Annotated in this window: 106 protein-coding genes, 4 tRNA genes, 1 other RNA gene and 1 riboswitch (2 of these 112 only partly in view); of the genes, 68 read left to right on the top strand and 43 right to left on the bottom strand. The window is 48.5% G+C overall.

Annotated features, from left to right (window positions below):
• From ppdK to asnB, 4 genes are all read left to right on the top strand, one after another.
• Positions 1–2,321, top strand: the 3' portion of a protein-coding gene (ppdK, locus tag B8987_RS03085) for a pyruvate, phosphate dikinase (RefSeq protein WP_020376485.1). The gene continues 316 nt to the left of window position 1, outside the view; only the last 2,321 of its 2,637 coding nucleotides appear in the window; its start codon lies beyond the left edge, outside the window; its stop codon occupies positions 2,319–2,321.
• A 217-nt stretch (positions 2,322–2,538) separates the two neighbouring features.
• Positions 2,539–4,329 carry a DNA primase gene (gene dnaG / locus B8987_RS03080; protein WP_020376484.1) on the top strand — a complete coding sequence of 597 codons (1,791 nt, stop codon included), beginning with the start codon at positions 2,539–2,541 and terminating at the stop codon, positions 4,327–4,329.
• Between the two features lies 1 nt (position 4,330).
• Complete coding sequence (rpoD, locus tag B8987_RS03075) at positions 4,331–5,440, top strand: RNA polymerase sigma factor RpoD (protein ID WP_020376483.1); 1,110 nt, start codon at positions 4,331–4,333, stop codon at positions 5,438–5,440.
• A gap of 253 nt (positions 5,441–5,693) precedes the next feature.
• Entirely contained in the window at positions 5,694–7,592 is a 1,899-nt protein-coding gene (asnB, locus tag B8987_RS03070) for an asparagine synthase (glutamine-hydrolyzing) (RefSeq protein WP_081503451.1), read from the top strand.
• Here asnB and B8987_RS03065 read toward each other — a convergent pair.
• The 3 genes from B8987_RS03065 to iscB all read right to left on the bottom strand — a co-directional run bounded on the left by B8987_RS03065 (position 7,565) and on the right by iscB (position 9,665).
• Positions 7,565–7,828, bottom strand: coding sequence for a hypothetical protein (locus B8987_RS03065; RefSeq protein WP_020376481.1), 264 nt, complete (start codon positions 7,826–7,828; stop codon positions 7,565–7,567). The genes asnB and B8987_RS03065 overlap by 28 nt on opposite strands.
• 205 nt (positions 7,829–8,033) lie before the next feature.
• Entirely contained in the window at positions 8,034–8,363 is a 330-nt protein-coding gene (locus B8987_RS03060; protein WP_242823816.1) for a DsrE family protein, read from the bottom strand.
• 45 nt (positions 8,364–8,408) lie between these two features.
• Entirely contained in the window at positions 8,409–9,665 is a 1,257-nt protein-coding gene (gene iscB, locus B8987_RS03055; protein ID WP_020376479.1) for an RNA-guided endonuclease IscB, read from the bottom strand.
• 435 nt (positions 9,666–10,100) lie between these two features.
• Between iscB and B8987_RS03050 the strand changes: the two genes are divergently transcribed.
• A complete protein-coding gene (locus B8987_RS03050; protein ID WP_020376478.1) occupies positions 10,101–10,589 on the top strand; it encodes a tetratricopeptide repeat protein in 489 nt (162 codons plus the stop codon).
• A 313-nt stretch (positions 10,590–10,902) separates the two neighbouring features.
• On the opposite strand, the gene B8987_RS03045 is transcribed toward B8987_RS03050, so the two are convergent.
• From B8987_RS03045 to B8987_RS03035, 3 genes are all read right to left on the bottom strand, one after another.
• Positions 10,903–13,521, bottom strand: a complete 2,619-nt coding sequence (locus B8987_RS03045) for a phosphoenolpyruvate carboxylase (RefSeq protein WP_020376477.1) — start codon at positions 13,519–13,521, stop codon at positions 10,903–10,905.
• Positions 13,522–13,659: 138 nt separating this feature from the next.
• Positions 13,660–14,220 (bottom strand): GTP cyclohydrolase I FolE, encoded by a 561-nt coding sequence (gene folE, locus B8987_RS03040; RefSeq protein ID WP_274532465.1) that lies wholly within the window; start codon positions 14,218–14,220, stop codon positions 13,660–13,662.
• A gap of 665 nt (positions 14,221–14,885) precedes the next feature.
• Positions 14,886–15,599, bottom strand: a complete 714-nt coding sequence (locus B8987_RS03035) for a HisA/HisF-related TIM barrel protein (protein ID WP_020376475.1) — start codon at positions 15,597–15,599, stop codon at positions 14,886–14,888.
• Between the two features lie 471 nt (positions 15,600–16,070).
• Here B8987_RS03035 and B8987_RS03030 point away from each other — a divergent pair, with 471 nt between their 5' ends.
• The 5 genes from B8987_RS03030 (at position 16,071) to cydC (ending at position 23,211) form a co-directional block, all read left to right on the top strand.
• Entirely contained in the window at positions 16,071–16,973 is a 903-nt protein-coding gene (locus tag B8987_RS03030) for a diacylglycerol/lipid kinase family protein (RefSeq protein ID WP_020376474.1), read from the top strand.
• A 244-nt stretch (positions 16,974–17,217) separates the two neighbouring features.
• A complete protein-coding gene (locus B8987_RS03025; protein WP_020376473.1) occupies positions 17,218–18,630 on the top strand; it encodes a cytochrome ubiquinol oxidase subunit I in 1,413 nt (470 codons plus the stop codon).
• A 62-nt stretch (positions 18,631–18,692) separates the two neighbouring features.
• Positions 18,693–19,703 carry a cytochrome d ubiquinol oxidase subunit II gene (gene cydB, locus B8987_RS03020; RefSeq protein ID WP_020376472.1) on the top strand — a complete coding sequence of 337 codons (1,011 nt, stop codon included), beginning with the start codon at positions 18,693–18,695 and terminating at the stop codon, positions 19,701–19,703.
• Entirely contained in the window at positions 19,704–21,470 is a 1,767-nt protein-coding gene (gene cydD, locus B8987_RS03015; protein WP_020376471.1) for a thiol reductant ABC exporter subunit CydD, read from the top strand.
• Positions 21,436–23,211 carry a thiol reductant ABC exporter subunit CydC gene (gene cydC, locus B8987_RS03010; protein WP_020376470.1) on the top strand — a complete coding sequence of 592 codons (1,776 nt, stop codon included), beginning with the start codon at positions 21,436–21,438 and terminating at the stop codon, positions 23,209–23,211. Before cydD ends, cydC begins: the two co-directional genes overlap by 35 nt.
• Positions 23,212–23,250: 39 nt before the next feature.
• Here cydC and B8987_RS03005 read toward each other — a convergent pair whose 3' ends face one another.
• From B8987_RS03005 to B8987_RS02995, 3 genes are all read right to left on the bottom strand, one after another.
• Positions 23,251–24,498 (bottom strand): NAD(P)/FAD-dependent oxidoreductase, encoded by a 1,248-nt coding sequence (locus tag B8987_RS03005; RefSeq protein ID WP_020376469.1) that lies wholly within the window; start codon positions 24,496–24,498, stop codon positions 23,251–23,253.
• Positions 24,499–24,736: 238 nt separating this feature from the next.
• Complete coding sequence (locus tag B8987_RS03000) at positions 24,737–26,149, bottom strand: outer membrane protein assembly factor BamB family protein (RefSeq protein WP_020376468.1); 1,413 nt, start codon at positions 26,147–26,149, stop codon at positions 24,737–24,739.
• Between the two features lie 161 nt (positions 26,150–26,310).
• Positions 26,311–26,571: a hypothetical protein gene (locus B8987_RS02995; RefSeq protein ID WP_020376467.1), complete on the bottom strand. Its 261-nt coding sequence runs from the start codon at positions 26,569–26,571 to the stop codon at positions 26,311–26,313.
• Between the two features lie 255 nt (positions 26,572–26,826).
• Here B8987_RS02995 and B8987_RS02990 point away from each other — a divergent pair, with 255 nt between their 5' ends.
• From B8987_RS02990 to B8987_RS02955, 8 genes are all read left to right on the top strand, one after another.
• On the top strand, positions 26,827–27,858 hold the full coding sequence (locus B8987_RS02990) for an acetamidase/formamidase family protein (protein ID WP_026040814.1): 1,032 nt from the start codon (positions 26,827–26,829) through the stop codon (positions 27,856–27,858).
• 5 nt (positions 27,859–27,863) lie between these two features.
• On the top strand, positions 27,864–28,631 hold the full coding sequence (locus tag B8987_RS02985; protein ID WP_020376465.1) for a LamB/YcsF family protein: 768 nt from the start codon (positions 27,864–27,866) through the stop codon (positions 28,629–28,631).
• Between the two features lie 158 nt (positions 28,632–28,789).
• Positions 28,790–29,698: a DMT family transporter gene (locus B8987_RS02980; RefSeq protein ID WP_084660852.1), complete on the top strand. Its 909-nt coding sequence runs from the start codon at positions 28,790–28,792 to the stop codon at positions 29,696–29,698.
• Between the two features lie 103 nt (positions 29,699–29,801).
• On the top strand, positions 29,802–30,521 hold the full coding sequence (locus B8987_RS02975; RefSeq protein ID WP_020376463.1) for a GntR family transcriptional regulator: 720 nt from the start codon (positions 29,802–29,804) through the stop codon (positions 30,519–30,521).
• A gap of 33 nt (positions 30,522–30,554) precedes the next feature.
• Positions 30,555–32,123, top strand: a complete 1,569-nt coding sequence (locus B8987_RS02970; RefSeq protein WP_020376462.1) for an ABC transporter substrate-binding protein — start codon at positions 30,555–30,557, stop codon at positions 32,121–32,123.
• 9 nt (positions 32,124–32,132) lie between these two features.
• Complete coding sequence (locus B8987_RS02965; protein WP_020376461.1) at positions 32,133–33,077, top strand: ABC transporter permease; 945 nt, start codon at positions 32,133–32,135, stop codon at positions 33,075–33,077.
• Between the two features lie 38 nt (positions 33,078–33,115).
• Positions 33,116–33,994 (top strand): ABC transporter permease, encoded by an 879-nt coding sequence (locus B8987_RS02960; protein ID WP_020376460.1) that lies wholly within the window; start codon positions 33,116–33,118, stop codon positions 33,992–33,994.
• A 38-nt stretch (positions 33,995–34,032) separates the two neighbouring features.
• A complete protein-coding gene (locus tag B8987_RS02955; protein WP_020376459.1) occupies positions 34,033–34,863 on the top strand; it encodes a Nif3-like dinuclear metal center hexameric protein in 831 nt (276 codons plus the stop codon).
• On the opposite strand, the gene B8987_RS02950 is transcribed toward B8987_RS02955, so the two are convergent.
• A complete protein-coding gene (locus tag B8987_RS02950; RefSeq protein WP_084660851.1) occupies positions 34,860–36,107 on the bottom strand; it encodes an ROK family transcriptional regulator in 1,248 nt (415 codons plus the stop codon). The genes B8987_RS02955 and B8987_RS02950 overlap by 4 nt on opposite strands.
• Before the next feature lie 241 nt (positions 36,108–36,348).
• On the opposite strand from B8987_RS02950, the gene B8987_RS02945 reads away from it, so the two are divergent.
• From B8987_RS02945 to B8987_RS02920, 6 genes are all read left to right on the top strand, one after another.
• Complete coding sequence (locus tag B8987_RS02945; RefSeq protein ID WP_020376457.1) at positions 36,349–37,656, top strand: ABC transporter substrate-binding protein; 1,308 nt, start codon at positions 36,349–36,351, stop codon at positions 37,654–37,656.
• A gap of 64 nt (positions 37,657–37,720) precedes the next feature.
• Positions 37,721–38,701 carry a carbohydrate ABC transporter permease gene (locus B8987_RS02940; RefSeq protein WP_020376456.1) on the top strand — a complete coding sequence of 327 codons (981 nt, stop codon included), beginning with the start codon at positions 37,721–37,723 and terminating at the stop codon, positions 38,699–38,701.
• A complete protein-coding gene (locus tag B8987_RS02935; protein ID WP_020376455.1) occupies positions 38,702–39,523 on the top strand; it encodes a carbohydrate ABC transporter permease in 822 nt (273 codons plus the stop codon).
• A gap of 147 nt (positions 39,524–39,670) precedes the next feature.
• Positions 39,671–40,468: an MBL fold metallo-hydrolase gene (locus tag B8987_RS02930; RefSeq protein WP_020376454.1), complete on the top strand. Its 798-nt coding sequence runs from the start codon at positions 39,671–39,673 to the stop codon at positions 40,466–40,468.
• A gap of 410 nt (positions 40,469–40,878) precedes the next feature.
• Positions 40,879–41,637 (top strand): GGDEF domain-containing protein, encoded by a 759-nt coding sequence (locus B8987_RS02925; protein ID WP_081503448.1) that lies wholly within the window; start codon positions 40,879–40,881, stop codon positions 41,635–41,637.
• Positions 41,638–41,802: 165 nt separating this feature from the next.
• Complete coding sequence (locus tag B8987_RS02920; RefSeq protein WP_020376452.1) at positions 41,803–43,068, top strand: NAD(P)/FAD-dependent oxidoreductase; 1,266 nt, start codon at positions 41,803–41,805, stop codon at positions 43,066–43,068.
• Between the two features lie 221 nt (positions 43,069–43,289).
• Here the strand turns inward: B8987_RS02920 and B8987_RS02915 are convergent.
• The 3 genes from B8987_RS02915 to B8987_RS02905 all read right to left on the bottom strand — a co-directional run bounded on the left by B8987_RS02915 (position 43,290) and on the right by B8987_RS02905 (position 43,563).
• Positions 43,290–43,364: transfer RNA gene (locus tag B8987_RS02915), tRNA-Val, on the bottom strand.
• Positions 43,365–43,405: 41 nt separating this feature from the next.
• Positions 43,406–43,480: transfer RNA gene (locus B8987_RS02910), tRNA-Ile, on the bottom strand.
• A 7-nt stretch (positions 43,481–43,487) separates the two neighbouring features.
• Positions 43,488–43,563: transfer RNA gene (locus B8987_RS02905), tRNA-Asn, on the bottom strand.
• A 150-nt stretch (positions 43,564–43,713) separates the two neighbouring features.
• Here B8987_RS02905 and B8987_RS02900 point away from each other — a divergent pair.
• The 13 genes from B8987_RS02900 (at position 43,714) to B8987_RS02840 (ending at position 55,131) form a co-directional block, all read left to right on the top strand.
• On the top strand, positions 43,714–44,343 hold the full coding sequence (locus B8987_RS02900) for a thymidine kinase (RefSeq protein ID WP_020376451.1): 630 nt from the start codon (positions 43,714–43,716) through the stop codon (positions 44,341–44,343).
• On the top strand, positions 44,297–44,959 hold the full coding sequence (locus B8987_RS02895; RefSeq protein ID WP_020376450.1) for a tRNA (adenine(22)-N(1))-methyltransferase TrmK: 663 nt from the start codon (positions 44,297–44,299) through the stop codon (positions 44,957–44,959). The genes B8987_RS02900 and B8987_RS02895 overlap by 47 nt, the downstream gene beginning before the upstream one ends.
• A complete protein-coding gene (locus B8987_RS02890) occupies positions 44,956–45,765 on the top strand; it encodes a YqfO family protein (protein WP_020376449.1) in 810 nt (269 codons plus the stop codon). Before B8987_RS02895 ends, B8987_RS02890 begins: the two co-directional genes overlap by 4 nt.
• Positions 45,756–46,208: a ribonuclease H family protein gene (locus B8987_RS02885; protein WP_020376448.1), complete on the top strand. Its 453-nt coding sequence runs from the start codon at positions 45,756–45,758 to the stop codon at positions 46,206–46,208. The genes B8987_RS02890 and B8987_RS02885 overlap by 10 nt, the downstream gene beginning before the upstream one ends.
• Before the next feature lie 65 nt (positions 46,209–46,273).
• Positions 46,274–46,624: RNase P RNA component class A (gene rnpB, locus B8987_RS02880), an RNA gene on the top strand.
• A gap of 78 nt (positions 46,625–46,702) precedes the next feature.
• Positions 46,703–47,128, top strand: a complete 426-nt coding sequence (locus B8987_RS02875) for a GNAT family N-acetyltransferase (RefSeq protein ID WP_020376447.1) — start codon at positions 46,703–46,705, stop codon at positions 47,126–47,128.
• Positions 47,129–47,469: 341 nt separating this feature from the next.
• A complete protein-coding gene (locus B8987_RS02870) occupies positions 47,470–47,847 on the top strand; it encodes a DUF190 domain-containing protein (RefSeq protein ID WP_020376446.1) in 378 nt (125 codons plus the stop codon).
• 9 nt (positions 47,848–47,856) lie between these two features.
• Positions 47,857–47,938, top strand: a riboswitch (Fluoride riboswitch).
• Between the two features lie 63 nt (positions 47,939–48,001).
• A complete protein-coding gene (locus tag B8987_RS02865) occupies positions 48,002–48,952 on the top strand; it encodes a respiratory chain complex I subunit 1 family protein (RefSeq protein WP_020376445.1) in 951 nt (316 codons plus the stop codon).
• A 21-nt stretch (positions 48,953–48,973) separates the two neighbouring features.
• A complete protein-coding gene (locus tag B8987_RS02860) occupies positions 48,974–49,612 on the top strand; it encodes a hypothetical protein (RefSeq protein ID WP_020376444.1) in 639 nt (212 codons plus the stop codon).
• Positions 49,609–51,066 (top strand): proton-conducting transporter transmembrane domain-containing protein, encoded by a 1,458-nt coding sequence (locus B8987_RS02855; protein WP_020376443.1) that lies wholly within the window; start codon positions 49,609–49,611, stop codon positions 51,064–51,066. The genes B8987_RS02860 and B8987_RS02855 overlap by 4 nt, the downstream gene beginning before the upstream one ends.
• A 31-nt stretch (positions 51,067–51,097) precedes the next feature.
• Positions 51,098–52,477 carry a hydrogenase large subunit gene (locus B8987_RS02850; RefSeq protein ID WP_084660850.1) on the top strand — a complete coding sequence of 460 codons (1,380 nt, stop codon included), beginning with the start codon at positions 51,098–51,100 and terminating at the stop codon, positions 52,475–52,477.
• Between the two features lie 13 nt (positions 52,478–52,490).
• Positions 52,491–53,063 (top strand): NADH-quinone oxidoreductase subunit B family protein, encoded by a 573-nt coding sequence (locus B8987_RS02845; RefSeq protein WP_020376441.1) that lies wholly within the window; start codon positions 52,491–52,493, stop codon positions 53,061–53,063.
• Positions 53,041–55,131 carry a proton-conducting transporter transmembrane domain-containing protein gene (locus B8987_RS02840; protein ID WP_020376440.1) on the top strand — a complete coding sequence of 697 codons (2,091 nt, stop codon included), beginning with the start codon at positions 53,041–53,043 and terminating at the stop codon, positions 55,129–55,131. Before B8987_RS02845 ends, B8987_RS02840 begins: the two co-directional genes overlap by 23 nt.
• Positions 55,132–55,179: 48 nt before the next feature.
• Here B8987_RS02840 and B8987_RS02835 read toward each other — a convergent pair whose 3' ends face one another.
• The 9 genes from B8987_RS02835 to B8987_RS02790 all read right to left on the bottom strand — a co-directional run bounded on the left by B8987_RS02835 (position 55,180) and on the right by B8987_RS02790 (position 65,349).
• Positions 55,180–56,103 carry a LysR family transcriptional regulator gene (locus B8987_RS02835; protein WP_051351168.1) on the bottom strand — a complete coding sequence of 308 codons (924 nt, stop codon included), beginning with the start codon at positions 56,101–56,103 and terminating at the stop codon, positions 55,180–55,182.
• A 27-nt stretch (positions 56,104–56,130) separates the two neighbouring features.
• Positions 56,131–57,021 carry a glycosyltransferase family 2 protein gene (locus tag B8987_RS02830; protein WP_157782429.1) on the bottom strand — a complete coding sequence of 297 codons (891 nt, stop codon included), beginning with the start codon at positions 57,019–57,021 and terminating at the stop codon, positions 56,131–56,133.
• A gap of 110 nt (positions 57,022–57,131) precedes the next feature.
• Entirely contained in the window at positions 57,132–58,232 is a 1,101-nt protein-coding gene (locus B8987_RS02825; RefSeq protein ID WP_020376437.1) for a TDT family transporter, read from the bottom strand.
• Between the two features lie 593 nt (positions 58,233–58,825).
• Positions 58,826–59,788, bottom strand: coding sequence for a threonine ammonia-lyase (locus B8987_RS02815; RefSeq protein WP_020376435.1), 963 nt, complete (start codon positions 59,786–59,788; stop codon positions 58,826–58,828).
• The gene (locus tag B8987_RS02810; protein WP_020376434.1) at positions 59,785–60,213 is read right to left on the bottom strand and encodes a hypothetical protein; all 429 of its coding nucleotides are present in this window, start codon (positions 60,211–60,213) and stop codon (positions 59,785–59,787) included. Before B8987_RS02810 ends, B8987_RS02815 begins: the two co-directional genes overlap by 4 nt.
• A gap of 20 nt (positions 60,214–60,233) precedes the next feature.
• Complete coding sequence (gene epsC / locus B8987_RS02805) at positions 60,234–61,142, bottom strand: serine O-acetyltransferase EpsC (RefSeq protein WP_020376433.1); 909 nt, start codon at positions 61,140–61,142, stop codon at positions 60,234–60,236.
• Complete coding sequence (locus B8987_RS02800; protein WP_020376432.1) at positions 61,129–62,541, bottom strand: dipeptidase; 1,413 nt, start codon at positions 62,539–62,541, stop codon at positions 61,129–61,131. Before B8987_RS02800 ends, epsC begins: the two co-directional genes overlap by 14 nt.
• A 130-nt stretch (positions 62,542–62,671) precedes the next feature.
• Positions 62,672–63,802 carry an NRAMP family divalent metal transporter gene (locus B8987_RS02795; RefSeq protein WP_242940612.1) on the bottom strand — a complete coding sequence of 377 codons (1,131 nt, stop codon included), beginning with the start codon at positions 63,800–63,802 and terminating at the stop codon, positions 62,672–62,674.
• 314 nt (positions 63,803–64,116) lie between these two features.
• On the bottom strand, positions 64,117–65,349 hold the full coding sequence (locus tag B8987_RS02790) for an NRAMP family divalent metal transporter (protein ID WP_020376430.1): 1,233 nt from the start codon (positions 65,347–65,349) through the stop codon (positions 64,117–64,119).
• 134 nt (positions 65,350–65,483) lie between these two features.
• Here B8987_RS02790 and B8987_RS02785 point away from each other — a divergent pair, with 134 nt between their 5' ends.
• The 6 genes from B8987_RS02785 (at position 65,484) to B8987_RS02760 (ending at position 70,879) form a co-directional block, all read left to right on the top strand.
• Positions 65,484–65,717: a hypothetical protein gene (locus B8987_RS02785; protein WP_020376429.1), complete on the top strand. Its 234-nt coding sequence runs from the start codon at positions 65,484–65,486 to the stop codon at positions 65,715–65,717.
• Between the two features lie 62 nt (positions 65,718–65,779).
• Positions 65,780–67,012, top strand: a complete 1,233-nt coding sequence (locus B8987_RS02780; protein ID WP_020376428.1) for an HD domain-containing protein — start codon at positions 65,780–65,782, stop codon at positions 67,010–67,012.
• Between the two features lie 45 nt (positions 67,013–67,057).
• Positions 67,058–67,411 carry a tRNA-binding protein gene (locus B8987_RS02775; RefSeq protein WP_020376427.1) on the top strand — a complete coding sequence of 118 codons (354 nt, stop codon included), beginning with the start codon at positions 67,058–67,060 and terminating at the stop codon, positions 67,409–67,411.
• Positions 67,412–67,578: 167 nt separating this feature from the next.
• Positions 67,579–68,442 (top strand): glycosyltransferase, encoded by an 864-nt coding sequence (locus B8987_RS02770; protein ID WP_242940611.1) that lies wholly within the window; start codon positions 67,579–67,581, stop codon positions 68,440–68,442.
• Positions 68,439–69,803: a hypothetical protein gene (locus B8987_RS02765; protein WP_020376425.1), complete on the top strand. Its 1,365-nt coding sequence runs from the start codon at positions 68,439–68,441 to the stop codon at positions 69,801–69,803. The genes B8987_RS02770 and B8987_RS02765 overlap by 4 nt, the downstream gene beginning before the upstream one ends.
• 62 nt (positions 69,804–69,865) lie before the next feature.
• Complete coding sequence (locus B8987_RS02760; protein ID WP_020376424.1) at positions 69,866–70,879, top strand: alcohol dehydrogenase catalytic domain-containing protein; 1,014 nt, start codon at positions 69,866–69,868, stop codon at positions 70,877–70,879.
• A 79-nt stretch (positions 70,880–70,958) separates the two neighbouring features.
• Here the strand turns inward: B8987_RS02760 and B8987_RS02755 are convergent, their stop codons facing one another.
• The 3 genes from B8987_RS02755 to B8987_RS02745 form a co-directional block, all read right to left on the bottom strand.
• The gene (locus tag B8987_RS02755; RefSeq protein WP_020376423.1) at positions 70,959–71,177 is read right to left on the bottom strand and encodes an alpha/beta-type small acid-soluble spore protein; all 219 of its coding nucleotides are present in this window, start codon (positions 71,175–71,177) and stop codon (positions 70,959–70,961) included.
• Between the two features lie 147 nt (positions 71,178–71,324).
• Positions 71,325–72,527 carry a hypothetical protein gene (locus B8987_RS02750; RefSeq protein ID WP_020376422.1) on the bottom strand — a complete coding sequence of 401 codons (1,203 nt, stop codon included), beginning with the start codon at positions 72,525–72,527 and terminating at the stop codon, positions 71,325–71,327.
• A 32-nt stretch (positions 72,528–72,559) separates the two neighbouring features.
• Positions 72,560–73,822, bottom strand: a complete 1,263-nt coding sequence (locus B8987_RS02745) for an NAD(P)/FAD-dependent oxidoreductase (protein ID WP_020376421.1) — start codon at positions 73,820–73,822, stop codon at positions 72,560–72,562.
• A gap of 492 nt (positions 73,823–74,314) precedes the next feature.
• Between B8987_RS02745 and B8987_RS02740 the strand changes: the two genes are divergently transcribed.
• Positions 74,315–75,565 carry an MFS transporter gene (locus B8987_RS02740; RefSeq protein WP_020376420.1) on the top strand — a complete coding sequence of 417 codons (1,251 nt, stop codon included), beginning with the start codon at positions 74,315–74,317 and terminating at the stop codon, positions 75,563–75,565.
• 337 nt (positions 75,566–75,902) lie between these two features.
• Here the strand turns inward: B8987_RS02740 and B8987_RS02735 are convergent, their stop codons facing one another.
• The 4 genes from B8987_RS02735 to B8987_RS02720 form a co-directional block, all read right to left on the bottom strand.
• Positions 75,903–76,919, bottom strand: a complete 1,017-nt coding sequence (locus B8987_RS02735) for a hypothetical protein (RefSeq protein ID WP_020376419.1) — start codon at positions 76,917–76,919, stop codon at positions 75,903–75,905.
• A 99-nt stretch (positions 76,920–77,018) separates the two neighbouring features.
• A complete protein-coding gene (locus B8987_RS02730; RefSeq protein ID WP_020376418.1) occupies positions 77,019–78,431 on the bottom strand; it encodes a sensor histidine kinase in 1,413 nt (470 codons plus the stop codon).
• 4 nt (positions 78,432–78,435) lie between these two features.
• Positions 78,436–79,107, bottom strand: a complete 672-nt coding sequence (locus B8987_RS02725) for a response regulator transcription factor (protein ID WP_020376417.1) — start codon at positions 79,105–79,107, stop codon at positions 78,436–78,438.
• A gap of 6 nt (positions 79,108–79,113) precedes the next feature.
• Positions 79,114–79,509 carry a hypothetical protein gene (locus B8987_RS02720; RefSeq protein WP_020376416.1) on the bottom strand — a complete coding sequence of 132 codons (396 nt, stop codon included), beginning with the start codon at positions 79,507–79,509 and terminating at the stop codon, positions 79,114–79,116.
• A 170-nt stretch (positions 79,510–79,679) separates the two neighbouring features.
• On the opposite strand from B8987_RS02720, the gene B8987_RS02715 reads away from it, so the two are divergent.
• The gene (locus tag B8987_RS02715) at positions 79,680–81,002 is read left to right on the top strand and encodes a hypothetical protein (protein ID WP_020376415.1); all 1,323 of its coding nucleotides are present in this window, start codon (positions 79,680–79,682) and stop codon (positions 81,000–81,002) included.
• Here the strand turns inward: B8987_RS02715 and hisIE are convergent.
• From hisIE to hisC, 9 genes are all read right to left on the bottom strand, one after another.
• On the bottom strand, positions 80,937–81,614 hold the full coding sequence (gene hisIE, locus B8987_RS02710) for a bifunctional phosphoribosyl-AMP cyclohydrolase/phosphoribosyl-ATP diphosphatase HisIE (protein ID WP_081503445.1): 678 nt from the start codon (positions 81,612–81,614) through the stop codon (positions 80,937–80,939). The two genes, B8987_RS02715 and hisIE, sit on opposite strands and share 66 nt — an antisense overlap.
• Positions 81,602–82,363, bottom strand: coding sequence for an imidazole glycerol phosphate synthase subunit HisF (hisF, locus tag B8987_RS02705; protein WP_020376414.1), 762 nt, complete (start codon positions 82,361–82,363; stop codon positions 81,602–81,604). The genes hisIE and hisF overlap by 13 nt, the downstream gene beginning before the upstream one ends.
• Positions 82,353–83,069 (bottom strand): 1-(5-phosphoribosyl)-5-[(5-phosphoribosylamino)methylideneamino]imidazole-4-carboxamide isomerase, encoded by a 717-nt coding sequence (locus tag B8987_RS02700; protein ID WP_020376413.1) that lies wholly within the window; start codon positions 83,067–83,069, stop codon positions 82,353–82,355. Before B8987_RS02700 ends, hisF begins: the two co-directional genes overlap by 11 nt.
• Positions 83,038–83,673, bottom strand: coding sequence for an imidazole glycerol phosphate synthase subunit HisH (hisH, locus tag B8987_RS02695; RefSeq protein ID WP_020376412.1), 636 nt, complete (start codon positions 83,671–83,673; stop codon positions 83,038–83,040). Before hisH ends, B8987_RS02700 begins: the two co-directional genes overlap by 32 nt.
• Before the next feature lie 4 nt (positions 83,674–83,677).
• Positions 83,678–84,262 (bottom strand): imidazoleglycerol-phosphate dehydratase HisB, encoded by a 585-nt coding sequence (gene hisB / locus B8987_RS02690; protein ID WP_020376411.1) that lies wholly within the window; start codon positions 84,260–84,262, stop codon positions 83,678–83,680.
• Positions 84,259–85,485 (bottom strand): histidinol dehydrogenase, encoded by a 1,227-nt coding sequence (gene hisD, locus B8987_RS02685; protein WP_020376410.1) that lies wholly within the window; start codon positions 85,483–85,485, stop codon positions 84,259–84,261. The genes hisB and hisD overlap by 4 nt, the downstream gene beginning before the upstream one ends.
• A 48-nt stretch (positions 85,486–85,533) precedes the next feature.
• On the bottom strand, positions 85,534–86,154 hold the full coding sequence (hisG, locus tag B8987_RS02680; RefSeq protein ID WP_020376409.1) for an ATP phosphoribosyltransferase: 621 nt from the start codon (positions 86,152–86,154) through the stop codon (positions 85,534–85,536).
• Positions 86,151–86,987 carry an ATP phosphoribosyltransferase regulatory subunit gene (locus B8987_RS02675; RefSeq protein WP_020376408.1) on the bottom strand — a complete coding sequence of 279 codons (837 nt, stop codon included), beginning with the start codon at positions 86,985–86,987 and terminating at the stop codon, positions 86,151–86,153. Before B8987_RS02675 ends, hisG begins: the two co-directional genes overlap by 4 nt.
• A gap of 73 nt (positions 86,988–87,060) precedes the next feature.
• Positions 87,061–88,149: a histidinol-phosphate transaminase gene (gene hisC, locus B8987_RS02670; RefSeq protein WP_020376407.1), complete on the bottom strand. Its 1,089-nt coding sequence runs from the start codon at positions 88,147–88,149 to the stop codon at positions 87,061–87,063.
• Between the two features lie 318 nt (positions 88,150–88,467).
• Between hisC and B8987_RS02665 the strand changes: the two genes are divergently transcribed.
• From B8987_RS02665 to B8987_RS02655, 3 genes are all read left to right on the top strand, one after another.
• The gene (locus B8987_RS02665) at positions 88,468–89,067 is read left to right on the top strand and encodes a superoxide dismutase (RefSeq protein WP_020376406.1); all 600 of its coding nucleotides are present in this window, start codon (positions 88,468–88,470) and stop codon (positions 89,065–89,067) included.
• Between the two features lie 200 nt (positions 89,068–89,267).
• Entirely contained in the window at positions 89,268–90,686 is a 1,419-nt protein-coding gene (glnA, locus tag B8987_RS02660; RefSeq protein ID WP_020376405.1) for a type I glutamate--ammonia ligase, read from the top strand.
• Positions 90,687–90,781: 95 nt separating this feature from the next.
• Positions 90,782–90,868, top strand: a tRNA-Leu gene (locus tag B8987_RS02655).
• 37 nt (positions 90,869–90,905) lie between these two features.
• On the opposite strand, the gene B8987_RS02650 is transcribed toward B8987_RS02655, so the two are convergent.
• Positions 90,906–91,601, bottom strand: coding sequence for an alpha/beta fold hydrolase (locus B8987_RS02650; protein ID WP_020376404.1), 696 nt, complete (start codon positions 91,599–91,601; stop codon positions 90,906–90,908).
• Between the two features lie 83 nt (positions 91,602–91,684).
• Between B8987_RS02650 and polA the strand changes: the two genes are divergently transcribed.
• The 7 genes from polA to B8987_RS02615 all read left to right on the top strand — a co-directional run bounded on the left by polA (position 91,685) and on the right by B8987_RS02615 (position 98,026).
• The gene (gene polA, locus B8987_RS02645; RefSeq protein WP_026040801.1) at positions 91,685–94,234 is read left to right on the top strand and encodes a DNA polymerase I; all 2,550 of its coding nucleotides are present in this window, start codon (positions 91,685–91,687) and stop codon (positions 94,232–94,234) included.
• Positions 94,227–95,042 carry a bifunctional DNA-formamidopyrimidine glycosylase/DNA-(apurinic or apyrimidinic site) lyase gene (mutM, locus tag B8987_RS02640; RefSeq protein WP_020376402.1) on the top strand — a complete coding sequence of 272 codons (816 nt, stop codon included), beginning with the start codon at positions 94,227–94,229 and terminating at the stop codon, positions 95,040–95,042. The genes polA and mutM overlap by 8 nt, the downstream gene beginning before the upstream one ends.
• Positions 95,043–95,083: 41 nt before the next feature.
• Positions 95,084–95,278 carry a hypothetical protein gene (locus B8987_RS02635; RefSeq protein ID WP_020376401.1) on the top strand — a complete coding sequence of 65 codons (195 nt, stop codon included), beginning with the start codon at positions 95,084–95,086 and terminating at the stop codon, positions 95,276–95,278.
• Positions 95,278–96,555, top strand: coding sequence for an ABC transporter substrate-binding protein (locus tag B8987_RS02630; RefSeq protein ID WP_020376400.1), 1,278 nt, complete (start codon positions 95,278–95,280; stop codon positions 96,553–96,555). Before B8987_RS02635 ends, B8987_RS02630 begins: the two co-directional genes overlap by 1 nt.
• 55 nt (positions 96,556–96,610) lie before the next feature.
• Complete coding sequence (coaE, locus tag B8987_RS02625; RefSeq protein WP_020376399.1) at positions 96,611–97,210, top strand: dephospho-CoA kinase; 600 nt, start codon at positions 96,611–96,613, stop codon at positions 97,208–97,210.
• Positions 97,183–97,794 carry a lytic transglycosylase domain-containing protein gene (locus tag B8987_RS02620; RefSeq protein WP_020376398.1) on the top strand — a complete coding sequence of 204 codons (612 nt, stop codon included), beginning with the start codon at positions 97,183–97,185 and terminating at the stop codon, positions 97,792–97,794. Before coaE ends, B8987_RS02620 begins: the two co-directional genes overlap by 28 nt.
• A gap of 64 nt (positions 97,795–97,858) precedes the next feature.
• The gene (locus tag B8987_RS02615) at positions 97,859–98,026 is read left to right on the top strand and encodes a hypothetical protein (RefSeq protein ID WP_020376397.1); all 168 of its coding nucleotides are present in this window, start codon (positions 97,859–97,861) and stop codon (positions 98,024–98,026) included.
• A 34-nt stretch (positions 98,027–98,060) separates the two neighbouring features.
• Here the strand turns inward: B8987_RS02615 and B8987_RS02610 are convergent, their stop codons facing one another.
• Entirely contained in the window at positions 98,061–99,176 is a 1,116-nt protein-coding gene (locus tag B8987_RS02610) for a homoserine dehydrogenase (RefSeq protein ID WP_020376396.1), read from the bottom strand.
• Between the two features lie 227 nt (positions 99,177–99,403).
• Between B8987_RS02610 and B8987_RS02605 the strand changes: the two genes are divergently transcribed.
• The 4 genes from B8987_RS02605 to B8987_RS02590 all read left to right on the top strand — a co-directional run bounded on the left by B8987_RS02605 (position 99,404) and on the right by B8987_RS02590 (position 102,541).
• Entirely contained in the window at positions 99,404–100,276 is an 873-nt protein-coding gene (locus B8987_RS02605) for a VanW family protein (protein ID WP_020376395.1), read from the top strand.
• 51 nt (positions 100,277–100,327) lie between these two features.
• Positions 100,328–101,161 carry a hypothetical protein gene (locus B8987_RS02600; protein WP_084660848.1) on the top strand — a complete coding sequence of 278 codons (834 nt, stop codon included), beginning with the start codon at positions 100,328–100,330 and terminating at the stop codon, positions 101,159–101,161.
• 389 nt (positions 101,162–101,550) lie between these two features.
• Positions 101,551–102,099: a cob(I)yrinic acid a,c-diamide adenosyltransferase gene (locus B8987_RS02595; RefSeq protein WP_020376392.1), complete on the top strand. Its 549-nt coding sequence runs from the start codon at positions 101,551–101,553 to the stop codon at positions 102,097–102,099.
• A gap of 16 nt (positions 102,100–102,115) precedes the next feature.
• Entirely contained in the window at positions 102,116–102,541 is a 426-nt protein-coding gene (locus B8987_RS02590) for a DUF2203 domain-containing protein (protein WP_020376391.1), read from the top strand.
• 26 nt (positions 102,542–102,567) lie between these two features.
• On the opposite strand, the gene B8987_RS02585 is transcribed toward B8987_RS02590, so the two are convergent.
• Entirely contained in the window at positions 102,568–103,143 is a 576-nt protein-coding gene (locus B8987_RS02585) for an HDIG domain-containing metalloprotein (RefSeq protein WP_020376390.1), read from the bottom strand.
• A 140-nt stretch (positions 103,144–103,283) separates the two neighbouring features.
• On the opposite strand from B8987_RS02585, the gene B8987_RS02580 reads away from it, so the two are divergent.
• Positions 103,284–104,231, top strand: a complete 948-nt coding sequence (locus B8987_RS02580) for an NAD(P)/FAD-dependent oxidoreductase (RefSeq protein ID WP_084660847.1) — start codon at positions 103,284–103,286, stop codon at positions 104,229–104,231.
• A gap of 22 nt (positions 104,232–104,253) precedes the next feature.
• On the opposite strand, the gene B8987_RS02575 is transcribed toward B8987_RS02580, so the two are convergent.
• Positions 104,254–105,972: a M61 family metallopeptidase gene (locus B8987_RS02575; protein ID WP_026040799.1), complete on the bottom strand. Its 1,719-nt coding sequence runs from the start codon at positions 105,970–105,972 to the stop codon at positions 104,254–104,256.
• 303 nt (positions 105,973–106,275) lie between these two features.
• Between B8987_RS02575 and B8987_RS02570 the strand changes: the two genes are divergently transcribed.
• From B8987_RS02570 to B8987_RS02535, 8 genes are all read left to right on the top strand, one after another.
• Entirely contained in the window at positions 106,276–107,181 is a 906-nt protein-coding gene (locus tag B8987_RS02570) for a class I fructose-bisphosphate aldolase (protein ID WP_020376387.1), read from the top strand.
• A gap of 348 nt (positions 107,182–107,529) precedes the next feature.
• The gene (locus tag B8987_RS02565) at positions 107,530–108,402 is read left to right on the top strand and encodes a coenzyme F420-0:L-glutamate ligase (RefSeq protein ID WP_020376386.1); all 873 of its coding nucleotides are present in this window, start codon (positions 107,530–107,532) and stop codon (positions 108,400–108,402) included.
• A gap of 206 nt (positions 108,403–108,608) precedes the next feature.
• A complete protein-coding gene (locus B8987_RS02560; protein WP_020376385.1) occupies positions 108,609–109,688 on the top strand; it encodes a Glu/Leu/Phe/Val family dehydrogenase in 1,080 nt (359 codons plus the stop codon).
• Between the two features lie 207 nt (positions 109,689–109,895).
• Positions 109,896–111,545, top strand: a complete 1,650-nt coding sequence (locus B8987_RS02555) for an acyl-CoA mutase large subunit family protein (RefSeq protein ID WP_020376384.1) — start codon at positions 109,896–109,898, stop codon at positions 111,543–111,545.
• Between the two features lie 10 nt (positions 111,546–111,555).
• Positions 111,556–112,053, top strand: a complete 498-nt coding sequence (locus tag B8987_RS02550; RefSeq protein ID WP_028962829.1) for an NUDIX hydrolase — start codon at positions 111,556–111,558, stop codon at positions 112,051–112,053.
• Between the two features lie 38 nt (positions 112,054–112,091).
• Entirely contained in the window at positions 112,092–113,261 is a 1,170-nt protein-coding gene (locus B8987_RS02545; protein WP_020376382.1) for a hypothetical protein, read from the top strand.
• 58 nt (positions 113,262–113,319) lie between these two features.
• A complete protein-coding gene (locus B8987_RS02540) occupies positions 113,320–114,114 on the top strand; it encodes an SDR family oxidoreductase (RefSeq protein ID WP_020376381.1) in 795 nt (264 codons plus the stop codon).
• 282 nt (positions 114,115–114,396) lie between these two features.
• Positions 114,397–114,651: a hypothetical protein gene (locus B8987_RS02535; protein ID WP_020376380.1), complete on the top strand. Its 255-nt coding sequence runs from the start codon at positions 114,397–114,399 to the stop codon at positions 114,649–114,651.
• Between the two features lie 130 nt (positions 114,652–114,781).
• Here B8987_RS02535 and B8987_RS02530 read toward each other — a convergent pair whose 3' ends face one another.
• Positions 114,782–115,343: the final stretch of an MFS transporter gene (locus B8987_RS02530; protein WP_020376379.1), read on the bottom strand. The gene runs 896 nt beyond the window's last position; the window shows 562 of its 1,458 coding nt (coding positions 897–1,458); its start codon lies beyond the right edge, outside the window; the stop codon is at positions 114,782–114,784.

Below are 115,343 nucleotides of genomic sequence, written 5' to 3'. Positions count from 1 at the left end.
TGAACTTAGGTCTCAATACTCAGACAACCGAAGGGTTGGCACGGTTAACGCAAAATCGCCGGTTTGCACTCGATAGTTACCGCCGGTTTATTCAAATGTTTGGCAATGTGGTCATGCATATGGAACATCACCGGTTTGAGCACATCCTGCAAGAGGTCAAAGATGAAGCAGGGGTCACGCTGGATCCGGATTTGAGCGAATCCTATCTCGAAATCCTGATCGCACGTTATAAAGACTTGGTGCGTGAGGTTACTGGTCGCGAATTTCCAGAAAATGCCCACGAACAGCTCGAGATGGCCATTAAGGCGGTTTTCGACTCGTGGAAAAACCCGCGTGCCATTGTGTACCGGCGGTTAAACAAAATTCCTGAGACGCTCGGAACGGCTGTCAACGTTCAGTCTATGGTCTTCGGGAATATGGGTCCGACATCGGCGACGGGCGTGTTATTTACTCGAAATCCGAATACGGGAGAACCCGGTATGTACGGGGAATATCTGACGAATGCCCAAGGGGAAGACGTGGTCGCCGGTATTCGCACTCCGAAACCGATTCAAGAAATGGCACAAGAAATGCCCAAGACATTTCAAGAAATTACCGAGGTTTGTGCCTTGCTTGAAAAACACTACCGGGACATGCAAGACATCGAATTTACCGTGGAACGTGAAAAACTCTACTTATTGCAGACACGCACCGGAAAACGCACGGCTCGGGCTGCGGTAAAAATTGCCGTGGACTTGGTACGGGAAGGGATTATTACCCGGGAAGAAGCCATTTTACGGCAAGACCCCGATCAAGTGGCGCGGTTGTTATACCGGCAAATTGATCCCTCTGCTAAATTGGATGTCCTCGCACAAGGATTACCCGCTTCACCAGGTGCTGCCTCCGGTAAAGTGGTCTTTAACGCGGATGAAGCTGAAGCACGAGGCAACCAAGGGGAAGCCGTGATATTAGTGCGCCCTGAAACCACGCCAGATGATATTCACGGAATTGTCGCGGCCCAAGGCGTTTTGACTAGCCGGGGCGGTATGACCTCCCATGCGGCCATTGTGGCCCGGGGCATGGGAAAACCTGCGGTAACGGGCTGTGAGGCGGTACGAATTAATCTCGAGGAAGAGGTCTTTTACGTCGGCGACGTTAAGGTGTCACACAATGATGTCATTACCATTGATGGAGGGACAGGCCGGGTAGTATTGGGAGTCGTTCCCACCGTGGACCCGGGCTTGTCAGAAGATTTTACGACGCTACTACAGTGGGCCGATGACATGAAGCGCTTAGGCGTTGAAGCCAATGCCGATACACCAGAAGATGCACAGATTGCCCGGGATTTCGGTGCCCAAGGGGTAGGATTGTGCCGAACTGAACACATGTTTATGGGACAGGACCGCTTGCCGGTCATGCAAAAAATGATTTTGGCGGAGACACTCGAAGAGCGTCAAAAAGCGTTGAACGAGTTACTGCCGATGCAACAAAGCGACTTCTACGGGATTCTCAAGGCAATGGACGGGTACCCTGTCACCATTCGTTTGCTCGACCCGCCACTGCATGAATTTTTGCCGAACATCCCGGACACGGAAAAAGAACTGGCACTAGCCCGCCAAGAGCAGCGTACGGATGATGTCGTGCGATTAGAAGCCATCTTGCGGCGAGCCAGGACTCTCTTTGAATTTAACCCGATGCTCGGTTTTCGTGGCGTACGTCTGGGAATCGTGTATCCCGAAATTTACGCGATGCAGGCCCAAGCGATTTTCCAAGCCCAGGCTCAACTGCTTCACGAGGGGTATCACCCCGTAGTGGAAGTCATGATTCCCTTGGTCGGGACCTTAGCTGAATTTACCAAGATGAAAGAATTGATTGCGGACGTGAATGCCCGGACCCAAGAAGCCGAAAACATCGCTCTGCCGTACAAGATTGGCACCATGATTGAAATTCCCCGTGCCGCGTTAACTGCGGGCAGCATTGCGGAAGAGGCTGAGTTCTTCTCGTTTGGAACCAATGACTTAACGCAAACCACCTTTGGCTTTAGCCGGGATGATGCCGAGAGCAAGTTCTTGCCCCATTATCTCGCGGAAAAAATTCTGCCGGACAATCCCTTCATGGTGTTAGACCGGGAGGGTGTGGGGCGGCTCATTAAGATTGCTGTGGCTGATGGCCGCGAGACGCGACCGGATCTCAAAGTGGGGATTTGTGGAGAACACGGCGGCGATCCGTCGTCCATCGAATTTTGCCATCTGGCCGGTCTCAATTATGTGAGTGCTTCACCATATCGTGTGCCGATTGCACGTTTGGCAGCAGCGCAAGCCAATTTGCGTCACCCTAATTAATCGGAGTTTAGACGACGATAGATAGGCACAGGATGCAAGAAACTCTTGCATCCTGTGCTATAATAATGGTAAATATAATGATTGTGAATAATGATCATTTACGAACCCGTCCGTGTGGCTGGGGATTTTTTTTCTTCATTTCTCGTCATTGCGAAAAAATAAGCAGGAATATTTGCATTGGCGGCGAATTTTTCCTCATGGACTGGAGTGATTCCTGATGCTTGATTCCACATACGAGGCCTGGGTCAACGCAGTGAGAGATGCTGCTGATATTGTTGACGTCATCGGACGTTATGTCAGTCTAAAGCAGAAAGGCAAAAATTTTTGGGGATTGTGTCCGTTTCATCAGGAAAAAACGCCGTCGTTTAGTGTGGATCCCCAGCAGCAATTATTTTATTGTTTCGGCTGTCACACGGGAGGCACTGTCTACACATTTTTGATGGAGCATGATGGCTTAAGTTTTAATGAGGCAGTGGACATGCTTGCTACCGAAGTGGGCATACCGCGACCTCAAAAGTCTGAGAACACGGAAGTGACACGCCACTTTAGTCGACTACAGGCCGTGATGGAGTGGACTCAGGAATTTTTTCAAATCAGCGCTAATCAATATGCTGAGATCTTTTTAGGATATTTGGCATCTCGTCAAGTCAGTGAAGCGGCGCGAAAACGATTTGAATTGGGCTATGCTCCCAAGTCATGGAATGCTCTCACACAGTTCTTATCGAAACATGGTATTACCGATGCCGAAATGCTCGAAGCGGGGGTTGCTGTCTCCCGACAGGAAAATCAAGGCATTTATGATCGGTGGCGTCATCGTATCATGTTTCCTATTTGGAATCACCGGGGTCAACTTATTGCCTTTGGGGGCCGTTCAATTGAGCCCGATCAGGAACCGAAATATCTTAATTCACCTGATACGCCGTTATTTCATAAAAGTACGGTACTCTATGGAGAACATTTGGCACGGAAATTTTGGCGTCAAGGTCGGCGGCCCTTATTGGTTGAGGGATATTTCGATGTCATAGCGTGTCACGAGGCTGGATTAGGACAGGCTGTGGCGAGTTTGGGAACGGCTTTGAGCAAAGAACATGCGCGGGCGTTAGCGCGTTATAGCAAGGAAGTGGACTTGCTGTATGACCGGGATCAAGCCGGGCAAGAGGCTATGAGACGGGCTTTTATGATTCTTTCGGAGGAAGGCGTCCAGGTGAATCGAGTCACGTTGACTAGCGGGAAAGATCCGGATGAATTTTTAAGGGAAAAGGGTTTGTCAGCTCTAGCCGAAAGTGTGGAACGTCGCATACCCTATTTTGAGGCGATATTAGAAGAACGTCTGGCCGACTCACCTAGACAGTCAGCCCGAGCAAAGGCCGAGTTAGTGGAAGGGCTAAAACCTTTTTGGAATGCTTTGAGCAACCCCATTGAGAAAGCAGGCTATCTCGAACTGATGGCGAGAAAACTGCAAGTTGATCAAAGTATTTTAGCACAGAGTTTTGGGTTGAAGCAAGGAAATGGGCATATATCGCCGAAAAATAGGCATAATATGGAGAGAATCGTTTCAAAGGTCAAAAGACCATCGTATGATGTCTATTTACTGGCCTTATTAGTTCGGCATCCAGAATATGTGGGAAAGGTACGGGAAACCTTGCCAGAATGGATTTTGGAACATGATCTGACTCCAGTTTTAGATAACCTGGAACAGGGTAAACCCCTGGCAGAGTTAACGAGTCAGATTGACAGGATGGAAACGCAGGTCCGTCGCCTCGTTTTGGAGGCCCTTGCGTATGATGGTCCCGATGGAGGGCCGCGTGTGTTTGAAGATGTTATGCAGGCCATTGTGCGGCAACGGGATAATACTCGATGGAAATCACTCATTGCGCGGCTAAAACAAGGCGAGGATTCGCCTGAATTGATACGGGAAATTCAGGCGTTGCAGAGCCGCTTGGCTCAGGATCAGATGACCAGAACATCTGCGCCATGGGATGCTGTTCGCATAGGAAAGGAGGGATAACATGGCTCAGGGAAAGAAATCTGTGGGGCAAATTGATGAGGTCAAATCCCTGATTCGCCGTGGTCAAGAGCGGGGTAAGTTGTCTTATGGTGAAATTGTGGACACTCTGCAGTCTGTTGACCTTCCTCCCGACCAGATTGACAGCATATATGAAATGTTTGGCGAGTTAGGAATTGAATTGGTTGGAGAACAGGTAGCGGATGAACAAGAGCCAGAGCCTGACGAAGTTGATGTTGAAGAGACAGAAGATATTGGTCGGGATTTAAGTGTACCGGATGGGGTGGCCATTGATGATCCGGTCAGAATGTATTTGAAGGAAATTGGTCGTGTGCCCTTGTTAACAGCCGAAGAAGAAGTGGAATTAGCGAAACGTATTGAACAGGGAGATGAGGAAGCTAAACGTAAATTGGCTGAAGCCAACTTACGACTTGTTGTCTCCATCGCCAAACGGTATGTCGGTCGTGGGATGCTGTTCTTAGATCTGATTCAAGAGGGCAATCTAGGACTCATTAAAGCGGTCGAGAAATTTGATTATCGTAAGGGATATAAGTTCAGTACGTATGCGACGTGGTGGATACGGCAAGCTATTACCCGAGCCATTGCTGATCAGGCTCGGACTATCCGAATTCCTGTGCATATGGTGGAAACGATAAATAAACTGATTCGTGTCCAACGTCAATTGTTACAGGAATTAGGGCGTGATCCGACGCCAGAAGAAATTGCCAAAGAGATGGGCATTACGGAAGAACGGGTGCGGGAAATTTTGAAAGTTGCCCAAGAGCCGGTATCACTCGAAACGCCTATTGGAGAAGAAGAGGATTCTCATTTGGGCGACTTCATCGAGGACGAGGATGCTCCCGCTCCCGCGGAGGCTGCTGGCTACCAACTGTTGAAAGAACAGTTGGAAGAGGTTTTAGACACGTTAACCAACCGTGAGGAAAAGGTTTTGCGTCTACGTTTTGGCCTCAATGACGGACGGGCACGTACCTTGGAAGAAGTGGGTCAGGTTTTCGGGGTGACGCGAGAGCGGATTCGTCAAATCGAAGCCAAAGCCTTGAGGAAATTGCGCCATCCCACTCGGAGCAAAAAGCTTAAAGACTACTTGGATTAGCCTCAAAAAGACCGCCTCAGGCGGTCTTTTTTATCTATCCGTTTTCTTTCTATAACATGCTGAAGGATGTCAAATGCTGAAGACTTATAGCAGATAACGCGAACCGTGTCAACTTTCCAATCCTCCGGAAGTTGGGTATCATAGGGAAGTATTGATTTAAACGACCGGTAATGAGAGTAGATGAGAATCTCTCACAATAGATTCACCGGCTTTTGGTGTCGGTGACGTATAATCGACGCAACTTGGAAATGAGGTGGTTGCAATCTGCGGAATAGCAGGGATATGGCATCGAGAACGCCCGGTACAAGCCAGCGACTTGACAGGCATGTTAAATGCGATGATACACCGCGGCCCTGATGATGAGGGGCGCTTTACCGATCGCAACATGGGTTTTGGTATGCGTCGGCTCGCTGTAATCGACGTTCTCCATGGCAAACAGCCCTATTATTCAGAAGACGGCAAAGTCGTAGCAGTCTATAATGGGGAACTTTACAATTACCCTGATTTGAAAATATTAGTGGAGTCCATGGGCCATCACCTGAATAGTCAAGCGGATGGAGAAGTGCTCGTCCACTTATATGAAGAATTTGGCATGAACTTTTTGGACCGACTTTCGGGCATGTATGCTATCGCCCTTTGGGACCGGAAAACTCACCGTCTCATTCTTGCCCGGGACCGCGTCGGTCAAAAGCCTTTATACCTGTACGAAAATGGCGAGATGCTGGCCTTTTCTTCGGAATTGAAGTCCTTTATGAACTTGAACGGCTTTCGCTTTGACGTGGATCCGAAGATGTTGTCCAGTTATCTCGCACACCGTTTTGTTCCGGCACCTCACACTTTAGTGAAAAACGTGACCAAATTAAGACCAGGCGAAGTGATGGTCATTCATGCCGATGGCCGTCGACAACGCTGGTTATATTGGCAGCCATCAATTACCGAGCCCGATTCCACCATGCAAATGACTTATTGGGCCGATCGCCTGCACGGCTTGTTGGTCGATGTCGTGCGCGGTCATTTAGCTTCCGATGTCCCATTAGGGGTGTTTTTGTCTGGGGGATTAGATTCGAGTGTATTGACAGCTATTGCTGCGGGAACCCTGGAGCGACCTTTGGCCGCATGGTCGGCCACATTTCCTGCGAAATACCCGGGGTACGACGAATTTGCATGGGCCGAAAAGGTTGCCAAAACCTACGGCATTGAGCTGCACCGGGTTGATGTGGATTTAACCATTACTCCCGAGCGCGTTCGGGAACTCGCTTACGTTTTAGATGAACCGATGGCTGATCCAACCGTGTTGCCGCTTGACGGGGTGGCTAAAGCCGCTGCGGAGCAAGAAACCGTGATGATCTCAGGCGAAGGCGCGGATGAAATTTTCGCTGGATATGCGGGATATGGCGAGGTTCACAGCCTCTCCTGGCTGCGAAAAGTGCCCACATGGGCGAGGAATCTGTGGATCCAGCAAAATTGGCCGGGGTCTAACGCTTTTCGACGTGCGGCCGTACCGATAAGCGAACGATATCGTGGTGTCGGTTTCACCTTCAATTCGGAAGAACAACGGCGCATTTTGAAGCCCGAATGGGTTCAACCGGATAGACCAGGGGCTGTCGCCGAATATTGGATGACTCATGCCAATCTTCCCGAATTACAGGCCATGCAAGGGTTTGATGTGCAATGGTTCTTGCCAGATGATGTGCTTCTCAAAGCGGATAGGATTGGCATGCACTATAATCTGGAAATCCGGGTGCCATTTTGTGATCACGAAGTGGTCGATTTAGCTCTGCGTTTGCCCTTAGCACTGCGCCGATCGGGAAAAGAAGACAAGAGGGTCTTACGGGAAGTGGCAAAACGGGTCTTGCCACCTGAAATTGTGCGCAGACCGAAACAAGGTTTTCCGACACCGCTTACGGATCTTTTAGCTGGACCCCTGCATGATATTGCTTGGGATACCCTTACAAGCGATTCGGCTTTGACACAAGAATGGCTAAATATTTCCGAAGTACACCGGTTGTTGGCGGATATGGGGCCTGGCCACGGTACCACAGCTCGCCAAATTTATTCCTTGCTCATGCTGGAATTGTGGGCGGAAGAAATGCAGTCTAAGGTTCGAGATGCCCAGCGCCGTGGTTATTCGTCTTCGGTCATCCGGTCGTAACCGCTAAAATGAGCTTCGGACTGTGCACGGAGTTGTGGTACCACAGGTGCACTAAGCTTGTTGGTCTCATAACCCATGGCGGCGCGAGCTTGACGTATAACTAAGCGCACTTTTTCTTCGGCGGCCTGAAGCCGGTAGATGTGGTAATCACAGTACTCGGTGGAGGCATGGATAAATGCATGTTCGGCGAGATCGCGTTCTTCTACGGCTTCTTGGAGCGCTTCTTTCCACGTCATAACCTTGTCCTCCTTCAGTGATAAAGTTGGCAGGATTGATTGATCTCCATCGCGCTAACAGGTGAAGCTTTTGCTATATCCTATGCAGTTCATGTGATGAGAAGACCCAATCGGATGATTTTGCCGATAGATAATCAAACCCCTGGAGAAGAACCACGGTCTCCAAGGGGTTTACTAGATTTTGGGGTGTTTCAACGGATTGGGTTTAGGGTTTAATATACGCTAATCCTTGGCGTTGCCGGCGCACCAATTCGCCGACGGCCGAAGGAACGATTGTCATTCCCGGTAACAATTCGGCTTCTGTGACACCCTTGGCTTTCATTGTATTGTGACAGACGGCAATCACAACGCCTTGTTGTTGCAAGGCAGCGAGTTCTTGGGCGAGTGTCGTCTCGTTCGAAACAACCAAATTAATGGCGTCACCTTGGACGACTAATTCTACGGGAATCTCGGGCATTTCGGCTAGCAAATTAGAAATATTTTTTAAAGCGGCGCGCTGCTTTTGAGAAGAGGCGTCGTTGACGTGAAAAACCACTCCTAAATCGAAATCCATCCAGATCGGTGGCGGGGACTCCGGCGTTTAGGCCGGAGAGGAAGCCGCCTTTCCTCCTTTCTCAAGCTGAATTAACAAGGTTGAGGCACGTTCAAGCAAAGTCAGTTTGTTATGGCTGGCTCCAGAAGTTATCTTTGTTCCGTCAAGTAACCGCAGATCGAACGCACCACGCAAACGCCTACCAAAGACAAAGCACTCTTGCCCATTGTACCGCACCTTATCGAACAACTGGAAACCAAAAACGAAGCTCGGAGATTTGTTCGCTTTACGCACTCCGCCTTTGAGAATCGTAGCTTTGTGGAGTTGCCGATTTTGCCCCCGTACCTGTTTGATGAGGTATGTGCCCGCCAAAGACGTTGCCGTGGGATTCCCGCTGATGCACCTGGCATCGACTAGATGGCTTTTCTCTAAACCGTTTTGGATACGGGTGTTCTTGGTAATGTACCCATAGGTCACCTCGGCATGAGGGAACACTTTTTGGATACCCCGATAGATAAACCACCGCATGACCGTCATTTGGCTGGCATCTCGGAAGGACTTTTGTTGCCTCTGAAAGAGATGAGTAAGGCCTTCTCGGTGGATTTTCACGTGGCAAGCATCGCAGAGAGTAATCAAATTGCCAGGAGCATCCCCACCCGTCTTGCGGCTTTCGATGTGGTGGACATTTAAGATCTTGTCTCCTGACTTGCCTTTGCAGTGCTGGCAGGTATGTTTATCCCGAAACAACACATACTCCCGCACGTTCCAGAATCCCATTTGTTCGCCCTGTTGATATTCAGTCCCGGCAATATCAGGGTTTTTGATCTTCTGAATATCGAATTGGGCGACTTCAACGGTGATGTTGGTAATGGGCAGGATGCTTAACACCCTCTGAATGACCTTGGCATGGGTATCGACTTTGTTCTGTACGGAAGGAGCCAGCCACCTCTCCGGTTTCTGGCGATTCAAGAATCGGGGTTTACGATACCGGGTTTTGCGGTGTCTTCTTGCCCGGCGGAACTCACGCCGGGTAGAAAGCAATTCTTGAATATCCGTGCGAAGCATCACTTCCGCCTCAAACAGCACCTTTTTTTCTGTAGTAGCGGAAAGACCGATATACATCGTACCAGCATCTACACCTAAAGAAACGGCTTGCTGATATCCAGAACTCCCGTAGAGCAATTGGATTGTAAACGGTGTCCGGCGTACTACCTGGGCTTTTCCGGCTTTAAGAAGCAGGCGAGCCTTTCGGGGAGCGCAAGGCATCAGGGGTTTACCGTATTGGTTTAATACATAGACGAGCATCACGTCTATCTCCTTTCGGAGTGCGTTGTCCTTCGCCAATGTTGGAACCGCTTGTCGTGCCCGCAGCACCGTCTCTACCCCACAAGACTTTTAACCACGGACGACAGGGCTTGGAACTAGGACGCGTATCCCAAGGTGTCGTGACGATCCCAACGGAGTGCCCAAAGCACTGAGGCTAGTCAATCTGAGGCTTTACCAAGCCTCGCCGTTTACGGCGGGGTTATTGACGTCATCACCTCGGAATAGGGAGAAGAGCACATTTTGGTCATCCCAATCTTTTGGGGGTACCATGTGGACCCTTGGCATTCAGCATACCACGAGAACTATCTTCGACCAATCCTGGCTTCAAAGACTGCCAGAGGATACATCGGATTTGGAACCGTGATATAGTGAAGATCATAGAGTTTACCATAAATTGTGAAATGAGGACGCCTGATGCCAACGGAACCAGATTTGACGTTAATTCGTCACTTAAAAAATCATGGCAAGTTCGAAGAGGCTCGAGAACAACTGGCCCAATGGATGGAACAAGAGCCCGACAATCCGTACTTGGAACTGGAAATGGGTATGATTTTGGATGAACTGAATAGGGTGAAAGACGCGATGGGGCTCTATCATCAAGCTCTTGAACATGACCCACCGAAAGTCTTGAAACGGCGCATTATCATTGCTTTGGCCAATGATTTACGACTTAATGGCCAAATTTATGATGCGCGCCTATGGTTAGAAAGGGCACGACAAGAATTTCCCCATGATGTGGCCCTTGATCTCTTCTATGCCTTAACGCTATGGAATGACGATGACCGGGGCAGCGCTTTTCGCTTATTATGGACGCTCATTGTCAATGAACCGGCTTTTAAAGGTCTAGATCCATACCGGGCCACCCTTAGGTATTACAGCCAACATTTTAACGACCGGATTTGAAAAAATATCCGAACATGACGTCTTTGGGGAAAACCCGTTAAGAGGACATTAGGCTTGTTTGATTCACGTCCATTTCGCTGCTCTAGTTGGAAATCTTTAACGTCATGCCTTATCAGAATTCAAGGCGTCACCCAGGTCGGTTATCTGTCAACAACCTAAAGAATACATTATCCAGCAGCGTTCGGTTTTCCTTGATAGAGAAACCGGTTTTTTAGCAAGTTCCTTGTGAGGATCTATCTGTGGCGTTGTGGCAGCTTACATTTAAGACAAGCCACCGGGGATGCGAACGGGCGATGCCCGTTCGCCCATTTGATTATCCGGTGTTGCGCATGCCTAATGCGATGCCTTCCATCGTTTTAGCGATGAGAGGAAGAAGGATATCGTCATTTTTTTCTCGGTAGCGCGCTAACAGTTCAATTTGAAGATAGTTTAATGGATCCACATGAGGGTTTCGCCACTGAATTACTTCTTGAAGCCGGGGCTGGTCGTCTAGAAGCTGGGAATGACCGGTAATGGTTAATAAGGCGTCATGTAACCGGTTATAGTCATCTTGGATAAGGGGCCAAAATTGAGCGGTGAGCTCTCTTGGCACGAGGTCATGGTATGCGATAGCCACGTGCATATCCGATTTCACCAAAGCCAGCTCCAAATTGTGCATGCTCGTTGTCCAAAATGGCCAGGTTTGGTACCACTCTTGCAAAAGATGAGTTTTGCCATTTTTAAGAAATGTATCTAGGGCATGACCCGCACCATACCACCCGGGTAATAACATCCGATTCTGGGTCCACGAGAAGACCCAGGGGATGGCCCGTAAATCTTCCCAGCGGAATTGTTCGCGCCATGATGGGCGTGATCCCCAGTTGAGAGCGCTCATTTCGCGTATGGGAGTGACAGCCAAAAAGTACTCCCAAAAATCAGGATGATTAATCAATTGGCGATAATGTTGGAAGGCAATCTCAGCTAAAGCGTCCATATCCCTTCGCGTGTCCTCATCCGGATCAGGGCTTGGGAACATCACCGCACGGGCATGAGACACCATCATGAGTTCAAGACTTCGGTACGCAATCTTGGGTAACAAAAATTTTTGGGATAATACTTCTCCTTGCTGGGTAATGCGTAGAAAGCTTTTGACACTGGCACTGGGCTGTCCCGTAATAGCGTAGGACGTCGGCCCTCCGCCCCGACCAAGCGCTCCTCCGCGCCCGTGAAAAAATCCCATCCGTAATTGCTGTTCTTGAGCCCATTCCGTAAGATCCAATTGGGCGCGAAAGATTGCCCACGACGCGGTCAAGCTCCCGGCATCTTTAGTGCTATCCGAGTATCCTAGCATCACCTCTTGGTATCCATTGCGCCTAGCAATATGCTCTTGCCACAAGGTATCATGATTAACCTTGTCCATCATCGCCCGCGCATGTTGCAGGTCATCTAAGGTCTCAACCACCGGAATTATATTGACAGAGACCTGGGGGTCTGTGATGTGAATAAGAAATAGCACGGCCAAGAGATCGCTGGCGCGGTGAGCCATACTGACAAGGTAGTTGCGGATACCATCTTGGCCAGAAACGCGCTGGTAATGGGCCATCAAATCGAGAACATCCTTTAAATCTTGGGTTACGGGACTTTGGGGGACAAAGGGAGGATGATTGACCCACGCATTGTGAATGGCTTCAATTCGCTCGTCATCTGTCCAGTCCCAATATTGCGCACCCAAAATGTCTGCCATGGCTTGTGTATGTACCCGGCTATGTTGTCGGATATCCAAAGCCGCTAAATGTAATCCAAAAATCTCGATTTGACGGAGTAAAATCCGGAGTTCACGGGGCCACCTTAGGGGGTCGGGATCCCAATGAGCGGCTAATTGACGGACATCTTGAAGAAAACTCTCGGTCGAGACATATCCGCCTAAACGGTGGGTCAAGGTCACCTTCAGTTTTTCTGCAATGAGACCAATCATTTGACGCAAGGGTTCTTGTGGGTAATGCTGCCTCAAATCTTCGGCGCGATCCAAAAAGAGACGACCTTGGGCTGTGAGCCAGCGTTCCAACAAGTCAAGATGATGAATATATCGAGGCTCGGCGGTTAAGGTGCGTTCCAATTCATCCAGGGACTGTAAGTATAGCTGGATAGCGACTTCTTGATGGCGTTGTAATGTTTTTTGTGTGACAGCAACGTCGACGAACGGATGGCCATCCCGGTCCCCGCCAATCCATGAATCAATCGCCCAGGACACTGGAGTATGGTGGCCTAACGCCGCGTCTAAATCATCATAAACCGCGGGTAAGGCTTGGAATAGCGACTGGCGAATGTAATAAAGACCGAGTTCAACCTCATCCATGACGGTGGGGCGCGCTACCCGTTGATTGGGTGTCCGCCACAAGACGCGCAATAGTTCCTTGAGATGATGATGCCACTTCGGATCAGATGCATCAAACTCCGGCTGTTCGAGTAAATCTGCGATTTTGCGCAGGTGTTGGAGAATTGTGCGCCGGGTGCTTTCTGTTGGATGTGATGTGAGAACTAGCCGGCCTTCGACGCGTTCAGGATATCGGCTGGCTTGCTCGCGATTGACCACGTCCGCTAATTCGCGAATGGAACCTCGCAAGGGTCGAATGGGAGACCGTCTTCCCTTTTCAACTAAGTTAATCCGATGCAGATCTTCGGTTAAGTTTTGTAACCGGATCTGTTCTGTAAGTAGCCGAATTGTGTGATCTAATAGTTCTAACGCATGAGAATCACTTTGCGCATCAATATTTCCTCGTAAATGGTAGGGAACCTGCTCGATGCGTAAGCGATCAGCAAATACGTACGATTCCTGAGCCTTTTGGACGACCGGAGTACTTTCTTCCTCGTGGACGACTTGGTGCAAAATCTCCCAAAGCATTTGAACGGTACTTTGCCAGTCGGGCGCATGAGAAGATTTAGAGATCGGCATGACCGTTCATCACATCCCTTCAGTGAATAAATGATGCATAATAATGAATAAATATAACATAAAATTGCGGTATAACCTTATTAGGGGCTTGGACCAGCGTATGCTTTATTCGTTTTGGCGGTCGGCTGGTCCAAGTACTTATCCCAGTTTTAACATCCGCAAGATTTCTTGCTGGCGGTCGGGATCTTCATATGCTCCGCGCGATGCAATGGTCACCGTTTTGCTGCCCGGTTTCTTGATGCCTCGCATGGTCATGCATAAGTGTTCCGCTTCAATGACCACCATAACCCCAGCCGCATCAAGATCGTTCTCTAAAGTATCCGCAATAATATTGGTCATCCGTTCTTGAATTTGGGGTCGTTTGGCGACTAAATCGACCAATCTAGCCAGTTTTGATAAACCGGTCACAACGCCATGGCGGGGGAGATATGCCACGTGTGCCTGGCCGAAAAAGGGCAAAAGATGGTGTTCGCAAGCCGAATAAAACGGAATATCTTTCACTAATACCACTTCATTGTGATCCACATGAAAACGGGCCGATAAGACTTCGGAAGGATCACGGTGAAGTCCTGAAAAAATTTCTTCGTACATCCTGGCGACGCGAGCAGGGGTATCTTGTAATCCTTCCCGGTCTGGATTTTCCCCAATAGCTTCGAGTATCATACGAACAGCTTGTTCGATCTTTTCATGATCCACCAGGGGTGCATCTGACTCTTTAACAATCTCTGGCGGAGTCACAGCGAGCACACCATCTCCTGATTTTGACGTAGCTTTTTTCGAACGCAAAGACTGCGACATAAACAATTCCTTCTCTCTTCTGGACTATTCATCCCGGGAAACATTCGGCCGGTAGAATATTAGTGCCCAAATCAACTGAGGTACTTTCTTAATCATCAACCTCTATGGTACCGCAAAAGTGGTATTGGGATCATCGTCCATCTCAGTCATTTGTGATGATGCGCACGAGAAAACCCACCAAGCGGTTCCCTTCGTTATAGGGGCGTGGAATAGCCCATGAGCACGAGACCAGAGGGAGAGTAATTTTATAGGGGACCTGGGCACATGATTATGCCGCATATCTTTTAGGCCGGGTGCTACACAGTGATCAGAAATAACCCCTGCCTAACAGGCCCAAGCCATTTAAAAATGGGGGGAATCCCGTGTGTCCTCGTACATGACTTTTAATGCTTGATGCGTAATCGGACACATTTCGAGGGCCTGCTTTCGGGGATGGTAGGTTGGACATCGAAGCAATGGGATGGTACAGAAGACGATTAAAAATTAGTCGAGCATTACGATACACTTGGGGTTGTGCTCACAAAGGCGAAAAATTCTCCAGTGTACCCCAGAAATTATAAGAGATCTTAAGCGCTCATATGGGCTCCAGCACGCTGGATGTCTTCAGCAATCCTGTCTACCCGTAACGATCCATCATGAAGGGCACGGCTAATAAACGCGCCTTTAGCCCCCGCCTGATACATCGTTACAAGTTCGTGACTGTGGTGAATTTGGCCGGAAGTCCAAATAGTAAAACCGTCTTGGGTAAGTTTTTCAATGAGGCGTAAGTTGGCTGGCTCAGCCATGGTGTATGGGCTTTGGGCAACTAGGACCAAATTGTGCAGTCCTGCTTCCTTGGCATGGATAATATGTTGATCGATACCGTTTCCGTTTTCGACCGGGATACTGCCCCAGATTCGGGGTAAGCCGACAGCCCGAACAACTTTGTGAAGTAATAGGGGATCGGCCAGCAATGATCCCACCACAATATGCGAGGCTCCGTACGATAGACGTTCTTTGGCGGTGCATACATTGTGAATACCGCCACCCACTGAGACCTGGGCACTTTTGTTCATGAGAGCCAATAAAAGCGCCGGGACGACAGATGCGCGACCTTGTGCCGCATCTAAGTCGATGACATGAAGTTGGTGTGCTCCTTGTTGAAGCCAATGGAGGGCAAGAGATAAGGGATTAGCTTCGATTCCGTGGCAACGGATAAAGTGGTCGCCCTGCCACCGGATAACACGGCCTGAAGAAATATGCATGACCGGAACGATATTGAATGGGGATGGAGTTGACACTTTCCGCACCTCCGGAATTAGTAGATTTCCTGTTAAATCTAATATATGTTAGAACTCTGCGATATGCAAATCATATTTGTTAGTTTTGTATCGGTCAAACAGAAAAACTTAACAAATAAAATAAATACATGTAAGGTTTTCGGCTCTGCATCCCATACTCTAGGTTTATTATATGCTAATTATCACCAAGTAATAATACTGAGTAATAAATTACCTGAAAATTTTGTGGGGGAAATACCCCGGTAATTCTCCGTGATGGCCGGTAACGTAAGGATTGGTCGAACAAGATTTTGAGTAAGAAGCAGCGAAGAAGGATAGCCTAATGGCCGTTAACCAGCAAAAAGGCGATGATGATATTTGCGCCGCCAGGGGAATTTCCGGTTAATATAGTATTCAACAAGGCCAACATGATGGGTGGTGTGATCCGTCGACGTCATCAGACAGACATTTCGGGAAGAGCCAACGGCTCTTGTGGTTAACCCTCATTCCCGAACCGGACGTGAGCGATTTGCCGAAGTCAAGAAGGCTCTTGCTAATGCGTTAAATTTGGTGGAAGCCACCTTACCAGAAGATGAAAAGGCGTTTCGGGAAGCCATTGATTCCTATTACCGTGCCGGAATTACCCGTTTTTTGATAGGTGGGGGCGATGGGACTCAATCAGCAGCGGCAAATATTTTGGCGCATCGGCCGGTGGTGATGGGGGTATTGCCCCTAGGAACTGGCAATACCTTCTTTTCGGGATTGAATTTACCCACTTCTTTGTCGCAACTTATCCCGATCTTAGCCAATGGGCCCGTGGTGCCGATTGATCTTGGATTAGCACAAAGCGGGTCACATCAACGTTACTTTTTAAATACAGCCACCTTAGGAGTCAGCGAACGTCTCACCCAGTTATTAACAGCCGAATCTAAACGCAAATTAGGGTGGTTGGCATGGCCCAAGGGCGTGCGCAAAGCCATTATGCAAACGCCGGTTTTTCAGGTGCGCCTGGAATATTGGAATCGTGTCGATGTCTTTCGTACCCGTCAATTGATTGTCGCCAAAGGTCGTAATCTGGCAGGACCCGTATTCATGCTGGATCATGCTTCCTATCAGGATGGCCGGCTGCATGTATTTAGTTTAGGAGGGCAAGATTGGTGGTCCCTATTTAAAGTCGCGAGCCGTCTTCTTATTGGCCGTCAAATTAGTGACCGCTCGGCGCATTATTGTGCTGTAAAAGATATTCTCGTCACAGCAGAACCGATTATGGCGATTGATATCGATGGCGAGGTATGGGAAAAGACTCCCTGCCGGTTTTCAGTGCAACCACGAGCGCTATCGGTGATTGGGCGTTTTAATTCCCATGTTGTCAATTTGAGCCCAAACATGTCATAATAGTTCCAACGATCTAATCCGAGATGAATATCCCTCCTTCTGAATTGGGCTTTGTGAATTAGCTCACAACGACTAACTGTGGTATATTCCTCCCCTGCAAAAATCGAATGCATGCTAGCACCGATAGGTTCTGAATCCTTTGGCACATCTATGTTATACCTGTAATAGCGATTTCGCGAAGATTAAATCCTATCAGCACGAATGTTAAGGAAATGGCCAACATTGGTGCAGGGGAGGGGAAAGCATGACTCAATTAGGTTGGGCCGAATTACAGTTCGGAGTGACAACAGTATTTCACTTTTTCTTTGTGCCGGTCACAATTGGATTGGCCTTTCTAATCGCCATTATAGAAACGATATATGTTCGGACGAAAGATAAGGTCTATCGAGATTTGGCGAAATTTTGGGGACATTTGTTTCTCATTAACTTCGCCGTGGGTGTGGTGACCGGGTTACTCCAGGAATTTCAATTTGGTTTAGACTGGGCCACTTATTCAAAGTTTGTGGGCGATGTTTTTGGTGCCCCTCTAGCGGTTGAAGCTCTAGCAGCCTTCTTCTTGGAATCGACCTTTATTGGCGCTTGGGCTTTTGGGTGGGATCGTTTATCCGCACGGGCTCATGCCGTCACGATTTGGTTAGTCGCTTTGGGGACGAGTTTATCAGCATTTTGGATTTTAACCGCGAACTCGTGGATGCAAGAACCTGTGGGATATGTGATTCGGGATGGTCGGGCTGTTATGACGAGTTTTGGCGATATTTTGACCAACCCGCAATTATGGGTGGAATTTCCCCACACGGAAATCGCCGCGATTTTAACGGGTTCTTTCTTCATGTTATCCATTAGTGCCTACCAGATTTGGCGGAAGAAAAATGTGGAAGCTTTTTCCCGTTCGTTTAAGATTTCCACAATTGTTGCCGCTATTACCAGTGTTTTGGTGATTGTGATTGGTGATGCTCAGGCAGCACACTTGGTAAAAGCTCAACCCATGAAACTGGCTGCTGCTGAAGCGTTGTGGAATACCAGTTCACAGCATGCTCCATGGAGTGTGGTCGCGATCATTGATGCGAAGAAGCACACCGATCCATTCCAGATTCAAATTCCTGAGATGTTAACGATCTTAGCGTACAAACGTCTTTCGGGGGCTGTAGAAGGTATTAACCAAGTGCAAGCCCAGATGGTGCATCAATATGGTCCGGGAGATTATATCCCTCCAGTTGCTGTAACGTTCTATTCATTCCGTACCATGATTTTCGCGGGAACCGCTATGCTTGCGCTAGCCTATTATGCGCTGTACTTGTTGAAGAAAAATCGCTTTACGCAAAAAACATGGTTTCTTAAGGTGCTTACCTGGGCGATTGCCTTGCCGTATTTGGCGAATTCCGCTGGGTGGATCATGACGGAAGTGGGACGTCAACCATGGGTCGTTTATGGGTTGCAGTTAACGGAACAAGGCGTTTCTCCTACGGCTTCTGTCCCGGCGCTTGATATCGAATTGTCTCTACTTGGATTCTTAGTCTTTTACAGTGCTATGGCTTATGCGGCTGTTCACTTGTGGAAGAAAGCGATCGCAGAGGGTCTTGATCCCGATCCGGAATTGCAGCACAAACCCACCGAATCGAGTGATCTATTTGTTGGAACCGGTGGGGTTGCACGGTAAACCCCACCTCATCCTTCAAGATTTTCTGAGCAAAACAACATGCCAACAAAGAAGGTGAGATCATGTGGTTACGTGAATTATGGTTTGTGTTGGTGGGCATACTTTTTACCGGATATTTCATTCTGGAAGGATTTGATTACGGCGTTGGAATGTTGCATCCGTTCCTCAATCATACCGATCTCGAGCGGCGGGCATCCTTAAATGCCATTGGACCTATTTGGTCGGCCAATGAGGTCTGGCTTGTCGCCGCGGGTGGTGCATTATTTGCAGCATTTCCTTATTGGTATGCCACGATGTTTAGCGGGTTTTATTTGGCCTTAATTCTCATTTTGTTAGCCCTGATTGTGAGAGGCGTAGGATTGGAATATCGCAGTCAGGACAAAAGTCCGAAATGGCGGGCAACCTGGGACTGGCTCATTTTTTCGGGATCGTTGCTCACCACAATTTTATGGGGCATGGCCTTTGCCAATTTAGTCCGTGGGGTCCCAATTAATGGGCACATGGTTTATGTGGGTAATTTCGGAACGTTGTTTAATGGCTTTAGCTTATGGGCGGCATTAACCTTTATCTTATTGTTCTTAACTCAAGGAGGAGCCTACCTGGCTATTAAAGGGGATAGCCGTTCTCGCAAGCATGGTCGAATGGTGGCTCAAAAGACGGTATGGCCAGCACTTATAGCGCTGGTGATTTGGTTTGTCTGGATGGATCGGTTGCCGAGCTCTTTGGGCCATGTGGACTCTCTCGCCATTGTTTTGCAAGTGGTGGCCGTGTTGGCATTGATTTTGGCGCGATTCGCATCGTACCTAACCAAAAACGGATGGACGCTTGTATTGTTTAGTGTGTCCATTGCCTCCACTACCTTTAGTATTTTCCGGATTTTGTTTCCGCGGGTCATGGTATCGAGTCTTAACCCGGCCTGGAGTTTGACGATTTATAACGCATCGTCGACGAGCTATACTCTTGATATCATGTCCGTGACCGCTTTAATCATTTTGCCCATTATTTTGGGGTATCAAAGCTGGTTATACTGGACCTTCCGTAAGCCCGTAAATGACGAGGAGCTGGGGTATTAAATGAATCCGCGGTTGTTGAAAGAGGTCAAATCCGTACGCATGCTACTCGGTCTCGTCGTGCTTCAAGGCGTGCTGAGTGGAATCTTGATTATCTTTCAGGCGTATGACCTTGCTGATATTGTCAACCGCGTATATCTAGATCACCAGGGATTCGTCCACGTTGAGCATACGATATGGAGTTTACTGGTCATCATTATCGCAAGAGCGCTCCTGACTCTTTTTGGAGAGACAGGAGCGCTCAGCTTAGCAACAAAAATTCAGGCGCGGCTACGTTTGCAATTAAGCCAGCGCATCTTAGATGCCGGGCCTTTATATGTCAACCGGGAACAGACCGGAGAACTTGTCAATACCGTGATTAAAGGGGTAGAGGATCTCGAACCCTATCTGGCCCGTTACATTCCCCAAGTAGCAATTACTGGTTTAGTACCAACAATTATTTTAATTGAGGCGTTTGTTAAAGATTGGATTACCGGGGTGATTTTGCTCGTTACCATCCCGTTAATTCCCTTTTTTATGATTCTCATCGGCCGTCAAGCCGAATCGAAGACCCAAAAGCAATGGGAAATGTTGAGCCGGTTGAGTGCCCATTTCTTAGATGTTTTGCAAGGGTTAACCACATTAAAATTACTGGGTCAAAGTGGACATCAAGCCCAGGGAATTGAGAGGGCCAGTGATGAATTTCGGCGGGCAACCATGGCTAGCCTACGTATTGCGTTTTTGTCTGCCCTGGTACTCGAAATGCTCGCTTCTTTAAGTATGGCGATGGTCGCGGTGGGCATCGGACTCAGACTAATTCCGGGCTTGATTTCATTTCAAACGTCCTTTTTCTTGCTCGTCTTGGTTCCCGAATTTTATTTGCCGTGGCGGATGCTAGGAACCCGTTTTCACGACGGGTTAAACGGCATGGAAGCGGCTAAGCGAATCTTTCAAATTTTAGATGCCCCGCCTTTAGCCGAGTCGCATGGCACGGTGCGGCTCGAGGATGTCGACCATCCTTTAGTGTTTGATCAGGTGTCTTTTCGCTACGAAGACCGGGAGCAATCAGCTATCGAAGACATTCGCGCGGTGGTTCATCCGCATGAACGGATCGCGATTGTTGGACCGAGCGGCGCGGGGAAGAGTACTTTATTATCCCTGGTCATGGGCTTTGCTCAACCCTCTCAAGGGACTATTCGTCTAGGAACGATTTCTTTGCAAAATCTTGACTTATTGTGGTGGCGTCAACAGATCAGTTTTTTAACCCAGAACCCGTATATTTTTTCGGGTACCTTACGCGACAATTTGTTGATGGCCAATCCCAAGGCGTCGGAAGACCAGTTGGAATACGCGTTAGAAATGTCAGGGGCCATGGAATTTGTGAAAATGTTGCCTCAGGGCCTTGATACCTATATTGATGAAAAAGGACGAGGACTTAGCGGGGGGCAAAAACAGCGATTAGCTATGGCGCGAGCATTCTTAAAGGATGCGCCCATTGTACTCATGGATGAGCCGACCGCCAATTTGGATCCGGAAACCGAGTCTATTTTATGGCAGTATTTAGAGAAACTGTTAGAAAATCGCACGGCTTTGGTTGTGGCACACCGGTTATCCACGGCGAGACGACTTGACAAAATTTGGGTGATGAATCAGGGACGACTGGTACAACAAGGCACATTGCGAGAACTCGAAACGTCCCACGGGTTGTACCATGAGTTGACGCGAGCATACCGGGCATCCAGTCAGGAGGGATTATATGCGGCGCTATCTCAGCATGCTAAAACCTTATAAATGGTGGGTCGTTTTAGCGTTGTTGATGGGGACCTTCACGGTGGGCGCCAATATGGGACTTATGTCCACTTCGGCGTATCTAATCGCGAAGGCCGCTCAGCATCCCTATACCATTTTGCTGTTATGGGTGCCCATTGTGGGGGTCCGATTCTTTGGCACGTCGCGTGGTGTGTTTCGATATCTTGAACGGTATATTTCTCATGACGTTACGTTCCAGCTTCTCAAAGAATTGCGGGTATTTGTGTATCGGCATCTAGAGCCTTTGATCCCCGGTAAATTGGGATCGTATCATTCCGGCGATTTGCTGAGCCGCGTGGTTGGGGATATTGATGTGCTGCAAAATCTCTATCTCGGTCTTTTTTCTCCTCCCATTATTGCTATCTTGACCTTTGTAATGGCGGTCGCTTTTATGAATGTCTTTGGGTACCCTCTCGCAATGGCTCTGGCGGTCTTTTTGTTGGTGAGTGGCTTCGTCGTGCCCTTTTTGACACAGTGGATGGCAAACCGGACGAGTGGGGCGATGGTCAGGGCCAGGGCGGCATTAAGTACGGAACTGGTGGAAATTATTAACGGCAATACGGATATTTTAGCTCTGGGACAGGAAGCTAATCACCTCAATAGGTTGCAGGCGTCTATCCAGCAATGGACGAAGCGGCGGATGTTCTTGCATTGGATTAGTGGATTGGGTGCGGCCCTCATGCAGGGTTTGAACAACGGGGCTATGTGGATGATTTTGGTGATTGGCATTGCACTAGTGAGTACGCATCATTTGGCTCCGGTGCTCTTGCCTGTGGTCGTGTTATTAAGTTTGGCCAGCTTTGAGGCCGTTAACGCGCTTCCAGCAGCCTTTCAATTTCGGGGACAGGTGGCTGAAGCCGCCTTGCGCATTAATGAACTGGTGGATGAAAGACCTCCAGCGAGATCGGGGACGGTAAGGGCCGAGGATATTCTTCAGCAAGGGAATCCCCCAACGGTGGCCTTTGACGATGTGCATTTTGCTTATGGGCAACATGGCCCAGAGATTTTACGCGGCATGCAGTTTACGATTGCTGCCGGAACGCATGTGGCCATTGTCGGACCCAGCGGTGCTGGAAAAACCACTGTGGCCGGTATCGTGTCGGGGTTATGGCCTTATCAACATGGGCAAGTGCTCTTTAATGGGGTAGCTTTGGACGAAGTGTATCCCCAGGATCTCGCCCATCTAGTTTCGGTAGTGGAACAAGAACCCCATTTGTTTAATACCACGTTACGACAAAATCTTCTCTTGGCTAATCCTGATGCCACCGAGGCGCAACTGATGGCTGCTGTGCAGATGGCTCAATTGTCTGAACTCGTCTCGACACTGCCTAAAGGTCTTGAAACGGTGGTCGGGGATCAGGGTGCGCAATTATCTGGGGGAGAACGCAAGCGTATTGCTATTGCCCGAGTGATTCTTCAAAATACCCCGATTGTGGTAATGGATGAGGCGACCGAAGGACTCGATGCTTTAACAGAGCGAGAAATTATTCACGCATTACGCAAGTGGGCTGCACACAAAACCATGATATGGATTACGCACCGCCTATCGAATCTTGATGCGTTTGATGGCGTGATTGTTCTGTCTCATGGAGAAGTTGTGGAATCTGGACCGGCCAAAGACTTAGTGCGGCAAAATGGGTTGTTTACACGAATGCTGATTGCCGAAGAGCAAAGTGTAACATGGACCGCGGCCAAGACACCCCATCATGTCGCCTCGGTGTAAGCTGTGAACGCTCAATAAGCACTTTTTGAACGGGAAATCCTAGGAATTGCGGCCTTTGATATTGACATGACCGAGCACCGATTCCAACCCGGCCTGCACCAAATCGGGTGGCAAGTGCCCATGGGAGTAGAAATAATAGCTGTCAAATGACCATTTCATCAGATGCGCACTAACTCCATGCAGCGCGATATCGGTTTTTCCTCCATACATGGTGTTAGATAAAATGAGTGTCGCTTCACTGCCACCTTCATACATAATACAAAAGACTTCCGGCTTGTAGAGGGGGACCTCTCCGGTATTGGTGAGTTCCCGGATAACCGTAGCGGCGGAAATATCTGCTTGAATAATCGCTAAATGTCCCAGTTTTGGTAGGGTTAAAGCATTGACATCTCCTGCGGCAAAAATGTTGGGATAGGATAAATGGCGCATGGCATAGTCGGTCGGTACATATCCCTTATCATCGCCTAGCCCTGAATATTTAATGAGAGTTGGACCGGTATAGGGCGGGATAACTATGGTCAACGCACTGGGCAATTCGGTTCCATCCGAAAATTGAACCGAGTGTTCGGTAATGGCTTTAATGTTCTTGCGAGGATAGACAGTAACTCCCCGTGTATCGAGGCGTTCACGTAAAATATGGTGAACGGTCGTTCCCACATCTTCGAGAAATTCATGACCAGGAGTAAAGAGAGTGATCGTACTTTTTTGTCGTTTGTTCAGCCGCCGAAGGTCATGGTCTAACATAAAGGTAACTTCTCCCATAGGTCCTTCGCAGGCGATGTCTAAATGCGGAACATGTACACTATGTCCCCATTCCGTTTTTGCAGCTCCAAGAACAATCGGCCCACCTTTGAACTTTTGCAAAGCAGCATGTAGTCTTGGCGCCTCAATATCATCACAGACAGAGTATCCAAAATGGCGGTAACCTTCGATGGCGTCATAATCTTTGACAATGCCGGTAGTGATGAAGAGATAGTCATAGGGCAGTTGTTGGCCATTGGATAGGGCCACCGTTTGTTTCATCGGATCAATATATTGCGCGGTGGCTTGAATAAAGCGAGCTCCAGCGCGGTCCGCAATCGGCTGCAATTTATGGCGAAACATATCAACTGGCGTTCCCACTAAAGCGACATCGGGCATGCCAGGCTTTTGCAATGTATAATCTCGGGAGTCGACTAAGGTGATATCCGCATGGTGATATAGGGCGTTATGCAAACGATATAGTATGCGAAGACCGGCAAACCCTCCCCCAAGAATCACCATTCGTGTTTGCGGCATTCGTTCCATAAGACTAACTCCTCACTCGAGAAACAGCGAGAAGGTTCTGCATAGCTCGCTGGATCTATTTCGATTTGGCCATAATTCATGATACCATTATTTCTTTTCCTATTCTCTTCCGTCAATAACACGCAACCGGTAAACAACCTTGCGGGATATTCGTCATAAACTGATAAAATTCCTGCAAGACAACAAGAAACCGCAGGATAATGGCCTGCGGTAGAGAAAATCATTAGGTGGACCGGGATTACGGAATTAAGTGCGATAGGGGGACCGCAATGACATAGCCCCAACCGTTGGTGACAAAGACGGTACCGCCGACAACAACGGGATCGACAACGCCGAAACTTCCGCCGATTTTGACATTGCGGAGCAATTGTCCAGTGTGCGCATCAAGAACACTCAAATACGGCCCGTTTGGCACAATGAGATAGCCATCCACATAAGTGCCGGCTCCATGGGAGACTTTGGGCAAAGGCGTTTGCCAAAGAATTTTGCCAGTCTTGGCATCGATGGCTAGTTCGTCATGGGTAACAGGCGACAGGTTATAGACAATGCCGTCGTGTTCCATGAGCGCGGCACTGCCCTTGAACGGTGGCGTGGGTTTGCCAGGGCCTAGAATGTCTTGCCAGACTAATTGTCCTGTTGCCGCGTTCAGGGCAAAGATGCTTTGTTCTTCTTGGGTTGCCGTCCGGTTTACAACGCCTTCATCGAACACTAGCCCTAAACGGGGAGAAACGGCTGGGGTCGCTTCACCGAGCCCATTGGCACTGAGGTTATTAGGGGCAAACTGCCATAAAATTTTTCCTGTGTTGGCGGAAATGGCATAAAGATATCCGGGATCGGTTCCGCCTGTCAAAATCTCGGTTTGACCATTTTGGGGATTTGTCCACCAGTTAAGCGAATCCATGTTATTGAACGAATGGATCGTGGTCTTCCACAATTCCTGGCCTGTTTTCACATTGAGAGCATAGACATGGCCGCCCCCAGTTGCGAAATAAATGGCATTATGATAGACCACGGGCGTCGGCATGACTTCGCCTAATGTGGGGAAGGTCCATAAGGGTTTGCCCGTTTTTTGACTAAAGGCTTCAACACCCGAGAAACTGTAGCCGCGAATTACCGGTTTGCCTGCTTTGTATACCGGTAACTGTCCATATTGAAACCCTGCGTCTCCTATGCCAATGAGCACTTCGCCATCAGCAATCAACGGATTGGACATATTGGCGTTTACCGTGGTGTTGGCCCATAAAACGTGCCCATTTAACGCATTGAGAGCATAGACATAATGGGTGTTGGTATCGGCGTAGACGACACCATCGACAACGGATGCGCCTACTGGGTCACCAAATTGGTGATTGGTAGCAATACCGGCACCTGTGGGGCCGAGCAAGCTTTCGTCGATAGGAGGCGATGAGAGGCTCGGTAATCCTTCAAATTCCCGAAATTGCCAGGAAACCCCTTTGTTAAGCAATTTATTGGGCGTATTAAATACCGCATTATGCTGTTGATTATAGTCAAACGCGGTCCATTGACTTGGACCTGCCGCTAGTGGGGCAGGATGATGAGGGGCGCCTAAAGAGGAACCCACAGTTCCACATCCTGCTAACGCTAATGATAAGACAGACCCAGCGACAATTCGCATAGAACGATGCACCATCCTAAATCCCCCCTAATAATCAGAAAAATTAATAATCATCCATCATAAAAAGGTTACGAGAGAATGGGAGGATTTGGATGCACGATTAGGCTTACATTTTTACCAAATTTTTCAGGAGATATGTGGGGAATTTCATGATAATCAGAAGACCAATAAGGTTATTAGGGGCGAAGGGCTTTATGATGATTGGGCAGGGAGAAATAGGTGATGACACCGCCGCCCACGGCCCACAACCATACTACCGCCGTGACAGGCCATAATAGCCCTCCAAGAAGCCCGAAACTAATGAATTTTAATAGCCAAACACCCAACAACAGACTCAATTGAATGGCGCCGCTCGCGAATTTACCCATTATTAAAGACCCGATACCGGGAGCGAAAACGTTCACCACAGTGCCGACTAATGCCAAAGTTTTTCGCATAACACGACCCTTCTTTCGTGGAAAACAGAACCGACACCAATAAGAGTGAGAACTTCTATTTATTATATCATAACTGTAGGTATGACTTGAGTGAGCCATTATTGACAACGTGTCGGCCCCATAAATTGCGGGGAATTAATGATGGTTTTTCGCTGTGGCTAGAGCAAAATTTGTATACTAAAAAAGAATGACTGAATGAGAATACCTTTATTTCTATTCTATCCATCAGGCTTTTGGTAAAGGAGCTGTCAGTTGTTGGACTATGAGTTGCGCGCTAGGCCGGATACGTGTCATTGGGGATATTTTGATAATCAACTCGACCCGGTTTTGCGCGTGGAGTCGGGAAGTGTGGTGCGTGTTGAATGTTTGAGTCACCGGGCCGGTGATGCACCCGATTTGATGATGAATGATACCGTATTAGCAGTGTATGAGTCCCTGAATTATGACGAACGAGGTCCTGGCGGCCATATTGTTACGGGTCCCATTGCCGTCAAAGGAGCAATGCCTGGCGATACCTTAGAATGTCGTCTTTTAGGAGTGGAGTATCCTTTGCCTTATGGCTCCAATTTGGCGGCAAAATGGGGGTGGCTATATACTCAAGGCGAAACCCCTCTGAAAACCTCGGAATATGTCACGATCTATAAGATTGATGGAGATGCGGCTATTCCGGTCTTTCAATATCCGTGGCCTTCTGGGCGAAATAGTCGCAAGGGCGATTTGATTTTTCCAGAGGACGTCACGCGTTTACCCTGTACATCCTACCGTGTTCCGTTAAGACCTCATTTAGGGATTTGTGGGGTAGCACCTAAGATGCGTGGAAAGGTGTCTACAATTCCTCCAGGAGTTTTTGGCGGCAATGTGGATAACCGGCATTTTATGCCCGGAACAGCGATGTATTATCCCGTACAAGTACCAGAGGCCATGGTGTTTATGGGAGATACCCATTTAGCCGAAGGGGATGGTGAAGTATCAGGCACAGCCATCGAAGGCCATTTGACGGTTCTGGTTCAGCTTGCGCTGCACCGCCAGTGGACGGTGCCAGGACCGGTGCTGGAAACCGACGAGGCTTGGATGGTGCATGGATTTGGCGAGACATTGGATAAGGCCATGACAGATACCCTGGAGCGATCATTACGGTTTTTAAAGTCTCGTGGCTTAGATGAAGCCGAAGGATATGCGCTGCTCAGTGCTGGCGGCGATTTTCAGATTACGCAAGTGGTGAATTCGATTAAAGGGATTCATGCGGTCATACCTAAAAAACTGTTTAACCATGACACAAAGGAGTGACAGGGATGCTCACCATTGACATTAATTGCGACATGGGCGAAAGTTTTGGGGCTTATACCATGGGATATGATGCCCGCATTATGCCCTATATCTCCTCGGCCAATGTCGCCTGTGGCTTTCATGCTGGCGATCCCCGCGTGATGAGAAAAACGGTTCAGTTGGCTAAAGAGCACCAAGTGCGCGTGGGGGCTCATCCCAGTTTCCCGGATTTAGTGGGCTTTGGACGGCGTAATATGGTCCTGTCTTACGAAGAAATTCGCAGTGATGTCTTATATCAAATCGGAGCGTTATCCGCTTTTGCTACGGAGGCAAAATGGCCTTTGCAACATGTGAAACCCCATGGACAACTCAACAATATGGCCATGACTAATCCTGCCTATGCCGAAGCCATTGTCGACGCAATTGCTGCCTTTAATCCGGAATTAATCGTGATTAGCTATGGCGGATTGTTAATGGAAGCGGCACAAGCCAAGGGACTGCCTGTGGCTTATGAGGTGTATGCCGACAGAGCCTATCAGGCCGATGGACAACTCGTACCGAGAAGTGTGCCGGGCGCGGTGATTCATGATGTTCACCAGGTCCTTGAACGTGTCATGCACATGATTACCCACCAGGAAATTGTGGCGATTACTGGCGAACATCTTCCTCGCAAGATTGATACTGTTTGTGTGCATGGGGATACCCCAGGGGCCGATGAAATCGCCATGCGTCTTTCGAGTTTTCTAAAAAGTCAAAACGTCCGCATTGCGCCTTTAAGCCCTGTGGATGGTTAAGTGGAATGCGCATTTGCCTGATTTTCCGGGCGCAAGAATACCAGTTTTTAAACTCGCCTTTCCGACTCTTTTTGCCAAATTAGGATGCAATCGAAAATGCTGGCAATATGATTTCACTCACGGTTTGCCTACCAAGATGAAGAAGTGAGGCTTTGAGGATGTCACGCAAGCTTTGGGGTAACCTCTTTTTAGCATTAGCGGCATCGATTTGGGGTGGCATGTATGTTGTCAGTAAAGTCGTCCTCACCAAAATTCCGCCGGTGCCATTAGTATGGCTTCGTTATGTTTTGGGGATTGCTGCGCTGATTGTCGTGGGGAAAATATGGCGTGTGTCGTGGCGCATTGAACGCCGCGATTGGTTATTGATTGGCATTTTGGGGCTTGTTGGTTATACCATTTCCATTTGGGCGCAGTTTCTTGGAACGGCTCTTTCGACCGCCCAATGGGGAGCTATTATTACTGCGGCTACTCCGGCGTTTATGGTGATCTTTGCTTATGGAATATTGAAAGAACCGCTGACGTGGGCCAAAGTGGCCTCGGTGGTGCTGGCGTCATTAGGCGTCGTCATGATCGTCGGATTGGGACCATCTACAGGAGATTTACGTCTAGGCGGAATGATTTTAGTTGTCGCAGCGCTGACCTGGGCCTTGTTGTCTGTCCTAATCAAAAAGGTTCCTGCGCATTATTCGTTGGTGGTGATAACGACCTATGCTCTTGGTGTCGCCACAGTTCTCTTAACACCGTTTGCTTTTCCGTGGTTTCTCGAACACGCCGTTTTTATGCGTTTTCTAAGTCCCGGGTTGTGGTGGGGAATTGTCTACCTGGGAGTGATTTCGACAGCCGTGGCATTTTTTTTATGGAATCAGGGGCTATCGATGGTGGAAGCAGGTAATGGCGCGGTCTATTTCTTTTTTCAGCCGTTAACGGGTACCCTCTTAGGATGGTTTTTTCTCCATGAACGGCCCAATTCGGGGTTTTGGCTGGGAGCGTTGTGCATTGTGATGGGCGTCTGGCTGGTGATAAAGCAGGAACGAAAGACAACAAAAAAGGCATCATATAAAGTATAAAAGCCACATCTTGGTGCACGGTATTCCAATTTAGAAAATTTAATTTGTTTGGCAGGAATTTTACGAAGACCTGTCGAAATATATTCACGTCAGGATGGGAGGCATGATTGTGAAGGAAAACTTCGAATCACCGACGTCGCCGTCAGCACCGTTGTCCACATCATTGTTGAAACCCATCGTGCCACAAAGTGTTGCGGAGGAGGTATATCAACAACTCCGGCAAGCGATTGTTGATGGAGATTTGCCGCCAGGACACCGCCTTGTTGAGCGGTCTTTAGCGGAGTCATTGCAAGTATCTAGGACGCCTGTGCGAGAAGCTTTAAAACAGCTTATGTCTGAGGGACTGGTCAGTGTTGATGGACACCGAGGATTGATTGTTTCACGGCTTTCGGTGGAGTCTATACGCGAAGCTTATCAAGTTCGTGAAGTATTGGAAGGATTAGCCGCTAGACTCGCTGCCGAAAATCATTATAATCCCGACGACATGCTAAGGCTCGAGGACGCCTTGCTCAAGATGGAATCGGGCCAGCTCAGTCCTAAGGAATTTGACGGTGTTCATGGTGTGTTTCATGACACCATCGCCAAAATGTCCAAGAACAGTTATGTGATCCATTGTCTACAAGATTTATCGGCGTTTCGGACACGCATGGTGTCTTTGGATTGGATACCTAAGACACGGGTGAATACGTCACTGGCCGAACACCGCGCAATATTCGATGCAATTCGCAATGGACAAGCCGATGAAGCGGAAAAACAGGCTAGAGGCCATGTGGCGAGGACGCGTCAAACTCTGATTAGCCGGTTAACGGCTGAAAGTCCGTAACGTCAATTGTCATTATGAGGGGGGATTTTGTTTATGGCATCCAAAACAGCCTGGGCCTTAGCCGCCATATCCACATTGACCATAGGTTTAGCAGGATGTGGTTCGTCGTCAGCGCAAAGTTCACCAACGTCCACGTCGTCATCCAGTCCACAAGTGGCCCAAGCTCCTATTAGCGGAGGAACACTTAATGTGGGAATTGATTCAGATTTTGTGACGTTAAATCCTGCGATGTCATCGGCATTAATTGATCGGCAAGCATTTATCAATATTTTTGATCCCTTACTCAAATTATCACCCACAATGACAGTCGAACCCAATCTTGTTACCCATTGGACGATTACCAATGGCGGCAAAACCTATACGCTGTTTTTACGTCACGGCGTCAAGTTTCAAGATGGCACCCCATTTAATGCGCAAGCCGTGATCTATAACTGGGACTGGGAGATGAATCCCACCAATGCCAGTCCCAGACGGAGCAATTTAGCTTTAGTACAAAGTTTGTCGGCGCCCAATCCCTATGAAGTAGTGGTCAATCTTAAAGCCCCATATTCAGCCTTTCTGTCTATTTTGACGGGGCGCACGGGAATGATTTCTTCGCCAACCGCGATGAAGAAGTGGGGAAGTGCCTATGGCTTACATCCGGTGGGGACCGGGCCATTTAAGTTTGTCCAGTGGATTAAGAACGACCACATGATTCTAGAAAAAAATCCTTTATACTGGCAAAAAGGGAAACCCTACCTCAACAAAATTGTTTATACGCCTATTACCAATCCGGTTCAAGAGTATAATGCGCTAGTCACTGGTCAGGTCAATGTCATTGATGGCGTACCATTCCAAGATGTTAGTAGCCTCTCATCAAACTCATCGCTTAAATATGCGGAAAAGCCAGGCCTCGGCTATGCCGATATGGAACTCAATACGCAAGCGGCGCCCTTTAACAATGTGCATAACCGGGAAGCCATTAACTACGCCATTAACCGTGAGGCGCTTAACCAGTTACTCTACTTTGGTCACGCCATTCCGGCCTACACGCAATTTTCTCCGGCATCGTGGGCCTATGATCCCAAGATTCGCGTGCCTTTTTCCGATACCTTGGCTAAGGAACAACTGGTGAAAGCCGGTAATCCACATGGATTTTCCTTTACCTTGCTGGGAGACAATAATCCTATCACCATCCAAGAGATGCAAGCAATCCAAAGCGAGTTAGCCAAAGTCGGCATCACCATGCATATCGAACCGGTCGATTTCACCACCTTACTGACCGATGCCATTAATGGCAATTTCCAAGCGGATTTATTGGGATGGAGCGGGAGACCTGACCCGGATCAAAATAGTTATGCGTTTGATACCACGGGTGGCAGTTTTAATGACCCGCGCTACTCGAATCCTGAGGTCGATAGCCTGTTGTTAAAAGCCCGGGAAGCCTCGTCTCAGAGTGTGCGCAAACAATACTATGATCAGGCAGCGGCAATTGTCCTGCATCAAGCACCCTACATCTTTTTGGAATACACGCCTGTGATTCAGGCTTGGTCACCCTCTGTGCATGGGTTTACGGTTTATCCTGATGGATTAATGCGGTTTAGTGATGTGTGGATAAAGTAGGCGCAGACTATGATTCCTTTTATCATCAGACGGATTGTCAGCCTGATTCCCGTAGCCTTCGTGGTGGTGGTGGTGACCTTTAGTCTCATCCATCTGAGTCCCGGGAATCCTGCATACACGATATTGGGCGAACAAGCCAGTCCGCAAGCCGTACACCTATTAGATGTGAAAATGGGGCTAACAAAGCCCCTATGGGAGCAATTTGCGAGTTATGTCAGCCATGTTCTAGAGGGGAATCTGGGCGTTTCCTTACTGGATGGACAACCCGTTTTGTCGCTGATTTTAACGCGGTTGCCTGTGACATTAGAATTGACCATGCTGGCCATTCTTGCGTCTTTGATCATTGCCTTGCCGACAGGAATTTTGGCGGCTTACCGTCCCAATACGTGGATTGATAGCGTCTCCCGTCTTTTAGCTCTCATTGGGGCCGCTGTACCGAATTTCTGGTTGGCACTGCTCTTGGTGTACTTTTTTGCCGTGACTTTGAAATGGCTTCCGTCTTTAGGATGGGTCCCCCTCACAACGAGTGTGGGGGGGAATCTCATTCATCTCATCCTTCCCGTGATTGTGCTAGCCCTTCCACTGGCTGCTGTCACCTCACGGGTTTTGCGTGGTGAACTGTTGGAAGTGATGCGCCTTTTGTATATCCAAGTGGCGCGAGCTAAAGGCATCAACGAATGGACAGTGGTCATTCGCCATGGTCTTCGTAATGCCTTGGTCCCTGTTGTCACGGTCATTGGCTTACAAATTGGTGGGTTACTCGGTGGTGTGGTGATTACGGAATCGATTTTTTCTCTTCCCGGAATGGGCCAACTGGTTGTGAATGCGATTTTTGACCGTGATTATCCGGTTTTGGATGGTTCTGTCCTCTTTATGGCGGTGGTGGTTCTCTTGGCCAATTTAATGGTTGACCTGGTTTATGCGTGGCTTGATCCCCGCATTCGTTATCAATAAGCCGGTCGTGGTTAACGAGACAAGAAGGGAGGAGAAAAATGGCGGCACTCGATCCTCAACTCGACATAGCGTGGGAATCTGTAGAACCCAGGTCGCGTCACCGCGCTCTGAGACGTTTTTTACGCAACAAACTCAGTATTGTGGGAGCGGTCATCGTGATGTTTTTGGTACTTATGGCTGTTTTCGCGCCCGTTCTGGCACCCTATCCTCCTTTGGCCACCCATTTTTCCGAGGCCTTTAAACCGCCTTCCGCCACGCATCTTCTGGGTACTGACGAACTGGGACGGGATTTGTTGTCCCGGATTATTTATGGATCCAGAGGATCGTTAGGGGCTGGAGTCTTAATCGTGTTTGTCGGCGTTGGAATTGGAGTGCCTATTGGCTTGATTTCCGGTTTTTATGGGGGACTGCTTGATGAAATCATCATGCGCTTGGTGGATGCGGCCTTGGCGTTCCCACCTCTTGTACTGGCGTTGGCGATTGCCTGGATTTTAGGACCATCCCTCATTCACGCAGTGATGGCCATTGGTGCGGTCACCATCCCGCAATTTGCCCGGATTACCCGTGGCCAAGTGTTAAGTATCCGTTCACGAGAGTTTGTGGAAGCCGCCCGGTGTCTTGGGGCCAGCCCATGGCGAATTATGCTCCGCCACATTTTATTAAATTCTGCCACGCCGATAATCGTGGTGGCCACATTGAATATTGGCACAGCGATTTTGAGTGTGGCCAGCCTGTCGTTTTTAGGGTTAGGTCCGCCTCCGCCTTCTCCCAATTGGGGATCCATGCTGGAAGATGGATCGCAGTATCTTAACTTGGCGCCTTGGATTTCATTCTTTCCGGGGCTGGCCATATTTCTTGCGGTGTTGGGATTCAGTACGTTGGGTGATGGCCTACGTGATGTCTTTGATCCGAAATAATCTTGCGTCAGAAGGCGCGTGGAAAAAGGATGATGGTTATGGATAAGACTGAGAAGATGGCGACAGCTTCGACTGAGGAGATTATGAGGTGGTCTTTGGAATTAGCGGGATTAGATGAAATACCACCAGATAGTGCAACGTACATTCCTGGGGAAAATATCCACCGGATATTATTTGGTATTGATGTGGCATCTGCCGACTTGTTATTGGGCCGGGAACTTGGGGTGGATTTAGTGATTGCCCATCATCCTGCTGATCGTCTGGTGGGCTTTCCTAAAATTTTTTCCCGGCATGTTGACCTGATGGTTGCTCATGGAGTGCCGCAGAAAGAGGCGGAAGAGGCTATTCGCACGTTAACGGATCGTTGGACGGACCGCTTTCACAGCGCAAATTATGACCACGTGGTTTCCGTGGCCCGATTACTCAAGATGCCGTTTATGAATATTCATAATGCCTTAGACGAATATGGACGGCAACGTATGGTTCAAGCGGTTTCGGAATTAGGGACGGAAGCGACAGTGAAGGATGTTGTGGCGGCCTTGACAGAAATCCCCGAAATTGCATCGGCCCCCACCCAAGTCCAGGTGGCCGTGGGAGAACCGGACAACCCCGCTGGGCGGGTGGCCATTGTGCACGGAGCGGGAACCAACGGAGGCTATGAAATTGCTCAAACCTACTTTCGCCATGGCATTGGAACGGTTGTCTATATTCACTTGGCCAATGACGCCAAATGGCGGTTGCGTAAAGAAAGCCAAGGAAATGTGGTGGTGATAGGGCATTTGCCCGGTGATTTGACCGGCATTCAGCCCTTTGTGCAATTGATGCGTGACAAAGGATTAGAGGTCATCGGATTTTCTGGAGTGCGTTAATTCGACTCAGAATTGGCGAGAAGGCGAGGAAGATCGTGCGGTACTTGATCGATATTTAATGTGTTGAACGAGGGCAATGGGGTGAGAGGAAGAACCCGAGACAAGACTAAACCCGCTGCCCCAATGGCGACCATGTCTAAATCTGCGGCAAATACGCCGATTTGTTTATTAGCTCCAATGGCTCGCTTTTTAAGCATCCGGTGAATTTCTGGCAATAACCAATGCGCCGCTTGTGAGATGGTTCCTCCAATACTGATAAAACGGGGATTAAAGGCATTAAGGATATTCGATATGCCAATCCCTAAATATGCTCCTAATTGAGAAAATGCTCGCTGGTAACGGATGTCGTGGGGCGTTTGGGCCAATACCCGCTCGATAAATGAGGGAATGAAGGGGTCAGTTTCGCTGACTCCTTCTTCGTGTAAATAGCGAGCTAATGCACGCTCCGAAGAATAGAGTTCCCAACATCCATAATTACCACAGGCACACAAAAGCCCGGTCGCCGAAATCGTGGTATGTCCCCATTCGCCAGCAATCCCATGGCGACCGCGTACCAGCTGCCCGTGAAGAATAAGACCTGCTCCCACGCCAATCCCGGCGTTAATAAAGACGAGGCTATCTGTAGGGTGACGCAAAAACTCGGCCCAAGCTCCACAATTGGCGTCGTTATCAATGACAACAGGTAAATTAATCCGGCTGGCCAAAGCCTGGGTAAAATTCCAGTTTTCGACATTCACATTAGGCAGATAATAAACATGTCCCCTACTGTAATCGACCATCCCAGGCAGGGCAATCCCCACGCCAAAAATACCATGTGAGCTGGGTGGACATGTGCGCAGAATGTCCCGGACATGTTCTTCGATAATCTGCAACATGATTTCCCGAAAACTCCCGTCGGAGGGAGGACGCAAAGTCGTGATTTTTTTGTCCACAACCTGACCTCGGGCATCGGTTAAGAGCGTCTTAATCGACGAAATTTGGACATCAACGCCGATGCTGAACCCTGTTCTGGCGTTGAACTGCAAAATAATCGGTTTTCGTCCCCCTGATGACGTACTTTGACCCAGTTCTTGAATGAAATCCTCGGCGAGGAGTTCGTCGACTAAGGATGATACTGTGGCACGATTTAAACCCGTCAATTTGGCGATGTCAGCACGAGACACATTGGGATGATTATAAATCCAATGCAAGACGGTATATTTGTTCAATTGGCGCATTCTTTGCGCGTCAATATTGATGCGCACGGCACATCATCCTCGCATGCAGGAATTTATTTCGGCTCACAGTGTTGTTAATATAACATATCAATTAAGACGCCGGTAAGCATCAAAATTTCGGTAGTTTTTGATCAGTTTAGGGATTTTTTGGACAAATTCCAAAACATATTGTGCAAACTTTGTTGATTTGTTACATTATGTGAGCGGTGAGTTGGATTATCTTCGAAAAAACAGAATTGTCAAACATTTAGCATGAGGAGGCTGCGTGATGCAGATCAAGCGAAAGGCGACATTAAGTCTTTTAGCTGTTATGGCAGCAAGTACGTTGGGGTTAGCCGGATGTGGCTCCCAAAGCGCGTCTGGAGGATCAGGATCGACCGGAACTGTTAATAATTCACCGACACAATTACAAATTTTTAGCTGGTGGACGGGTGTGGCCAGCAGTAAAGCACTTGCCGCATTGAATGCGCAATTTACCAAAGAATATCCTCAATTTAAAGTGATCAATGATGCGGTGGCTGGAGGAGCCGGTTCCAATGCGAAGGCTGTTTTAGCCAGCCGGATGGAAGCGGGAAATCCGCCAGGAACATTCCAGGTACACGCTGGACACGGACAGCTCTATTCATGGGTCCAAGCTGGAGACATGACACCATTGAACTCGTTATACCAACAACAAGGATGGTATCATGATTATCCAAAATCGCTATTAAACTTATTGACGTTTAACGGCAAAATTTATGCCGTGCCCGTTGATATGCAGCGAGCTAATGTTTTGTGGTATAACCCCACGATTTTCAAAAAATATAATTTGACACCGCCAAGCACCTTCGCTCAATTTTTCCAAGATGCTAACGTGTTGAAGGCACACGGCGTCACCCCTCTCGCTTTAGCGAATCATGGGGATTGGGAAGCGACCCTGTTATGGAGCGATGTGCTGCTAGGGACTGTAGGACCCAAGGAATATGACGCGTTGCTCAATGGCAAGGCCTCATGGAACAGTCCAGGAGTGGTTCAAGCTACCCAGACCTTTACCAAGATGTTGAATTACACCAACACGGATTACACGGCGCTGCACTGGCAACAAGCGGACCAGATGGTGGCTGATGGCCAGGCGGCCATGAACATCATGGGAGACTGGGCCCAGGGTTATTTCACCACGGATCTCCATTTAACCCCCGGTACGGGATTTGGCTGGGCTCCAACGCCCCAAACCAAAGGAACGTTTGCTGTTGTTTCGGACGTATTCGGTCTGCCTTCCCATCTCAAGCACAAGACGGCCACCTTGGATTACTTGAAAGTGCTTGGCTCAGCGAAAGGACAAGCCATTTTCAACCCATTGAAAGGAACATTTTCCCCGCGGCTTGATGCCAATCCCAATGACTATGATGCCTATTCGCGGTCTGCGATGCAGTCCTACAAGAAGGACACATTAGTCCTGGTCATTGGTCAAGGAGCTGTGAACCCGGGCTTTACCAACGCGGTCAACAATGCCATGGACATTTTGGTCAGCAATCACAACGTGAACCAATTTGTCCAAGCCGTTGCCAGCGCGGCCCAGGCTAACCCGCTCCCGTAAGACACGTTTTAAGCGGCAGGCCGAGCCTGCCGCTTACTCCTCGCAACAAAGGAGGGTAATGAGGGTGATAAAACGGGCTATTGTGAAAGATAGCGAAGAAATGACTGTGAAACCCGTAAAGAAAAAACCTTTCTCATGGGATAAGGCGTCTGCCGTTATGGTATTGGTCCCATCACTTGCTGCGTTGGGAATCTTTGTTTATGGTTTTATTGCCTGGACTGGATATCTGTCCTTAACCAATTGGAACAGTTATATTCCCAACTTGAGTTTTGCGGGATTGAAAAATTATGTCGCTGTCTTTGAAACCTTCCGGTTTCAGTCTGATATTCGCAATCTTGTGGTGTTTACCGCATTATTTGTATTAGGATGTCTGGCCCTAGGATTATTTTTAGCGGTATTGATTGATCAGAAAATTCGTTTTGAGAGTTTATTCCGGAGTATTTTTATTTTCCCCATGGCGATTTCCTTTGTGGCCACTGGCGTTATCTGGTCATGGGTGCTGAACCCCCAGACCGGGGTGAATTTGATTTTGCGCGCGTTAGGGGATCAGCATCCGCCCAATTGGTTTTTGAGCACGGCGATTGATCCAAGTATTACCGTAGGACTCATTCAGCTTGGGATTCCTTTGGCCCTGGTTGCCGTAACGATTGCCGCCATCTGGCAAATGTCGGGATTTGCGATGGCGATTTATTTGGCTGGATTACGAGCCATCCCCGAAGAAATTAAGGAAGCGGCCCGCATTGATGGGGCGGGTTCATGGCGGTTGTTTTGGTCGGTCATCTTTCCCCAATTGAAATCCTCAACGGTTACTGCCGTCATTATTTTGAGTGCGGCGTCGCTGAAAGTCTTCGGATTAATTTATGCGATGACGGGGCCGGGTCAGGATTTCACCACGGATATGCCCACACTCAATATGTTTGAGACGACTTTCCAAGGGAGTCAATTTGCCGAGGGTGCGGCCATTGCGACCATTCTTTTTTTGATTATGGCGGCCTTTAGTATCCCCTATCTGATTTCGGTGTTGCGCAAGGAGGAGGGAGCATAAATGGCTGTTCGTCGATTGAACCGTTCCCTGCTTTATCTGCTCTTGACGATTTTTGCGGTGCTATATCTCATGCCCGTCTATGTGGTTGCGGTTACGAGTTTGAAATCAGGTGCCGCCATTAATTTATCGCAGATGTGGGATTTGCCACAGCATATCAGTTTTGCGAGTTTAGCCACGGCCTGGCAAAAATTAGGGCCCAATTTTATGAACAGCGTGTATCTCACCATTCCCGCGACCGTGATTTCGTCGCTCATTGGTGCCATGAACGGGTATGCCTTGGCCAAATGGCGATTTAAGGGTTCGAACACGGTATTTTTTATTATCCTGTTGGGGATGTTTATACCGTATCAAGCCGTTTTGATTCCTGTCTTGCGAGTACTGGATACCTTACATTTGTATGGATCGATACCGGGCTTGATTTTAGTTAACGTGGTTTATGGCATTCCTATTACCACGCTCATCTTTCGCAACTTCTATGCGGCGATTCCTGACGAAATGATTGAAGCGGGAAAAATTGATGGAGCGGGCTATTGGGGTATTTTTCGTTATATTGTCTTGCCCTTATCGGCTTCAGGTTTTGTGGTAACCGGGATTTGGCAGTTTACGCAAATTTGGAATAACTTTTTATTTGCGGTGTCTGTAACCAATCCACCGCATCAACCCGTTACAGTCGCCGTGGTGAATATTGCTGGTAGTCAGACCATCCAGTGGAATGTGCAAATGGCGAGCGCGTTGATGGCGTCAATCCCCACTCTTGTTGTATATATTTTTCTGGGCAAATATTTTGTACGGGGCTTGTTGGCTGGTTCCGTTAAAGGCTAAAAGGTCACGATGAAAGAACCTTGTGGTACCCTTTATGCACGACTGCATAAAGGGTTTTTTATGAGCGCTACCAGGGGATGTGCTTTAGAGTCACGGCCGTTACGATGAGATCACGAATTATTATTGAGGATGAAGAAAGGTCAAAATATGGGAGCATCGTTATTTTGGTTAGGGCAATCAGGATTTCTCATGGAAATCACGACACCGCGTTCACTGCGTATTCTTATTGATCCTTTTCTCACGCCGACCCGTGGGGCCAATGATCCGCGCTTTCAAGTCGAGGATCTAGGACCCATTGACTGGATTTTAAGTACGCATGAGCATTTGGATCATTTTGATTGGGAAAGCATTGTCCATCTCAAGAAACATAATCCTGGACTTCAAGTCATGGCTCCACTTCACTTGAAAGAACGGCTTGTGAAAGCCGGATTTTTGCCATCTGAATATCTTTATCCGCGTTTATTTGAATGGGTGGATTTAAGCACAACATTAAAGATTCAAGCCATTCCTAGTGTACATGCGCTTCATGTTGAAGATGGGTATGATTCCGGGATCCCGGGACAATTTTTAGGCTACATCATGGATTTTGGGGGCATTCGTGTCTATCATAGCGGTGATACCATTTTATCTCCGTCTTTGTTTGATACGTTAAGCGCGGCGGGGATTCACGTGGCGCTTCTGCCTATCAACGGGCGTGACTTCTTCCGGGAGCGCGAAGATATTGTGGGCAATTTGACGGCCTGGGAAGCGGTTGAATTGGCAGGGCGGATCGGTGCGAAAGTCCTGATTCCGATGCATTATGATGCATTTGCCAACAACTTGGGGGACATTGGGCAAGTTGTGCGGTATGCCCATGAGTACTGGCCCGAGTTATCTGTTGCGGTACTGGGATATGGTCAAGAATGGCCGATATATATTCCGCGCGTGCTCTCTTCGCCAAAATAATCCGGAAAAAATAATGTCGAGAAGGCTAACGGTCGGGAGCGATCGTTAGCCTGCTTGTGCATTGATACTTGAACCTCTCCGCTCTCAAGGGCGGAGATTCTAGGGGAATCATGATGGCTCGGCGCACGGACCGTGAGACCCTGGAGCGATCCTCCGGAGTCTCCCTCCTATCCCATCAGCAACATGCCGAGGTGTTCAACCAGACTACGCCTTAACGTTTGAAAGACACGGCGATACGTGATCCGTTGGGGTACCTGTCCTATGCCCTGGTAGATCGTTGTGACTATAAAAATCTCGTTATATTGAGACAATATAAGGAAATAATTGCTACAATGAAAACCAATTGAAGTTAAAATATTCGATAAATTCTTAGGAGATAAGTTTAATCATAGCCAGGGCCAGGTGATCGCATGGTAAAACGACCCGGAGGAGAGAGAAGGCGCCATCACAGCGGGTATTCGGTGTGGCATGCTGTAGAACGCATCGTATGGCCTCTTGCCATAGGATATTCGTTGTTAGTTGCTGGTGTATTGTGGATTGGATGGGGGATTTTTCCAGACTCACTACGGACCACTCTTTTGTGGATTTGCGGGATGAACTGGTTTGGTAGCATGCTGCTTTTGGGCATTATTCGCGCAGTCGTGTGGGTTCGGTTAGTGCGTCCCCTCCAACACCGGGCGGATTATGATGCCTTAAGTGGTTTATATAGGGCGGATGTGTTTTGGGCACGCGCTGAAGAGATGGTTCAATGGTTGGGATCGCAAGGCCAGCCGTGGGCGTTTGTCTATTTAGATCTGGATGATTTTAAACGGGTGAATGATACCAATGGCCATTTGGTTGGCGATGCTGTGATTCGCACTTTAGGCTCCTTACTGCAAAGCCATGCGCGCCATAGTGATATCACGGGACGATTGGGTGGCGAGGAATTCGGATGGATTTTGCCAGGGGCGAGCCCATCAGAAGCTGTGGCAGCCGCCAACCGGTTATTAATCGCGTTTCGCGAAGCAAACTGCGATGGCTTGACCGGCTGTACATTTTCTGCTGGCGTAGCCGGATGGACGAGCCAAGAAGATTCTGTCAGCATTTGGACCATAGCGCGCCGTGCTGATCATGCCTTGTATCATGCCAAAAGTCATGGCAAAGGACAAGTCCAGATCACAGCCTCTTGAGACATAGCACGGTATCCAGAAGTTATTATCAAATGGAATAGCAAAAAAGAACTAGGCTTAACGAAAGAGATGTCACTTTATGGAAATGGCTGAGATGAATCATTGTTAAATAATTACATCCGACATATGATTAAATAAAGTCAGAAAAAGATAGGAAGCGCTAAAATGGCTAAACCACACGTATTAGTATTGGGAGGGAATTTTTCCGGATTAGGGGCGGCTCAAAAAATTCGCGAATACGCCCGTGATACAGTTGACATTACATTAATTGATCGAAAGAACTATCTTCTTTTTGTTCCCAATATTCCTTCGGAAGTTTTAGATTATGATCGTAATCCCGCGCTGACAATGCATATGGATATTGTTAAGCCTTTAGAAGAGGATGACATTTATTTTATCCAAGGTGAAGTCAAAGGATTCGATGTGGACCGCCAGACGGTGGAATATGTGCCGACTGAACGTCCTGGAGCAGCAGCCGAAACGATTCATTATGATTATGTTGTCTTTGCCTTAGGAAACCGGCTAGCCTATGATGATATTGAAGGATTTGCAGAATATGGACAAACGGTGAGCGATACATTTTATGGCGAAAAATTGCGCCGTTATCTACGGAACGATTATAAAGGTGGCCCTATTGCTATTGGATCAGATTTCTTTCACCAAGGAACCATGACCCAAGATTTAGTACCGATGGCGGCGGCGGCTTGTGAAGGGCCTCCCGTAGAAATGGTATTTTCCATGGCAACGTGGCTTAAAAACCATGGGTTAGGGAATCCTGATAAAATTACCGTGTTTACGCCAGGAGACACTATCGCTGAGGATGCGGGTCTTGGTAATGTTTCTTCCATCTTAAAGTTTGCTGCGGAAGCGGGCGTGCATTACAAGAACAAAGCGCAGGGCATTCGTCGACTGACTAAAGACGGTGTCGAATTACAAGACGGCTCATCGATCGAAGCTGAACTCAAGATTATCTTTCCAGACTGGCAACCCCACGAATTTATGAAAAATACGCCGATCGTTGATGATCAGGGATTTGTGTTAACCGACATGACGATGCGTCATCCGACGTATAAGAATGTTTTTGCGTGTGGTGATGCAGCGGCCGTTGTTGTTCCCAAGTTGGGTTATTTAGCGCACATTACGGGTGATATGGTAGCCAAGCAGATTGCCATGGACATGGGCCGGATGGAACCTGCGAAAGCTAATATTCCACCACATTTCATTGTCAATTGTCTTGGCGATATGGGAGATAAAAAGGCTTTCTTTATTAACTCCGATTCTTGGTATGGCGGAAAAATGGAACAACTGAAAGTCGGTTCAGAAGTTGTCTTTTTATTAAAGGCTCAATATAAAGAAATGTTTTTCCGGACAAAAGGGAAAGTTCCAGATTGGGGTATTCCCTTTGCAAACTTCATGGCTAACAACTTCTAATTCCTATAATCTCTATACACGATACAGGATTACTGACTAAGATAAAGGGACTACTGAAGATAAGCGGTAGTCCTTTCTTCAATATGTAACAAGTATGAATTGAGGCTGCTATGGAGAGAAGTCGAAAGACACCATGGTGATAAAGAATATGCCTGTTGATGCAGATTAAACGAGGAAATACAGATATAAAAAAACCGCCTAAAATACGGCGTTTTGTAAAATGGTGGGCACGACAGGTATCGAACCTGTGACCTCTTGCGTGTGAAGCAAGCGCTCTACCACTGAGCTACGCGCCCTTAGACTTGTATTATATAAAACCGGTTTATGTTCCGTCAACTGGTGGGCCCAGAAGGATTCGAACCTCCGACCAACCGGTTATGAGCCGGCAGCTCTACCACTGAGCTATGGGCCCAAAAAAATGGCTCCCCGAGCAGGACTCGAACCTGCAACCACCCGGTTAACAGCCGGGTGCTCTACCAATTGAGCTATCGAGGAATGCCGACATCAAGTATAATAGCAGCCTTGTCGCACGCCGTCAAGTCCTAGGATTAAGAATTTGCTGGGCAAAAGATCAGCAAAATGCAGAAGGAATGAAGCGACCAATCCAGTATTGTTAAGAAGAAAGACATAAGGAGGCAATGGTTTTTGGCAGGCACAATAACCGTCATAACTGGCGGGATGTTTTCCGGTAAATCCGAGCAGTTAATCCATTATGTGGAACAAGCGATAACAGCTGGTTATGCGACCGTCATTTTTTATCCCCATATGGCTAATCGGCAGAGTGAACGCGATATTCAAAGACGGATCGTCAATACGAGTCTCACTCATGTGCCTGTGTTTGCGGTGGACACACAGGGATTGGGTTTTCATGATATTGTGCAAAAATATCAGGCAGATGTTATTGCTATCGATGAAACGCAATTTTTTTCACGACATATTGTTGACGTGGTGCGTGTTTGGCGACATCAAGGACGGCATGTGGCCATTGCGGGTCTTGATATGGACTCCAATGAAAATCCGTTTGGACCGATGGGGGATCTTCTGTGTGTAGCTGATAACATTATTAAATTGCATGCACAGTGTTCCTTATGCCATAATCCCGCTATGATATCATACCGGCTTAATGACAGTCGAGAACAGGTCATGGTGGGCGAAAGGAATTATACAGCACTGTGCTTGGAATGCTACGATCAGCTGTCCTCTCGTCGAAGCCAAGGAGGGCAGAACGATGGCGCCGTTAGAGAAAAGACTAGCAATCATTCGGGACTGGTGTAAATCGTTTGCGGTCGTCGCGGATGTCGGTGCGGGGCAAGGACGTTTGGCCCGGGCTCTCGCCGAACAGGGACAACAAGTTTATGCTACCGAAAAAACGCTAAAAGGGTGGCAGCAGCTTACCTCTTATACCCGGTCATTTTTTCCCCGCATCACCCCGGTTTTAGGTGATGGAATCGTCCCGTTACTCGCTTTGCCAATATCCATCGATGTCGCCGTGATTGCAGGAATGGGGCCCAGAACTATTCAACACATTCTGCACCAGGACTATGAAAGCCGCGCCATTCCAGCTTTTATCGTACAACCAATGCAGGGTTTGTTTCTTCTTCGTCGGTACTTATTGGAGAATAATTGGTTCATTCAACGCGCTGAACTGGTTAAGGAACACGGAAAGATCTATGGGATGTGGTTGGTCCAAAGAGCAGCCCACAACGATCTTGATGACCGGTCCCCGTTTTTTTGGGTGCCGACAGAATTTCAACATAGTCCTTTATTTCAGAGCTTAGTCAAAGCACGTGTGATCCAGTTAAATCAGTATATCGATCATGCCTCTTTGGATACTCCACAGCTTGAGGCTTGGCAACGCGAAAAGCAGTATTTAACGGGAGTTATATCATGATCTCGAACGAGCAAATTCAGGATTTTGTTGGGCCAGATATTAAGTATTTACCGGCATCCTCGTTCCTTGATGCAGGATACGAGGACGTCGAGTTTAGCCTGAACAAAGCCGGGTTATCGGGGCGTGTTTTGACCCTTAAAATGTGGGAAGACGCTTCCGAAACTGTGCCCACCATCGGATATTTTAGCCGTCTAAGAGCCTTAAAAGAACTCAATATTGGAAAAGCCGTGGGGCCATTAGCCTATATTGAGCCCTATTATAAATTGGTGACATATGTTCCACCTGATCATTTAGAAACAGTTCGAGAAGCGCTATGGCAAGCAGGAGCAGGCCACATTGGCCATTATTCACGGTGTAGTTATGCGTCCAAAGGGACAGGAACATTTTGGCCCGAAGAGGACACCCATCCGTTTTTAGGACAGATTGGCCAATTGAATGCTGAAGAGGAAATGCGGTTAGAAGTGATTGTGCCCAAATGGTACCAAGAGCGCGTCGAAAATGCGTTGTTGGCCGCACATCCCTACGAAGAGGTCGCGTTTGACTGGATTGCCCTGAAAAATCGTTTAGGGCTTGCTCAAGCCTATGAAGATGGTGATGGGGCATGGTGGTTTATGGAAGAGACACCAGAACTCATTCATGCTATTATGCATCGTCGTCCTCCTACAATCCATTGCGAAAAACTGAGCTGGTCCAGCCGTCTAAAATTGGCAGAATATCACATTGTCGTCGACATGAAACAACCTGGCGAGTTATTATACCCGGGATTGCACAAACTATGGGGAGATAAGAAAAGACTGTGGGAATAACGTATCAGGTTTATACGGATGGCGCTTGTGCCAATAATCAAGCGCCTGGTGGGCAGCCCGGTGGCTGGGCGTGTGTTTTTGTTGACGGTCCGTCCTATTTCGGTGCCGAGCCACGAACGACCAACAACCGAATGGAAATGACAGCGGTGATTGAGGCGTTAAAACATACACCGAAAGGCGCTGACGTGACAATTTTTAGCGACTCGGCCTATGTGATTAATGCTTTTAAACAAAATTGGTTTGCGAATTGGGAAAAGCGCGGTTGGAAGAATGCCAAAGGGCAACCCGTTGAAAATCAAGATTTATGGCGCCAGATGCTTGATTTAGTTAAAGATCGACAGGTGAATTGGACTAAAGTCAAAGGTCATGCGGGGAATGAATATAATGAAATGGCCGATCGATTGGCTGTGAAGGCCATGGAAGATCTTCGAAGCAAATTGTGACAACCATCCCATTAACCATCAGTTGACGAACGAACCGTTTGGCGTGATAATAAACATCCAAAGTGCGAGCTAACAAGATGACCGCGGGTGCTAATCCGAAAGGTGGCATCTGAGGAAAGTCCGAGCTGCATAGAGCAGGGTGCTGGATAACGTCCAGTGGGGGCGACCCTAAGGAAAGTGCCACAGAAAACAAACCGCCAAGGTTACTCTTGGTAAGGATGAAACGGTGCGGTAAGAGCGCACCAGAAGTCAGGTGACTGACTTGCTTGGTAAACCCCACCCGCAGCAAGACCGAATAGGGGCAGGATGAGGTTGCTCGCTGACTGTCCGGGTAGGTCGCTGGAGGCGTCAGGTAACTGGCGTCCAAGATAAATGGTCATCCTCGACAGAACTCGGCTTATTAGTTAACTCGCATCGCACCTACCTTCCGGTAGGTGTTTTTTTATATCATTATGCTATTCTGATGCCATAAATAACAGATCAGGAGCCCATTCATGTACTTAACCTTATATCCTGACCCTTATATCGCAAAAGACTCATTGCTAAACGTGCTAGCCTATGCCGTAGGCAATCCCAAACCAGACCATCTTGAGAGGCTAATTGCCGAAGTTTATACCCCCTCTGTCGCTTCATTATATGTATTATGTGAAGGGACCCAGGTGGCAGCAGTGATTGGCATCAAACATCTCCCGGATTTTTCAGGACAAATTCTCCATATCGCCGTAGAAAAAATTTTTCGTCACCAAGGGTGGGGACGATTCCTTATTGCCGAGGTGGTGAAAAGGGAACAATTGAACCGCGTCATGGCGGAAACGGATGGGGATACGGTGGATTTTTACCGTCGCTGCGGATTTGTAATTTCCTCCCTAGGTGAGAAATATCCGGGCGTTGAGCGCTTTCACTGCCTGTGGACGCAATGATGGCGGGGTATGTGGTTACCCGTTCTTTTCATGAACGACGTTCTCTTAGACCATGTTCATGGCAAGATGAAAATATGGCAGGTAAATTTAAGGGGCAATGGCGGATAGTTCAAAGCGGTGCGATCCAGGCGTCCGGTTGGGGACATACTCGAAATTTGGGTTTTTACCGTATCTTAGAAACCAAACACGAGGGACGAAAATCGTACCTGGAGCCAACACACCAATAAGGGATCTGAGATCTAAGGCAAGGAGCTAAGCTCCAAAGCCATAGGGCTCGTTGATTTTTTTCCAAAGATTGTCTGATGTGATACAATAGCAAAAAAATAGGGAGACGAGACCGTATGGCAGTGAAAATATCGGGAGAAGCTCTCCGACTCAGGATTTTCATTGGCGAAGATGCGAGGTGGCATCATAAACCGCTATACCATGCCATTGTGTTGAAAGCACGAGAAATGGGTATGGCGGGAGCCACAGTGATGCGCGCGTTAGAAGGATTTGGTCCGACATCCAGAATTCACACGGTGAACTTATTAGATTTATCCAGTGATATGCCGATTCTGGTGGAGATTGTAGATAGTAAAGAGTATGTAGAAAAGTTTCTCCCCGTTTTAGATACGATGGTGGACGCAGGCCTAATTACTATTGACCCCGTGAAAGTGGTGAAATATACTCACAATCAGACAAACGATCCACACATCGATCGCGATAATTCTCAGTAATTGGTCAATTAAACACCAGGCGATGGATTCCGCCTTGGACCCTAGGTCCAGAACCTCCGTGCATAGTGCGGATAATGACTCCTGCCAGATTTAATGTCCTGGCAGGATTTATTGTTGCCTTTTATCGCTGTCCCCATCTAGGGAGGATGATAGCTTGGTCAATGAATATGTGGCCCAACTCATACAAGTTCTTTTTGTTTTGGGTTTTTCGCCTCTTCTTAAAGGGATTATGGATCGTTACAAAGCGCGGTTGGCTGGACGTTATGGGCCGCCCATTTGGCAGCCTTACCGTGATTTGCGGAAATGGATGCATAAAGAGACCATCCGGACCACCCAAACATCATGGGTCTCAGAATGGGCACCAGTCTTCTACTTTATTGCTCCTCTCATTGTGGCCATGTTGATCCCAGTGCTCACAACATTTCCCTTACCGTTTGCTTGGATGGGAGATATGTTAGCCGGAGGCATGATTTTGGGCGGTGGCGGTATTGCCTTACTCTTTGCCGCACTCGATAGCGGAAGCGTCTATCCCGTTTTGGGTGTGAGCCGGATCCGGTTGATTGCGACATTTACCGAACCCTTAGCCCTCCTCCTCGTATTTATTGCGGCCCAAGCGGCCGGCGCCACAATACCATTTGTGGTCAATCAAACGTTAGGATCGCCACCGTGGGAATTTAGTCCTGCCCATATTCTCATTATCGTGGGATGGTTCCTCTTTTTAATTGCGGAAAGTGGTCATATTCCGGTCGATAATCCATCGACGGCACAAGAGCTTTCCATGATCGATCCCGGACGGACATTTGAATCGAGCGGGTTGGATTTGATGCTCTATGAATGGGGCGGCTGGATGAAATTCACGGTGTTGACCATCATTTTGATGAATGTGTTGGTCTCCCCATTTGGTCTGGCTCGCTCACTGGCCGTATCGTCATTAGCTTTAGCGGTGTTCTGGGTCATGGTGAAACTTATTTTCGCTGCGGGCGTGTTAATCACCATTGAGGTCAGCTTCGCCAAATTGCGGTTAATTCGCAATGTGGACTTTATTACCGCAGCGATTGTCCTCGCGATTATTGGTGCTGTGACAGCCGCATGGTCTTTAGTGTAAAGGAAAGGAGGTAAGGCAAAGATGACCTTAAGCATGTGGCTGCGGTTAACGGCTTCGCTTATGTGGGCTTTTACGGTTATCGTCATGCTTGTCAAAAATAACCGATCGGCGAGGATTTTATATCGTTTGGACGCCCTAGCGCAGGCCTCTCTCTTGGCGTTGTTAGCTGAGAGCTTGCATCAAAATGGGTTATGGTTTTCTGCGGTATTGGTTGTCCTCGTCAAAGTGATCGTCGTGCCTTATGTGATGCATACGGGTTCTTATGCGGTCGAGCGCGATTACAGTGCCCAGAGTCGGTTTGGCATGGCATTTGTCTTAATCATAAGTTTGGCCGTCACGATTTTAGGCTTCTTGCTAGGAGACCAATTCCATGGCGATCATCCCATCACTCAAGGCATTTTGTGGGCCGCATGGTTAGTGGCTTTTGTTCAGATGACGCTTCGCTATGAAATTTGGAGTGAAGCCTGGGGACTGTTAAATTTTGAGGTCATTACCAGTACGCTGGCTATTGTGTTAGTGAGTGCATTTCCCCTGATCCCTGATATCTTGGCTGATGGGGTAGCGATTGGTATGGCATTACTTTTGAGCGTTTATATGGCCTTGATGCGGGCCCAATATGATTCCGTCGACGTCAGAAAAGCGGGGGAATTAAAAGGATGAACGTGTGGATAAACATCTGGCCGCTAGCCATTTTGTTGGGAGCTATCCTCATCGGTTGGGTTCTTCCTGTCAAATATCTACGGACATTTAATGGGCTCGTCATTGTGCTGATGATGGCCTCGTTGTTTATGCCCCTATGGCACCTCTTTCGACCAGTGGACGCTTTAGCTTATTGGTTTGATATTACGGCAACCGTGTTTGGAGCCTTTGCCATTTGGTTTTCCGGTCCCTATATCGCGGTCGAGAGCGGTTTACATGATTGGGATGAGCGCCGTGTCAAAGGATATTACTTAGGTCTTTACACCTTTGTGGGATCATTAATGGCAATGGCGTTATTGGCCAACTACTTGCTGCTTTGGGTAGCGCTAGAGGTGGCCACATTGTCCTCTATCTATTTAGTGCAAACCTCAGGTACACGTACATCGCTTGAAGCGGCCTGGCGGTATCTGGTGGTGACAGAGAGCGGGGGACTAGCTGGTCTGCTCGGAACCATTTTGATTCTCGTGGGAAGCGCGAGAAACTTGGGCACTTGGGGGTTGATGCCTGCTTCAACATCTTTGCCCATCAACTCGACCATGGTCTTGGCCGGCATTATTTTAGCTGCCGTCGGCTATGGGGCCAAAGCAGGATTAGCGCCCTTTCACACATGGTTGCCGGATGCGCACAGTGAAGCCCCGGCTCCTGTATCGGCCCTATTATCCGGAGTTAAGTTAGCTGGGGCTGTCTTAATTCTTGATCGATTGTTTTCGCTTTCATCCGGTGCTGTTCCAGCGGCTTGGCCCCATGATTTGCTATGGATTTTGGGCTTGTTATCATTGATTATCGCGGCTAGTTTTGTTGCCTTTCAAAAAGATCTGAAGCGCCTTTGGGCTTATTCGAGTATCGAGCATATCGGTCTTATTGCCCTAGGCTTGGGGTTTGGGGGATTAGGAGTCTTAGGAGCATTACTGCATGTTTGGACCCATGCCATTAATAAAACGTTGTTGTTTTATAACGCGGGGACTGTCCGGCTCTATTATCATGGCGTGTCGAGCCTACCTGACACGTCCGGATTATTAGAAAGCTCACCGTATACGGGCGGATTATTGGCCTTAGGGGCAACCGGGATTGTGGGCTTGCCGCCCTTCGCTCCTTTTTGGAGTGAATGGCTCATTTTAATGGGGGGAATTGCCCAGGGCCACGTGGTCGTCACCATTGTCGCGATCATTCTCTTGTTAGCCATTTTTGGGGGGATTACCTTAAAAATGCCGCGGTGGCTATTTACCCCAGGTGAATCGCGCAAAAACCGTGTCCATGAATCATGGCGGTTGATTCTTCCCTCCATGACACTCGGGGTTTTGGTCGTGATTGGTGGCATTGCCTTGCCGGGACTGTTACCACACATGTTTCATCATGCGGCCGCCATCTTACGCTATACTTCGCCATCTCGTGTCGTGATGCCAAAGAATTCATGAACAGATCGTGGTGAGAAGGGAGTGAGCTTTAGTGGAACAAATTTGGGGCGAACAAGAAGCGGTAAGATGGCTTGATCAGATTCTTCAGCGCCGACGCGACGGTACCTTATTAGTGTTATTAACTCCAGGTCCGGACGGTATCTTGTGGGGAATTGGGCGTCACCCGGGATCTAAAGAATACGAATGGTGGGGTCTCTCTCATCCGAGGGAGGTTCCTAGGCCTTCTACCGCAGGAATTGGTGAATGGATCCATCTCCAAGAAGACATTTCGCGCGATACCCCGTCGTCGATAACCTGGGTTCCTCCTTCGCATCCCGAGCGGGTTGTCCGTGGTAAAGGGATTTTTACCTATCCCTTGGGACCTGTCCATGGGGACGTGAGTGAAAGCTTGCGTTATGACCTCGCTGTGATGGGCGATGAAATTGTGCACTTGACACTGAAGCACGGCTATAAGCGCCGTCATATTACGACATTGTGTCGCGGGAAAACGGTGCCGCAAGCCTTAGAACTCATTGAACGCATGACAGCCACCTCATCATTTGCCCATCAATGGGCGTTCATGATGGCTGTCGAAAATGCCCAGGGAAAAATTGTCGACGAGGGCACCAAGATTTACCGTTCTGTGGCATTGGAAATGGAGCGGTTGGCGTCTCATCTTGGGGATTTAGCCCTGTTGGCGTCGTCGACAGGATTGCCGGTGGCCCAGATGGATTATCTTCATCTGAAAGAACAAATTCTTCGATGGAACTATAAGCTCTTTGGTGACCGCTATTTGCGTGGGGCCTTAGTCAAAAATGCCTTGAACCAGGTAGCTGATGAGGCGTCAGCATCCATTATTGCCGTGGGCGAACAAGCGCAAGCTATTACCGACAGTTTATTTCATACCCCCTCATTCCTTGACCGCTTAGTGGGGGCAGGAACGATTTCTGAACAGACCGTGCAGTTTATTGCGCCCGTGGGTCCGGTAGGACGGGCCTCGGGTCTTAAAGTAGATGTGCGCTCGCTTTGGGATTATGGGGTCTATGATGAAATTTCTTTTGCTATCCCATCTTCAGACAAAAGGGATGCGTACGCTCGTTTTCTGGTCAAATCGCGAGAAATAACGGCGAGTGTCAATATTATCCGCCGGTTATTGCCAGTAGCTCCAAGACATTCTCACGTTTCCACGGTATTTGAGGAAGGCCCAAGCCAAGGACCTGGGATTGGGATGGTCGAAGCGCCCCGCGGCATGTTGGCTTATGCACTCTGGCTAGATGGCTCTGGCGAAATCATTCGGCATGTTGCCGTGGCGACCCCCTCGGCACGAAATTGGTATGTGGTGCCACCGGCTATGGCGAATGGGAATATTTTACAAGATTTTCCGATTATTGATGCCAGCTTTTTGTTAAGTGTTGCCGGATGGGATCAATAGGGGAGGTGATGACATGTTTTACTGGCGCTGGTTATCCGATTTGCTGCATGGTCCCAAAACCACCACATTTCCGGCACAATCTGATCCCCACATCGTGTCGCGTGGAGAAATTCATATCCAGGGTACACTGAATGACGAAACAGCTCCAATACGTCGTGCCATGGCGATTCGTCATGTCGATGGAGGATCATGTAACGGCTGTGAGTCGGAACTGCAGCTTCTTACCAGTCCGGACTATGATTTTTCTCGGTTTGGTTTTTCCTTCACGCCGTCTCCGCGTCATGCGGACATTTTGGTTGTGACCGGTGTGATTACACGCCCGATGGTTGAGATTCTGCAACACGTATTTGAAGGGATGCCATCTCCTAAACGGGTCGTGGCCTTAGGGCAGTGTGCCATTAACGGACATGTGTTTGCCCATGCGCCAGATGTGCTGGGTTCTTTGAAAAATGTCCTGCCGCTCACCGTCGAAATTACCGGATGTCCGCCCACGCCTGCAGATATTCTCCAAGGACTATTACAGGCTGTGGAAACCTATCCGATTCAACAAGGAGAGAATCAGAATGAACGCAGCGCTTTGGGGTGAACTGTGGATTGTGTTAGGACTTGTCGGCCCCCTATCCGCCGGGCTTATCAGCGTGATCGGCCAAAGTGCGACGCGAGCGCTATTACGAGCGGAAGTCTTGTTGGCGAGTTTGGGGCTTGTGGTGATGGGATGGATGATAAGTCAAAATGCCTTAATCCCAGGCATCGCCAGTTTGCCTACACCCTTTCCGCCCCTTCACTTTGCACCCTTACCTATGGCGGATCTATGGAGCATCTTAAGCGGGGTGTTGTTAGGCGCAACTTGGCTCCTTATTCGGAAGACACTTACAGAAACCCGGATCTTGTGGGCCCTGGTGCCAATGGCCTCCAGTATGGGGTTCTTCTTGCTGGCTGGCGGGGGGCTTAGCTTGCTGCTCGGATTAGAAGCTATTTCTTTAAGCTCCTATTTAGGGCTGGTGACGACACGTCGGTCCCGAAAACTCTGGAACGCGGGGTGGGTTTTACTCATTTTGTCGGAAATGGGAGGTTTGCTACTGCTTTTCGCCATGGGACTGATCATGGTACATCATGGGGCCGCCCTATCGTTTGTCGCTGACAATTTTCGGGTGTTAGCTCATGAAGCGTCCCACATGCCAAGTGCCGTCAAACTGGTCATCATGGTTCTTGTCTTGCTGGCATTTGGAGTTAAAGCTGGGTTATTCCCCGTAATGATTTGGATGCCTCTAGCAGAACCTGAAGCTCCAGGACCGGTGGCCGGGCTTTTCTCGGGGGTGTTTACGGCCCTGGCGGTCTTAGGGATTTTAGCCGTGGAAAATGTGGTCCATCCAGGCATAGGCTGGGGCATTATTTTGCTCATTTTAGGGACGACCGGAGCGTTTGTGGCCGCGTTATATAGTATTGTCTCCCGACATGTTAAACAAATTTTGGCGTATTCCACCTTAGAAATCTTGGGTCTGGTCTTTTCCGCTTTGGGCATTTGGAACATTGCGCAAGCGGCTAATCCCCAGTCCTTGGTTTCGACATTGGCATGGGATGCGGCCATGATCTTGCTGATTATGCATGCTGGAGCAAAGTTTGTCTTGTTTTCGATTACAGAAGAAACCGAACCCATTGCCCATACGATTGATGGATTGGGCGGAATAGCCCATGACCGGCCCAAGTTGAGTTTGGCCGCGGCGGTGGCGGTAGGCACCTTGGCGGCAGTACCTCCTCTGGGAGGATTTGTGGGGGAATGGCTCCTGTTGGAATCCATTTTAAAACCGCTCGGGACCACTTTGGCTCTGCGTAATATTCACTTGCTGTTCTTGCTGGCGGGTATCTTTTTAGCCTTAGCCAGTGCGGTCGGGGTAGGAACGTATATCCGCTGGTTTGGGTTTGTGTTTCTTGGACCTAAACGTCGCGCTCCACGTCTAGTTGAACGACCCGCGCAAAAACTTCGACCGACACAGGTTGTAGGTTATGTCATTGCGCTTTTACCTGTCTTGATTGCAGGGCCCGGGGTTCCTTGGCTGATTCCGTGGTTAAATCTTCAAGGCTCGCAGATTTTTGGCAACAATGGCCAATCTGTGATTGCCCCGCTCCTTATTGATCCCAAGGCTGTACCGCTTTTGGTTCATATCGGAGGAGATTTGGTGAAGGCCCCGGGAGCCCCCGGAACGATATTCTTTCCACAAGGATTTTCGGTGGGCGATCCCTATGTGCTCTTGTTAATGGGCATTGTGTTGGCGGGAATTGTGGCCCTCATTCGTCATTTTATGCGTAAAGGGAAGGCTGTCCGTTTGGTTGAGCCGTGGACAGGGGGGGCTCAGGATTACAATGCCCAAAAGAGTTTTACGGCAGAAGGATTTGTCCATCCCTTGCGATTGGCGTTTCAAGGATTCTTTGGTCTTAAGCGGCAACGCTATGACAAAGGAGGCGTCCGGTTCTATCGTCACACCATTATTTACCGATTAGAAGAACAGGGCTATTTGCCCTTGTTGAAATTGGTTCGGTATATTGCAGGACAAGTGCGAAAGACCCAATCAGGATCGACCCCGGCATATTTGAGCTGGCTGGTGTATGGTGCTATAGTCGCCGTGTTATTGGCCCTTTGGCATCCTGTGCCTTAACGGCGACAACAGATGGGGCCGATCCCGGGCCATTTCGCTTGCTAGAGGTTATTCGTTGATGGGGTCCAGATCCTGCCGGGGGCTTAAATTAAATTCCCGAGCTGCGCGCACTAATTGATCAATGAGGTGTTCCATGGCACTGCGTCCTTCATTCGTGGGCCGGCGAATCAAATGAATGCGCCGCGTCAATTGCAAGTCCTCAATCGGCAAAAAGGTGATATCGGGCATGTTGCGCGCAATCATCCACGACATGACCGAACACCCAATGTTATTGCGTACGAGATCTAAGATGGCCCGAATCGACGATAATTCGGCGGTGACGCGAAGATTGGAAACACCTAGTCCATGGTGAGCCAAGGCTTGGTCCAAAATACTACGGGTTCCAGAACCCTCTTCACGCAGAATGAGGTCGACGGACTCCAGATCCTTAACCGTTACCGCGGTGCGCGTGGCTAAAGGATGGTGACTTGCCACAATCAACCCGAGTTGATCTTGCCATAAATTGGTCACTTTTAGATTTCGGTGTCCCACACGCCCTTCAGCAATGCCAAAATCTACGCGTCCGGTTTCCACCTGACTAATCACTTCGGTACTGTTCGCCATGGTCAAATGAATATGGACTGCGGGATGAGTGCGCCGAAATTGTCCTAACGGTTCGGGTAAGAAGAACTCGGTGACAGTATGGGATGCGGCAACATGGACCCATTGCTCGCCTTCTGCAGTCTGTCTAACTTCTCGGTAGGCCGTTTGCCATAGGGCTTCGATTTGATTGGCATAAGCGAATAAGGTTTCGCCAGCCGGGGTGAGACGCATCCCGCGGTTACCCCGCACGAATAAAGGGGTGCTAAATTCCAGTTCGAGTTGGGCGATTTGGTGGGAGGCTGCAGAGACAGATAAATTCAATAACCGGGCAGCACCCGTAATATGTCCTTCCCGTGCTGTCGCCAAAAATACTAATAACCGATTGTCCAAAGGTCTCTGCCTCCTTTATTTTTGTCGTTAAACCCAGTGCTTTAACTTTCGCTCAATCCGGTACCATGCTGCTGACAATGCGGCCGTCGGATCTTTTATTGTGGTGAGAGTGAGGCGACGAATAAATTGTCCCCAATCTTTTTGATAGGCGTGATGTAAGGCGCGTTCGATTTCAACCCCAGCCCAATACCGTCTTTGATCCCATTTGGAAAATCCTAATTGGGGAAACCAGTCCTCAACAACACTGGCTTCGCTTTGTCGCATTTTTGAAATATTTTGATGGGCTCCCCCTTCGTGTTCCAAATAGGCGATTAATGTCTTGGGGACGAAAATTCCGGGAAATCCCTGACTACTTAACGACAACCACAACAGCCAATCATCAGCACCTGGCGTTTTCAGCTCCCCTGTCCAGTGAATCTGCCTAAAAGCCTGAAGTCGCATAAGGACTTGTGATGGGGTGACGATATGGTTAAACATTTTTAAGTCCTGCAACCTGAGAGACGGAAATTTGGTTTGGTACAATTGATATTTTCTTCCAGACGAAAAGACGATATCGGCATTCGCTACGGCAAAACCCCGATCAAGATGGCGGGACAGCGCATCAATCATGACGGTTAAAAACGTTGGATACCAATAATCATCCTGGTCTAAAAAAGCGAGAAAACCGTCATCAAATACAGAAAGGTTGGCTCCAAAACGCCTCGCGTGAGCCACCCCTTGATTTTTGGGAATATAATGATATTCGGCATGGTAACGATATGCAATGTCTTCCGCCATATAATGTTCCGGAGTTCCGTCTTCTACCACGATGACCTGAATAGGATATGGGACCTTTTCTTGCTGGCGCACACTTTCTAAACATCGACTGAGAAAATCCCTTCCGTACCAGACGGGAATCACTATCGTTACCCCTGTCATGCATTCACCTGCCTGAATTTGTGTCGACATATCTTTGACTTGTACTGTCTGATCGTAAAAGATTGTCGACAAACCTTCAAGCCGAAGGCTCGAGAGTTGTGCTCGAGCCTTTAACTTACGGCCGTCTTTGTGGGCATCGGCGTAGGCTTGGGGGCGCCAGTCAGAGTCAAACGACCCGTGAGGACTCCGCCCGTCGTCTTGACCGCGACCAGGGTCCAAAAAACGGCAAGCAAGACATAAAACAGGTGAGCAAAGAAAGCGATGAGCCCAACATGCATCTGGTCATAGAGCATATCCGTTCCACCAGTAAAAACGCCCAAGGGGAAGGTTAATCCCCACCACCCTAAATTGAAGGGCAATCCTTTGTGTGCATAGTAAATGGTGATGAGAATGCTTAAGGTCAACCACCATAAACCAAAGCCCCACAGAGCAAACGAACCAAGGACGGCGGCACCATCCATAGCGTGCCCTAAAGAGCCAAATAAAATGGGTAAGGATTTTCCTAATCCGATGAGCCCCATAATGCCGGTGCCTAACGTGCCCAAAGAAATCCACGTGGAAATCGCCATTTCCTTAGGGGGCAATTTGTGAACCGCTAAGCGCAAGAATAAAAATCCGAGCATCAAAAATGCTAAGGGAACGCTTAAGGCCCACAACCCTAAACTAATGACCATCAAGGTTTTTTGGGCCGCCACATTGGTGAGATAGGGAAGGAGTAATCCTCCACTGGCTGCGGCCACTTCAGCGGGCACAACGGGCATCAACCATATTCCCGTCAGTTTATCTAAGCGGTGATCGTGAGAAATGAACATCATAAAGGGAACAACAATGCCTGATCCCAGCGCCATTAACACATTGATCACGAGCAAGACCATGGCGATGGTCAGGGCTTCATGTCCAATTAAGCGTTGACCCATATCAATGAATCCGTTAATGACCGTGGTCAAAGCCATCGGGACAGCTCCTAAAAACATCGATTGAATAGGGTCATGCAAAATAGCAATAGATCCCTTCCAATTAAAGATCCAACGCAACAACATGAGTAGTAAAAGGACTCCCACAATCACGGTGTTTAATATCCACAGCCCTGTACCCAAATCCTTGAGCCATAGGGGACCGCCGGGATAAAGGTATGCGCCCAAAGCGGTAATACCTGTCCCCATGCCTACGGTAAACCAGTTTGGCGTGAAATTTTTCACAAAGGCTAACATCTACGATCCCCTCCTTTTGTTTAGGTATATGTTCTTATGTGAAAATCGTAACATGAAGACAACCCATATGGCTTATGGCTTTCTGTCAACTGTTTTCGGAATGTTGAAAACCAGTGTTAAATAAACAAATCCGGCGTCCACCATAATAAGTGGCAAATACAATCCGCTTCACAGCGGCCACAACTGCTGCAAGTATGTTCTGTGCACAACGGTTGTTGGCAATCGCGACATTCATAGTGGGCGATTTCGCCACAGGCACAAACATGTTGCTGCTCATCCATTGTTCCAGGTCTCCTTTTTGGACGTTCGGCTCCGCCCTTGATTTCCTCTAGGTACCGTGACTTAGGTTACCCAAAACCTGGGAGATCTATGTATTGCCGCACAGGGAACAAAAGGGTTTCACTTGTGATAGAGGTAAACACAGAAGACGACCTTCGAAAACGTAAAAAGGCCGTCCAATATCGGTTATGGCGGGTACACGCATAAGCGCCTGCGACAGAACATGGGAGGCAAGTCTGAGGAAGAGCGGCAAGGACATCCCAGGCGTGAATTCGCGTGGCATGTCCTTGGCAGGTTCTATTGATGACTGATTTTTAATGCGGGTGTGTTAAGAGCTCACAAAGATTTATTGGATCAATGTTTCCGCCACTAATGACCACAACCGTTTTGCGGTGATGAAGCCTATCGGGCTTACGTAAGGCATACGCGAGTGTTGCGGCTCCCGAGGGTTCTGCTAACATTTTTTGACGCGTTAACAATAAGGACATGGCCCGGCGGATTTCATCATCATCGACCAGCACAATATCATCGACCAGATGTTCAATAATCGGGTAGGTTAGTTCTCCTAGTGAGATGGTCTTTAATCCATCAGCAATGGTCTCGGTGGACGACAAAATCCGCCGTTGATGATGCTTGCGCGATTCATAGGCTTTGGGAGCGCCTAACGGCTCGACACCAATAATCCGAATATCGGGCCTTTGGCTTTTCACAGCGGTAGCGATTCCTGAGATTAGACCACCGCCCCCAATGGGAACGACGATGATTTCGACTTCCGGCATCTGTTGCAGAATTTCCAAGCCAATTGTACCCTGCCCTGCCATCACCTCAGGGTCATCAAAAGGGGCCACAAAGCTGAGAGAGGTTTCTTGGGCAATGGCTTTAGCCCGTTCAATGCGCTCATGGCTCGTCGTGCCACAAAATTCAATATCTGCGCCATACGCTTTAATGGCCTCAACTTTGGCAGCGGAGGCGGTGGTGGGAACGACAATGCGAGCAGTTAAGCCAAAATAGCGGGCTGCCCAAGCGACTGCCGCGCCATGATTGCCAGATGATCCACTCACGGCCCCTTTGCCGCCCGCCTCGTGAATTAATGCCAGTTTATTAAATGCTCCGCGAATCTTGAACGACCCGGTGCGTTGAAGATTTTCAGCTTTGAGTGCTAAATCACACTGGCTAAGTTCAGATAAACTGTGATTTTTTATGAGCGGCGTCTCGTACACAACGGGTCGAATACGCTCATAGGCTGCATCGATGGCAGACATTTTGAGCGCGATCACGGAACAATCACCCACCAAACCGGATTATCGCGCCTGGGTTGCTGTAATGGCAGCTGATTGAGGTGAACTTTTTGCCGCCGAACTTTTTTGGCTAGTCCGATAGAAAAGGCCCGCGTATCATATTCCGCCTTGGGGATTTGATAATGACGCATGGTTTCCGCAATAAAGGTTTGCAAGTCGCGCTGGGCTTCTGGCCACTTTTCAGCGGGAAGATCGGACCAATAATATCCATTCCACATACTTAAACGTACCGTGATTTTGTTGAGCCATTGGACCGTTTGCGACCGTTCGCCTAGTCTGGTTTGTTCGAGAAACGTGGTCAATGGCGCTTCATTGCTGTCTTTGGGATGCCAAAATATAAGGTCTACAAAAATGCTCCCTGTGCCCGTCGAAAGAGCAGGTTTATTATCATGAATGGTTTGCATCACACTGGTCCTTCCTATTTTCAATTTTTATGGGTGACCGCTTTGACATCAACTTGGGGTTGGTTGATTACGCGAGAATTTTCTGGAACACTATGTGTCAGCCACACATTGCCTCCAATGACGCTCCCCGCGCCAATCACCGTATTCCCTCCTAGGATGGTCGCACCGGAATAGATGACCACCCGATCCCCAATCGTGGGATGCCGTTTTTGCCCGCGAATGATTTGTCCTTGTACATCCCGAGGAAAATTTAATGCGCCCAGAGTCACTCCCTGATATAAGGTGACTTGATCGCCGACTTCCGTGGTTTCGCCAATCACGACCCCGGTTCCATGGTCAATGAAGAAACTCGAACCAATTTGCGCTCCGGGATGAATGTCGATCCCGGTTTGGCTATGAGCAATCTCCGTCATGAGCCGGGGCAGTAATGGCACGTCTAGTCGGAAGAGCTCATGCGCTAACCTGTATACCATAATGGCATAAAACCCGGGATAAGTGGATATGACTTCGGATCGATTGCGTGCTGCCGGATCTCCTTGGTAAGCGGCATCAGCGTCCATATACAAAAGAGCCTGAATGTCTGGAAGTCGTTTGCCAAATTCAATGGCGGTGTGAAAGGCTCGACATAATCCCTGGCAGGGATCTCCCGTGCAGTCATGAGGATCAACCCGGTGAATTTGATGAGCTAAATCCCAAATAATTCGTCCCAATAATTCGATACGGGCGGCGGTTCCCTGGGCTTCAACGGCTTCTTCCCAAGGATGCTCAAAAGGAAATAACAGGCTTTCGAGTCGCCAAATGAGTTGTTCTGTGGCACGACGTGTGGTGGGAGTCTTGGGCCCAGCATTCGTCAATGTCGCTTCATCATAGCGCTCTAGACTGCGAACAATTTGGGACAGTCCCTCAATGCTAAATTCAGGGATTGACATGAGTTCCTCCTTGGTGGTGATGCGTTTGGCCTAGTATTTGCCATAAGGTGGCGATTGTTTCCGCACCCTTATCAAAGTTTTCGAGATGAAAATGTTCATTGGGCGCATGAAAATTTTCATCAGGCAATGCAAAACCCAATAACACCGTAGGGATGTTAAGGACTTGGTCAAAGGTTACCACAACCGGAATTGAGCCTCCCATGCGAATAAAGGCCGCATCTTGATGATAGACCGCACGAATAGCTTGGACCGCTGCTTGCGTGGCAAAGTGATCTAACGGAGTGACCGTGCCCGGATCCCCCTCACCGCGATCAATACGCAATTTGACGGTGGGAGGACACTGGTCCGTGATAAACTGGTTGACCTGATTCAAAATCTTTTGAGGATCTTGGTGGGGGACTAATCGGCATGATATTTTCGCGTGGGCACTTTGGGGAATGATTGTTTTGCGCCCTTCGCCAATAAAGCCCGCCCACATTCCATTGACTTCGAGCGTCGGTCTCGTCCAAATTCGCTCTAATGTGGTGTAGCCTGCTTCACCATATAATGCGGGAGATCCCGTTGATTGGCGAAACTCTTCCTCATCAAAAGGCAAGGCAGCAAAATTTTTTCGTTCTTCCTCGCTAAGACCGTCTACATCATCATAAAAGCCTGGGACCGTGACACGCCCTTCATCGTCGTGCAAGCTGGCGATAATTTGGGCCAGAACATGCGCAGGATTGGCGACGGCGCCACCAAAGACACCCGAGTGCAAGTCTTGATAGGGGCCCTCTACATGAATTTCTAAAGCGGCGAGACCGCGCAAGCCATAGCACACAGCGGGAACACCGGCAGCAAACATCGGCGTGTCTGAAATGACGGCCAGATCAGCTCGTAGCTCCTCTTGATGGGTTTGGATGTAGTGCTCCAAGTGCACACTGCCAATTTCTTCTTCGCCTTCGAATAAAAATTTGAGATTTACGGGCAGAGTTCCTGTTTTTAACCAGGCTTCGGCGGCGATGACTTGCATATAGACTTGCCCCTTGTCATCACTGGAACCCCGGGCATATAAAATGTTATCGATGATGGTGGGAGAAAACGGCGGATTCGTCCATTGGTCCAAGGGATCGACAGGCTGGACATCATAATGTCCGTAAACGAGTACCGTGGGTCGATGAGGATCAGTTATGACTTCTCCAAAGACAATAGGGTGACCCGGGGTTTCCTCAATGCGCACATGGGGAACACCTGCCGCTTGAAGACGGTGAGCGAGCCACGTGGCGGCCCTATGAACGTCCTCTTTGTGAGTGGACAAGGCCGAGATACTGGGAATCTGCAAAAACTGAATCAGTTCCTTGCGGTATTGTTCATGGTGGTTTTGTAAATATGCGAGAACTGTATCGATTTCACCTGACGCCATGTAATCCTCTCCTGTACGTGTGGTGTAACGCCTTGATTGTCTTTATTATCATAGCGAAAATTCCTCATCGCGGCGATGGAACTTTCCGTCTACAGTTCTAAAGATGGGGATTAGGTGGTTCGATGTCCTTTTAACTCACAAGACTGAAGACGGCGAGTCCGACAAACAATGATATGACAGAACCTAATAAGAATTGACGGCGACGGGGCATAACCATCTGTCCCATAATCTGAGGATCGCGGGCAATAAGACCCAGCATCGCTAATGTGATCGGCATCCAAAGAGCACCTAATGCTTGCGACCATAAAGCCAATGATGCCGTGGGCAAATGCGGTGATAACACAACAGCTGCGGTGACAGAGAGTGTCGCAATGTGCAAAATCGAAAATCGACCTTGAGTGGGACTTGTATTGGGCTCTAAGAGTTTTTGGGAAAATGCTTCTTGCACCATCCATGCCGATGACACCGAAATGGTGGATGCGGCGAGAAATCCCGCATCAAATAGTCCTACAGCGAAGAGTCCAGCCACCGTTGTGCCCCCATAATGTTGAAGCCACAAGAGGGGATTGCGCCCAGATACAGCTACAGGGGCCGCTAAAGCTCCAATGAGGATCACAACGGTCGCTATGAACACTTGAGCGAGGATTCCCGTTCGAATGTCCTTCTGTCCTGAGGATAAGTTTTTTACATTGCCAGCCCACACGGCGTTTTGCTGCCAAAAAATCATCCATGGGGTGATGGCATTTCCGGCCAAGGACAGTAATAGAAAAGGAATATGATGATTAAACCCACCGGATAATGCTTTATGCCATGTGTGAATACTGGGGTGTAACAGGAAAAGAGCGGGAATAAAGGCGAGATTAGCGACCGCTAACATTAATAAGAGATGTTCCATCTGGCGCACATGTCGAAACAAGGTGACGGCGAGGACAACAAGAAAGGATGCGATGAGTCCTCTATTCCAGGGAACACCCCAAAAATCCAAGGCGGATGTCATGCCGATAAACTCTGTGATTAAAATCATCATGTTTAAAAGATGAAGAATGATGGCATTGAATTTAGCGGTCCCGCTACCAAATTTATGCGCAATGATTTGACTATAGGGAAGATGTGTGGCTAATGCCACCTTTAACGCCAGATCTTGGATGAGAAAAGTAATAGGAGCCATGATAAAAAGTGCCAGCACAAACCATGGTAAATGATTATGCGATCCTGTAACCAGGTAGGATAACATGCCTCCCGCATCGTTGTCGGCTACCATTCCTAAAACGCCTGGCCCAAGAGCTAAAAACCAAAGCAATATGCGGCGAATGAAAAAGTGAGATGTTGCTGATTTCCCCGTCGTCATGGTACAGGAGGGCTGGTAACCCCAAAAGCGGTGGACACTTGATGGGGAAGATCACTGTGCTGATATGCGTGAGTATCCATATTCAGGGAATCAGGGATCAGGTTGAAAGACAATAAGACTCCCTCTTTCTTGATAAGATGCTTTAACTCACACGAATATCATAACGAACCGTGAGCGTCGTGACGAGAACAATGAGGTCATGATTTGTACGCTTTAAGCATGAGGTATTACCCAACAAATGTGCAGAATGCTAAGAGAACAAAGATGAAAATGGTGCCAGTCAAAATGATTTGGCGCTGACGGTGCATGACCATGGTGCCCATGAGACGGCGATCGGAGGCAATGATCCCAAGCATCAGTAAACTAATAGGCATCCACAAGGCACCCAAAGCTTGAGCCCATAAGGCAATCCGAGCGGCCGATAAATGGGGTAACAACACAACCAGAGCCGCAACAGACACCGTCGCAATGTGTAGCGCGGCATAGGGACCTTGTGTCGGACTTTGACTCCGGTCATGCAATTTATCAGCAAAGGCTTCTTGCACCATCCACGCGGAGGAGATGGAAATTGTGGATGCGGCCAAAAATCCTGCATCAAAAAGTCCGATCGCAAATAAAGCAGCGGCGGTGGTGCCCCCATAATGTTGTAGCCATAATAAAGGATTCCTGCCCGTGACGGCGGCATGGGCTGCAAAGGCGCCAATGAGCATCACGACGGTCGCCATGAACACTTGCACGATAATGCCCAAGCGAATATCTTTGCGACCAGAGGTTAAGTTTTGAACATTACCTGCCCAGACCGCGTTTTGTTGCCAAAAGATCATCCAAGGGGCAATGGCATTGCCGGCCAAGGATAACAAAAGAAACGCCGTTTCCCCGGTAAATGAACCCGAAAACGCACTACGCCAACTATGCACACTGGGATGCAGCGTCATCAAGGACGGAATAAATGCGAGATTTGCGACAGCTAAGATTAGTAACAGCCGTTCCATTTGCCGGTATCGTCGAAAAGACGTCACACCAAGGACTAATATTAAAGATACAATGAGACCTAAGGTCCATGGCACACCGAGCAGGGTGAGTGCCGAGGTCATGCCGATAAATTCGGTGACTAAAATCATCATATTCAGGCCATGCAGCACTAGCGCATTGAATTTGGCGATTGTCTGGCCAAATTTACGCGAAATGATTTGACTATAGGGCAGTCGCGTGGCGAGCGCCACACGAAGGGCCAATTCTTGAATGACATAAGTGAGTGGGGCCATGACAAAAAGCGCTGGCAAAAACCACTGCAAATGATCTTGTGAACCGGTAACGAGATATGACAACATTCCTCCGGCATCATTGTCGGCTACCATGCCAATGACACCGGGACCAATAGCCAAAATCCAGAGGAAGAGGCGGCGAAGGATCAGGGCTCGTTTTCGCGCATTGAATGTCGTCATGTATGGTCTTTGCATTCTATCACGCTCCTCAAGCGAATCATGGTCATGATATGTGAAGCGGATTCGAAGGGTGTGAGCCCCTTCTTCCGTTAATGTTTTCCTGAATCCCAGAAAAATTTCGTAGAATAAGCATTAAAGGGGGAAGATGCATGAATGCAGGCTGGCTAGAAGTGATTGTTGGGGTCATCGGCGTGGGACTTGGCGCGGCGGGAAAAATGGCGCGATCATCCGTTGTGATTGCCGTGGGATTGATTTTGATGGGCATTGCCCATATCGTGAGTGCAACCTGGTCACATTTTTTGGGAGATATTGGAGCGTTTCTCATTTTATTAGGGCTCGGAATGTCTATTGCGATGGTGATTCGTCAATGGCGCAAAAAATAGATCCCTATCAAGGGGGATGAATCCATGAACTGCACAATAGCCAGATAAAGGCGGTGAAGGCCATGTTAGATGAGGAAAAAGTCTTTAAAGATCCGGTTCATGGCTATATTTATGTGAATGATCCCTTGATTTGGGATTTGATTAATACCAAAGAAATGCAACGGCTAAGGCGCATTCGGCAATTGGGCACATCCTATGTTACCTATCCCGGGGGTGAACATAGTCGGTTTTCGCATTCCTTAGGGGTCTATGAGGTGATTAGACAAATTATCCAATCCTTTGCCCGCAATGCCTATGAGTGGCCATCTGAGTATAATCAGCTTGTTATGGTGGCGGGACTTTTGCATGACATTGGACATGCCCCGTTTTCTCACGCCTTAGAAAAAGTGATTGGCTTACGGCATGAAATGTGGGGCGAGCGCATTATTCTTGAACCGACAACCGAAGTTCATCAAGTATTAGCACAAATCGACCCAGAGCTGCCTTCTCAGGTGGCTTCTGTCATTAATAAGACACATCCTCAAAAGTTGGTCGTGTCGTTGGTCAGTGGTCAGCTAGATGCGGACCGTTTAGACTATTTGATGCGGGATTCCATTTTTACAGGGGTCGATTATGGCAAGTTTGATTTAGCCCGCATTATTCGTGTGATGCGGCCTTTAGGCGGCAGAATTGTGGTCAAGCGTTCGGGATTACATACGGTTGAAGCCTATTTGCTTGCCCGATATTTTATGTATTGGCAAGTCTATTTCCATCCCGTGTCACGTTCAGCTGAGGTGATTTTGAAAGCCATTTTAAAGCGGGTTAAAGATCTGGTTGCAGGTGGTCAAGAACCGCCCATGCCTCATCCCGCTTTAGCTGAATTGTTTACGCAATCCCTTCGTTTAGACAGCTATTTTGCCTTAGATGATACCGTATTGTTTAATGCTTTCAATGTTTGGCAGGACAGTTCGGATCCCATTTTGAAAGACCTATGCCGACGATTTCTAAACCGTCATCTTTTTACGTACATGGAATATCCTGACCATGATATGGACACCTATCAGAAACTGAGGGTTCAAGTGCAATCACATGGCTATGATCCTGCATATTATTTGGCGGTCGACGAAACGGGTACAGTTTACTATGATTATTATTTAGGAGCCGAAAATAGTGAGGATAAAGACAGTGCCCTGTTTTTATGGGATGATGACGAAAAGATACTGATTGAAATGTCGAGACTCTCTAAGCCGGTTAATGCCATTGCCAGGGAAAAACAAGTGATAAGGCGATTATATTTTCCGCACGATGTCCGTTGACAGTTTTAAGGTGGGGGACGACGTGAATCCGCCTATTCAATAGGGGTGAATATCATCGAAGAGTTAACACCAATTTCTCCAGAACAATTTTTTCAAGTTGGACTCTATGTGGGAACTATTCTTCGCGCTGAACTGAATCCCAAAGCAAAAAAACCTGCATATCATATCACTGTTGATTTTGGTCCTCTCGGAATAAAAGAGTCTTCTGCCCAACTTACCGTGCGGTATCATCCTGGCGATTTGGTAGGAAGACAAGTCATTGCCGTCTTGAATCTCCCTCCTAAAAAGGTGGCGGGGGTCAGGTCCGAAGTGCTCATTTTAGGCGCTATGCTCAGTGACACGGATGTCATCTTATTAAATGTCGATTGTCCGGTTCCTAATGGCACACGCATTGGGTAACAGACGAGAAAGGACGAAAGCCTGATGAAAATCGGTTTAATTGTGCCGCCTGATACCCCCGTTACGGGGGGGAATTTTGTGTCGGCTGAACGCCTGCAACGTGGTCTCAACCACTTAGGTCTTAACGCACACGTCGAACGTTATCATCCCCATCTGGGGACTATGACGTGTATCATGCCTGGAATGCGGTGCAAGTGGGACAACGATTACTCCACCAGGGCATTGACCCTGAAAAAATCGTGGTCACGTGGACCGGAACCGACTTATGGGGAGATTGGGCGAAAGATCCCGGGCCGATTCGCCACACCCTGTCATCCTTGCACCATCAGGTGGTGTTTACGCCCAATGCCCGTAAACGGTTGTTGGCGGATGCTCCCGCGTGGGAGCACCGCGTGCAGGTGATCCCGCCGTCGGTGGATGAAACGATGTTCTGCCCCGCGGATTCGTCTCAAACGCGGGATTGGCCCCCCTTAGTCGTGATGGCTGGCGGGATTCGCCCGGTGAAACGCAGTGCCTGGGCGATCGACCTCGTACAATCCGCCCGTAAGACCCTGGGGATCGATTTTCAGCTCGCCATATTAGGACCGGTGCGTGATGGGGAAGAATGGGAACGGGTAGTGCAAGCCGCCCAGGATAAACCGTGGGTGCAGGTGATGGGCGAAGTGCCGAAGGAGCAGATGGGGACATGGTACCAACGGGCCACCATTGTTTTGAATACGAGTCGGATCGAAGGCGTCTCTAACGCGCTCATGGAGGCCATGAGTTGTGGTGCTTTGATCGTCGCCAGCAATATTCATGGGAACCGGTATCTCATCGAGGATGGGAAAACGGGGTTGTTGTTCGACACCCCGGAAGAATTGATTGCGGCGTTCCGTTTGACCCTCGATCATCCCCAAGAGGCCGATGAGATGCGGAAAAATGCGCGTCTGCGGATTTTATCGAGGCATTTGCCCTCTCACGAGGCCCAGGCTTATGCTCTGATCTATCGTCAAATGGCTTGGTCACTGTGTTCGAAAGGATGCGGAGTATGACGTTATATGGCTTAATACGATTTGATATTGAAGATTTTGTGACTGAGGAATCGGACGAAGCCTTGGAGTTTGTGTTGGACGTCATGGATGAATATCAAATGCCCGCCAGTTACGGCATTGTCGGCAAAAAAGCACAAAGTCTGTTTGCGCATCATCAAATGAAAACTTTAGAGCGATTGGCACAAAAAAATAGCGTGGGATTTCACTCAACGAGTCACAGCGAACATCCTACCATTGCCGAGGAAATGGCCGAACTCGATTACGAGGACGGCGTGGCCCGATTCATTGCCCGGGAAAAAGTGGGAATTGATATGGTCAAGGACCTTATCAAGTCTCCCGTATATTTCACACAACCCGGCGGTAATTGGGTTCCTCAAGCTGTGGATGCATTGTCTTTGCTAAACATGCCGATTTTTTTTAGTGACAGCTGGAATAGTTACTTAGATACGGCAAGACAACCCATGTGGATAGAAGATATTGTCCACTGGTCGTTGCCGGTCCTAAATCCTAAGCCTTTTGCGATGAAGTTACCGGACAATTTGGATGAGGCGATCCAGTTAATCGAACAGGCGCCACAGGACTTGGCGCCACAAGACGCGTTTATGGTTATGGTTCATCCTACCGAACTGGTGACTACGAAGTTTTGGGATGCGGTGAATTTTGAATTGGGGGCGACCAATGCTACTTTGCGAAAAGCCCCTCTACGCTGTATCCAGGACCGTCATGAAGCCTATGAAGGATTCCGGCAATATATTCGCCATATTCGCCAAATTGCTGGCATCGAATGGATTGATATTGCATCATTAAGCGGCCGTATTCAACCGCTTACACCCCCGGCATTGTCTGATCCTCAAACCCTTTTAACGATCATCACGCGTTATGGATTGGGTCCTGCCATCATTCATGATCAAAGTTACAGCGCCGCGGACATGGTTGTGGCCTTAGCCCTATTGATGACGGGGGCAACTCCTGGGCAGAGGTTGCCACACGTGAAAGCTCCCGCGCAATGGGGATCTCAAAGACTATTTAATGGACAAGAAATGAGTCTGCTAGGCGAGAAACTGCTCCGACAAAGTGCCCATGAAATTGTGGATCAGGTTCTCGAAACGGGGAGACTCCCTGCCCTGGTGCGGACGGCAAGAGATTTAGCGATTGAAGAGTGGGCCGCCTCGGCAATTTACCACTTCAGTACCCCAGTCGGGGCCGTATCGTTGCCCTTAACCTTTTTAGATTACGTGAAAGAGCCCAAGGACCTTCATTGGGATTGGCCGATCTTTCCACCTGATTTTCATCCTTATCCGTTATGGCAAGAAACCAGACGCTTAGCCTGGTCATTGAAATGGGCGCAGTATCAATCATGATATGATAGAGCATTGTGAAAGAGAATGCGAGAACTCAGGAGAGAACTTAGGAGGATATTATTGTGCATGCCATTCGAATACATCAGCCAGGTGACCCGTCCGTCTTAGTGTATGAAGACGTTGCGAATCCAGAACCGGGTCCTGGGGAAGTGCGGGTCCGCTTACGTGCAGCGGGAGTTAATCACCGCGACATCTGGGTTCGCCAAGGAGCCTTTGGTGCCTTTCCCGAGCCTTTGATTCCCGGATCAGATGGAGCCGGTGAGATTGATGCATTAGGTCCCGGGGCCCGTGATTATGCCGTCGGTCAAAAAGTGGTGATTAATCCGGGGCTTAGTTGTGGCCGGTGTGTCTATTGCCTTTCCGGTCAGCAAAATAGTTGCCCGCATTACCGTATCCTGGATGGAACGTATGCCGAACAAATTGTGGTGCCGGTGCAAAATGTGGTACCGATGCCTAGTGGCTTGACATTTATTGAGGCGGCGTCGATCGGTATTCCCTTTGTTACGGCGGAAGACTTTTTGACCCGTGCACAAGCGACACCGGGACAAACTATTGTGATCTGGGGAGCCAATGGGGGTTTAGGGCTTGCGACCCTTCAACTGGCTCGTTTACGTGCCATGCGGGTAATCGCTGTGGTTCGTTCTCAGACATTTGTGGAACGCTTAAAACAACTGGGCGCTTCCGATGTTATCGTTTGGGACGGGTCCCTTCCCATTAGTCCTGAGGTGTTAACCATGACCCATTCGAAAGGCGCTGACATTGTCGTCGATTCCTTAGGACAAGCAAGCTTTTCGCAGTCTTTAGAGATGGTGCGGCGGGGTGGTACGGTGATTTCTGTCGGGAGCACGAGTGGAGGTAAGGTGCAAATCGAACTCGGCCAACTTTTCCGGCGGAGACTTACGGTTTTGGGAGCGTACATGGGATCTTCAGCGATTTTACCGCGGATTCTTCCGCTTTTTGCGCGCGGGGCATTGATTCCCGTAATCGATCAAACCTTTGCGTTAGCGGATGCGAGCGAAGCGCACCGAAGGATGGAGTCGCACGGTTTGTTTGGGAAAATTGTCCTAGACATTTAACCCGAGGGATAAATCAAGAAAGGGACCTCCTCAAATTAGGAGGAGGCCCATGAATTCCATATAAGAGATCGGTTGGCGATTACCGCCGTCCGGCCATTTGCTGTTCGGCCATTTCGATCATCTTGCGCACCATGTGGCCTCCTACTGCACCACATTGCCGAGAGGGAATGTCTCCCCAATAACCGTCTTCGACTCCTTGCAAGCCGAGTTCCCGGGCCACTTCGTACTTAAATTGATCCAACGCCCTGGCGGCGCCTTGCACGAGTGCGCGGTTACCAGTGTTGCTTCCACGCGCCATTTTTTCACCTCCGTCTCTCTAACATGGAGGTATTATTACCGGGCATTGGTCTCTTTACCCGTTTTTCTCTCGAATTGGGCATGCCAATTTTAGGTAGAAAAAAACCAGCCCAGAAGAACTGGGCTGGATATAAGGTCTATCGTCTGGTTATTTTGTCGGCAAAAATTTGCTGCCTAAACTCACCGCAAACTGCATCAACTTTTGAACCTCTTTATCCTTCATGAGCCGCATCAAACCGCCGAGACCGCCAAGATGGGCAGATTTTGTTTCTGCCTCTTGCGATGCTTCCTTGACTTTTTTGAGAATGTCTGCGATATCGAATTTATTAGCTGTGTTGACAGCACTTGCAATATAGTCATTCCACGGCAAGGCTGCCAAACTGGGGAAAGCGAGCAATACCTGCTGCAGTGACTTTAAGAGGCCGGTTTTGCGCAACAATACAGCGGTTTCAAGCAACTCAGGCAAGGTATCTAAAAATTCGCGATCTAACATTATACCTGATATCTTGATAAAGTCACTGGTGAATTCCGCTGTAATATCACTGTTTCGCAATAATCTGGCCAACCGTAAAGCATCGGCTAAAACTGCTGTGGTATCGGGATCACTGGCTTCCGCAGCTAATAACGCTAAATTGTCCGGGCGAATTTGCTTCACGTTTTCAACCAAATTGCTCGAATTCAGGTACTCTAACACGCTTTGAATGACGGGTCCGAGATTCAGCAAGGGCGCAAGCCCTTGATAATAGGTGACCACGTCCATTACACGATCTAACAGGCCGCTCTTTTGAAGCTGAACAAGAAGATCGATGTAGACGGGCAGTACCTTAAGCAAATCTGGGTTGTTTAAAATCGGTGCGGTTTGATTGACAAACTCCGTGACTTGTCCCAAAAAGTCTTGAGGAGCTTCTTGGGTCACATAACGCAAGAGCGCAATCATCGCACTGAGAGCTCGTGTCTTACTCGCTTCTTCGCCTAAGGACAAGACTCCCTTAAAATCAACTTGACTCACATCCTCCGCAACATTCAAGAGTTTTTCGGGAACAACTTCCTGCCAAAATTCTGGAACTTGGCTGGCGAGTTGCAATAACATCTCTAGTTGCTGGAGCAGGCCGGAGCGGTGAAGTGTGGTTAACGTCTCCGCCGCGGCCTTTAGAGATTGAGGCAAGTCGGATGGAAGAGTCTGACTCAGCGTCAAGACATTTTCGGTAAGAGCGGAACCAAGGCCCGTTTTCAGGCCTTGGTCGACGGCTTGGATGAGCTCGCCGAGGCGTGCTAAACCCTGCCATTGTTCTGGCGTCAGTTCAATGGGCTTGGGAGTCTCATTTTCGTTCGCCACTTTATTTACGGCCATCGCAAGCGCTCCTTATTTCCAAATTTTACTGATTAGCTGAGTTTTTGAATCAAGAAGTCTGCCGCTGGAATACCCCAGTCAGGCACTTTGCCTTTGGTGCGGAAGAACATCTCTTTGTACTGCATCTTCATTAAGAACGGGATATGTCCCATCTTTAAGCTAGACTTGGTGCCACCATACCAGGTGTCAGAGTTGATAGCAAAAGCCTGGTTACCACCCATATCACCAATGCAGTTCACAATAAAGTGCATCGGGACATTGGCCTTTTCGGGGGACATGCGACCCATATCCATGGCAATTTGCTTCCCAACGGTTTCTGCACCCATGTGGGCAAGAATTCCTAACTTCGGCACTGTTACAGCCGCGGCATCACCACAGGCAAAAACGTTGCGGTACTTCGGGTTTCTCGTGGTCATGTCGGTTAACACGAATCCTTGATCATCCGAAATGGGTAATCCGCGCATGAAGTCATGAGCTTGCCAGTCAGGGAAGATAATCTTGAGTTCGGCTTCGAGGGATTGCCCATTTTCGAATTCAATACCATCTTTAGTAATGCGTTTGATGTCTTTGGTATTGTTCATGTAGTGATAGCCCATGGAGCTGGCAATGCCTAAGAGAGCGTTCACAATGCCGACACCGGCGTCTTCCGCAATAATTTCAGCCGGAGTAAATACCGTAATCTTTTCCGGGCCGCCGAGACCACGGCTTTGCAACCAGTGCCCAAAGGATAACATGACTTCTACAGGCGGTCCTTCACAGGCGGCTTCGGCCGTGGGAACAAGGTCTTTGGTCATCGTTCCCTGATGGAATCGGGCCGATCCTACGGCGACCGGGCCTCCTTTGTATTCATTCTGCAAGAACAGGCGTAGCTTTTCCCCGTAGAAGGTATCACTGACAGTATGTCCATATTCAGCAAAACCTTCAATCTTATCGTACGCTAAACGGGCTCCGATAGCTACGACAACATAATCGTAATGTATTTTTTCAACGGCTGCACCTACGCGCTCCGTTGGCACATATTCCACGATTTGCGCATCCGGATCCAAGGCTTTGACTTCACCTTGAATGAAGCGTATGTTATCTTCATGTAATGCATCGACAACGGGCATGTGTAGGGAAAGCATGGGATTGCGGTTTTCAAAAACTTCATAGGGGATATTGGGGACAAACAGTAAATACGGTTTGCGGTCGATTACTGTGATGTCCACGGTGTCCTTGGCAAATTCACGAATCTTTTGCGCGGCACCTAATCCGGCAAAGTTTGAGCCAAGAACCACAACATGTGGTTTGCCCATGATTAAACCTCCTTACATTCCGGTTAGACCGGTGTTTCAAATCGTTATTAATGGTAATCATGTACTATAGGCGTCTCTATCGTACTTTCGGAGCAATGTTGTAAACGAAAAGATTAAATTCTTCCACTATACAACTAGTCATAACGAGCTATATGATTAAGAGGCATAGGCATTGTTGAAACCATTTATGAAAAGTATCACAAATAGTAAAAAGCAACTACATACACATAATGAAAAAAGCAGTATCATGCTAATGGCTGTTTAGAATAGTGGTGTGTTTATGCGGTGAGAGAATAGAATTTAAGAAGGTTACAAAATCTCTCCGTTTATTAAAACACACAGGAACGAACGGAACAGAACCAGGCAATAACCAGAAGACGACAGGACCTGGCGGTATGAACGAAAAGGGCCAATGGATCGTCTCGTGATCGAGGTTGAAAAACAATCGTCAAATAAAATTAACAGAATAACAAGAAGGGAAGTGACAGATCGGTGAAGCGGCGTTGGAATCTTAATTTGGCCTCGAAAAGTTCGGCGGTCATCTATTTAATTCTGATCTTAACCTTTTTGGCGCGCGCTAATTCATCGATGATGCAATCCAATAATCCTTTGTATGCCCATTCCTTGGGAGCGCAATTAGCTGAAGTAGGTCTGACCACTTCAGTCTATGCCGTGGTCACCATGATGGTGCGTTTTGGTTATAGTGCACGCGTCAATTTACATGATGTCCCACGGGTCATGACTGTTGGATTTGTATTGTTGACATTAGCTATTTCTGGAGTGCTTCTCAGCCACAACTTTGTAGAATTTTTGTTAGCGGTAGCCCTTGCGGGAGTCTCTACGGCCCTTATCATGCCTCATTTGCTTTCTCTGATGGGCGCCTTATCTCCCCAAGAAGACCGGGAAAAAAATCTCAGTTACTATTCCTTGGCGCTGTCTACGAGTTTGGTTGTGGCGCCTATTTTAGGAACTTTGATCTTGACGCATGTGGCCTTGAAAGGCTTATACGTCCTGTTATTAACGTTTGCGCTAATTGGGTTAGGCGTGATGACCTTGAATTACCGGCGGTTTCAGCAACGGTTATTAAAGGATGAAAAACCAAAAGGTTTTAAATTACGGTCTGCACTATCGGATTTAGTGCACAATCCTACCTATATGCGGAGTTTTGCGTCATTATTTTTGTTTAATTTATCTTTTGCTGCGGCGATGTCTTATGGAGGCTTAGACGTTAAGGACCGTTTCGGATTATCCTATAGTCTCGTTGAATTGGTCCTGACAAGTTTCTTTGTCGCGTCGTTACTGGGACGTCTGGTCGTCTCACGATTCGTCCGTCAGAAAAAACTTGAGCGTAAAGCCACCTGGATGTTTTGGTCTTTAGGCATCGGTGGGGTAGGTCTAGGACTGATGGGATGGGCCCCATCGTTGATTGTGTTTCTTATAGGATTTTGGCTTTTGGCCTGGCCTCACGCTGTCTTATTTCCGCTCGTTTCCATGCGGATTGCGAGTAGTGTTGACCGCCACCTTCTAGTGGCCGCCAATACCATTGCGCAATCGTCATTTGATCTCTCCGGAACATTTGGTCCTTTGGCTTTAAGTCTCGTCATTAGTCAAGGACACATTGGATGGGGATTTTGGCTGATCGGACTGATTCAATTTGTGGGGATGGGCATTATGGCAACAGAAGCCCGCAAGGAATTCCTGACGAGACGGCAAGTGCGTGATTCTCGGGGACTTGCTGGATAGGACGGGTGATCTGTCAAAGCCCTTCTACGTTGTTGCGGTTCAGGTTCGGCAACGTGGAAGGGCTTTTGGCTTCCCATCACGTTCGGAACGTGCGGCGGCGACACATGCCCCCCAACCCAGTTCGCAAAAATGTGCGGTTCTCCATATTCACCTCTCCGGTCAATCGGGCTCGTCCACGCCGAATTTGTCTGTCAATGCTTGGGACAGAGGGATCACGCCGACCCCAATTGCGGCTTGTGTGATCGCGAAGCAGGGCATTCCACCAAGAGGCTCCAATTGACACCGAGAAACCCTTCATCTCAACCTGACCGGATTAAGTGGCGAGAGAGTTCATGCATCACAAGCCAGCTCGAATTATGCGAACCGTGATGGGGCCAGGGGGCGGGGAAAAATGGATGAGAAGTTGGGAGTTCAGGGGCAAATCGTTGAGGGTGGATACTCCATGAGAGTTCAGACCCACAATTTTTATGGATCTACCCTGTACGGATACACTTTCCGTGCCCCATGACGTTTTTAGTTGCCATTGCTCTGGCGATTTTTTGACTAACTGACCATAAATATTATGACTGAGACAATGTATTAGGTGGGCGTGAGTATGAGCTGGTCTGACGCCTAAGATATTTTGGGTAGCCGGGTCGACGATTAATATCACGGGGCTGTTAACGGCTAATTGACGAAGCCACGGCCTTTGCGATGAGAGATTGATGGTGTAGGAATGACCTTGTTGGTCAGCGAAATGAAGATATTGTTCCGTTTTAGACTTTACCTGGGCTTTAATGTGAAGAGGTTTTACGGCCACGGCGGTAGGATGGATGACTCCTTGCGCCGCCCAGCCAAAAACCTCGATGTTTTCGCCGCTTTTGATGGAGCGACTACCGAAAATAGGGACCTGTAAGGTCGACAGCGGCCACGGCTTTGACGAGGAGGTACCTCTTTCGCGTACCGATAAAGTCCAGTGATTTAAAGTGTCCACGGCCGTTCCATAAGCCAGGGGTTGAATACTTAAAACGTTTTTGGTATGGGGATGAATATGAAGTTGTACAAGTTCTCCCGTATGAAGAATACGGGTTGCCTGCGTTAACGATAGGGGATAGTTTTGGGCCCGCACAGTGAGATTCTTGACCGAAAGCTGCAGCGCTACTAAGCGATGTGGGAGAAATACCGATATGTGAGTGGGAGAGACCGCCAGAATTTCGCCGAAGAGAATCAGATTATGGTGCCAGTTTTGGCGGACTGAGGGAGCAGTCAAAGAGAAATGGGCATCGGGTCTAGAAGATATGGCGAAAACTGGCTGCGCCGTAAACACCGTGAAGGCTGAAAGGGCGGCAGCGAGTTGATGAGTCCGTTTCATCATGTATCATCCTCCGCAATAACGTGGTGTTTTTAGTATTGTCGGGGATGAAAAATCACATCCGGCTATGAGCTGAACTCTGGCTGAAATTAGAGATCGGCCTTAATCATGATCCGGAGATTCTTGCGAGGATAGGGGAAGTTTGATAACAAAAACAGCTCCATGTTCAGGTGGTGTTCGGTTAAATACTTCGACCTGGCCATTCATGGCATGCGCCAATGCTTGAACAATACTGAGACCTAATCCGCTACCCCCCGATTTGGACGTGCGTGAAGGGTCCCCGCGAAAAAACCGATCGAAAATATGTGGCAAATCGTTCTCATTGATACCCGGCCCGTCATCGATGACTTCAACCAGTCCGTAGGGATGCTCACGCTTAATGCGGATCATAATTGTCGACCCTTGTGGCGTATAACGACTAGCGTTTTCAACGAGGTTTAACAGCATTTCGGTTAACCGATCTTTGTCGGCATCAACCGTCACGGGAGATGTCTCGATTTGCAGGGCATGATCGCGGGTCAAACGTTCAATGAGCGGCATGCAACCATTGAGCCATTCTTCTAGTGAAATCGGATGCATAGAAAGCGCAGTTTCGTGTGCCGTGTCAAGCCGCGAGAGCGTTAATAACTGATTGACAAGGCGAGCCATGCGTTGGGCTTCTTGGCGCATGGCTTGAAATCCCCGTTGGATTTCTTCTTCGGTGAGATGATCTTCAGACATTAAGGTAAGAAATCCATTCAGTGCCGTTAAGGGGGTTCGCAATTCGTGGGAAGCATCGGCAACAAACCGACGCATTTGGTCAGAGAGCATTTTTTCTTGATCGAGCAAATCTTTAATCGCTAAAGACATGACATTAATGGCGTCGCCTAGTTCTCCGAGCTCTTTGGGAGGATTCTTTAACATCGTGGTATGGCCAATTTCCCCTTGAGCAATCCGTACAGTGCTATCACGAATTTGTTTCAGGGGCACCAGGCTATGTTTGACAGATAAAGATCCCAACCAGCCGGTAATGGCTAAGGACAAGAACCCGAGGAATGCAAATAGTTCAATGTCCCGGACTAATATCCGGTCTAAGGAATTGGTGGCCGCTAATAACCAGACATATCCCGAAGGATGGGCTAGAGACCCCAAAGGGGCATCGACGACAATATGATGGTGCCACAGAAAATACGTGTGCGTGACGTCCAAGGGAGGAACGACTTGTGTGCTGAATGGGGATGAACTGGCGATAAGCAAGCCAAAGCGATTGGTAATAATAACGTCCACACCGGGGGACTCAAGACGCGTCACCAGTAAATTCGCTAAGGAGTGGAAATTTAGGGCGCCGTGTTTGACCATCGCATGATGGATGATGGGCGCTAAGACCGTAATCTCTTGATGGAGCGAACGAGCCTCAGAATGGAAGAGCACAAACCGCAGAGCCAAATATTGGCTAATTCCGATAATAATGAGCAAGATTGCCAAAAGCAATATTTGCCGTCCAATGAGTTCATCGGTTAAGGTTTTTTGCGCCATGGAATTAACTTCCTAGCCGGTAACCAAATCCTCGAACCGTCTGGATCAGTTTTTTCGTCCGGTCTTGTAACTTTTCTCTCAAACTTGAAATATGAACTTCTACCAAATTGTCATCGCCCGGATAATCATAACCCCACACATGTTGCAAGATTTGTATCTTTGACAGGACAACACCGGGATTTAGCAATAAATATCGTAACAGCTCATATTCTTTGGCGGTTAAATTTACCGGGTCATCATTCAAAAACACCTTATGGCTCGCATCATCCATTTTTAGGGGGCCGAACTTTAGATCATGGTTTTGATCTTGATGGACTCGTCTGAGTCCCGCTCGAAGGCGGGCGACTAATTCGTCAAAATCAAAAGGTTTGATCACGTAATCGTCAGCCCCCCCTTCGAGACCTAAAATACGGTCGGACACAGCATCGCGTGCGGTCAACATCAGAATGAAGAGATGAGGGTCTTGGCGTAATTTACGACTTAATTGGAAACCATCTTCACCGGGCATCATCACATCAATCACGGCCGCATGGGGTTTGAAGCTGCCGACCTTTTGCAAGGCTTCTTCGCTATCCTGGCAGGTTAAAACTTGAAAGCCCCGGTGCGACAACCCGATTTGTAAAACGTCCCGGATGACTTCTTCATCGTCAACAACAAGAATGCGGTGTGTGTCCATACCGTGTTATTCTGACTCCTTATCTAAAGGATATGGCGATAAGAAATATTCTCCGGTATCCCAACCGGCACGCGCAATCACCCGGTTTAATAAAGGCCGATCACTGTTAAGCCATTCGGTTTCCTGGGCAAAATCCGGTGCGGGCGACGGCAGGTATTCACTAAAATAGGTGTGTAAAGCAATGCGGACATTGAGATGAGCAGCGATTTTATTTGCTTCTTGGACGGTTAATTCACTAAAGGGAATAGCACGGCCAATAAGCGCTTGCGTGACATCAAGCTCATCAACAAAATTCTCGTGTTGCACTTCATGGTATTTGTCTAACAGTTCATTAAGTCGTTGTTCCTGATACGATGTTAGTGGTCGATCTTTCGCATAACCCCACGAACGTAAGAATGCCATTATTCCTCACCCTTTTTTATAAACTCAACACATGTGCTTATCGTTATTGTGCCTTGTTATAAGAAAAGTGTCTAGATTTCGTCCTTGAAATTTCCCCTGCGCTAGTAGAGCCCTGTACAATAAATAGTACTGCACGCGTTTTTTCGCGGATAAGCCAAGGAGGCCTGTTCATGAAATCCGCCCAAAGCTGGCGATCCATTGGCGTATCGCTTGTGGATCAAATTGACCAGCTGTCTGTGTATGAAGTCAATGACTGGATCCGTCATTGGCGCACTCACAATCTTCCATTGAGCGAGTTATCTCGGGCTTTATGGCATTTTGTGGTAAGTCCCCGTGTCCGTGAAAATGCGGATATGCTATATGAACGCATCGATATGGGAAGAGCATTACTGAGCCTTAATACGAGCTCTTGTACCACGGGCTGGGCCGTGGTCACCCGCCTCATTCAAAGGGCCTTAGTCATGCTTGGGCAGAAACGCATTCGAAATACCTTAAGAACATCAGGACAAGGGGATCTCAAAACGGCTTGGTTGACGGGTTCGCTACGTTTGGCCGAGTGGCATACGGAACGTCAACTGCGTCTTTCTGGTCCCCAATCGGTCTTAGCATTGACGTTACCGCATGGCATGCCGCAGCCCGTTCTGACATTTTTGCCCTCGTTGTGGCAAATTAGTGTCCAATTGGGACAGTGGTGGCCGCCCATCCTCGAGGTCCCGGATTTTCGTTTGGCGACGCGTGCACAAGCCCAATGGGTCTCCTCCTCTCACCGTGTGACGCCGCTTGTGCCGAAAACGGAGTCAAGCGGCGTTCGGGCTTGGGATCCTGTAAAATATGTCATCGACATTATTCAGTCTTTTCCACGCTCTGACATCATGACCGGAAATCTCTTTACCTGTTATACCCAAGATATCACGGGCGCCTTATTAGACCAGGTTGCACGGAGCACGTCGGGTCTTAGTAACCGGCGACTGGCGGCACTTTTAATCGAAGTATCTGCCCAGCTTATTCAACTCACTCCAACCATCCATCACCATGATCAATTCTCGCGACACCTTTTAGCCCTTACTGATTGGCTGGGCATCTCACGATTTGCTTGTTCCGAGCAAGATGAGCGCCTAGCTATTTGGGGAGCCTGGGGATGGTTCTTGGCCCTATCAATGGCCTATTTGGACCCAGCAGAAGGCACGGATACGTTAAGTCTAACGAACCTTGCAGATCCGGAGTCTTGTGACGAACAAGACCTGTGGCAAGCTCTGGCCGATCATAATGAAAAAGACGCGATAGAAGTTGCACGGAAATTGGGCGATGTCTATCAACTCTGGCAAGCGATTGAAGATGAAGCGCTCGTCAGTCTATCGCCGGCAGGATTGCGCATAATATGGGCCTATAAGCCGTGGCTTTCAGACAAACCGTTCCATAGTGCCTGGTTACCGGCAGTGGTTCGGATTATGGCTCAAGAGCCTCAGGGGATGACGATTCATGACGGCGAATAAGCTCCTGTCATGACGGCGAATAAGCTCCTGGTCCAATGTTTGTAACGAGACATCAAAGCGGGCAAGTAGAACACTCAGGTGATATAACAAATCACAGCTTTCCCACACCAAGTCGGCCCCCTCTGTATGAGAATCAGTGGCAGCGGCAACAATGACCTCGATAGCTTCTTCTCCAATTTTCTTCAACAACTTTTCTAGGGGTCCTTGTAACAGCTGGGCGGTATACGACTGGTTTGGATCCGCATTTTGGCGCTCATGAATATATTGATAGAGCCGTGCCAAGGGATTGGGACCATCCTCGGATCCAGGGCTATTGTCAAAACACGACGTTGTATTTCTGTGGCAGGCGGGATTATCATTGGTCACCACATAAAGAAAACTGTCATTATCGCAATCGGGCAGAACGTCTTGGACGATTAAATAATTTCCAGAGGTCAGCCCTTTTTCCCAGAGGCTCTGGCGGGAGCGGCTGTAAAAGTGGGCCCGTTTTGTCTTGCGCGTCAGTTCTAGCGCCTCATCGTCGGCAAATGCGCACATTAAAACTTGCCGGGTCGTAGCCCTTTGAACGACTACTGGGTAAAGAATTTTTCCTGCTTCGTTTATAACGGCCACCGGATATCCAGTCCCTTCTCAAATAAAGCTGCTTTAATTTCCCCAATGGTGATTTGTTTTTGGTGAAGTAATGATGCTAATAAGACGGCTTGCTGGCCTTCTTCAATAGCTTCGGCCAAATGTTCAATGCTTCCTGCCCCCCCTGAGGCAATGACGGGCCGGTGAACGATTTGACGGGCATAACGGAGCATAGGCAAATCATAGCCCCGTTGTGTGCCGTCATAGTCAATGCTGGTTAGAAGAAATTCTCCGGCCCCTAAATCTTCGGCTTGTTTTAACCATGACCCCAAATCATAATGGGTACGGGTTCGACCTCCGTGCACATAAACTTGATAGTGGTCCCCCTCGAGCTTGGCATCGATGGCCACTACCAGACATTGTTCACCCCAACGCCTCGCCACTTCCTCCAGAATCTTGGGGTTTTCAAGTCCATAGGTATTAATCGACACTTTGTCGGCGCCATGTTCGAGGAGTTGTTCAACGTGCCGGATAGACCTTATCCCACCACCTACCGTCAACGGAATGGAGAGGGAATCTCGGGCTTTTTGGATTAGGTCAAGACTTAATTCTTGGTCTTCGACGGTGGCAATAATGTCCAACCAAACGAGTTCGTCGGCCCCATCGTCACAATATTTGACGGCCAGTTCCACCGGATCCCCAGAGTCTTGCAGGTCATTAAAATTGACTCCTTTGACCACGCGCCCGTGTTTGACATCCAGACAGGGAATAATGCGAGGTTTAACCACCATAAAACACTCCTTCCCATTGCGATAAATCGATTTGTCCGCTGAGCCAACCCTTACCAATTACCGCACGATGGATTCCCAACTGTTGCAACACGACTAAGTCCTGGTCGGAGCGGATGCCTCCGCCTGCCCCGATATCGCCAGGATAATGCTCGACAATCTCTTGCCAGAAGGCGATATTGACGCCTTGCAACGTTCCGTCCCGGGAAATATCGGTGACATTGCATAATGTGTACCCCATCTGGTAGAGATTTTGCCAGAGTATTACGGCACTGCCTCCATCTTTGGTCCATCCTTCTAATTTGGCCTGTCCCATAGAAATATCGAGACTAGCAACAAGTTGGTCGGGAGTAAAATGTGTCAAGAGTTCCTTAGCCCAGGCAAGATCTTGTAGTAATTGTGTGCCGAGGACCACACGCCGAGCTCCAGCGCCGAGAGCTTGTTCAATGGATGATTGATCGCGAAATCCGCCGCCAACTTCCACCTCAACACCATGGTGGCTTAACTGCTCAAGCAGTCTCCATGCTGTAAAGTGTCCCGTCCGCGCACCATCTAGATCGACTAGATGGATACGGCGGGGCAATTGCCCAAAGCGCGTTTGAAACACCAAAAGAGGGTTATCGCTATAGCGGGTTACGGCGTGATATTGTCCTTGTTCTAGACGCACCATATATCCGTCAAGCCAATCGACGGCTGGCCAAATTTCCATGAGGATTCTCCACCATTTCTAAGAAATTGCGTAAAACTTGGGCCCCCTTATGACCACTGAGTTCCGGATGAAACTGCACGCCATACAAGGGAGGGGACTCAATAGCCACCGGGAACGGCTCATAATACTGGGTCACACCACGGACAATGGATGCATCGTCGGGCAAAATGCGGTAAGTGTGAACGAAGTAGAATGTATAGGGTGCCGCTAACCCTTTCCACAAAAAGGGATGGGGAGTAACATCAACGGTATTCCAACCAATATGGGGGAGAATCGGGGCTTGAATTTCTGGCACCGATCCTTTGATCCAATGGAGTCCTTCCCCACCTTCGGCCCCGTGATCGAAGAATAATTGAAGTCCTAAACAAATGCCCAATATCGGGGTTTGTGCGTCATAAAGCTCATTAAGCCAGTTAAACAACCCGTGATCCTTGAGTCGATCGATGACAGAGGCTAAAGAACCCACTCCCGGAAAGATCACTGTATCTACCGGTCGAATATCGTGGGCATCTCGTATCACTCGTGGTTGTTGGCCAAGGCGTCTTAAGGCCGCTAGCAAACTCCCTAAATTTCCATTGCCATAATCAATGACAGCAATCTCCATATGCCTAAAGCACTCCTTTGGTGGAAGGTACATCGCCATCTGGATCTACTTGAATGGCTTCATATAAGGCTTGCCCTAATGCTTTGAACGCGGCCTCATAAACGTGGTGTGCATTTTGCCCTGCTTGGCAAACAAGATGCAAAGTAATGCCGCCGTGCTGGGCAAAAGCCCGAAAGAATTCGGGCCAAACTTCCGCGTCGATGCCATTAATGGGGCGATCCGGAAACTGTCCAGACCAATATAATCCGCCTCGTCCGGAAATATCGAGAGCACACAAGACCAAAGCATCATCCATGGGTAAATAACGTTGGCCAAAGCGTTTGATTCCCCGCATATCACCCAATGCTTCTCGCACTGCTTGACCCATGACAATGCCAACATCTTCAATGAGATGATGAGGATCGACTTCAACATCTCCATGCCCAAAGATTTGCCAGGCAACATGTCCATGTTTGGCCATGGCCGTCAAAAAATGGGTGAATAACGGGATATTGGTTTCAATAGTGGTGGGGGATTGACTATCTAAATTGACGAGAACCCGCACTTCCGTTTCTTTGGTCACACGCGTAATTTCTTGTTGTCGCGTCATTGTGAGATCCCCTGTGATGCTTTTCGTATCAGCCGGGTGCGTAGGGATTGTTCATGAAACTTGAGTCCTTCTAAAGATGCGAGTACCTGGCCGGCACGAAGGAATGCTTCAGGTAAGTCGTCATCTGTAGCAATAACGGACATGCGGCGCATGAAGGTTCGGGTTGACAATCCCCCTAAAAAGCGTCCGGTTCCGCCTGTGGGCAAGACATGGCTGGGACCCGCGACATAATCGCCCAAGGCTTGGCCTGCCAGCCAGCCAACGAATAACGCACCAGCCGTTTTAATGCCCTCTGCAAGAGATTCAGCGTCTTGGCCAATGAGACCCAGGTGCTCAGGCGCAACCTGGTTGGCAAAACGAACGGCTTCTTTAGGGCTGTCCACCGTAATCCAATCAATTTGGCCTAATATGCCTTGATGATCTGTGGTCCACTGCGCAACCATGTTTTGCACGGTCTTGATGGCTAGGGCATTCCAAGATACGAAATATGCATGGGCATCAGGCGCATGTTCGGCTTGCGCGAGTAAATCTAATGCGGCGACTTCAGCTTGTTTCTCGTCAATTTCCCCCGTAATAACGAGAACTTCTGATGGACCGGCAATCACATCAATTCCCACAACGCTTTGTCGGAACAATTCTTGTTTCGCTTGAGCGACAAACTGGTTACCTGGTCCCGCGATGAGATCGACGGGAGGGAAGCCATCAAACCCATAACCCATGATGGCAATGGCTTGAGCTCCGCCTAAACGCAGCACGGTGCGGATACCTGTCACCTTTAACGCATAGACCCAAAGGGGATTAGATTCTAAAGGCGACCGAGGAGCAATCGCCGCAATGAGATCGTTGACTCCTGCAACTTGGGCGGGGATTGCACTCATTAATAAGCTGGACACGAGGGGATATTGTCCATTGGGGACATAAATTCCCACCCGGTTTAACGGCACTAATCGCTCTTCTAAATGTAAGCCTGGTACTGGATCCACTTCGGTCGAGGATGGCTTGGTCGCTTGATGAAATTGCCGAATTTGGCTGGCCGCAAAATCGATGGCTTCTTTTTGGTCAGGATTCAAAGACGGATCCGGAAGGCTTGCCACATCCACTAAAACCTGATCAGGCTCTAGACGAACCCCATCAAATTGCTCAGTATATTCTAAAGCCTTAGATAATCCCTGTTGTTTAATGTCGTCAAGAATTTGACGAACAGTTTCTTGAACGGAATTCATCTTCTTCTTCCTTTCGCCGTTTTAGACCCTAAAATTGCGTAGTCCTTCTTACTCCTCATGTTGGAGGAGATGCCTGACGTGTTCGAGTTCGGGCTTCGTTCGCCAATGCGAGGCGTTGGCAATAAGGCGTGCACTGGATTCCAAAATTGTTGCAATCTCTGTCAGCTGATGTTGACGCAAGGTGTTTCCCGTATCGACGATATCAACAATATAAGGTGCTAAACCAATGACGGGTGCCAGTTCCAGACTTCCTGAGAGAGAAACCATTTCTACCGGATGCCGATGAATTGTAAAATACGTCTGGGCAATCCTTTGATATTTGGTCGCAATGCGGGTTGGGCCTTCAGGCCATTGATTTTTTTGACCAGCCAAAACCACACGACATTGGGCAAATTTCAAATCCGCCACTTGCAAAACATGGTTATTGGGATATTCTTCCAATACGTCGAGCCCCACGATCCCTAAATCGGCAATACCCATCCCAACCAAGGTCGGAATATCCCGGGCCCGGGCAATGAGCATACCCGGCCGCTCGGGACTGGGCGCAAACCATAATTGCCGACTATCTTCATCGACTGGCCATAAAAGCCCACTTTGTTGCCACAACGTCTTGGCTCCTTCGAGAATGCGCCCTTTGGCGATCGCGACAGTGACATTCTGAAAACTCATGACATTAACGACTCCATTTCTTGGCCGACAGCGTGATATAACGGGTCGAGATAGAGGGTGAAGCCGACCCCTTGCCAGGACCGGCCATTGATTTCTTGAACAAAGCGGCCCCCATTCAATACCGGCTGTCCCACGTCTTTAAGATAAAGGGAAAACACGAGATCGGTGTAATAAGGCCAATTTCCGGTTAATGACAAGTCCCACCGGGTTTCGACGTGTTGATGCACAACCTGTTCTAGCCGGGATAAATGGTCAAAGTCTGCTTCCGGCAGCGTTTTGCGGAGATTATCCAGGAACTCCTTGTAGGGTTTAGACAGCAACAAGCGTCGGCTTTTGGGAGTGGTGTGGGTCATCAAGGATTCGGCGGTGACCAAATTCCCTGACCTCAGTGCCTGGCGAATTTGGGTAACGATAACATCCGGAACCGATTCTCTGGTCAAAACCTGATTAAGTAAACCTAAATGTCCCATAACCATTAACGTGCGTGAGGCTAACCCGGGCCAGGTGGTAATCAGCCGCATAATCAGCTCGAGTGCTAAGAGTTCATGTTGAGGTCCCCCAGCCCCTAATATTTCGACATCAATGGTCTCCGCCCATCGTCCATAACCCGGATCATAAACGGGGCCTAGTGAAAAAACCTGTAACGGGAACTGGATATGACTTTCGGGAAAAGAAGACAATAGTTCCAAAATCGATTGCGTGTGATCCTCGCGGTAGTGACCCGCTTGTGCCGGAGCTGTGGGCACCGGATAAAATCCTTGAGCTAAAAATTGATTAATGACCATCATCATCAGTTCATATTCCCGACGATTTTGGTTCAGCCATTCGTCCATGAAAACACCTCATTACATTAGCGATTCAGCGAACTAAAGAATATGTTTACAGTAACCTAGTTGCAAACAATTGTCAACGCTCGCGCACGCGATCAAAGGCATTGAAGAATCCTTCAAGAATGGGAATGGGAGCCACAGTTACGCGTAGATGATGCGGGAGTCCAAAACTTGTCGCTGGCCGTGTGACGTAGCCCATCATCTCTAGTTGTCGAGCCCACTTCTCAGCATCGTCATGCAGGTCAATGGTCATGAAATTGGCGTGAGATGGCCAAAACGAATACCCACGCTGACTGAATTGATCGGCCATAAAGGCTCTGGCGGCCACGGTTTCTTGACGAACTTTGGCCACGTATTTTTGATCGGTCAGAGCTCCTTGTGCCGCCATATACGCGACCCGGTTGACCGAAAAGGGTTGTCTGACGGTTCTTAGCGACTGGATGATGGGCAAGGGAGCAGCAGCCCACCCAATGCGCAACGCGGCTAACGCGTAAATTTTCGATAAGGTGCGCACCATAATGACTGGGCGGCCGGCTAAAATATCTTCACGCAACTGGGCATAGTGGGGATCCTCGACAAATTCAAAATAGGCTTGATCGACGACGACAAGTACTGACGGCGGAACATGCGCTAAAAAAGCGTTCCATTCATCTTGGTGGAGGATACCACCAGTCGGATTGTTGGGGCTGCAAAGGAAGATAATCCGTGTTTTGGCGGATACATGAGCCAAGGCCTCTTGGAGATCGGGAGCGCCTTGTGCATTTAATGGAATGACCACAGGAGTGGCGCCCGTCAATAAGGTTCCATGGCGGTATGCGGAAAAGCTAGGGGCTGGGAAAATGATCTCATCGCCGGGACCGGCGAACGTGAGGGCGATGAGCTGCAAGAGTTCATCCGCTCCATTTCCCGCAATAATGTGATCCGCGCTTAAGCCACTAAGATCCGCTAACAACTCATAGACTTCAGATAAATGCGCTTCAGGATAAAGAGACAAGTGATTTAAAGCCTTTTTGGCTGCATCGATCGCCTTGGGCGAGGGGCCCCAAAGACTTTCGTTGGACGCTAATTTAATTGCTTCAATGCCGGTATCTTGGTACACGGATTCAATTGACCGCCCCGGGACATAAGGGGTTAAGGTTAAAAGACTGGTCTTGGGCTGGATCACGAGACATACCGCCTTCCTGGTATTTGGTCGACTCATTTTGTGAAACAAGCATATGCTGATTTTTGTGGGAAACGCAAGATGCTAAGATGCTTATGGATGTAGATATGGCCACAGATCAGGACCAAGTGGATCTTGTGCACGCTCTAGATGCTCCCGCTTATCTTTTGACCAGACGGAGGAGGCACGCATTCGGGCAAGTTCTGTTATACTAAATTTGGTAGGAATGGCCTAGCTTACATTGTTTTTTAGTTTTATCGGGTTAGGCTGAAGACAAGTTTGCTTAAATCTCTGACTTTAACTTAGACAGGAGGATGTTTAATGGCGGAACAACGTCCATATCGTGATCTCAAAGAGAGCTGCTTGACCATGGAGGGCATCAGCAAAGAAGAGATTGAGCAGCATTATGGGATTTTATATAAGGGTTACGTTAATAAGCTGAACGAAATTCGCAGCAAGATGGAAACCGTGGATTTGTCCACGGCCAACCAGTCCTACAGTGAACTGCGAGGATTAAAGACTGAGGAAACCTTTTGCTTAAACGGATCGAAGCTGCATGAATGGTATTTTGACAACTTGGGTGGAAAAGGCGGAGAAGCCCATGGCCGCATTCGCGAATTGATTGAACGGGATTTTGGATCCTATCAAAAATTTGAAGCGGAGTTTAAAGCCACCGGATTGGCGGTCCGTGGTTGGGTTGTCCTCGCTTATGACTTGGACGATGAAAAACTGCACATTTATGGTCAAGATGCGCACAATGTGGGCGTGCCTTGGGGAGCCTATCCTCTCTTTGTTCTCGACGTGTACGAGCATTCTTACGGGATTGACTATGGTGTGAAGCGGGCTCCGTACATAGAGGCATTTATGAAGAATGTTGACTGGGATGAAGTCAACAAGCGCCTCGAGAAATATCACATCTAAGGTGCTCACACCAGCTATTTTTCTCGCAAAAAGCCCAGGATGATTCTGGGCTTTTTTGCATACACTGAGGCAGTGTGAGATTTTGTTGAAAAGCTTACAAGCCATATTGACAGTATGATAGATCCATTCATATACTTAACATCGTATTGACGAGTTTTCGTCAAAGTGCACGCTGTTTGTAAACTTACGAGGGGGATTTTATGGTGAAAGCTGAGGATGTGTTACGTACTATACGGGAAAAGAATATCGAAATGATTGACGTGCATATCATTGACTTACCGGGAACGTGGCAACACGTGACAATACCGGTCAGTGAAGTCGATGAGGACACCTTTACCAATGGAATTCCGTTTGACGGTTCTAGTCTTCGAGGTTTCCGCGGCATTGAAGAAAGTGACATGCTAATGATTCCTGATCCTGACACCGCTGTGGTGGATCCGTTTGCAACGGTGCCGACGTTGAGTTTGGTAGCGGATGTAACAGATCCTCAGCATGTTCCCTATCAACGTGACCCGCGCCGGATTGCACGGAACGCTGAAGAATATCTTAAGGCGTCCGGGATTGCGGATGTGTCCTATTGGGGACCAGAAATTGAGTTTTTCATTTTCGATTCCGTCCGCTACATCAATCAAGGTTATCATGCGGCATATCAGGTTGATTCTTCGGAAGGATTTTGGAATTCCTTTGCAGAAGGCAGCTTAGGGCACACCATTCGCACTAAAGAAGGGTACTTTCCAGTTCCACCCTTGGACAGCACGGCTGCCTTACGAACGGCCATGGTCAAAGCGTTGCAAAGTGTCGGTATCCGCGTGGAAATGCACCACCACGAAGTCGCTACCGCGGGTCAAGGGGAAATCGACTTACGCTTTAACACCTTGACCAAACAGGCTGACACCGTGATGATGTACAAGTATGTATTGCGTAATGTGGCTCAGCAACATGGTAAGACCGTGACCTTTATGCCCAAGCCCATTTATGGAGACAATGGCAATGGCATGCACGTTCACCAGTCCCTGTGGAAAGACAGTAAACCGTTATTTTACTCGGAAAATGGATATGCGCATATGTCGCCGCTTGCGTTAAGCTATATTGCCGGTATTTTAAAACATGCGCGGGCCATTTTAGCCTTTAGCAATCCCTCGACGAACAGTTATCGGCGGTTGGTGCCCGGATTTGAAGCTCCTGTCAACATTGTCTTTTCTCATGGTAACCGCTCAGCTGCTATTCGCATTCCAGTCAATGACCGTCCGCAAGCGAGCCGCATTGAGTTCCGCACCCCGGATTCCACATCGAACCCCTACTTAGCATTTGCAGCGATGTTGATGGCTGGTCTCGATGGTATCCGTCAAGGTTTAGATCCGGTGAAGGAAGGCTTTGGGCCCTTAGACAAGAACATTTACGCGTTAAGCAAAGCCGAACTCGCCAATATCCAAAGTGTTCCCGGTTCCTTGTCTGAATCACTGGATGCCTTAGAGCAAGACCACGCATTCTTATTGGAAGGCGGCGTATTCTCCGAAGATCTGATTCAAACGTGGATTGATTACAAACGCGTCAACGAAGTGAATGCCGTCAATCTACGGCCGCATCCAATGGAATTCGAGTTGTACTTTAACAGCTAAAACATTGTTCACAGGGCGCTCTCTAATGAGAGGCGCCCTGTTTGTTATTGCCTATTGAGTTGAGAAAAAACCTGTGCTATAATAACCACGTTGTCGCCGAAGTGGCGGAATTGGCAGACGCGTACGACTCAAAATCGTATGAGGTCACCCTCGTGCCGGTTCAAGTCCGGCCTTCGGCACCAAATTTTAACGGCCAGATGGCCGTATTTTTTTTATGCATTATCGTTTTTCCGCATCAGGGATGCGATCCGCAATGGTTAATAAGGTTTCGTTAAATAATTCCGGCTGTTCGAGCATAACGAGATGACCGCTATGCGCAATGGTATAAATGGGCATGTCTGGCCATATGGCTAAAAACTCATTGGACAAGACTTCCGGTGTCATCCGGTCTTCGGCACCACGAATGAGAAAGACAGGACCAGTATACTGGTCTAAGACGGGACGGCTATCAAAAAGACTACAGGCTGTTAACTCGTGTAAAATCCGGTCGGCCGAGACCGTTTCTAACAGCCGGAGGTTTGCCTCATATAAGTTGGGATCAAACTGGCGGGCTAACGACCACCGAGCGATGTTTTCTAGTGCTTGATGAGGATTTGTGACTAATTGCTCCAATAAATCTGGATTAACGGGTAAGCGTGGTCCCGTCCCCACCAACACGAGGGCTTTGACGGATAGAGGCTGAAGGATGGCCATCATCTGGGCGATGGCTCCTCCCATCGAATGACCGACTACAATCGCGGGTTCATGGATCTGAGTTAAACACCACTCGGCTAACGAGGTTATGAGATGAGTCGGTAAAATTTGCGGCCTGGCGGGCAAATCACAAAACTGGGAGGCAAAGGGCAGGCGATGTTGCCGAGACCAGGATCGGCTGGTCGAACCCGCTCCATGAATAAATAGCCAAGGCACAGGCATTAGGCGCCACTCCTTTTGTCACTTGTTGGGGTGCACAGCGTTTGTTACCATAGTATATATCAGAGAAGGAGCTACAGGTGCGGATGCCGACCCAACTTTTAATTGATGGTCATAGTTTGTTGTTTCGAGCGTATCATGCGTTATTGACACAAAATCTGCAAACGAAAGACGGTACGCCAACTGGCGCCATTCATGGATTTTTGTCCATGGTTATCAAAGTCATCACAAATGAACACCCGGATCGGGTCATTATGGCCTATGACGGTCCTCATAAAACCTTCCGCCACGAACAATACCTTGAATATAAAGCGAACCGCGTGGAAAGTCCTGATGAATTTCGCCAACAAGTGCCGTTGGCTTTAGACATTGTGCGGCATTTGGGCATTCCAACGGTCATGGTCGATGGATTTGAAGCGGATGATGTGATTGGAACTTTGACCACATTAGGTCAAAGTAAAGGGTATCAGACCTTAATTGTGACGGGTGATCGTGACCTCCTCCAACTAGTGGATAAAAATGTGACAGTACTGCTCACTACACGAACCGGCATTAGCGATTTAGATCGTATGGATGAAGGCAAAGTCGAAGAAAAAATGGGTGTCCGTCCCGATCAAATTCCGGATTTAAAGGGACTCATGGGGGATAGTTCGGATAATATTCCCGGTGTTCGCGGAATTGGTGAACAATCGGCTAAAGAGCTTTTGCGACGTTACGGCTCAGTCGACAATATCATTCAGCATTTACCTGAGATCGACAACGCACGGTGGCTTAAAGCGTTAAAAGGTCACGAAGACGAAGCGATTACCTACCGGAATTTAGCAACGATTGTGCGCGATGTGCCTTTGAAATGGCCGGAGATGGCCGAACCTTTCACCTTCCAGATGGATGATGAGGCCAACCAGTTATTGGAGAAGTTAGAGCTACATGCGATTAAACGGCGACTTATGAAGGATTCACCAGCGTCCGAAGTCCCAGCAGAGGAGTCGGTACAAACGGTTATTAACCGCTCCCATGAGTGGGTTGATTGGGATGAGATTAATAAAAAAAGCCCCTATCTCGTTGTGTGGGTAGAACAGGATCAAATCTTTGTGATGGATGAAGCGGGACACATGGCACGTTACCAGGGGACAACATGGCCCCAAATACCATTATGGACGTGGGATAGCAAAGCCATCTACCATTTTTGGCTGCGCCATGAAATAGACGGTCCCTGTTTTGCAGAAGATGGTAAACTCCAGTCCTATCTGCTCGATTCGGAACAAGGACATTATGATTTGTCATCTGTCGCGGCATTACACCAACTGCGTAAACCCACAACAATTGAGGACTGTCTGATTACCTCGGAGCACCTGATTCTTAAACAGCGCCAAGACATAGAAACCATGGGGCTGGACAAGCTCTACCGTGAGGTCGAATTGCCATTAAGCCGTGTCTTGGCGGAAATGGAAGCCGTGGGCATGTATGTTGACCGCGAACAGTTGAAGGCTTTAGGTCAGGAACTGGATGAATCGATTCAAATCGTTCAACAGGAAATTTATGATCTGGCCACGACCGAGTTTAATATCAATTCGCCGCAGCAATTGGGAGAGATCCTGTTTGTGAAATTGAACTTACCCAGTGCGAAGCGAACCAAAACGGGCGGCTTTTCTACGGATGCCGAAACCTTGGAAAAAATTGCGCCATTACATCCCATTGTCGACAAGATCTTATTTTATCGCCAGCTCATGAAAATTAAGGGCACCTATGTGGAGGGAGTTTTGCCGTTAATTGGTCCTGATAACCGGGTACATACCACTTTTCATCAAACGGGGACCGCAACAGGCCGGTTATCGTCAAGTGACCCCAATTTGCAAAACATTCCTGTCCGTTTACCTTTAGGACGTCGAGTGCGCAGTGTGTTTGTGCCGAGCCCTGGTCGAACACTGTTAGCAGCCGATTATTCCCAAATTGAGCTGAGAATTTTGGCGCACTTATCTGGTGATGAGCATCTGATTGAGGCGTTTTGGCATGGGGAAGACATCCATCGGCGCACCGCGGCAGAAATCTTTAATATTCCGTTTGACCAGGTCGATAGTACCTGGCGAAACCGCGCCAAGGCGGTGAACTTTGGCATTGTGTACGGGATTTCTGATTTTGGTTTAGCGAGGGATACGGGTGTCAGCCAACATGAGGCTAAGGATTACATTGCCCGCTATTTTGCCCGTTATCCGAAACTGAAAGAGTATTTTGATGGAGTGATTGAACAAGCGCGCAACGAAGGCATTGTGCGAACGGTCATGGGCCGCATCCGTCCTTTAAAGGATATTCATTCGAAGAACCGGGCACGGCGAATGTATGCTGAACGCATGGCGATGAACACGGCGATTCAAGGAAGTGCTGCCGATTTGATTAAAATCGCGATGGTGAACTTGAGAAAACGGTGTCGAGCGGAACACCTGCACAGTGAACTGGTGCTACAGGTGCATGATGAATTAATTTGGGATGCCATCGATGATGAAATAGTGAGTCTCGCGCAATTAGCTCAAGAATCCATGACTGGGGCGATGCATCTTCGCGTGCCGTTGGTCGTGGAATTTAAAAAGGGTCTAACCTGGGAGAATATGACACCGTGGAAGATGGACAGCAATGCCTGAATTACCGGAAGTCGAAACGATACGCTATTATTTAGATCATGTTTTGCCTGGCCAAAAGGTGCACAAGGTGTTACATATTGACCCACGAATGGTCAAAACTGGATCTCTGTCTGCGGAAGAAATCGCTCGCCGATTACCGGGGCACGTGGTAAAATCCATAAAGCGACGGGGAAAATTTCTGTTTCTGGAATGGGAAACGCAGGATCATTTGCTCATTCACTTGGGAATGTCCGGCCGCCTGATATGGATTCAAAATCATGAACCGTGGGCGCTGCATACGCACCTCGTTCTAGACTTTGAGGAAAATCAGTTACGGCTCATCGATCCCAGGCGATTTGGACGCATTGGCTGGATTGATAGGGGAGTTGAGCTTGTGCCTCATTTAGGCACGGAGCCCTTAAGCGCGGACCTGACCAGCCAGTTTCTAGTCAAACGACTTCAAGGCCGGCAGGCACCAATTAAGAGCTTATTGCTCGACCAAAGCATCATCGCGGGGCTAGGGAATATTTATGTCGATGAATCATTATTTCGGGCGAAAATTCGACCTGATCGGCCGGGAGGATCACTGGAACCTCGGGAAATCAAGCGGTTGGTCCGGTCTATCCGCAGGGTGCTCCAAGAGGCTATTGAACATCGTGGAACATCCTTTTCCGACTATGTGGATGCGCTGGGTCATCCTGGACAAAATCAAGACTATTTGATGGTTTATGGTCGGAATCAAGCGGAATGCCGAGTATGTGGACAACCGATTGTCACAAAAGTGATTCAAGGGCGGACAAGCCATTTTTGTTTACACTGTCAGAAATAAGTAAAGGAACCTGGAAGCGACAGAAAGGCAGGTACAATCGAGTGCAACATCTGATCTTTGCCGTAGATTCGCTGGAAGCAGCCATGGAGTTAAAGGACATGTTATGGGAGCAATTAGAAGTTCGGGGGGAAGTGGAACTGATTCCCCAGGAACACTCCAAGTACCGGTTGAATGTGATTTCCGAAAAAACGCTTAGCACCCAACAATTAGAAAAACTGCCTGGGAAGCTTATCTAATGCGAGGACGAATGTGGCCGTGGCTGTTACTGGTATTGGCCTTCTTACCAGCACTGTTAATCCAAGAACCCAAGACCAAGTTACAGCCAGTATCTAGCCATGTGTTTACCGAAGCCATTTTTCAAAATCCCAATAACTTGGACCCTGCTCTGGCCTCTAATGCTGCCGATTGGCAAGTTGCGAGCAATATCTTTCAAACCTTATTAGATATTTCGCCCACGGGTTCCATTGTCCCAGGCCTGGCAAGTTCGGTCACATACCGGGGCAATATTGTCACCATTGAGTTACGTCACGAGACACTGGCAAATGGCGTAGAGGTGACACCGGATATGGTTGCCGAAGCTTTGGTACGTCCTTTGGTGGCTCCGGTCAATTCTCAGGCCGCTCGGTCTTTGCTTTCTCAGGTTGTCGGGGTGAAACGGTTTGAAGAGGGCAAAACGAAGTACCTGCAAGGCATTCAAGTGACGGGACCCAATAGCTTAGAACTGACCTTGAAGCAGCCTGCGGGTCCGGGTTTTCTTAGAAACTTGGCCAATCCAGCCTTGGCGATTGTCCCTGCGTCTGATCAAAGGCAAGGCGGAGACAATTGGCAATTCACCAATTTGATTGGGACAGGCGGCTATACCTTGACCCAATGGACACCGGATGCCTCGCTGAGTTTTTCCAAGGTTTCTGGCCAGGGCCCGCAAGCCGTCAATTTGATCGTCTATTCCGGTTTGTCCCAAGCACTGTTGGCGTATGAAAATCATCTCGTCAATGCCATTCCTTTGCAGCCGGACCAGTTAAAACAGTTGACACGGTCTGAACTCGCCCATGTAGAGCCCCTTAACGTACCGGGTGACTTGTCGCTTTACGTGAATACCACGCAAAAAAAACTGGCGTTACCAGAAATTTCTCTGACTAGGTGGGTTCATGCGGCCTTTTTCGGACGACTCTCACCTCTATCTCGTCAATATCCTAGCAGCATTCAATCAAAACCGCCGCAATCGGTTTCGTTGACTGTGTGGGTCAACCAAAATAATGCGGAGGCGATGCAATTAGCCAGTACCTTAAAGACAATCGACCCGCATGTGATCATCCAAGCGACGACCAGTACTAACTTGAGTCAAATGGCGCATGCGGGCAAAATTTCTGCCTATCTGGGTATCATCAATCAATTTCCCCATGGTGTGGGGATTCCTCTGGTCCCGGATGTGAGTTTTTGGTTATTTTCTCATCCCGTTTCGCATGCGATCGTCATGGAACACGACGTCTTATCATGGCATTCTGTCCCATAGCCGTCATAAAATAGGGGATAAAGCATGTGGGCAAGGCAAAGGGGAGGGAATGCGAATGCGAGTGATAGGATTGACAGGGAGCATTGGTACTGGGAAGTCCGAAGTCAGTCGCATTTTGCAAGAATTAGGGGCTCAGGTGATTGATGCCGATGAATTGACCCATCATTTACAACAGCGTGGACAAGAAGTGTGGCGCGCGATTTGGCAACACTATGGGTGGAGTGTCTTAGGTCCGGACGGTCAATTATTGCGGCGGAAATTAGGGCACCGGATTTTTCTTGATCCGAGAGAACGCCAAGGGTTAAATGCTATCGTGCACCCTGTGGTTCAGCAGCACATTACGAGGCAATTAGCTGAGCTATCCCAAAGGGGATATCATGTTGCCGTGATCGATATGCCGTTGCTTATTGAAGGGAATTGGCGGCATGTCGTGGACGAAATCTGGGTCGTTTATGCACCCCTAGACTTGCAATTACAGCGCGTCATTGAGCGTGATCATTTGGGTCAAGAGGAAGCATTGCGGCGTATTCAGGCACAGATGCCTATCGACGAAAAACTCCGCTATGCGGACTATGTCATAGACAATCAAGGATCTTTGGAGCGTTTAAGAGAACAGGTGACACGTTTATGGCGCAACGCAAACGCTACCGTCTAAAGGCGGGCCGCGCAGGAGTTTTTTGGATCAGCTTTATACTATTTGTTCTTATTATGTTGTACCGCTATGTGGCACCCATGCCCTACCGAGCTGTGATTTGGCATGAAGCCCAAGTGAACCATCTCAGTCCCTATTTAGTGGCTGCTGTGATTCGGGTGGAAAGTAGTTACCGGCCCAATGCCGTGAGCAGTAAAGGGGCGATTGGTCTCATGCAACTCATCCCTTCGACGGCAAAGTGGGCGAGTTTAAAGGCGGACAATCGAAGGATTCAGACAGCCGAATTATTTGATCCGGCACTGAACATCCACCTGGGGACGTGGTATTTAAATCAACTTTTGCAAAGTTATGCGGGTAATGAAGTGTTGGGCCTAGCGGCCTATAATGCAGGTTCGCGCAATGTGCGCAACTGGTTAAGCGAAGGATTATTAACCCCGTCGGCCACTTCGGCCCAAAAGATTCCGTTTCCTGAAACAAAACATTTTGTCCACCGCGTACTGTTCTATAAGGTCCTTTATCATTCCCTCTACGGATTTTTTCCACCGCCATCTCGGCATTCGTCGTTATGGCAGGCCTTGTTACCATAAATCGCCTGTTGCTCATATGCATGATCATAAACTGAAGAGGAATAATAGGCGGGGGGGTGGTATCTTGGCAAAAATCCTGTCAGAGGCCACAAAAATGAAATTGGGTGAGCGACTCGGAGTCGATGATATCGTTCGCCGGGAAGGATGGGGCGGCGTTCCGGCAAGACAATGCGGGAATCTCGTGCGCGAAGCTATCCGCCTGGCGGAAGAAGAGCTCCAGCATCACTTGTAAAGCCCCATAAAGGAGGGCGGCCTTTGTGCCGCCCTCATTTTGCTCGGTAACGGTATTGCACGAAACCTTCTTCATGGGGCAATTCATAGGGTAAGATGAGATATCCTGGCCCGCTTTTTAACGCTTCTGCGATGACTGGCAGGGGCCTTTCCGGATCTTCGGCAAAAATCAAATACGCATCATTAATATTTTCAACCGGTAATGACTCAAACTGAATCGGATCGCGGTCGGGAACACTAAAACGTATACGCTGGATATCGGACACAATGCTAGTAGCCGTCGCTAATCCGCCAGCACCCGGACCTTCAATCCACGTCGTTCCCGCATCGGAAAAAATCCCAATGGCATTTTGGGAGCCTGCCAGTTTGAGGTAGCGGTGGCCTAAGGGATAAACCGTTGGGGCTACGACAAAACCAATAGAGGAAGGATGGCGTTCTGCTCGAGCGACAAGTCGCACGCCAAATCCCATCTCCTTTAATCGATGCAAATGGGCTGCTCGAACCTCTGTGATTCCTTTAACATATCCATTTTCGGCATCAATCCAAGAATGGAAGGCGAGCCCTGCCAATATCGACAGTTTACGCGCGCTATCCCATCCATCCACATCGGCTGATGGATCTTGTTCCGCAAAACCTAATGCTTGCGCACGCTGTAATGCGGCTTGATAGTCCATGCCCTGTTCCATTTGATCCAAAATGAAATTGGTTGTGCCATTCACGACCCCTTCAACGGCATGGATCGGAGTGGCATTTAGATGCCAGGTTAAGGCATCTAATATGGGCATTCCTCCGCCAACACTCGCTTCAAATAAGAAACCTTGGCGATGTTCACGGGCCATCGCCATCAGTTTTGGGCCAAAGCGTGCGACCACTTCTTTGTTAGCGGTTACGACCGATTTGCCCTTTTGTAATGCCGTGGCTAGATATTCATAGGCTGGATCGATACCGCCCATGACTTCAACCACAATGTCAATATCCGGATTATCAAGGATCTCGTGAATATCTGTGGTTAGAGGCAAGTTGGAATGGTGATGAGTCACATCGCGTACCAAAACTTTGTCAATGACTACGGTATTTTGGTGAGATAAGGCTTCCACAACGCCTTTGCCGACGGTTCCTAATCCTAAAAGCCCAATATGTGTTGTCTTCATTCTGTCACCTATTTAAATTCCGGTGGCTCACCGGGAATAATGCCGAACATCTTTAGTTTGCCACAGATTGCGCGGACATGCACGTTTTACCCGCGTTGCTTTGTGATGAGTCAAAATGACCGGGGATGGGCATGATAGGACCGCAGCACAAACGTCTATGAGCCGAAATGTTAACAAGGACGGATGGATAAGCGGCGAATTCTGTAAAAGAAAGGACGTGAGAGGCTATGATGCGGCAATGGCTTGTGATGACTCTTCTGGGATTTTTTTCCCCGCTGTTATCGCCCCATGCCAGTGTTTCTGCTCGTCACGTGACTCTCAGTGAATATCATCAACCAGCTCCTATTGTTCTCATATCCTCTAGCCCGTCAGCAGGGGAGGGAGCACAAGCCCTGAAACTTCCCTACGTGCTCGGTCAACAAACAACCAATTATTTTCATGCCAGTCCGAGTCAAGCCAAAAATATCGAATTGGCTGCAAGGCGTCTTGACGGGACGGTGGTGAAACCTGGTCACATCTTTTCGTATTATGCCGTGGTCGGACCCTATACCGAGGAAAACGGTTATGGATGGGGACGGGCCTTTGTCGGAGACCGGATTGTGCCTTCTGTAGGAGGAGGCGTGTGTCAAGGCTCTTCCACCTTATACTCAGCCTTGTTGCGGACAGGTTTGCCTATTGTAGAGCGTCACAATCATGGATTGACTGTGCCCTACTTACCCCCCGGAGAGGATGCGACGGTTGCTAGTGATTATCTCAATTTTCAATTTCGTAATAACCGGAGTACGCCCATATTAATCACGGCGCAAGCTAAGGACCGGCATATGACGGTGAAAATCTGGGGTGCAAGTCCAGGTCCCGACATTGTAGTTCGTCACAAAATTCTCCAAACATATCCATTTAAAACGATTGTCCGTTACAGCGCTTCATTGAAACCCGGAGAAGAAAAAGTGTTGGCTCCTGGGCAACCTGGGGTACGGGTCCAAAACTGGTTGGAAATTAAAGGTAAGAACGGAACCGAAATTAAACAACTCGGCATCGACCGATACCGCCCGAGTCCCCGGATAATCGAAAAAGGCCTTACCTCTTCCCACAACTCTTAGCATGAGTTCTCCCTCTTGTCCCATAAGATGGGATGAGAGGGGGATGACGGGTTGGGGCTTTGGTTGATTGTTCGCATTTTCAGTCTCAGTGGAGAACGCATGGTGTTAACGGCGTTGGGACGCCATAGCGATCCCTGGGGGATTATGGGCGCCTCATCGGTGATGGCGGCTTTGTTTTTGTGGCTCGGGGTGTTTTTACAACATCAACCGTTGACATGGCTTTGGCCTATTCTGTGGCCAAGTATGGTCTATGCGGCGGCTTTCTCGTTATATACCTGGGCATTATCCAAAGGGCCGATTAGCGAAGTGAGCCCGTGGAGCAACGCGACTACGCTACTTTTGTTCCTGTGGCATCCCGGTTTATCACAAGGGATCGGATTCATTGCCTCATTTGCTATAGGGGCGTGGTTAGCCGGTGCACAGAGTTTATCGCTTGCTGGATGGGTCATGCTAGCTAGCGATGTGTTTTTTGCAGCAGGACGCCTTCTCGATGTTCATTACCGTCTCTACTCTCCTCTAACTTATGGGGCCAATCTGATGACATGGGTAAGTCTTTGGATTTTGAGTGGGCTTGCCCTATCAAGAGGACGAGGAAAAATTCTAAGCACTGTGAAAAACTTCCCGGTTTTAAGTACACTGGAAGGCTTTTTTAATGCTTTAAGCTACGTTAGCGTGATCATGTTACTTAGGCAGATGCCTGTGGCAATTATTGAGGCTGTTTCCTCCATAGCGGGACTATTAGCGGCACTCGGTGGATTTATCTTTCACGAACAGATGACAGTACGCCAAATTCTTGGAGCGTTCATCATGTCAGCGAGTGCATTTTTTCTGCTCTTGACCCAGTCTCCTATCACGTTAAACTCAAAATGGGATATGCCGCTATAAGTGTCACCGAATTGCCTCACCTTAAAGCTCAGAATTTGAGGGAAACATCCAAATGGGTTGACGATCGAAAGCGGCAATCCGTCCGCACCCTTAGCAGCTAAACGAAACGACGGATATGCCCTTTGTATGTGAGTATGAATTCGGCACATTCTTGTTACGGTCTATAGGCGTTAGGAAATTAATACATAAGCCAGCAATTCTCAAGTGTCGTGGTTTCGCAAAATCAAGGTGACAAAAACACCAGATTCTCATTTAAACTGGAAAGTAGAACTTTATAATGACCGAAGAGAACGAGAAGAACCTCCGCGATCAAGACGACAGAAAAATTTATCGTCAAGGTGTGCCGTTCCTAGAACCATGGAGGATTTGGGGAGGATTGAGGATAAGGGATGAAAATTTACACCAAAACAGGGGACGGAGGTATGACCAGCCTTTGGGGACACGGCGACATCAAACGCGTTCCCAAAGACCATTTACGGGTGGAGGCTTATGGCACAATTGATGAGGCCAATGCCTTAATCGGAGTGGCCCGTTCGTTTTTGGAACAGGACGCACAAACTTTGGACGGCATGTTAAACCAGATCCAAAACACATTATTTGCCCTGGGAGCGGATTTATCCAATGTCAGTCCTGATCGTGAGAATCGTTTAGAAGCTGTTCAAATCGAGACCATTGAGCACTGGATCGACGATTTGGAAGAACATTTGGTGCCACTTCAGCAATTTATTTTACCAGGAGGGCATCCTTCCGCCGCCTTTCTGCATCAAGCACGAACTGTGGTGCGGCGGGCGGAACGGCGGTTGGTCCCCCTGGTGAATGCGGACGGGTCCTATGCATTGCATTTACAATATTTGAATCGGCTCTCTGATTTTTTGTTTGTGGCCGCGCGCGATGCGAATCGTGCCCACCACGTGAGAGACATCATAGCGGAATTTTGAAGGCGAGGGAGGATGCATGACACGACAATTTACCCTAGAAGAAGCTAATCAACTGTTACCTCTACTTCGGGAGCATTTAACCCGCCTGCGTTCTCTCCAAGATCAGGCGCGAAAAAAGTATGAAGAAATGCGAGATATTCGTGAAGTTGGCTACCGTAAAGATGGGAATTTAATCATGTTAAGCGATTATCAACTGGCGAAAAAGGAATTTGATCAAGTCGTTGCTGAGGCTAATCAGCTATTAGCGACAATCAATCAATTAGGGTGCCGGGTTACAGATGTAGAAATTGGTCTAGTCGATTTTCCTGCGGAAATTAACGGACAGCCTGTGTATTTATGCTGGCGCGTTGATGAAGAGTCCGTGAAATATTATCACGGACTCGAAGAAGGTTATGCAGGACGTAAACTCATTCCAGGCAGTGCATCGGGCCAAGATGCTTAATCGCGACAGAAAATTGGCTGTCGCGATTAAGGATTTAACCCTAACGCTTCGGCATGGGGGATTAAGGCGTTGATGATAAATTGTATAAGCTCGTCCAGCTCGATTCCCAATCCTTCCGCTCCTTGATAGACATCGTTGCGATTGACACCTTTCGCAAAGCTTTTATCTTTGAGTTTTTTGATAACGGATTTGGGAGTCAGCTCACTTAAACTTTTGTTAGGACGTACCAACGTAGCGGCCACGATGAATCCGGTCAGTTCATCGGCTGCATAAATCGCTCGTTTTAACAAGGTATCACGGGGAATACCGTTCTCGTTAACATGCGACCTAATCGCCTCAACAATGAGGTCGGGAAAACCTTCTTCAGCCAAGATGCGTCCGCCTTGAATTGTATGTTCGCCGATCTCGGGAAACGCTTCATAATCAAAATCATGGAGCAAGCCGACCCGAGCGTATAAGTCAGGATCTTCCCCATAACGCTCAGCTAATGCCTGCATGACCGCTTCAACGGCTAAAGCATGTTTGATCAAGGATGGATTTTTAGTATAACGATTAAGCAATTGCCAAGCCTGTTCACGACCAGGCCACAGCGTTGTGGACATATTACCACCTCTAAAGTAGGACTTTTCAGACGACAATACCGCGAAATCGTTATTTTGACAAGGCGAAAATCAATTCGTTACACTGAGGGCGAATTCCGGTGCGGAGTTCCTAATAAGCCAATATGGTGAGGAAAACACTTATGGAGACAAATATAGCCGATGTGCTGATCATTGGCGGTGGGCCTGTCGGCCTGTACGGCTTATATCTTACGGGATTGCATCATTTGAACACCATCATGATTGAACGCCTCCCGCAATTAGGGGGACAATTAGAGCATTTATATCCCGAAAAGCCCATTTACGATGTGGGCGGCTTTCCTCAAATTAGTGGGCATGACTTGATCACCCGTTTATTGGAACAAGCCAATCAATATCCCCATCAAGTTTATACGGAAACCCCCGCGTTGGGATTGAGACGCCAAGGAACACTGTGGGAGATTGAGACGAATCGCGACATTTTTGCGGCAAAATCTGTGATTATCACGGCGGGAATTGGCGAATTTCTGCCAAGACGTTTTAACAACCCAGCGATTGACCGATTCGAAGGGCAGGGCTTGTATTACACGGTTCGACATTTAGAAGACTTTCGCAATCATAACGTCCTCATTGTGGGAGGCGGCGATTCGGCGGCAGATTGGGCCATGGCAGTGGCACCTCTTGCCGACAAAGTGTGGATGATTCACCGCCGTGACCAATTTCAATGTCATGTCGACAGCTTAAGCAAACTCTCCCATCTTCCTAATGTGACTTTGTTGACCCATCAGGAATTGTTGTCTGTGGAAGGGCAGGACAGAATCGAAGGTGCTCAAATTCGGCATAATCAGTCCCAAATCGTTACGCATTTAGAGGTAGACCGCATTATTATTGCGATTGGATTAATTCCTGGTACCGGTATTTTCCGAAATTGGGGTTTGGAACTGAGCGGCAATGAGATTGCCGTCAATTCGGCCATGCATACAAATCTTGCGGGGGTGTTTGCGGCCGGCGATATTGTTAGCTATCCCGGAAAAGTCAAGTTGATATCCGCCGGATTTGGTGAGGTAGCGACCGCCGTGGAATCAGCGCGTCGCTACCTCTTAAGTCATTAGGGGAACCCATGGTGCGTGACATTTAGGGATAAGGGGCTCCCAGCCATTGGCTGAATTGCTGGCGAGCCTCTTCGGAAGCATTGGGGTCCGTAATGAAACGCCAGGCATCAGGACGGGGCGGGTCGAGCGTTAAGGAATAGGTTTGTAATTGGTGTTGGCGAAATACGCTCACTTGGATGCTCGTGTTTGCTGCACATTGAGCGAGACGTCCTGGAAGGTTGTCATGACGTATCCGATATCCATTTAACGCAATCCATTCATCACCCGGTGCCAGTCCCGCCTTTTCGGCTGGACTGTCTTTGAGTACATGCTTAATGATCACGGTGTCGGTGGCGGACTTTTCAGTGATAATGCCCGTGAAGGGCACTTTTTGATGGGCATCTTTAAATTCTTTGAGGAGTTTAAGGCCGACCACATTGAAAAGTTCGTCGGGAAGATCATCTGTGCCATAAACCCACTGCTGTAAACGTTGGCGCATTAAAGGTCCTCCCACGCGAACTAGAGCCTCATCAACGGCGCTGTCGGGATAACCTTGGTCGCCATAGGTCATCCATAAGAAGCGGAGCACGGTATCTAAACTGTCTCGGCCCCCTGTCGCTTGGCGCAACGCCAGATCTAAGGCCAACGCCACCAATGCCCCTTTATGATAGTAGCTGATGGTGATATTGGGAGTGTTGCCATCAGGCCGGTAAAATTTTATCCAGGTATCTTGAGAGGCTTCCACTAGGCTTTGGACATGGCGGCCTGGGAGCAGATCGAGGAGACGGAGTGACTCCGCAAAGTGGTCGAGGACGGTAAACACGTCCACGACTCCGGCCCGCACTAATAAAAGCCAGGCGTAATAGTCGGTCCATCCTTCTAGCACCCACAATAATGAGGTGTAAACTTCGTGCTGGTAATCAAAAGGCCCGAGGTTTGTTGGGTGAAGACGCTTAACATTCCACAAATGAAAATATTCATGCGCAAATAGGGCTAAGACGCGGGGATACTTGCTCGGGTCATGGAGCATGAAACGGTCGAAAATGATGCTGGCAGAATTTTTGTGTTCCAATCCTCCGCCGCTCTCTATACTCCCGTAAACGAGAAAAACATAGCGATTATAGGGAAGTGGTGTGCCAAAAATGTCTTTGGCGGACTGAATAATGGGGGGAAGATCCCGGAGCAAGGCATGGAGATCGATCTCATCAAATCCTGTGAAAATCAGTTCATGCTCAACATTGTCTACCATAAAAGAGTGCCGTTGAAACACGCCACATTCCACGGGGCTGTCTACTAACGTGTCATAATCGGGCACGGCATAGTGATATCCGGGTTGGTTCAATCGGGTGAGTCCTGTCGCCACATCCCAATGGGAATAGGGGGGAATGACCTCTAATTCGATGTCATAGGCAACGTCGGTGTCGGGGTATAAGAAGACATTAGCCCCATTGAAATATCCTCGCTGGTTATCTAAATAGCTTGTGCGTACCGAAAGTTCATATGCGAACACATCATATTCTAGAATCACTGTGGAAATACTTCCTAAATCTTCTAAGACCCATGTCGCCTTATCAAGTTTACGCACGGCGAGTTCTTGGGATTGTGATGAGGCGTGAACGCGGTCAATATGACGAGAAAATTCCCGGATGAGATAAGAACCGGGGGTCCATACTGGTAAAGCCCATTTCATGTTGGGGGGTGTTGTGCCAGTCCATTCAATCCGCACGTGAAACCGGTGTGTTTGAGGCATGGGCATGGAAATCTGATAGCGAAGATGTGCAAGTGGCTGATCCGTATGAAAACCTCCTTGTGATGCGTTTGTGATGCGTTTGTGATGCGTTTGTTGATATTCTCATGATGTCCTCTTGATTTTGTAAACGGGCATCGTGTTTGCCGATTTCTAGGACCATCTTTATCTTACCGGAAAAATTTTTAATTCCCAACAATCGCCGGTGAGTTGGCGACAAGGCGGGGTCTGTGACATTCTCTTTAGGAACCAGCTTTGGTATGATTAGGGAAGAATAGGCATGTATCTCGCCGAATGGAAAGGGATGAAGGAGCGATTATGGCAACGCAAGAAATTCGTGCACATCTCGATCAATTGAATTTGAGTACGGGTAAGAAGGCACGGTTATACCGTTTGCTATATGGTGCGGGGCCGGCTAATGGCACATTGATGATTTTGCCGATCGATCAAGGATTGGAGCATGGACCCCGTGATTTTTTGGATGCCCCCGAGAGTCAAGATCCTGCATTCCAATTTCGCATTGCATTAGATGGTCACTTTTCTGCCATTGCCTGCCAGATTGGATTGGCGGAAAAATATTATGCGGATTATGCCGGCCAAGTTCCTTTGATCTTAAAACTGAATGGAAAGACCGAAATTCCCTCTGATGATGAACCGATTTCTCCCTTGAATGCCTCGGTCGAAGATGCCGTCCGACTGGGTGCAGATGCTGTGGGTTACACCTTGTATGTCGGCTCTCCCCGTCAAGATGAGGATTTTGAACAATTTCGCCGCGTTCGAGAAGACGCGGATCGCTACGGCCTGCCTGTTGTGGTATGGAGTTATCCTCGCGGAGCGGCTATTGAACAAAAAGGTGGGAGAGATTCCATTTACGCTATCGACTATGCCGCGCGGGTAGCCCAAGAATTAGGTGCCGATGTTATCAAATTGAATGTGCCCAAAATTGATCCAGCCCGTTTAGCGCATGCCCCCAAAGCCTATCAACGAGAATGGACATTGGAGTCCGCGGTTCAACAGATTATTCGCTCTGCGGGACGGTCCTTAGTCATATTTGCGGGTGGCGAAAAGGGCTCTCAAGAAAGCGCGCTAGAAAAGGCGCGATTATGCATGGAATGTGGAGCTACCGGCTTAATTTTTGGTCGGAATGTTTGGCAGCAGTCTTACCACGATGCCATGACCTTGAGTGAACAAATTCATCAATTATTGGCGAATTACCCGGGATAAAGGGTAGCGAAGAAGCTGGTCTGAAGACCAGCTTCTTTTTTACTTAGGGAGGTCTAACTCTTTTCGTGCGGCAAAGATTTTAGTTTGTGTTCGCCCTTCGTCTTGCTTGCCTTTTGTCAGACCCATCACGGATCTTTATCCATGTCTTAGACCTCACTAATGTTTTGAAGTGGATGGGGAATTTGCTCATTTCGCCGGATCTGGGTTGCTTGTCATATCTTGGATGGAAATGGGATATCGGGCAAAATCTTGCGTCCATGGTAAAACTTAACCCGAAATCGCGAGTGTCTTGATTCTTGATGGCGTCATACCTTAGGGGATGACAAGAGATGATGGAGGGAAAACAAGATGGCGGATCATCCTATTTTTACACGAGACATTCCGGATGAGGGAAATGGAACCTGGATTGAAAAACCGGTCAAAGAAATTGGCAATCAACGCTATTTAAGGTATGTCGTACGCAGTCACTTAGTAAAACCTGGGGAAGATTTAATGAAAACATTGGTACCGTATTTTCAAGGGAAGGTGACGCCTAAAGATATTGTGGTGATTGGTGAAAAAGTTGTGGCGATTGCTGAGGGCCGGGCCGTATTACTCAGTCATGTCAAGCCAAGGTGGGCAGCGAGATTTTTATCTCGCCATGTGCGGCAATTAGGTTATGGTTTAGGATTACGGCGGCCAGAAACCATGGAGATGGCTATTCGTGAAGTCGGTTTGGCCCGCATTCTTCTGGCAGCTGGCGTGGGCGCGTGCGACCGTGTACTAGGTCGTTCAGGCGATTTTTACCGTGTCGCTGGACGCCAAGTGGCATCGATAGATGGCCCCGGACCCACGACCATTCCCCCTTATAATCAGTATATTGTCTTGGCTCCTCGGAGCGGGCAAACCCTGGCGGATAAATTGGCCAAGGCGCTACACACTCAAGTGGCGATTGTTGATGTGAACGATATTGGGGCGGAAGTCTTGGCAGCCTCGGCCCATGTGGATATGAATTTGGTGCGAGAACTCCTTCGAGATAATCCCATGGGTCAGGGAGCGCAAAGAACTCCCTTAGCCGTTTTGCGACCGACGACTCAAGAAAAGCGGCTGAAAAATTGGCCGTCTCCTGGTGGCAGTTCACTTAACGTGCAAGGCGGCTTTGTGGCGACGATGCCAGGTGAGGGAACTGATGCTGTCATTTGGGCGGGTGATGAGGTCGCATCGACTCGGTCAAAATCCTAAAAGATTGGGGTCACACATTGCAAACGATTCCCATTGTCGTTAAAGTCTAACTAGCAGTGTGACGTGATGACACATTTTGGTATAGTCAACAATTTCTTGTCCAATGTTTTGCGTAATATCGTATCAAACTGCCCCTAGCGTAGGCCGCATAATTTTGAGCGATGACTAGGGTTGGAATGACGATATGGTAGGGTAGGAGGGATTTCATGGAGATTTTCAAGGAAATGGCCAAGCATGGGCATGAACAATTAATTTTTAATTTTGACCATACGACGGGACTTAAAGCTATCATTGCCATCCACAATACGACGTTGGGGCCAGCATTAGGCGGTTGCCGTATGCTGCCCTATGTCTCTGAAGAGCAAGCGATTGAAGATGCCTTACGATTATCGGAAGGGATGACCTATAAAGCGGCCGCAGCGGGATTGGATTTTGGCGGGGGCAAAGCCGTCATTATCGGTGATCCGGCCAATGACAAGTCCGAAGCGTTATTTCGTGCATTTGGACGATTCTTAGACACCTTAGGCGGCCGCTATTTAGTGGGGGAAGATGTTGGCACGAATGAACAAGACCTTTTACATTGTGCTAAAGAGACCTCCTATATTGTGGGATTGCCGGAAGCCTATGGGGGTTCTGGTGATACGGGGGATATGACAGCGGTGGGAGTGATTGCCGCCATTCAGGCAGCGCTGACCTACCGATTTGGCACACCTTCTTTGAAAGGTCGGCGGATTGCCATTCAAGGTCTCGGGAAAGTGGGCTATCAATTAGCACGGCATGCGCATGATGAAGGCGCCGATGTCGTGGCGGCCGATATTAACCCGCACGTGGTGGGCAAAGCGGCGAGTGAATTACATATTGAACCGGCTGACCCTTGGACTATTTTAGAAACCCATTGTGATATTTTGGCACCTTGTGCTCTTGGAAATGTCGTCAATCATGAAACGATTGATAAATTAGACTGCCAAATTATCGCGGGTTCGGCCAATAACCAGTTGGAAGACGTGTCGATGGGAGAACTTTTACGCGAGCGCGGTATTTTATATGCTCCTGATTTCATCACGAATGCTGGAGGACTTATACAAGTCGCTAATGAGTTGACAGGATATCGTGAAGACCGGGTCCGCCACCAGGTGGAAAACATCTACGAATTATTGCTATCCGTCTTCCAACGCGCTGACGAGGATCAACGCTCGACCGTGTCTGTGGCCATGGAGATGGTTGAGGAACGGATTAATATGCTCCATAACATTCACCGAATTTTCGCTGAGCATTATTCGAAATAGGCAACTCAGTCCCCGAATTAATAGGATTGTTGGCGCGAGTGCGAAAAATGTTAATATCTTGAATGCTTAATAGGCGCAGTGTATCATGGAAAAAAGCTCATGATATGGTGTTATAGTATGCACAGCGTTTAAGCATATAGATCGATGAAGAATATGGTGAGGACCATGCTTGGCAATTGACTTGGCACATCCGAAAGGAGTTTAGGCATGGCAATAGAAGCATTTCATCACTCTCAAGCCTTGAGGCCGGGTCCAAGTGGAGATCCCTACCAAGGGCACCGAACGTTTCGGACGTTGTCCGGAATTCCCATTAAAGAAACATATACTCCAGATGATCTACCGCCCCAACATCTCATTGGATCTCCAGGACAATATCCTTTTACTCGCGGAATTCACACCACGATGTATCGCGGTCGGTATTGGACGATGCGACAATTTGCTGGTTTCGGTACTGCCAAGGAAACGAATGCACGGTTTCGTTATTTGTTGGAACAAGGCCAAACCGGGCTCTCAGTTGCGTTTGATATGCCTACCCTCATGGGCTATGACTCCGATGATCCCCATTCCTTGGGGGAAGTGGGGCGAGAAGGGGTTGCCATTGATCATGTAGGAGATATGGAACGCCTCTTTCAAGATATTCCGTTGGATAAGGTCTCGACCTCCATGACGATTAATGGTCCGGCTCCCATCATTTGGGCTATGTATCTCGTCGCCGCAGAGCGGCAAGGCGTTGATTGGACGCAGTTGCGGGGAACTCTCCAAGCTGACATTCTCAAAGAATACATTGCGCAGAAAGAATGGATTTTCCCACCAAAGCCCTCGATGCGTTTAATTGTTGATATGATGGCCTATGCGACACGCTATGTTCCCCAATGGAATTCTATTAGTATTAGTGGATACCATATCCGCGAAGCGGGCTCTACAGCAGCCCAAGAACTCGCATTTACCTTAGCGGACGGTTTCGCTTATGTCGAAGCCGGAATTAAGGCAGGACTCGATGTGGATGCTTTTGCGCCGCGATTATCATTCTTTTTCAATGCCCACATTGACTTTTTTGAAGAAATTGCGAAATTTCGAGCCGCCCGGCGAATATGGGCTCGGCATATGAAAGAGATTTATGGAGCCAAAAATCCGAAATCGTGGATGATGCGCTTTCATACCCAAACGGCTGGATGTTCGCTCACGGCCCAACAACCTGAAAACAATATTGTGCGAACAGCCTATGAAGCCTTGGCTGCTGTGCTAGGCGGAACCCAGTCACTACATACCAACTCGATGGATGAAGTGCTGTCCTTGCCCACCGAAAAAGCTGTGAAAATTGCATTGCGCACCCAACAGATTTTAGCGTATGAGACCGGCGTCGCTAATACCGTTGATCCGTTAGCGGGTTCGTATTTTGTTGAAGCGTTGACGACTCAAATGGAAGAGCAAGCCGAAGAATATTTTGCCCGCATTGAGGAACAAGGTGGGGTATTGGAATGTATTGAAAACGGATATCTGCAACGGGAGATTGCCGATGCTGCCTATCGTTATCAAAAAGAATTAGAAAACCATGAGCAAATCCTCGTCGGGGTCAATGCGTTTGTGGAACCGCCCAATGAGGAATCAATTCCGCTACTGCGAATTGATCCAGCGGTCGAGAAAGATCAGGTTGAATCCTTAGCCACTTGGCGCAAAAATCGGCAGGATTCTGCCGTCAAGCAAGCATTACAAGCGCTGCAAGAGACCTGTCTGACCCCTGATGGCGAAATCATGCCACATATTATTGAAGCTGTCCGGCAAGGGGCGACCGAAGGAGAAATCGTGGCGGTGATGAAAGCCGTTTTTGGCACGTGGCGCGAGCGCCCCGTATTTTAGTGGCGACTTTATGGCCAAATTGCGCCGTGTGTTTCGCCAGTTCATGTTTTATCTCATTTCTCGGGTCTTTCCCAAACGTTTGACTCAATTTTTAATGTATCTGACGCAAGCGAAATTTGTGGTTGCTGTGGTGGTTGTCTTATATCATGGCAACCAAATTCTTTTGCTCCGTCACAGCTATCGGCCGCGGTATCCGTGGGGACTGGTGACGGGATGGGTCAAAGCCGGTGAGAGTCCGAAGCAAGCGGCCTCACGTGAAGTGTTCGAGGAGCTAGGAATTGAAATCGCTGAATTGCATTATTTCTATTCGGAAGTGGTGGGCCGGCACCATTTGGAGATTGGCTTTTGGGCTATGGTTGATGCGGCCAATGATTCTCATCCATCGGGCGATGGAGAAATTCTCGAGAGTGCGTGGTTTTCGGTGCATCAACTACCCGAAGGACTGTTGCCATCCCAACGACCTCTCATTTTGCAAGCAGAAAATGCCAGAATTCGGGAATTTTCGTAGAACCTTGCGATTCTTGTCATGAAGACGCACAATAACCTATGGTGATAAGTGTGTCGGCAAAATGGTGGAAAGCCACTTTTTGGGGAATGCTTCTTTTGGGTATCACGGGGTGTGGGACCTTTTCAGGCTCTTCCGTTTCTTCATCTTCCGGTTTGGTTATGGCTATGCCCAAGCAGTATCCTGCTGTCACTGGCTTTTCGTTTTCGGCGGTCAGTCCGGAATTAGAAGGGGCTGTGAGTGCTCTACAGCTTAATAACCAAAATCATTTGGCGGCTGTCATATCGTGGACGAATGTTCCACATTCTGCGTCCTTTTTATTATGGCAGCCAGGTGCAACCCATCCTCCTATCATTCCCTATTTTCATGTGTCTGCGACAGCGCTTTCTCCTTCGTCGCAGATCATTGTGGGCGGCGAATCGAACGGGAAAAATGTTATTACGTTTGGACAACACCAGTGGACATGGAGCGCATCGACGACCCGTGCGCCCCAGTGGATCACGGCCTCTTGGAATCAGGTGATTTATGCTGTGGCCCCAGGCACCAAAGGCGGATGGGATATTATTAAAATATCTTCTCAAAAACTTGTTAGTGAATCGCCGTTACCTCTTAATGCGGGCCAGCACATTGTCGCGATTGCGGCGGCCCAAAATGGAGGGCTCTGGATTGCCACCAGCCATCCTAATCAGATTGTGTTATGGCGACAGGGAACATTTCAACAATCTTATACTCTGCCGGGTCGTGTCATGTCGCTCGTGCGCCCGCAAAATCCTCGCTCTTTAAAGTCGGCGAATCCTGTGATAGCGCTCCTCGCGTCTCCCAGTGCGTTGCCTGGAACGGCTGATAGTGTGGTAGAGATTGCATCACATCATCTTCGCGTCGATAAACTGGCGATGGCTTGGTTGGTGGGAACGCAACAAGTGCCTTTCATTGCCGGCGCCAGTAGCGCTGACTGGGTTAGTCCGCACCATCTTTTATTGACATTATGGGATAGCGGATTGAATCAAGTAGCCATTGCCAGGCTCAATCTCGATACAGGACAGGCGACAATTCTTCCGAATAGTATTTTTCATCCCAACTTACTCAATGCTCAAGCCCCATTTTTTCCGCTTACGGCATCGCCAACGAAAAATCTGATTGTCGTCGGCCAAGGATATGGATTAGCTTTTTATATCACGTCATCGGCAACATGGACGCAATTCATGAAATAGACACGTGCTGCATACTGGTTAAAGAGCAAAATTTACGATTAACCAGGAGGCGAGCACAATGGGACAGGAATTTGAATCAGACCGCGCAATCGTTACGGGCGGCAGTCGTGGCATTGGTTGGTCTGTTGCCGAGGAATTAGTGGCCCAAGGGGCTCGGGTACTTCTGGTTGCTCGCCATCAGGATGCGTTAAAAACACGCGTCGACGAGTTGAATCGGCGTTTTCCAGGTCAGGCATTTTTTTATGCGTGTGACATGGGCAATCAGCCTGCATGTGCACAAGCCGTGGTGCAGTATGCCCTGAACACTATCGGCCAACCCACTTTATTGCTCAATGGGGCTGGAGGTGCGTCCATTACCAATGCGTTGGATGCGCCCTGGTCTTTATGGGTAGACGATTTTCAAGTGAAATTCTTTGGTTATTTGGCCATGACACGCGCCGTGTTACCTTTAATGATGCAGCAACGAAAAGGAGTTATAGTGAACCTCGTCGGAATTGCAGGGAAAGATCCCAATCGAAATTTACCCATAGCCAGTGCCATCAACGGTGCATTAAACGGGGTGATGAAAGTCTTAGCCGATGACGTCAGTGCTTATGGGGTTCGCATCATCAATGTCAATCCCGGAGCCACGGAAACTGATTTACTAGAAACCATGGCGCAAGCTACGGCAAAACGGTCGGGAGATAGTGTGGAGAATGTTCTGAAGGCTATGCGAGCTCGTGCCCCGTTAGGACGCCTGCCGTCAGCCGCCGACGTTGCCGGAGTTATTCTCTTTCTGATGTCTCATCGTGCGGCTTTTATTACGGGAACCAGTGTTGATGTGGATGGCGGCATACACCGCGGCGCTTTTTAGACCTTTTAAGGTGTGACTCATCATGTCACCAGCAATTATTGACACGTCGCGCTGTCGTATTCGACAAACTTTTCCTTTTGATGAACAATCAGATTTTAAGCCCGACAAAAAGCTATCATATAGGAATCGTTATGTCGAAAACTGTGGATATATTGGGGATAAGGTTGTGTAAAAACTGTGGATAGACGCGGGAACAAAGCAGGAAAAGCAGCATGTGGCGGAGAAATGGGATGTGAACAATCTAATACATAATAAAGCATTAGGTAGACGGGAGGGTCTAATGTGGATGATCGATGTCCGACATGTGGTTCTGAGGATGTGGTGATGACAGGTCCATTAACCATCGAAGGAGAAAGGGCTTGCATCACGGTGGTCCATGGTTGGCAATGCACATTATGTGGGAATCTTCAGGTGATGGTACCTCAAGCGGTCTTAGTCCGGTTGTATCCGCCTGGCATCCGCTTTTTAACGGAGTCCCGGCGAAATAGAGCGTTAGCCAAACGTCGCCTGCGGAAAAAAGCCGAATCTACCCGCTAATCGTCAGGCCCAATAGATCACGGGAATCCGCGTCAAAAATCGGAATGTCAATGCCATAATCGGTAGCCCTTCCCATAAGGAAGGGCTACTTTGGTAGTGTGCATGTAGGATTGCTCTTGGTGATGGATTTTTACTTTGCGTCTTGAGGGGTTCCTTGAGAATGGGGGTGTGGTGATACCGTTGTGAGAAATGCTAAGGCGGTAAAACCGATGGCTGCCCAAAAAACGCCATGGAACCCTAATAAAAACCAGGCAGGATAATGGGGATTATTGTGGGACGGCGATGCGCCTATCCCCGAAAATACCCAAACGAGGGCTAAGATTTCCGTTGCTAAGCCAACGCCGATGGCTCGTCCTAAATTCCTTTGTGTGGCCATAAGGCTTGATGCCAACCCGGTATCGCGTTTTTGAACCGAATTAAGAATCGCCGTGCTGTTGGGAGAAGAGAACAATCCAGCGGCAACCCCTTGGCCCGCGAGAAGAATCCAAATCCACCATAACGGCGCATGTTGTGGTAATAATGCCATCCCCAAGTTGACCAACGCAAACATCAAAAGGCCTGCCCGTGCAGGTACTAAGACGCCCCTTTTGTCTGTCAAGGTTCCACCCACAGGAGATAATAGGATCATCGCCAGAGCCTGGGGAAAGAGCGAAACCCCAATTAAGCCGACAGGTAAATGCAATTCATCACGC

Origin of the sequence: Sulfobacillus thermosulfidooxidans DSM 9293, assembly GCF_900176145.1 — a bacterium.
Lineage (GTDB): Bacteria > Bacillota > Sulfobacillia > Sulfobacillales > Sulfobacillaceae > Sulfobacillus > Sulfobacillus thermosulfidooxidans.
Note: the sequence above shows the minus strand (reverse complement) of the source record. Positions and strands in the feature narration are given on the sequence as shown.

Excerpts from the sequence above, each read along its gene's own strand:
- dnaG (WP_020376484.1), top strand. The coding sequence starts at position 2,539 with ATGCTTGATTCCACATACGAGGCCTGGGTCAACGCAGTGAGAGATGCT.
- rpoD (WP_020376483.1), top strand. The coding sequence starts at position 4,331 with ATGGCTCAGGGAAAGAAATCTGTGGGGCAAATTGATGAGGTCAAATCC.
- B8987_RS03065 (WP_020376481.1), bottom strand. The coding sequence starts at position 7,828 with ATGACGTGGAAAGAAGCGCTCCAAGAAGCCGTAGAAGAACGCGATCTC.
- iscB (WP_020376479.1), bottom strand. The coding sequence starts at position 9,665 with ATGCTCGTCTATGTATTAAACCAATACGGTAAACCCCTGATGCCTTGC.
- B8987_RS03050 (WP_020376478.1), top strand. The coding sequence starts at position 10,101 with ATGCCAACGGAACCAGATTTGACGTTAATTCGTCACTTAAAAAATCAT.
- B8987_RS03045 (WP_020376477.1), bottom strand. The coding sequence starts at position 13,521 with ATGCCGATCTCTAAATCTTCTCATGCGCCCGACTGGCAAAGTACCGTT.
- B8987_RS03025 (WP_020376473.1), top strand. The coding sequence starts at position 17,218 with ATGACTCAATTAGGTTGGGCCGAATTACAGTTCGGAGTGACAACAGTA.
- cydB (WP_020376472.1), top strand. The coding sequence starts at position 18,693 with ATGTGGTTACGTGAATTATGGTTTGTGTTGGTGGGCATACTTTTTACC.
- cydD (WP_020376471.1), top strand. The coding sequence starts at position 19,704 with ATGAATCCGCGGTTGTTGAAAGAGGTCAAATCCGTACGCATGCTACTC.
- cydC (WP_020376470.1), top strand. The coding sequence starts at position 21,436 with ATGCGGCGCTATCTCAGCATGCTAAAACCTTATAAATGGTGGGTCGTT.
- B8987_RS03005 (WP_020376469.1), bottom strand. The coding sequence starts at position 24,498 with ATGGAACGAATGCCGCAAACACGAATGGTGATTCTTGGGGGAGGGTTT.
- B8987_RS03000 (WP_020376468.1), bottom strand. The coding sequence starts at position 26,149 with ATGGTGCATCGTTCTATGCGAATTGTCGCTGGGTCTGTCTTATCATTA.
- B8987_RS02995 (WP_020376467.1), bottom strand. The coding sequence starts at position 26,571 with ATGCGAAAAACTTTGGCATTAGTCGGCACTGTGGTGAACGTTTTCGCT.
- B8987_RS02985 (WP_020376465.1), top strand. The coding sequence starts at position 27,864 with ATGCTCACCATTGACATTAATTGCGACATGGGCGAAAGTTTTGGGGCT.
- B8987_RS02980 (WP_084660852.1), top strand. The coding sequence starts at position 28,790 with ATGTCACGCAAGCTTTGGGGTAACCTCTTTTTAGCATTAGCGGCATCG.
- B8987_RS02975 (WP_020376463.1), top strand. The coding sequence starts at position 29,802 with ATGATTGTGAAGGAAAACTTCGAATCACCGACGTCGCCGTCAGCACCG.
- B8987_RS02970 (WP_020376462.1), top strand. The coding sequence starts at position 30,555 with ATGGCATCCAAAACAGCCTGGGCCTTAGCCGCCATATCCACATTGACC.
- B8987_RS02965 (WP_020376461.1), top strand. The coding sequence starts at position 32,133 with ATGATTCCTTTTATCATCAGACGGATTGTCAGCCTGATTCCCGTAGCC.
- B8987_RS02960 (WP_020376460.1), top strand. The coding sequence starts at position 33,116 with ATGGCGGCACTCGATCCTCAACTCGACATAGCGTGGGAATCTGTAGAA.
- B8987_RS02955 (WP_020376459.1), top strand. The coding sequence starts at position 34,033 with ATGGATAAGACTGAGAAGATGGCGACAGCTTCGACTGAGGAGATTATG.
- B8987_RS02945 (WP_020376457.1), top strand. The coding sequence starts at position 36,349 with ATGCAGATCAAGCGAAAGGCGACATTAAGTCTTTTAGCTGTTATGGCA.
- B8987_RS02935 (WP_020376455.1), top strand. The coding sequence starts at position 38,702 with ATGGCTGTTCGTCGATTGAACCGTTCCCTGCTTTATCTGCTCTTGACG.
- B8987_RS02930 (WP_020376454.1), top strand. The coding sequence starts at position 39,671 with ATGGGAGCATCGTTATTTTGGTTAGGGCAATCAGGATTTCTCATGGAA.
- B8987_RS02925 (WP_081503448.1), top strand. The coding sequence starts at position 40,879 with ATGGTAAAACGACCCGGAGGAGAGAGAAGGCGCCATCACAGCGGGTAT.
- B8987_RS02920 (WP_020376452.1), top strand. The coding sequence starts at position 41,803 with ATGGCTAAACCACACGTATTAGTATTGGGAGGGAATTTTTCCGGATTA.
- B8987_RS02895 (WP_020376450.1), top strand. The coding sequence starts at position 44,297 with ATGGCGCCGTTAGAGAAAAGACTAGCAATCATTCGGGACTGGTGTAAA.
- B8987_RS02890 (WP_020376449.1), top strand. The coding sequence starts at position 44,956 with ATGATCTCGAACGAGCAAATTCAGGATTTTGTTGGGCCAGATATTAAG.
- B8987_RS02875 (WP_020376447.1), top strand. The coding sequence starts at position 46,703 with ATGTACTTAACCTTATATCCTGACCCTTATATCGCAAAAGACTCATTG.
- B8987_RS02870 (WP_020376446.1), top strand. The coding sequence starts at position 47,470 with ATGGCAGTGAAAATATCGGGAGAAGCTCTCCGACTCAGGATTTTCATT.
- B8987_RS02860 (WP_020376444.1), top strand. The coding sequence starts at position 48,974 with ATGACCTTAAGCATGTGGCTGCGGTTAACGGCTTCGCTTATGTGGGCT.
- B8987_RS02855 (WP_020376443.1), top strand. The coding sequence starts at position 49,609 with ATGAACGTGTGGATAAACATCTGGCCGCTAGCCATTTTGTTGGGAGCT.
- B8987_RS02845 (WP_020376441.1), top strand. The coding sequence starts at position 52,491 with ATGTTTTACTGGCGCTGGTTATCCGATTTGCTGCATGGTCCCAAAACC.
- B8987_RS02840 (WP_020376440.1), top strand. The coding sequence starts at position 53,041 with ATGAACGCAGCGCTTTGGGGTGAACTGTGGATTGTGTTAGGACTTGTC.
- B8987_RS02830 (WP_157782429.1), bottom strand. The coding sequence starts at position 57,021 with ATGACAGGGGTAACGATAGTGATTCCCGTCTGGTACGGAAGGGATTTT.
- B8987_RS02825 (WP_020376437.1), bottom strand. The coding sequence starts at position 58,232 with ATGTTAGCCTTTGTGAAAAATTTCACGCCAAACTGGTTTACCGTAGGC.
- B8987_RS02810 (WP_020376434.1), bottom strand. The coding sequence starts at position 60,213 with ATGCAAACCATTCATGATAATAAACCTGCTCTTTCGACGGGCACAGGG.
- epsC (WP_020376433.1), bottom strand. The coding sequence starts at position 61,142 with ATGTCAATCCCTGAATTTAGCATTGAGGGACTGTCCCAAATTGTTCGC.
- B8987_RS02800 (WP_020376432.1), bottom strand. The coding sequence starts at position 62,541 with ATGGCGTCAGGTGAAATCGATACAGTTCTCGCATATTTACAAAACCAC.
- B8987_RS02795 (WP_242940612.1), bottom strand. The coding sequence starts at position 63,802 with ATGGTAGCCGACAACGATGCGGGAGGCATGTTATCCTACCTGGTTACA.
- B8987_RS02790 (WP_020376430.1), bottom strand. The coding sequence starts at position 65,349 with ATGCAAAGACCATACATGACGACATTCAATGCGCGAAAACGAGCCCTG.
- B8987_RS02785 (WP_020376429.1), top strand. The coding sequence starts at position 65,484 with ATGAATGCAGGCTGGCTAGAAGTGATTGTTGGGGTCATCGGCGTGGGA.
- B8987_RS02780 (WP_020376428.1), top strand. The coding sequence starts at position 65,780 with ATGTTAGATGAGGAAAAAGTCTTTAAAGATCCGGTTCATGGCTATATT.
- B8987_RS02765 (WP_020376425.1), top strand. The coding sequence starts at position 68,439 with ATGACGTTATATGGCTTAATACGATTTGATATTGAAGATTTTGTGACT.
- B8987_RS02755 (WP_020376423.1), bottom strand. The coding sequence starts at position 71,177 with ATGGCGCGTGGAAGCAACACTGGTAACCGCGCACTCGTGCAAGGCGCC.
- B8987_RS02750 (WP_020376422.1), bottom strand. The coding sequence starts at position 72,527 with ATGGCCGTAAATAAAGTGGCGAACGAAAATGAGACTCCCAAGCCCATT.
- B8987_RS02745 (WP_020376421.1), bottom strand. The coding sequence starts at position 73,822 with ATGGGCAAACCACATGTTGTGGTTCTTGGCTCAAACTTTGCCGGATTA.
- B8987_RS02735 (WP_020376419.1), bottom strand. The coding sequence starts at position 76,919 with ATGATGAAACGGACTCATCAACTCGCTGCCGCCCTTTCAGCCTTCACG.
- B8987_RS02730 (WP_020376418.1), bottom strand. The coding sequence starts at position 78,431 with ATGGCGCAAAAAACCTTAACCGATGAACTCATTGGACGGCAAATATTG.
- B8987_RS02725 (WP_020376417.1), bottom strand. The coding sequence starts at position 79,107 with ATGGACACACACCGCATTCTTGTTGTTGACGATGAAGAAGTCATCCGG.
- B8987_RS02720 (WP_020376416.1), bottom strand. The coding sequence starts at position 79,509 with ATGGCATTCTTACGTTCGTGGGGTTATGCGAAAGATCGACCACTAACA.
- B8987_RS02715 (WP_020376415.1), top strand. The coding sequence starts at position 79,680 with ATGAAATCCGCCCAAAGCTGGCGATCCATTGGCGTATCGCTTGTGGAT.
- hisF (WP_020376414.1), bottom strand. The coding sequence starts at position 82,363 with ATGGTGGTTAAACCTCGCATTATTCCCTGTCTGGATGTCAAACACGGG.
- B8987_RS02700 (WP_020376413.1), bottom strand. The coding sequence starts at position 83,069 with ATGGAAATTTGGCCAGCCGTCGATTGGCTTGACGGATATATGGTGCGT.
- hisH (WP_020376412.1), bottom strand. The coding sequence starts at position 83,673 with ATGGAGATTGCTGTCATTGATTATGGCAATGGAAATTTAGGGAGTTTG.
- hisB (WP_020376411.1), bottom strand. The coding sequence starts at position 84,262 with ATGACGCGACAACAAGAAATTACGCGTGTGACCAAAGAAACGGAAGTG.
- hisD (WP_020376410.1), bottom strand. The coding sequence starts at position 85,485 with ATGAATTCCGTTCAAGAAACTGTTCGTCAAATTCTTGACGACATTAAA.
- hisG (WP_020376409.1), bottom strand. The coding sequence starts at position 86,154 with ATGAGTTTTCAGAATGTCACTGTCGCGATCGCCAAAGGGCGCATTCTC.
- B8987_RS02675 (WP_020376408.1), bottom strand. The coding sequence starts at position 86,987 with ATGGACGAATGGCTGAACCAAAATCGTCGGGAATATGAACTGATGATG.
- B8987_RS02665 (WP_020376406.1), top strand. The coding sequence starts at position 88,468 with ATGGCGGAACAACGTCCATATCGTGATCTCAAAGAGAGCTGCTTGACC.
- glnA (WP_020376405.1), top strand. The coding sequence starts at position 89,268 with ATGGTGAAAGCTGAGGATGTGTTACGTACTATACGGGAAAAGAATATC.
- B8987_RS02650 (WP_020376404.1), bottom strand. The coding sequence starts at position 91,601 with ATGCCTGTGCCTTGGCTATTTATTCATGGAGCGGGTTCGACCAGCCGA.
- polA (WP_026040801.1), top strand. The coding sequence starts at position 91,685 with ATGCCGACCCAACTTTTAATTGATGGTCATAGTTTGTTGTTTCGAGCG.
- mutM (WP_020376402.1), top strand. The coding sequence starts at position 94,227 with ATGCCTGAATTACCGGAAGTCGAAACGATACGCTATTATTTAGATCAT.
- B8987_RS02630 (WP_020376400.1), top strand. The coding sequence starts at position 95,278 with ATGCGAGGACGAATGTGGCCGTGGCTGTTACTGGTATTGGCCTTCTTA.
- coaE (WP_020376399.1), top strand. The coding sequence starts at position 96,611 with ATGCGAGTGATAGGATTGACAGGGAGCATTGGTACTGGGAAGTCCGAA.
- B8987_RS02620 (WP_020376398.1), top strand. The coding sequence starts at position 97,183 with ATGGCGCAACGCAAACGCTACCGTCTAAAGGCGGGCCGCGCAGGAGTT.
- B8987_RS02610 (WP_020376396.1), bottom strand. The coding sequence starts at position 99,176 with ATGAAGACAACACATATTGGGCTTTTAGGATTAGGAACCGTCGGCAAA.
- B8987_RS02605 (WP_020376395.1), top strand. The coding sequence starts at position 99,404 with ATGATGCGGCAATGGCTTGTGATGACTCTTCTGGGATTTTTTTCCCCG.
- B8987_RS02595 (WP_020376392.1), top strand. The coding sequence starts at position 101,551 with ATGAAAATTTACACCAAAACAGGGGACGGAGGTATGACCAGCCTTTGG.
- B8987_RS02590 (WP_020376391.1), top strand. The coding sequence starts at position 102,116 with ATGACACGACAATTTACCCTAGAAGAAGCTAATCAACTGTTACCTCTA.
- B8987_RS02585 (WP_020376390.1), bottom strand. The coding sequence starts at position 103,143 with ATGTCCACAACGCTGTGGCCTGGTCGTGAACAGGCTTGGCAATTGCTT.
- B8987_RS02580 (WP_084660847.1), top strand. The coding sequence starts at position 103,284 with ATGGAGACAAATATAGCCGATGTGCTGATCATTGGCGGTGGGCCTGTC.
- B8987_RS02570 (WP_020376387.1), top strand. The coding sequence starts at position 106,276 with ATGGCAACGCAAGAAATTCGTGCACATCTCGATCAATTGAATTTGAGT.
- B8987_RS02565 (WP_020376386.1), top strand. The coding sequence starts at position 107,530 with ATGGCGGATCATCCTATTTTTACACGAGACATTCCGGATGAGGGAAAT.
- B8987_RS02560 (WP_020376385.1), top strand. The coding sequence starts at position 108,609 with ATGGAGATTTTCAAGGAAATGGCCAAGCATGGGCATGAACAATTAATT.
- B8987_RS02555 (WP_020376384.1), top strand. The coding sequence starts at position 109,896 with ATGGCAATAGAAGCATTTCATCACTCTCAAGCCTTGAGGCCGGGTCCA.
- B8987_RS02550 (WP_028962829.1), top strand. The coding sequence starts at position 111,556 with ATGGCCAAATTGCGCCGTGTGTTTCGCCAGTTCATGTTTTATCTCATT.
- B8987_RS02545 (WP_020376382.1), top strand. The coding sequence starts at position 112,092 with ATGGTGATAAGTGTGTCGGCAAAATGGTGGAAAGCCACTTTTTGGGGA.
- B8987_RS02540 (WP_020376381.1), top strand. The coding sequence starts at position 113,320 with ATGGGACAGGAATTTGAATCAGACCGCGCAATCGTTACGGGCGGCAGT.